The organism is Nostoc sp. UIC 10607, assembly GCF_047228265.1.
Lineage (GTDB): Bacteria > Cyanobacteriota > Cyanobacteriia > Cyanobacteriales > Nostocaceae > Nostoc > Nostoc foliaceum_A.
On sequence record NZ_JBIQNW010000005.1, the window covers coordinates 173,014 to 281,890 of the forward strand.

101 protein-coding genes, 2 tRNA genes, 6 pseudogenes and 1 riboswitch (1 of these 110 cut by a window edge) are annotated in these 108,877 nt (G+C 41.6%); of the genes and pseudogenes, 51 read left to right on the top strand and 58 right to left on the bottom strand.

The window, feature by feature from the left end; translation table 11 throughout:
• On the bottom strand, nucleotides 1–250 hold the 5' portion of the coding sequence (locus ACEYW6_RS06930) for a hypothetical protein (RefSeq protein ID WP_334850835.1). Its footprint begins 32 nt before the window's first position; only the first 250 of its 282 coding nucleotides appear in the window; it begins with the start codon at nucleotides 248–250; its stop codon lies beyond the left edge, outside the window.
• Nucleotides 251–634: 384 nt separating this feature from the next.
• Between ACEYW6_RS06930 and ACEYW6_RS06935 the strand changes: the two genes are divergently transcribed.
• Nucleotides 635–814 carry a hypothetical protein gene (locus ACEYW6_RS06935; protein ID WP_412979138.1) on the top strand — a complete coding sequence of 60 codons (180 nt, stop codon included), beginning with the start codon at nucleotides 635–637 and terminating at the stop codon, nucleotides 812–814.
• On the opposite strand, the gene ACEYW6_RS06940 is transcribed toward ACEYW6_RS06935, so the two are convergent.
• The 3 genes from ACEYW6_RS06940 to ACEYW6_RS06950 all read right to left on the bottom strand — a co-directional run bounded on the left by ACEYW6_RS06940 (nucleotide 807) and on the right by ACEYW6_RS06950 (nucleotide 4,949).
• Nucleotides 807–3,254, bottom strand: a complete 2,448-nt coding sequence (locus ACEYW6_RS06940; protein ID WP_412979139.1) for a filamentous hemagglutinin N-terminal domain-containing protein — start codon at nucleotides 3,252–3,254, stop codon at nucleotides 807–809. The genes ACEYW6_RS06935 and ACEYW6_RS06940 overlap by 8 nt on opposite strands.
• Before the next feature lie 304 nt (nucleotides 3,255–3,558).
• On the bottom strand, nucleotides 3,559–3,825 hold the full coding sequence (locus ACEYW6_RS06945) for a hypothetical protein (RefSeq protein WP_196512182.1): 267 nt from the start codon (nucleotides 3,823–3,825) through the stop codon (nucleotides 3,559–3,561).
• Between the two features lie 296 nt (nucleotides 3,826–4,121).
• Nucleotides 4,122–4,949 (bottom strand): carbohydrate ABC transporter permease, encoded by an 828-nt coding sequence (locus ACEYW6_RS06950; protein WP_412979140.1) that lies wholly within the window; start codon nucleotides 4,947–4,949, stop codon nucleotides 4,122–4,124.
• Nucleotides 4,950–5,129: 180 nt separating this feature from the next.
• Between ACEYW6_RS06950 and ACEYW6_RS06955 the strand changes: the two genes are divergently transcribed.
• From ACEYW6_RS06955 to folE, 5 genes are all read left to right on the top strand, one after another.
• Nucleotides 5,130–5,828 carry an aldehyde oxygenase (deformylating) gene (locus ACEYW6_RS06955; protein ID WP_190895594.1) on the top strand — a complete coding sequence of 233 codons (699 nt, stop codon included), beginning with the start codon at nucleotides 5,130–5,132 and terminating at the stop codon, nucleotides 5,826–5,828.
• Nucleotides 5,829–5,978: 150 nt separating this feature from the next.
• Nucleotides 5,979–6,998 carry a long-chain acyl-[acyl-carrier-protein] reductase gene (locus ACEYW6_RS06960; protein WP_190895595.1) on the top strand — a complete coding sequence of 340 codons (1,020 nt, stop codon included), beginning with the start codon at nucleotides 5,979–5,981 and terminating at the stop codon, nucleotides 6,996–6,998.
• 164 nt (nucleotides 6,999–7,162) lie between these two features.
• Nucleotides 7,163–8,143 carry an acetyl-CoA carboxylase carboxyltransferase subunit alpha gene (locus ACEYW6_RS06965; protein WP_190895596.1) on the top strand — a complete coding sequence of 327 codons (981 nt, stop codon included), beginning with the start codon at nucleotides 7,163–7,165 and terminating at the stop codon, nucleotides 8,141–8,143.
• A 354-nt stretch (nucleotides 8,144–8,497) separates the two neighbouring features.
• Nucleotides 8,498–9,223, top strand: a complete 726-nt coding sequence (locus ACEYW6_RS06970) for an SDR family oxidoreductase (protein WP_412979141.1) — start codon at nucleotides 8,498–8,500, stop codon at nucleotides 9,221–9,223.
• A gap of 100 nt (nucleotides 9,224–9,323) precedes the next feature.
• Nucleotides 9,324–10,031 carry a GTP cyclohydrolase I FolE gene (folE, locus tag ACEYW6_RS06975; protein ID WP_190895597.1) on the top strand — a complete coding sequence of 236 codons (708 nt, stop codon included), beginning with the start codon at nucleotides 9,324–9,326 and terminating at the stop codon, nucleotides 10,029–10,031.
• Between the two features lie 74 nt (nucleotides 10,032–10,105).
• Here the strand turns inward: folE and ACEYW6_RS06980 are convergent, their stop codons facing one another.
• Complete coding sequence (locus tag ACEYW6_RS06980; RefSeq protein WP_412979142.1) at nucleotides 10,106–10,750, bottom strand: phosphoribosylanthranilate isomerase; 645 nt, start codon at nucleotides 10,748–10,750, stop codon at nucleotides 10,106–10,108.
• 111 nt (nucleotides 10,751–10,861) lie between these two features.
• Between ACEYW6_RS06980 and psaK (ACEYW6_RS06985) the strand changes: the two genes are divergently transcribed.
• The 11 genes from psaK (ACEYW6_RS06985) to ACEYW6_RS07035 all read left to right on the top strand — a co-directional run bounded on the left by psaK (ACEYW6_RS06985) (nucleotide 10,862) and on the right by ACEYW6_RS07035 (nucleotide 23,826).
• A complete protein-coding gene (gene psaK, locus ACEYW6_RS06985; protein WP_190895599.1) occupies nucleotides 10,862–11,116 on the top strand; it encodes a photosystem I reaction center subunit PsaK in 255 nt (84 codons plus the stop codon).
• A 267-nt stretch (nucleotides 11,117–11,383) separates the two neighbouring features.
• Complete coding sequence (gene psaK / locus ACEYW6_RS06990; RefSeq protein ID WP_190895600.1) at nucleotides 11,384–11,662, top strand: photosystem I reaction center subunit PsaK; 279 nt, start codon at nucleotides 11,384–11,386, stop codon at nucleotides 11,660–11,662.
• A 289-nt stretch (nucleotides 11,663–11,951) separates the two neighbouring features.
• Nucleotides 11,952–13,196 (top strand): site-2 protease family protein, encoded by a 1,245-nt coding sequence (locus ACEYW6_RS06995; RefSeq protein WP_412979143.1) that lies wholly within the window; start codon nucleotides 11,952–11,954, stop codon nucleotides 13,194–13,196.
• Nucleotides 13,197–13,537: 341 nt separating this feature from the next.
• Nucleotides 13,538–14,908, top strand: coding sequence for a ribosome biogenesis GTPase Der (gene der, locus ACEYW6_RS07000; protein WP_196512186.1), 1,371 nt, complete (start codon nucleotides 13,538–13,540; stop codon nucleotides 14,906–14,908).
• 179 nt (nucleotides 14,909–15,087) lie between these two features.
• Nucleotides 15,088–16,005 carry an energy-coupling factor transporter transmembrane component T family protein gene (locus ACEYW6_RS07005; protein ID WP_412979144.1) on the top strand — a complete coding sequence of 306 codons (918 nt, stop codon included), beginning with the start codon at nucleotides 15,088–15,090 and terminating at the stop codon, nucleotides 16,003–16,005.
• A gap of 124 nt (nucleotides 16,006–16,129) precedes the next feature.
• Entirely contained in the window at nucleotides 16,130–17,602 is a 1,473-nt protein-coding gene (locus ACEYW6_RS07010) for an anthranilate synthase component I (RefSeq protein ID WP_412979145.1), read from the top strand.
• Between the two features lie 481 nt (nucleotides 17,603–18,083).
• The gene (gene pipX, locus ACEYW6_RS07015; protein WP_109010971.1) at nucleotides 18,084–18,362 is read left to right on the top strand and encodes a transcriptional coactivator PipX; all 279 of its coding nucleotides are present in this window, start codon (nucleotides 18,084–18,086) and stop codon (nucleotides 18,360–18,362) included.
• Nucleotides 18,359–19,027, top strand: coding sequence for a YggS family pyridoxal phosphate-dependent enzyme (locus ACEYW6_RS07020; protein WP_412979146.1), 669 nt, complete (start codon nucleotides 18,359–18,361; stop codon nucleotides 19,025–19,027). The genes pipX and ACEYW6_RS07020 overlap by 4 nt, the downstream gene beginning before the upstream one ends.
• Nucleotides 19,028–19,488: 461 nt before the next feature.
• Nucleotides 19,489–20,091, top strand: coding sequence for a cell division protein SepF (locus ACEYW6_RS07025; RefSeq protein WP_412979147.1), 603 nt, complete (start codon nucleotides 19,489–19,491; stop codon nucleotides 20,089–20,091).
• 106 nt (nucleotides 20,092–20,197) lie between these two features.
• A complete protein-coding gene (gene proC, locus ACEYW6_RS07030) occupies nucleotides 20,198–21,016 on the top strand; it encodes a pyrroline-5-carboxylate reductase (RefSeq protein ID WP_412979148.1) in 819 nt (272 codons plus the stop codon).
• 134 nt (nucleotides 21,017–21,150) lie between these two features.
• Nucleotides 21,151–23,826: a DEAD/DEAH box helicase gene (locus ACEYW6_RS07035; RefSeq protein ID WP_412979149.1), complete on the top strand. Its 2,676-nt coding sequence runs from the start codon at nucleotides 21,151–21,153 to the stop codon at nucleotides 23,824–23,826.
• 221 nt (nucleotides 23,827–24,047) lie between these two features.
• Here the strand turns inward: ACEYW6_RS07035 and ACEYW6_RS07040 are convergent, their stop codons facing one another.
• Nucleotides 24,048–24,422: a hypothetical protein gene (locus ACEYW6_RS07040; RefSeq protein ID WP_190895609.1), complete on the bottom strand. Its 375-nt coding sequence runs from the start codon at nucleotides 24,420–24,422 to the stop codon at nucleotides 24,048–24,050.
• A gap of 693 nt (nucleotides 24,423–25,115) precedes the next feature.
• Between ACEYW6_RS07040 and ACEYW6_RS07045 the strand changes: the two genes are divergently transcribed.
• From ACEYW6_RS07045 to ACEYW6_RS07080, 8 genes are all read left to right on the top strand, one after another.
• Nucleotides 25,116–27,110 carry a heavy metal translocating P-type ATPase gene (locus tag ACEYW6_RS07045; RefSeq protein WP_412979150.1) on the top strand — a complete coding sequence of 665 codons (1,995 nt, stop codon included), beginning with the start codon at nucleotides 25,116–25,118 and terminating at the stop codon, nucleotides 27,108–27,110.
• 112 nt (nucleotides 27,111–27,222) lie between these two features.
• Complete coding sequence (locus tag ACEYW6_RS07050; protein WP_412979151.1) at nucleotides 27,223–27,900, top strand: hypothetical protein; 678 nt, start codon at nucleotides 27,223–27,225, stop codon at nucleotides 27,898–27,900.
• A 230-nt stretch (nucleotides 27,901–28,130) separates the two neighbouring features.
• A complete protein-coding gene (locus tag ACEYW6_RS07055; RefSeq protein ID WP_412979152.1) occupies nucleotides 28,131–29,117 on the top strand; it encodes a hypothetical protein in 987 nt (328 codons plus the stop codon).
• Complete coding sequence (locus ACEYW6_RS07060) at nucleotides 29,102–30,037, top strand: AAA family ATPase (RefSeq protein ID WP_412979153.1); 936 nt, start codon at nucleotides 29,102–29,104, stop codon at nucleotides 30,035–30,037. Before ACEYW6_RS07055 ends, ACEYW6_RS07060 begins: the two co-directional genes overlap by 16 nt.
• Nucleotides 30,024–31,451: a VWA domain-containing protein gene (locus ACEYW6_RS07065; RefSeq protein ID WP_412979154.1), complete on the top strand. Its 1,428-nt coding sequence runs from the start codon at nucleotides 30,024–30,026 to the stop codon at nucleotides 31,449–31,451. Before ACEYW6_RS07060 ends, ACEYW6_RS07065 begins: the two co-directional genes overlap by 14 nt.
• On the top strand, nucleotides 31,448–33,541 hold the full coding sequence (locus ACEYW6_RS07070; protein ID WP_412979155.1) for a CHASE2 domain-containing protein: 2,094 nt from the start codon (nucleotides 31,448–31,450) through the stop codon (nucleotides 33,539–33,541). The genes ACEYW6_RS07065 and ACEYW6_RS07070 overlap by 4 nt, the downstream gene beginning before the upstream one ends.
• A gap of 124 nt (nucleotides 33,542–33,665) precedes the next feature.
• Nucleotides 33,666–33,803 carry a hypothetical protein gene (locus tag ACEYW6_RS07075; RefSeq protein WP_412979156.1) on the top strand — a complete coding sequence of 46 codons (138 nt, stop codon included), beginning with the start codon at nucleotides 33,666–33,668 and terminating at the stop codon, nucleotides 33,801–33,803.
• 47 nt (nucleotides 33,804–33,850) lie between these two features.
• Nucleotides 33,851–33,985, top strand: coding sequence for a hypothetical protein (locus tag ACEYW6_RS07080; protein WP_412979157.1), 135 nt, complete (start codon nucleotides 33,851–33,853; stop codon nucleotides 33,983–33,985).
• A gap of 401 nt (nucleotides 33,986–34,386) precedes the next feature.
• Here ACEYW6_RS07080 and ACEYW6_RS07085 read toward each other — a convergent pair whose 3' ends face one another.
• Complete coding sequence (locus tag ACEYW6_RS07085; RefSeq protein WP_412979158.1) at nucleotides 34,387–35,475, bottom strand: Rieske 2Fe-2S domain-containing protein; 1,089 nt, start codon at nucleotides 35,473–35,475, stop codon at nucleotides 34,387–34,389.
• 338 nt (nucleotides 35,476–35,813) lie between these two features.
• Here ACEYW6_RS07085 and ACEYW6_RS07090 point away from each other — a divergent pair, with 338 nt between their 5' ends.
• Nucleotides 35,814–36,239: a heavy metal-responsive transcriptional regulator gene (locus tag ACEYW6_RS07090; protein WP_190895617.1), complete on the top strand. Its 426-nt coding sequence runs from the start codon at nucleotides 35,814–35,816 to the stop codon at nucleotides 36,237–36,239.
• Nucleotides 36,240–36,479: 240 nt separating this feature from the next.
• Here ACEYW6_RS07090 and ACEYW6_RS07095 read toward each other — a convergent pair whose 3' ends face one another.
• The 3 genes from ACEYW6_RS07095 to ACEYW6_RS07105 all read right to left on the bottom strand — a co-directional run bounded on the left by ACEYW6_RS07095 (nucleotide 36,480) and on the right by ACEYW6_RS07105 (nucleotide 39,361).
• The gene (locus ACEYW6_RS07095; RefSeq protein ID WP_412979159.1) at nucleotides 36,480–36,707 is read right to left on the bottom strand and encodes a hypothetical protein; all 228 of its coding nucleotides are present in this window, start codon (nucleotides 36,705–36,707) and stop codon (nucleotides 36,480–36,482) included.
• Nucleotides 36,708–36,726: 19 nt separating this feature from the next.
• Nucleotides 36,727–39,003: a heavy metal translocating P-type ATPase gene (locus ACEYW6_RS07100; protein WP_412979160.1), complete on the bottom strand. Its 2,277-nt coding sequence runs from the start codon at nucleotides 39,001–39,003 to the stop codon at nucleotides 36,727–36,729.
• Nucleotides 39,004–39,163: 160 nt separating this feature from the next.
• A complete protein-coding gene (locus ACEYW6_RS07105; RefSeq protein WP_196512202.1) occupies nucleotides 39,164–39,361 on the bottom strand; it encodes a heavy-metal-associated domain-containing protein in 198 nt (65 codons plus the stop codon).
• A gap of 388 nt (nucleotides 39,362–39,749) precedes the next feature.
• Here ACEYW6_RS07105 and ACEYW6_RS07110 point away from each other — a divergent pair, with 388 nt between their 5' ends.
• Together ACEYW6_RS07110 and ACEYW6_RS07115 are read left to right on the top strand one after the other, a co-directional pair.
• Entirely contained in the window at nucleotides 39,750–41,189 is a 1,440-nt protein-coding gene (locus ACEYW6_RS07110) for an RtcB family protein (RefSeq protein WP_412979161.1), read from the top strand.
• A 3,669-nt stretch (nucleotides 41,190–44,858) separates the two neighbouring features.
• On the top strand, nucleotides 44,859–45,314 hold the full coding sequence (locus tag ACEYW6_RS07115) for a response regulator (RefSeq protein ID WP_412979162.1): 456 nt from the start codon (nucleotides 44,859–44,861) through the stop codon (nucleotides 45,312–45,314).
• A 33-nt stretch (nucleotides 45,315–45,347) separates the two neighbouring features.
• On the opposite strand, the gene ACEYW6_RS07120 is transcribed toward ACEYW6_RS07115, so the two are convergent.
• From ACEYW6_RS07120 to ACEYW6_RS07135, 4 genes and pseudogenes are all read right to left on the bottom strand, one after another.
• The gene (locus ACEYW6_RS07120; protein WP_412979163.1) at nucleotides 45,348–46,472 is read right to left on the bottom strand and encodes a response regulator; all 1,125 of its coding nucleotides are present in this window, start codon (nucleotides 46,470–46,472) and stop codon (nucleotides 45,348–45,350) included.
• 35 nt (nucleotides 46,473–46,507) lie between these two features.
• Complete coding sequence (locus ACEYW6_RS07125; RefSeq protein ID WP_412979164.1) at nucleotides 46,508–47,842, bottom strand: hybrid sensor histidine kinase/response regulator; 1,335 nt, start codon at nucleotides 47,840–47,842, stop codon at nucleotides 46,508–46,510.
• 116 nt (nucleotides 47,843–47,958) lie between these two features.
• Nucleotides 47,959–48,360 (bottom strand): annotated as a pseudogene (locus ACEYW6_RS07130) (response regulator).
• 325 nt (nucleotides 48,361–48,685) lie between these two features.
• Nucleotides 48,686–49,351: a hypothetical protein gene (locus ACEYW6_RS07135; protein ID WP_412979165.1), complete on the bottom strand. Its 666-nt coding sequence runs from the start codon at nucleotides 49,349–49,351 to the stop codon at nucleotides 48,686–48,688.
• 321 nt (nucleotides 49,352–49,672) lie between these two features.
• Between ACEYW6_RS07135 and ACEYW6_RS07140 the strand changes: the two genes are divergently transcribed.
• A complete protein-coding gene (locus ACEYW6_RS07140; protein WP_196512209.1) occupies nucleotides 49,673–50,395 on the top strand; it encodes a response regulator transcription factor in 723 nt (240 codons plus the stop codon).
• A gap of 67 nt (nucleotides 50,396–50,462) precedes the next feature.
• Here ACEYW6_RS07140 and ACEYW6_RS07145 read toward each other — a convergent pair whose 3' ends face one another.
• Nucleotides 50,463–51,827 (bottom strand): lipid-A-disaccharide synthase-related protein, encoded by a 1,365-nt coding sequence (locus ACEYW6_RS07145; protein WP_412979166.1) that lies wholly within the window; start codon nucleotides 51,825–51,827, stop codon nucleotides 50,463–50,465.
• Nucleotides 51,828–51,966: 139 nt separating this feature from the next.
• On the opposite strand from ACEYW6_RS07145, the gene ACEYW6_RS07150 reads away from it, so the two are divergent.
• A complete protein-coding gene (locus ACEYW6_RS07150; RefSeq protein WP_412979167.1) occupies nucleotides 51,967–54,036 on the top strand; it encodes a BamA/TamA family outer membrane protein in 2,070 nt (689 codons plus the stop codon).
• A gap of 23 nt (nucleotides 54,037–54,059) precedes the next feature.
• On the opposite strand, the gene ACEYW6_RS07155 is transcribed toward ACEYW6_RS07150, so the two are convergent.
• Nucleotides 54,060–54,797, bottom strand: a complete 738-nt coding sequence (locus ACEYW6_RS07155) for a DUF3598 family protein (RefSeq protein WP_412979168.1) — start codon at nucleotides 54,795–54,797, stop codon at nucleotides 54,060–54,062.
• 409 nt (nucleotides 54,798–55,206) lie between these two features.
• On the opposite strand from ACEYW6_RS07155, the gene ACEYW6_RS07160 reads away from it, so the two are divergent.
• Complete coding sequence (locus tag ACEYW6_RS07160) at nucleotides 55,207–56,811, top strand: serine/threonine protein kinase (RefSeq protein WP_412979169.1); 1,605 nt, start codon at nucleotides 55,207–55,209, stop codon at nucleotides 56,809–56,811.
• Nucleotides 56,812–56,926: 115 nt separating this feature from the next.
• On the opposite strand, the gene ACEYW6_RS07165 is transcribed toward ACEYW6_RS07160, so the two are convergent.
• Both ACEYW6_RS07165 and ACEYW6_RS07170 read right to left on the bottom strand, forming a co-directional pair.
• Nucleotides 56,927–58,099 (bottom strand): CapA family protein, encoded by a 1,173-nt coding sequence (locus ACEYW6_RS07165; RefSeq protein ID WP_412979170.1) that lies wholly within the window; start codon nucleotides 58,097–58,099, stop codon nucleotides 56,927–56,929.
• Between the two features lie 192 nt (nucleotides 58,100–58,291).
• Nucleotides 58,292–58,376 (bottom strand) — tRNA-Ser (locus tag ACEYW6_RS07170).
• 239 nt (nucleotides 58,377–58,615) lie between these two features.
• Nucleotides 58,616–58,759: riboswitch (cobalamin riboswitch) on the top strand.
• A gap of 402 nt (nucleotides 58,760–59,161) precedes the next feature.
• Between ACEYW6_RS07170 and ACEYW6_RS07175 the strand changes: the two are divergent.
• From ACEYW6_RS07175 to ACEYW6_RS07190, 4 genes and pseudogenes are all read left to right on the top strand, one after another.
• A pseudogene (locus ACEYW6_RS07175) lies at nucleotides 59,162–59,418 on the top strand (DUF1636 domain-containing protein); the annotation flags it as partial.
• Between the two features lie 10 nt (nucleotides 59,419–59,428).
• Complete coding sequence (locus ACEYW6_RS07180; protein ID WP_412979171.1) at nucleotides 59,429–59,893, top strand: hypothetical protein; 465 nt, start codon at nucleotides 59,429–59,431, stop codon at nucleotides 59,891–59,893.
• 12 nt (nucleotides 59,894–59,905) lie between these two features.
• Nucleotides 59,906–60,772: a methyltransferase domain-containing protein gene (locus ACEYW6_RS07185; RefSeq protein ID WP_412979172.1), complete on the top strand. Its 867-nt coding sequence runs from the start codon at nucleotides 59,906–59,908 to the stop codon at nucleotides 60,770–60,772.
• A gap of 215 nt (nucleotides 60,773–60,987) precedes the next feature.
• Complete coding sequence (locus tag ACEYW6_RS07190) at nucleotides 60,988–61,992, top strand: 2-hydroxyacid dehydrogenase (RefSeq protein ID WP_190895634.1); 1,005 nt, start codon at nucleotides 60,988–60,990, stop codon at nucleotides 61,990–61,992.
• A gap of 39 nt (nucleotides 61,993–62,031) precedes the next feature.
• Here ACEYW6_RS07190 and ACEYW6_RS07195 read toward each other — a convergent pair whose 3' ends face one another.
• From ACEYW6_RS07195 to ACEYW6_RS07230, 8 genes are all read right to left on the bottom strand, one after another.
• Nucleotides 62,032–62,286, bottom strand: coding sequence for a hypothetical protein (locus ACEYW6_RS07195; protein ID WP_412979173.1), 255 nt, complete (start codon nucleotides 62,284–62,286; stop codon nucleotides 62,032–62,034).
• A 2-nt stretch (nucleotides 62,287–62,288) separates the two neighbouring features.
• A complete protein-coding gene (locus ACEYW6_RS07200; protein ID WP_412979174.1) occupies nucleotides 62,289–62,474 on the bottom strand; it encodes a hypothetical protein in 186 nt (61 codons plus the stop codon).
• Nucleotides 62,474–63,217: a M50 family metallopeptidase gene (locus ACEYW6_RS07205; protein WP_412979175.1), complete on the bottom strand. Its 744-nt coding sequence runs from the start codon at nucleotides 63,215–63,217 to the stop codon at nucleotides 62,474–62,476. Before ACEYW6_RS07205 ends, ACEYW6_RS07200 begins: the two co-directional genes overlap by 1 nt.
• 164 nt (nucleotides 63,218–63,381) lie before the next feature.
• Nucleotides 63,382–63,507 (bottom strand): hypothetical protein, encoded by a 126-nt coding sequence (locus tag ACEYW6_RS07210; protein ID WP_412979176.1) that lies wholly within the window; start codon nucleotides 63,505–63,507, stop codon nucleotides 63,382–63,384.
• A 79-nt stretch (nucleotides 63,508–63,586) separates the two neighbouring features.
• Nucleotides 63,587–64,465, bottom strand: coding sequence for an FHA domain-containing protein (locus ACEYW6_RS07215; RefSeq protein WP_196511264.1), 879 nt, complete (start codon nucleotides 64,463–64,465; stop codon nucleotides 63,587–63,589).
• 270 nt (nucleotides 64,466–64,735) lie between these two features.
• Entirely contained in the window at nucleotides 64,736–65,458 is a 723-nt protein-coding gene (gene pgl / locus ACEYW6_RS07220; protein WP_412979177.1) for a 6-phosphogluconolactonase, read from the bottom strand.
• 273 nt (nucleotides 65,459–65,731) lie between these two features.
• On the bottom strand, nucleotides 65,732–66,475 hold the full coding sequence (gene rph / locus ACEYW6_RS07225) for a ribonuclease PH (RefSeq protein WP_412979178.1): 744 nt from the start codon (nucleotides 66,473–66,475) through the stop codon (nucleotides 65,732–65,734).
• A gap of 139 nt (nucleotides 66,476–66,614) precedes the next feature.
• Nucleotides 66,615–67,238 carry an adenylate kinase family protein gene (locus ACEYW6_RS07230; protein ID WP_190895641.1) on the bottom strand — a complete coding sequence of 208 codons (624 nt, stop codon included), beginning with the start codon at nucleotides 67,236–67,238 and terminating at the stop codon, nucleotides 66,615–66,617.
• 332 nt (nucleotides 67,239–67,570) lie between these two features.
• Between ACEYW6_RS07230 and ACEYW6_RS07235 the strand changes: the two genes are divergently transcribed.
• The 3 genes and pseudogenes from ACEYW6_RS07235 to ACEYW6_RS07245 all read left to right on the top strand — a co-directional run.
• Nucleotides 67,571–68,107 (top strand): P-loop NTPase family protein, encoded by a 537-nt coding sequence (locus ACEYW6_RS07235; RefSeq protein WP_190895642.1) that lies wholly within the window; start codon nucleotides 67,571–67,573, stop codon nucleotides 68,105–68,107.
• A gap of 92 nt (nucleotides 68,108–68,199) precedes the next feature.
• Nucleotides 68,200–68,769: a dCTP deaminase gene (dcd, locus tag ACEYW6_RS07240; protein ID WP_412979215.1), complete on the top strand. Its 570-nt coding sequence runs from the start codon at nucleotides 68,200–68,202 to the stop codon at nucleotides 68,767–68,769.
• Nucleotides 68,770–68,886: 117 nt separating this feature from the next.
• Nucleotides 68,887–69,036, top strand: a pseudogene (locus ACEYW6_RS07245) (dUTP diphosphatase); the annotation flags it as partial.
• Nucleotides 69,037–69,124: 88 nt separating this feature from the next.
• On the opposite strand, the gene ACEYW6_RS07250 reads toward ACEYW6_RS07245, so the two are convergent.
• The 3 genes and pseudogenes from ACEYW6_RS07250 to thyX all read right to left on the bottom strand — a co-directional run bounded on the left by ACEYW6_RS07250 (nucleotide 69,125) and on the right by thyX (nucleotide 70,589).
• A complete protein-coding gene (locus ACEYW6_RS07250) occupies nucleotides 69,125–69,376 on the bottom strand; it encodes a DUF433 domain-containing protein (protein ID WP_412979179.1) in 252 nt (83 codons plus the stop codon).
• A 36-nt stretch (nucleotides 69,377–69,412) separates the two neighbouring features.
• Nucleotides 69,413–69,718, bottom strand: a pseudogene (locus ACEYW6_RS07255) (DUF4351 domain-containing protein); the annotation flags it as partial.
• A gap of 148 nt (nucleotides 69,719–69,866) precedes the next feature.
• On the bottom strand, nucleotides 69,867–70,589 hold the full coding sequence (gene thyX, locus ACEYW6_RS07260; protein WP_412979180.1) for an FAD-dependent thymidylate synthase: 723 nt from the start codon (nucleotides 70,587–70,589) through the stop codon (nucleotides 69,867–69,869).
• A 202-nt stretch (nucleotides 70,590–70,791) separates the two neighbouring features.
• Here thyX and ACEYW6_RS07265 point away from each other — a divergent pair, with 202 nt between their 5' ends.
• The gene (locus ACEYW6_RS07265) at nucleotides 70,792–71,007 is read left to right on the top strand and encodes a high light inducible protein (RefSeq protein ID WP_412979181.1); all 216 of its coding nucleotides are present in this window, start codon (nucleotides 70,792–70,794) and stop codon (nucleotides 71,005–71,007) included.
• Between the two features lie 141 nt (nucleotides 71,008–71,148).
• Nucleotides 71,149–71,730, top strand: a complete 582-nt coding sequence (locus ACEYW6_RS07270) for a thioredoxin family protein (protein ID WP_412979182.1) — start codon at nucleotides 71,149–71,151, stop codon at nucleotides 71,728–71,730.
• Nucleotides 71,731–71,802: 72 nt separating this feature from the next.
• Here ACEYW6_RS07270 and ACEYW6_RS07275 read toward each other — a convergent pair whose 3' ends face one another.
• The 5 genes from ACEYW6_RS07275 to ACEYW6_RS07295 form a co-directional block, all read right to left on the bottom strand.
• Nucleotides 71,803–72,315: a hypothetical protein gene (locus ACEYW6_RS07275; protein WP_412979183.1), complete on the bottom strand. Its 513-nt coding sequence runs from the start codon at nucleotides 72,313–72,315 to the stop codon at nucleotides 71,803–71,805.
• 1,183 nt (nucleotides 72,316–73,498) lie between these two features.
• Nucleotides 73,499–73,819 (bottom strand): YdhR family protein, encoded by a 321-nt coding sequence (locus tag ACEYW6_RS07280; RefSeq protein ID WP_412979184.1) that lies wholly within the window; start codon nucleotides 73,817–73,819, stop codon nucleotides 73,499–73,501.
• Nucleotides 73,820–73,883: 64 nt separating this feature from the next.
• Complete coding sequence (gene gatC, locus ACEYW6_RS07285; RefSeq protein ID WP_190895651.1) at nucleotides 73,884–74,177, bottom strand: Asp-tRNA(Asn)/Glu-tRNA(Gln) amidotransferase subunit GatC; 294 nt, start codon at nucleotides 74,175–74,177, stop codon at nucleotides 73,884–73,886.
• Nucleotides 74,178–74,274: 97 nt separating this feature from the next.
• On the bottom strand, nucleotides 74,275–74,796 hold the full coding sequence (locus tag ACEYW6_RS07290; RefSeq protein ID WP_100902961.1) for a photosystem I assembly protein Ycf3: 522 nt from the start codon (nucleotides 74,794–74,796) through the stop codon (nucleotides 74,275–74,277).
• A gap of 119 nt (nucleotides 74,797–74,915) precedes the next feature.
• A complete protein-coding gene (locus ACEYW6_RS07295) occupies nucleotides 74,916–75,641 on the bottom strand; it encodes an SOS response-associated peptidase (RefSeq protein ID WP_412979185.1) in 726 nt (241 codons plus the stop codon).
• A 196-nt stretch (nucleotides 75,642–75,837) separates the two neighbouring features.
• Between ACEYW6_RS07295 and ACEYW6_RS07300 the strand changes: the two genes are divergently transcribed.
• Nucleotides 75,838–76,449, top strand: coding sequence for a glutathione S-transferase family protein (locus tag ACEYW6_RS07300; RefSeq protein WP_412979186.1), 612 nt, complete (start codon nucleotides 75,838–75,840; stop codon nucleotides 76,447–76,449).
• A gap of 123 nt (nucleotides 76,450–76,572) precedes the next feature.
• Here the strand turns inward: ACEYW6_RS07300 and ACEYW6_RS07305 are convergent, their stop codons facing one another.
• From ACEYW6_RS07305 to ACEYW6_RS07325, 5 genes are all read right to left on the bottom strand, one after another.
• Complete coding sequence (locus tag ACEYW6_RS07305; RefSeq protein ID WP_412979187.1) at nucleotides 76,573–76,800, bottom strand: DUF167 domain-containing protein; 228 nt, start codon at nucleotides 76,798–76,800, stop codon at nucleotides 76,573–76,575.
• Entirely contained in the window at nucleotides 76,778–77,194 is a 417-nt protein-coding gene (locus ACEYW6_RS07310) for a DUF2809 domain-containing protein (RefSeq protein WP_412979188.1), read from the bottom strand. Before ACEYW6_RS07310 ends, ACEYW6_RS07305 begins: the two co-directional genes overlap by 23 nt.
• A 114-nt stretch (nucleotides 77,195–77,308) precedes the next feature.
• Entirely contained in the window at nucleotides 77,309–77,860 is a 552-nt protein-coding gene (locus ACEYW6_RS07315; protein ID WP_190895655.1) for a DUF2231 domain-containing protein, read from the bottom strand.
• A 35-nt stretch (nucleotides 77,861–77,895) separates the two neighbouring features.
• Nucleotides 77,896–78,636: a DUF2993 domain-containing protein gene (locus ACEYW6_RS07320; RefSeq protein WP_412979189.1), complete on the bottom strand. Its 741-nt coding sequence runs from the start codon at nucleotides 78,634–78,636 to the stop codon at nucleotides 77,896–77,898.
• Between the two features lie 359 nt (nucleotides 78,637–78,995).
• Nucleotides 78,996–79,571, bottom strand: coding sequence for a Uma2 family endonuclease (locus tag ACEYW6_RS07325; protein WP_412979190.1), 576 nt, complete (start codon nucleotides 79,569–79,571; stop codon nucleotides 78,996–78,998).
• 485 nt (nucleotides 79,572–80,056) lie between these two features.
• Here ACEYW6_RS07325 and ACEYW6_RS07330 point away from each other — a divergent pair, with 485 nt between their 5' ends.
• The 3 genes from ACEYW6_RS07330 (at nucleotide 80,057) to ACEYW6_RS07340 (ending at nucleotide 82,773) form a co-directional block, all read left to right on the top strand.
• Nucleotides 80,057–80,593, top strand: a complete 537-nt coding sequence (locus ACEYW6_RS07330) for a hypothetical protein (RefSeq protein ID WP_412979191.1) — start codon at nucleotides 80,057–80,059, stop codon at nucleotides 80,591–80,593.
• A gap of 219 nt (nucleotides 80,594–80,812) precedes the next feature.
• Nucleotides 80,813–81,649 (top strand): CheR family methyltransferase, encoded by an 837-nt coding sequence (locus tag ACEYW6_RS07335; protein WP_412979216.1) that lies wholly within the window; start codon nucleotides 80,813–80,815, stop codon nucleotides 81,647–81,649.
• A 344-nt stretch (nucleotides 81,650–81,993) separates the two neighbouring features.
• Nucleotides 81,994–82,773, top strand: coding sequence for a hypothetical protein (locus ACEYW6_RS07340; RefSeq protein ID WP_412979192.1), 780 nt, complete (start codon nucleotides 81,994–81,996; stop codon nucleotides 82,771–82,773).
• 146 nt (nucleotides 82,774–82,919) lie between these two features.
• On the opposite strand, the gene ACEYW6_RS07345 is transcribed toward ACEYW6_RS07340, so the two are convergent.
• From ACEYW6_RS07345 to ACEYW6_RS07390, 10 genes are all read right to left on the bottom strand, one after another.
• A complete protein-coding gene (locus ACEYW6_RS07345) occupies nucleotides 82,920–83,522 on the bottom strand; it encodes a heme-copper oxidase subunit III (protein ID WP_118168107.1) in 603 nt (200 codons plus the stop codon).
• A gap of 97 nt (nucleotides 83,523–83,619) precedes the next feature.
• Nucleotides 83,620–85,281, bottom strand: coding sequence for a cytochrome c oxidase subunit I (gene ctaD / locus ACEYW6_RS07350; RefSeq protein WP_412979193.1), 1,662 nt, complete (start codon nucleotides 85,279–85,281; stop codon nucleotides 83,620–83,622).
• Between the two features lie 13 nt (nucleotides 85,282–85,294).
• Nucleotides 85,295–86,221: a cytochrome c oxidase subunit II gene (locus ACEYW6_RS07355; protein ID WP_412979217.1), complete on the bottom strand. Its 927-nt coding sequence runs from the start codon at nucleotides 86,219–86,221 to the stop codon at nucleotides 85,295–85,297.
• A 59-nt stretch (nucleotides 86,222–86,280) separates the two neighbouring features.
• Nucleotides 86,281–86,898: a DUF2231 domain-containing protein gene (locus ACEYW6_RS07360; RefSeq protein WP_163931738.1), complete on the bottom strand. Its 618-nt coding sequence runs from the start codon at nucleotides 86,896–86,898 to the stop codon at nucleotides 86,281–86,283.
• The gene (locus tag ACEYW6_RS07365) at nucleotides 86,895–87,395 is read right to left on the bottom strand and encodes a DUF2231 domain-containing protein (RefSeq protein ID WP_190895663.1); all 501 of its coding nucleotides are present in this window, start codon (nucleotides 87,393–87,395) and stop codon (nucleotides 86,895–86,897) included. The genes ACEYW6_RS07360 and ACEYW6_RS07365 overlap by 4 nt, the downstream gene beginning before the upstream one ends.
• 437 nt (nucleotides 87,396–87,832) lie before the next feature.
• Nucleotides 87,833–88,354, bottom strand: coding sequence for a hypothetical protein (locus ACEYW6_RS07370; RefSeq protein ID WP_412979194.1), 522 nt, complete (start codon nucleotides 88,352–88,354; stop codon nucleotides 87,833–87,835).
• On the bottom strand, nucleotides 88,305–88,565 hold the full coding sequence (locus ACEYW6_RS07375) for an Eco57I restriction-modification methylase domain-containing protein (RefSeq protein ID WP_412979195.1): 261 nt from the start codon (nucleotides 88,563–88,565) through the stop codon (nucleotides 88,305–88,307). Before ACEYW6_RS07375 ends, ACEYW6_RS07370 begins: the two co-directional genes overlap by 50 nt.
• Before the next feature lie 654 nt (nucleotides 88,566–89,219).
• Nucleotides 89,220–89,292 (bottom strand) — tRNA-Ala (locus ACEYW6_RS07380).
• A 65-nt stretch (nucleotides 89,293–89,357) separates the two neighbouring features.
• Nucleotides 89,358–90,086: an HAD family hydrolase gene (locus ACEYW6_RS07385; protein ID WP_412979196.1), complete on the bottom strand. Its 729-nt coding sequence runs from the start codon at nucleotides 90,084–90,086 to the stop codon at nucleotides 89,358–89,360.
• Nucleotides 90,083–91,012, bottom strand: a complete 930-nt coding sequence (locus tag ACEYW6_RS07390) for a class I SAM-dependent methyltransferase (protein ID WP_412979197.1) — start codon at nucleotides 91,010–91,012, stop codon at nucleotides 90,083–90,085. The genes ACEYW6_RS07385 and ACEYW6_RS07390 overlap by 4 nt, the downstream gene beginning before the upstream one ends.
• 318 nt (nucleotides 91,013–91,330) lie before the next feature.
• Between ACEYW6_RS07390 and ACEYW6_RS07395 the strand changes: the two genes are divergently transcribed.
• The 3 genes from ACEYW6_RS07395 to ACEYW6_RS07405 all read left to right on the top strand — a co-directional run bounded on the left by ACEYW6_RS07395 (nucleotide 91,331) and on the right by ACEYW6_RS07405 (nucleotide 94,551).
• Nucleotides 91,331–92,512: an RtcB family protein gene (locus tag ACEYW6_RS07395; protein ID WP_412979198.1), complete on the top strand. Its 1,182-nt coding sequence runs from the start codon at nucleotides 91,331–91,333 to the stop codon at nucleotides 92,510–92,512.
• Between the two features lie 221 nt (nucleotides 92,513–92,733).
• Entirely contained in the window at nucleotides 92,734–93,633 is a 900-nt protein-coding gene (locus tag ACEYW6_RS07400; protein ID WP_412979199.1) for a helix-turn-helix transcriptional regulator, read from the top strand.
• A 105-nt stretch (nucleotides 93,634–93,738) separates the two neighbouring features.
• Nucleotides 93,739–94,551 (top strand): class I SAM-dependent methyltransferase, encoded by an 813-nt coding sequence (locus ACEYW6_RS07405; protein ID WP_412979200.1) that lies wholly within the window; start codon nucleotides 93,739–93,741, stop codon nucleotides 94,549–94,551.
• A gap of 8 nt (nucleotides 94,552–94,559) precedes the next feature.
• Here the strand turns inward: ACEYW6_RS07405 and ACEYW6_RS07410 are convergent, their stop codons facing one another.
• A complete protein-coding gene (locus tag ACEYW6_RS07410) occupies nucleotides 94,560–95,474 on the bottom strand; it encodes an Rpn family recombination-promoting nuclease/putative transposase (protein WP_412979201.1) in 915 nt (304 codons plus the stop codon).
• 162 nt (nucleotides 95,475–95,636) lie between these two features.
• Nucleotides 95,637–96,938: a dihydrolipoamide acetyltransferase family protein gene (locus ACEYW6_RS07415; RefSeq protein WP_412979202.1), complete on the bottom strand. Its 1,302-nt coding sequence runs from the start codon at nucleotides 96,936–96,938 to the stop codon at nucleotides 95,637–95,639.
• Between the two features lie 426 nt (nucleotides 96,939–97,364).
• Here ACEYW6_RS07415 and ACEYW6_RS07420 point away from each other — a divergent pair, with 426 nt between their 5' ends.
• Entirely contained in the window at nucleotides 97,365–97,841 is a 477-nt protein-coding gene (locus ACEYW6_RS07420) for a hypothetical protein (protein ID WP_412979203.1), read from the top strand.
• Nucleotides 97,842–97,904: 63 nt separating this feature from the next.
• On the opposite strand, the gene ACEYW6_RS07425 is transcribed toward ACEYW6_RS07420, so the two are convergent.
• Both ACEYW6_RS07425 and ACEYW6_RS07430 read right to left on the bottom strand, forming a co-directional pair.
• Complete coding sequence (locus ACEYW6_RS07425) at nucleotides 97,905–98,354, bottom strand: YlqD family protein (protein WP_069072569.1); 450 nt, start codon at nucleotides 98,352–98,354, stop codon at nucleotides 97,905–97,907.
• A gap of 42 nt (nucleotides 98,355–98,396) precedes the next feature.
• Nucleotides 98,397–100,373: an AMP-dependent synthetase/ligase gene (locus tag ACEYW6_RS07430; protein ID WP_412979204.1), complete on the bottom strand. Its 1,977-nt coding sequence runs from the start codon at nucleotides 100,371–100,373 to the stop codon at nucleotides 98,397–98,399.
• Between the two features lie 279 nt (nucleotides 100,374–100,652).
• Between ACEYW6_RS07430 and ACEYW6_RS07435 the strand changes: the two genes are divergently transcribed.
• Nucleotides 100,653–100,898, top strand: coding sequence for a hypothetical protein (locus ACEYW6_RS07435; RefSeq protein ID WP_412979205.1), 246 nt, complete (start codon nucleotides 100,653–100,655; stop codon nucleotides 100,896–100,898).
• Nucleotides 100,899–101,115: 217 nt separating this feature from the next.
• Here the strand turns inward: ACEYW6_RS07435 and ACEYW6_RS07440 are convergent.
• From ACEYW6_RS07440 to ACEYW6_RS07460, 5 genes and pseudogenes are all read right to left on the bottom strand, one after another.
• A pseudogene (locus ACEYW6_RS07440) lies at nucleotides 101,116–101,307 on the bottom strand (IS5/IS1182 family transposase); the annotation flags it as partial.
• A 528-nt stretch (nucleotides 101,308–101,835) separates the two neighbouring features.
• Nucleotides 101,836–102,408, bottom strand: a complete 573-nt coding sequence (locus tag ACEYW6_RS07445; RefSeq protein ID WP_412979206.1) for a Uma2 family endonuclease — start codon at nucleotides 102,406–102,408, stop codon at nucleotides 101,836–101,838.
• Nucleotides 102,409–102,509: 101 nt separating this feature from the next.
• Complete coding sequence (recQ, locus tag ACEYW6_RS07450; RefSeq protein WP_412979207.1) at nucleotides 102,510–104,669, bottom strand: DNA helicase RecQ; 2,160 nt, start codon at nucleotides 104,667–104,669, stop codon at nucleotides 102,510–102,512.
• Between the two features lie 164 nt (nucleotides 104,670–104,833).
• Entirely contained in the window at nucleotides 104,834–106,396 is a 1,563-nt protein-coding gene (locus ACEYW6_RS07455) for an AAA-like domain-containing protein (RefSeq protein WP_412979208.1), read from the bottom strand.
• A gap of 98 nt (nucleotides 106,397–106,494) precedes the next feature.
• On the bottom strand, nucleotides 106,495–107,895 hold the full coding sequence (locus tag ACEYW6_RS07460) for an AAA-like domain-containing protein (protein WP_412979209.1): 1,401 nt from the start codon (nucleotides 107,893–107,895) through the stop codon (nucleotides 106,495–106,497).
• 170 nt (nucleotides 107,896–108,065) lie between these two features.
• Here ACEYW6_RS07460 and ACEYW6_RS07465 point away from each other — a divergent pair.
• Nucleotides 108,066–108,218, top strand: a pseudogene (locus ACEYW6_RS07465) (DUF4114 domain-containing protein); the annotation flags it as partial.
• Nucleotides 108,219–108,623: 405 nt separating this feature from the next.
• Nucleotides 108,624–108,877 (top strand): helix-turn-helix domain-containing protein (locus ACEYW6_RS07470; protein ID WP_412979210.1); only part of this gene is annotated, 254 nt, incomplete at its 3' end.

The following is a 108,877-nucleotide window of genomic DNA, read 5'->3' on the forward strand; positions in this document are numbered from 1 at the left end:
AATTAAAGGGTATAAGAATAGGTCTATCTGAAAATGGGAGAAAGGAATTTGTATCTCTCGATTCATTCTGAGCTAGGTGAATACTGCACTGAATTTTTAAGAGTTTTTCGCCTGACATACTGTACTTTTCTAGTATTTGATTTAAATTAGACTTATTTAGTATCTCAGACATTTCCTGCTTAATTTCATCTTCTAATTGCTTTAATGTTTCGGCATCTATGAGTGTTGGTTGTACTGTTTTAGAATCCATAAATTTTGCTCTCCTTGCAGACTGGTAAATGTGTGAACTTATCTTGTGATGTACTAAATTAACGTGACTTCGATTAGTACAATTTGGCAACTAAGGAATCAAGGATACAGAGTCTAGAGCAACAGAAATAGCATTAGGTTTCTAAAGCTCTTGCGAACTCCCATAATTATGACTTCAGCTTGGCTAGTAATAATTACGCATTGTGTAACAAAACTTCATATATTTCTGCCGGATTTCCTTAAAGCATTCATGAATATGGCTACTTTCCGTTAATTATTCAAGTGGATTGAGTAATTGATACCTCCTCAACTCTCATACTCTGCTTACGGTTTGGATAAGCCCATAGGCTTTATTACAAAAGGCGATCCGCTTGTATGAAGATTATTGCAAAGGAGCGATGTCTACGACGGGCTACGCCAACGCACCACACCTGAGTTTAGTATTAGGAGCGATCGCTTGTGTGAAGGTCATTGCGAACCAGCGATCGCACCAAACCTGAGTTTAGTAGAAAGAGCGATCGCATGTATGAAGGTTATTCTGAATAAGCGATCGCACTTTAATTAGCAGCGCAAGATGTAGCGACGAGTGAGGAGTTATGGGGCGAGGCAGTGGGAACTTGATCAACCAGAACCACATTCCCATTAGCATCTATAATCCATCCTTGGGCTTCCACAATTTGAGTAGGTTCATTGACATAATTCACCTTCTGTGGTTTATCTTCTGTGTTTCTCTGCTTGTGAACAACCACTCTGTTCTGGATACCCTCAGCACGATTCTGACTCTCTGGAGAGAGTGTGATCCAATCTGCTAGCACTGCATCAGCTATCAATGGCTCTGTCGGATCAGGTGCTAGTCCTCCACGCCCAGTTGCAATAAATGAACTTCTGGCTATTTTTACACCAGAATTACAACCAGCAGCAATTTGCTGGGAAGCATCAACCAAATTTACGGGTAGTTCCACTAATCCTTTACTGGGGTCAGCATCTGGTGAGTTGATTTGTACCGTGCCATTTAATGAAGGGTTTTGTTGAGAAAATGCCGTGATGTCACTTGTTCGCAGGTTAGTCGGGTTTATTTCTTTTGGGTCAAGTTTCCCTACGTCTGCACGAGTGCGGGGCACAAATCCAAAAATGTTCTTACTAGTGATTGTGATTTTACCACCAGAGTCAGAGAAGGCATTGGCAGTGATATCGTTATTTCCGAAGGGGGCAGCGACTAGGAAGCCATTAGGTGCATTGATGATAATATTACCGCCATCTCCACCAAGCCTTGCTGTACCTGCATTAGTGGTTATTTGACTTTCGCGGCGCATCAATAATAAGTTCTGCACCTGTAACCTAATATCCCCGCCTCGACCTGACTCACTATTAGATGTGAGTTTTCCTTTATTGTCCAGAAGTATGGAGCGAGCGATTATATTTAAATCGCCTGCTTTCCCTAAGTTATTTGGATCTCCGATATAGATTACATTTTTTCGAGCTTGGCTGCTCACACTTATTGCAGCCTCATCCTTGATAATCAATTGCCCTGTAGTTAGAGTCAAGTTTCCGCCATCTCCAGGCCCTTCAGTTCCAGAAAACAAGCCACTGAGCCTAGAACCATTTGGTGAGGTTCCAATTAGTTCTACCGACTCAGTAGCGTTCACCGTCAAGTTTCCTGCTTTTCCTGTATTTGTTGGTGTAAGTTGATTAAGAATATACCTATATGTGCCCTCAGAACTTGTTGATATTCTTGCCCCTCCTAGGATACGCAACTTTCCAGTATTAATTGTGATGCTACCAGCGTTTTTATCGCCATAAGTTGCACTAAATAATCCACTGGATATTAAATCACTACCATCTCGGAAGAGAGGAATTAAGGTTCCACTGATTAGTTCCACGGAATCTGAGGCGTTTATGGTCAATTGGCCATAGAATTGTGCTCCACCTCTGACCACCAACTTCTTAGTAGTGACATTGATATTTCCAAAGTTTCCGGTGGAGAAACTCTGAGCTAACAGTTGTGCATCTTGTTCAACTACTAAAGACTCAGAGGCGTTCACTGTCAAATTCCCTCCTGATTGCCCTCCAAAGGGATCAACTACGGTTAGCAAACCGCCACCTACCCGCACAAGCCTGCCTTGCACGTGGATATTACCGCCAGCCTCTCCATGAGTATCTACAGTAGATCGAATTCTATTTAACTTGATTAGTTCGACATTCTGGAAATTTTGAACACCTTCATATCCCAACGCCCAACCTTGATTCGTTGGGCTTAAACTGACCAAACTATTACCAGCGACGCTTCCTAACTCAACTCTTCCTTCCTTTGCAGTTATATTTCCCCCCTCTAGCGTTATATCGCCGCCTATAAGTGCCAAGGTTTTGCCTTGCTGCACCTGTAGACCAACGCCTTGCCTAAAGATATTAACTGCGCCATCTGGTTTGGCTTGGGATTGATTTCGGATGGGAGCCGCAGTTGCTCCAAATTGTAAGCCAATGGGAACGCTTAGTGTCAGTAGAGGTGTAGTTTGAGGAGATGTAGCACTAAACTTTGTACCATCAGCAAAGTTTAAACTATCGGCCGTACTAGCTACAAATGAACCGCCGATATTTAAAGAAGCATTGGACCCAAAAACAATGCCGTTAGGATTAATTAGAAACAGGTTGGCTGTGCCGTTAGCTTTCAGAATGCCATCTATATTAGAAATCGAATTGCCACTCACCCGACTGATGATGTTTTGAATATCTATTGCATTATTAAAATGCGCTGTTCTTCCCGCAGAGACAGAAAACTGTTCAAAGCTGTGGAACAAGTTTGTACCACGAACAGCCCCACCATCAATCTGGTCTATAGGCTGACCATCGATTAGCTTTGGTGTAATGATTGAACTTTCAGATCCAAGTGTGTCATCTTTTTGTATTTGGGCTAAGGCAACACTTTCAAAGAAAGTGAGCACTCCAGCAATTGCTAAAGTACTCACTATCCCTAACTCCCAGCACCAACTGCTTCGGTATCGAGACATCACAAACTTGCACCCAAAAAATAATAGTATATTAAAATACTGCTCCTTGCTAATTAGGTAAGTAAGTGGGTCGGAATAATTAAAGGCTTGTAGTAATGGCTTCAGCCCTATTTTTTAAATGCTGGAGCCGTTTAATACGAACCAATTTAATTAATTTTACATTGGGTAACATAGTTTGATTTATTCTTGCCCACTTACTTGTAGTGATACTTAAAATTATCTCTGTAGCCTAACTAGTAAATGCAAAGTTCAGCATTTTTATACTCACTAGAATAAACTCTTTGCAGTACGAAAACTAATTTATTTAGCAGTTACAGCCAAAAGGGTCGCCAGTCGAGGGGCAAGGGATACACCATGAGTTTTGCATTACCTCAATTCGTTGCTGTTCATCAACTGCATCACCAGATTTGATTTTATTTGGGTCAAGATTGAACTGCCACTGAACTGTCAAAGCTCTAGCATCTGGTACCCCATACTTTTCAAGCACGCTGTATAAGCCAGCATTATTAACGCTTTCAAGCAGTTTTTGTTGAATTTCGTCTTTTAACTGCTGTAGTGTTTCAGGATTCATAACTGTTTTCGTTTCTTACAGGATGTGTCTAATTCCAGCTTTACTAGTAATAATTACGTATAGTGTTACAAAAGTTCATGTTTTATTGCCGGATGTACTTTAAGTATTGATGAACCATAAGAGCGTACAATCTTGGCTACGTTTCTATTTAGGTACTGAGGATGACAGAAAAGCGATCCCTTGATTGCAGAACGCTATAAGCAGCTTACTGAAGAGAATAAGTATGGTAAGTTACGCCAAGGCACCAACAGCTTAAACAATAAGATGGGCTTTCACTCGCCGTCAGCCTCTCTCGCTCAATTCTTAATTCCCGTCGCAGCAATACCTTGAATAAACTGACGTTGACCGATAAGAAATAATACCATTACTGGAACTGTCGCTATTGTTACTGCTGCCATCATCAAGGGCCAATTATTCGTAAATTGTTCCTGAAACTCAGCCAATGCCAGTTGTACTGTCCTTAATTCGGGACGGGTTGTAAATACCAGAGGCTTAAACAAATCATTCCATTCGCCGATGAAGGTAAACAAAAACAGCGTCACCAAGGCGGGACGGGCTAAAGGTAACATCACTCGCCACAAGATTTGTAGTCGGTTCGCCCCATCTATGGCTGCGGCTTCCTCTAACTCCACGGGAATTGTCTGGAAATACTGACGTAGCAAGAAAATGCCAAATCCGTTGACAGCAGTGGGTAAAATGAGCGCCCCATAGGTATTTATCAAGTGTCCCCACTTCAAAACCAAAAAGATGGGAATCACTAATAACTGAAAAGGAATCACCAAAGTTGCTAAAACGACCAATAGCAGTGCTTGGCGTCCCCGAAACTTCAGCCGTGCTAGGGCGTAACCAGCCAAAGCAGAAGTGACAATCTGAAACGCCGTCACAGCGATCGCTACCAAGGTAGAATTAGCAAACGCCAGCAAAAATTTTCCCTGTTGCCATGCAACGCGGTAATTAGCTAAAGACCAGTTATTTTTGGACAAATTTTCTGGGCTGGCGGCCGTAGGTGCAAAGGAGGTGAGAAAGACCACAAACAGCGGTAGTAGAACGATAAATGCCCCTAGCAGTAACACTACTAGGCTCAAAAAATCGCCAGATTTCAGATTCGGGTTTGGTTTAAACATAACTTGAACTGCAAAGCATTTGTTTCGCTAGGACTAGAGCATCTTCCCCAGCAACAGTTAATCTATAAACATAGTTACTTGTTAAGTTAAATTAAACCACAGTGATTGTTACCCTCAGTTCATAGGGTAAATTGAATCCTGGTGTCAAATAATTCAGGTTTACAGGAGTAAACATAAACCATGCAGCAGCTTGCAGACCAATTTAAAGAATTAGATTTCAAGAGCGAAACATACAAAGATGCTTATAGCCGGATTAATGCGATCGTGATTGAAGGGGAACAAGAAGCCCATGAAAATTACATCACACTCGCCCAACTGCTGCCAGAATCTCATGATGAATTGATTCGTCTATCTAAGATGGAAAGTCGCCATAAGAAAGGATTTGAAGCTTGTGGACGCAATTTGCAAGTAACCCCAGATTTGCAATTTGCTAAGGAGTTTTTCTCTGGGCTACACCAAAATTTCCAGACAGCGGCCGCAGATGGAAAGGTGGTTACTTGCTTATTAATTCAGTCTTTAATTATTGAATGTTTTGCGATCGCAGCATATAACATTTACATCCCTGTTGCCGATGACTTTGCCCGCAAAATCACTGAGGGAGTAGTAAAAGAAGAATACAGCCATCTAAACTTTGGAGAAGTTTGGTTGAAAGAACACTTTACAGAATCCAAAGCTGAATTAGAGCAAGCAAATCGCCAAAACCTACCTATCGTGTGGAGAATGCTGAACCAAGTAGAGGGTGATGCCCACACAATGGCCATGGAAAAAGATGCTTTAGTAGAAGACTTTATGATTCAGTACGGTGAAGCATTAAGTAATATTGGTTTCACGACTCGCGATATTATGCGCTTGTCGGCCTACGGACTCATCGCCGCTTAAAAAAAGTTAGGAGCAAAGCCGGAGACGCTTCGCCTCCGGTGAGGAATTATGAGTCGTACTCCCAAATCCTAACTCCCAACTCCCAACTCTCAACTCCTAAAGCTATTAAATTCCACGCTCTCAAGACAGCATAAGCCTAATAATCACTACATGTTTGGTCTAATTGGACATCTGACTAGTTTAGAACACGCTCAAGCGGTAGCTCAAGAATTGGGATACCCAGAATATGCCGATCAAGGGCTAGACTTTTGGTGCAGCGCCCCGCCGCAAATTGTTGATAGCATTATTGTCACCAGTGTAACTGGGCAACAAATTGAAGGACGGTATGTAGAATCTTGCTTTTTGCCAGAAATGCTAGCTAGTCGCCGCATCAAAGCCGCAACGCGCAAAATCCTTAACGCCATGGCCCATGCACAGAAGCATGGCATTAACATCACAGCTTTAGGCGGATTTTCCTCAATTATTTTTGAAAACTTTAAGTTAGAGCAGTTTAGCCAAGTCCGCAACATTAAACTAGAGTTTGAACGCTTCACCACAGGAAACACACATACTGCCTACATTATTTGTAAGCAGGTGGAAGAAGCGTCAAAACAACTGGGAATTGATCTGTCAAAAGCGACTGTTGCTATATGTGGAGCAACTGGGGATATTGGTAGTGCAGTTACACGTTGGCTAGATGCGAAAACAGATGTCCAAGAACTTTTGTTGATCGCCCGCGATCAAGAACGTCTCAAAGAGTTGCAAGGCGAACTGGGACGAGGAAAAATCATGGGTTTGACAGAAGCACTGCCCCTAGCTGATGTTGTAGTTTGGGTTGCTAGTATGCCCAGAGGCGTGGAAATTGACCCCACCACATTGAAACAACCCTGTTTGTTGATTGATGGTGGTTATCCTAAAAACTTAGCGACAAAAATTCAGTACCCTGGTGTACACGTCTTAAATGGTGGAATTGTAGAGCATTCCCTGGATATTGACTGGAAAATTATGAAAATAGTCAATATGGACGTGCCAGCCCGCCAATTGTTTGCTTGTTTTGCCGAATCAATGCTGCTGGAATTTGAGAAGTTATACACGAACTTTTCGTGGGGACGGAATCAGATTACCGTAGACAAAATGGAGCAGATTGGTCGGGTATCAGTAAAACATGGATTTAGACCACTGCTGGTTTAACTGTAAGGGTTAGGAGTTAAAAGTTAGGAGTTAAAAGTTATAACAGTTAAAAGCTAAGAACTTTCATCAGTACACTCCTTCTAATATCTAACTCATCACTCCTAACTCCTAACTCCTCACCCCTCACTCTGAAAAACCTATAACTCGTACCTATAACCCCTACGATGGCAACTACCGAGCGTAAACCGCTATTGTTAGATTTTGAAAAACCCCTAGCAGAACTCGCAACCCGAATTGATCAAATTCGGCAACTTGCAGAAGAGAATGGCGTCGATGTTTCTGGTCAAATTCGTCAACTAGAAGCACGCGCTATGCAACTGCGTGAGGAAATTTTCAGTAGCCTATCCCCGTCTCAGCGACTGCAAGTCGCTCGTCATCCGCGTCGCCCCAGTACTCTCGATTACATTCAGGCTATTAGTGATGAATGGATGGAATTGCATGGCGATCGCTGTGGTGGTGACGATCCGGCTTTAGTTGGTGGTGTCGGTCGTCTGAGTGGGCAACCCGTGGTGATGTTGGGTCATCAAAAAGGCCGTGATACCAAAGACAATATTGCCCGTAACTTTGGAATGCCCTACCCTGGCGGTTACCGCAAAGCGATGCGGTTGATGGAACACGCCAACAAATTTAGTATGCCGATACTAACTTTTATCGATACGCCAGGAGCTTGGTCTGGCGTAGAAGCAGAACATCAAGGTCAAGGAGAAGCGATCGCCTACAACTTGCGCGAAATGTTCTGCTTAGATGTGCCAATTATTTGCACAGTCATTGGTGAAGGTGGTTCCGGTGGCGCACTTGGTATTGGCGTAGGCGATCGCCTACTCATGTTTGAACACTCAGTTTATACAGTCGCTACCCCCGAAGCCTGCGCCGCCATTTTGTGGAAAGATGCTGGCAAAGCTCCCCAAGCCGCTGTTGCTCTGAAAATTATTTCCCACGATTTGAAAAAGTTGGGAATTATCGACCAAATACTACCTGAACCCACTGGTGGTGCTCATTCCGATCCTTTAAAAGCTGCTACCACTCTCAAGCAAGTCCTGCTAGAAAATTTGGACGAACTCAATCGTTTAACAGCTCCAGAACGCCGCCAACTGCGCTATGAAAAATTCCGCAAAATTGGTGTTTTTACAGAAGTTGCCCACTAACAGCACTACATAATGATTGATTAGCCGAGCAGCAATGCTATAATTGCCTATGTGCTTAAAGATTTTTAACAATCTAGCCATAGGCATTTGCATGTTTGAGAAATCTACTCAATTTGATTGAGTGGGTTTTGTGTTATTAGGTAATCTAATTTGAGTGTACGGCGTGGTTTTCCAGGCGATGATTTGTTGTCTTCACTGGTAAAACTTACAATATGCCAACTATTGCACTGCATCATAGCAGTTGCTTAATGGAAATCATCAGATTTTTAGATTCCTTTAATATATCCAAACCGAGAAATGTAAATAATTGGGTGGTAATAGGCTTTGGGAACTGCCAAAAAATTGGGAGACACCATGAGTGTTGAGCAAAAACGACGCGCCCTGATTACTGGGGCAAGTAGTGGAATTGGGAAAGCAACGGCTTTAGCCTTTGCGAAAGCGGGAATAGATGTCGCCTTAGTCAGCCGTTCTTTGGATAAGTTGGAGGCGGTAAGAGAAGCAGTCGAGCATACTGGGGTGGAAGCGAAAGCTTACGCTGTAGATTTAGCGCGGATATCCGAAGTAAAAGAAAAGATCCAAGCGATCGCTCTTGACTTTGGTGATATAGACATTCTGGTAAACAATGCGGGCCTTGCCTATACAGCTACTTTGAGTGAAACTCCTCTAGAGGACTGGCAGCAGGTAATTGACTTAAATCTCACCAGCGTGTTTCAGTGCATTGTGGGGATTTTACCCTCAATGCGCAATCAGGGTACAGGCACAATTATCAACGTCGCCTCAATTGCCGCCAAGCAGCCCTTTCCCGGTTGGGGAGCATACAGCGTTAGCAAAGCTGGTTTGATTGCCCTCTCTCAAACCCTGGCACAAGAAGAACGCACCCACGGCATTCGTGTCACAGCTATTTGTCCTGGCGCAGTCAATACTGAACTTTGGGACACAGAAACAGTCCATGCCGACTTAGACCGTTCCAAAATGTTAACGCCAGAAATTGTGGCTCAGTCAATTCTCCACACAGTTCTGTTACCACAACAGGCAGTTATTGATGAATTGACCCTGATGCCCAGTGCTGGTGCACTCTAATTGCGAAGTTGGAAGTTAGGAGTTAGGAGTTAGAATTTTTAACTCATAACTCATAACTCATAACTCATAACTAAATTAAAACCATAACCAAGACTGAATCATGACTATCGCTAGTTCCAACGGTTCCAATTTCTCTCAATCACCTCTGATTCCTGATTTGGCAGAAGCCATAACTCCTAGACCCGATCGCAATACTCATAACGGGCGACAAGCGGATGTGTTCCCGCCAAAAGAGGAACAGCTGGAGGACATGAAGGATGCCGTGCGGACACTAATATTGGGCGTTGGCGAAGACCCCGAACGCGAAGGACTCCTCAAAACACCCAAGCGAGTGGCCGAGGCAATGCGGTTTCTTACCAGTGGTTACAACCAATCCCTTGAAGAACTTGTTAACGATGCCATCTTTGATGAAGGGCATAGCGAGATGGTACTAGTTAGAGATATTAATTTCTTTAGCCTGTGCGAACACCATATGCTGCCATTTATGGGTAGAGCACACGTTGCTTATATCCCCAACCAAAAAGTTGTGGGACTGAGTAAACTCGCCCGCATTGTTGAGATGTATTCCCGTCGCTTGCAAGTGCAGGAGAGGTTAACCCGCCAAATTGCCGAAGCAATCCAGACCATTCTAGAACCTCAAGGTGTCGCCGTTGTCATGGAAGCTAGCCATATGTGTATGGTGATGCGGGGGGTTCAAAAACCAGGCTCTTGGACTGTCACTAGCGCAATGGTTGGTGCGTTCCAAGAGGAGCACAAAACCCGCGAAGAATTTTTTAACTTGATTCGCCACCAACCAGCGTTCTTTTAAGTGCTGAGTTAGGAGACGCGATTAATCGCGTCTGTACAGTTAGGAGTTAGGAGTTAATTCACAACTTATCACTCCTAACTTCTAGATAACTCAATGTTTTTTAGGCTCTGAAATAGAAGTGCTACTTTATCTAAATCCTTATCTCCAGGTGCGCGTTCCACACCACTAGATAAATCAACACCGCTGGGATTAACCTGACTCAGGGCTTCAACAATATTATCTGCTGTTAGTCCCCCAGCTAGAAACCAAGGGCAATTGGGGCTAAATTGCTCTAGCATTGTCCAATCTAAGGTTTTGCCTGTACCACCAAGTTGTTCGGGATGGTAGGCATCAAGTAGTAAAGTATCTACGTACTTTGTGTAATTAGCTACTGTGTCAAGATTATCAAGACTCCGAATTCTCAGTGCTCTAATAATTTCGACATTGGGTAAAGCTTGACGTAACTGGTAGCAAAAATCTGGTAATTCATCTCCGTGTAACTGGACACCAGTCAACCCAGAATCAACAACTATCTTACTGATTTCAGGGACACTAGCATTGGCAAAAACACCAATTGTGTCAATATTAGCCGGAAGTTCTGCCACTGCTGCCCGAATTTGGGATGTAGTCACATAGCGAGGTGAGGTTGGTACACAAATAAATCCTAGTGCCGTTGCGCCTAGAGAGGCGATCGCTATAGACTGCTGTGGTTGGGTAATGCCGCAAATTTTAACGCGCATGAAAATTTAACAAATTTAAAATAATCATCAAAAAAGTCTCAACTATCCGAAAAACTTTTGTGCCTTGGTAATTTTATAATTTTGTAGGTCTACATTTTAGGAGACAAAAGCTTGATTTCATCTATTTTACTAGCAGCAGCTGCAACTGTTCCCGCAACACCTGCGTGGAATCCTACAGTAGGCATCATCATCAGCATCAGCAGCTTAGTAATGGTTTTACTAAGTACTAGGATCGAAAAACCCCTAGTTGGTCCCAAGTTCCCCATCCTGCCGATTAGTATTCCAACATTCGTTGCAGCGATGGCTTTTGGTCATATTGTTGGCGTTGGCATCGTTTTAGGATTGACTAACATCGGTCGTCTGTAGTTTTGCAATGATCGCGGCGTTCCAAGCAACGCCGCGATCAATACAAAACTCCTAAAAACGATTTTGGTTCTTTCTCCAGCAAGACAACTCATAAGCATTAGCCATTCAGCCTCTGTGTAGTCACTCTAACTGAGGAGGGAGGTATTAACCTTCCCGTTGAGAGACGATCCAACTACTTCATCAGCGGAGGATTTATATGGCTTTAGAAACGGGATTAATCCCTTCTGTAAGGCTTATGTAAGTTAGTTCATGCAAGAGAAAGAACCAATGATGTCATCAATATTATTAGCAGCCCAAGCCACTGTACCCAACAGTGGAACCACATGGAACTTAACTGAAGCGGCTATTATTACTGGCGCTTGTATATTATGTCTTTTGATTATTCCTCGCACAATTCGCTATCCTCACGTTGGGCCTAAGATGCCTTTGCCTTTTCCGTCGCTGTTCAATAATCCCAGTGCCGCTACATTCCTTGCTGCAATGAGCGCCGGTCACCTGATTGGCACTGGTACCGTCTTAGGATTAACTAATCTCGGCATTATCTAAATTTTATTTTTTCCATCTGACACACTCAAGAGGCGGGGTAGGGGAGTAAGAAAGAAGCAAAGAGCAAAGGAGAATTTTCCCCTCAGCAAGAGCAGCACCCCGCCCCTTTGCCTCTTTGTCAATGACCCACTCCAGAGTTTTGCTTACAGGCATTAATTGTCTATTCTAGAAATAAGAGCATTTCGTAACTCGACACTACCGAATTGATGCTCAGAAATATATGTATAAGTATATACGCAAATATTGCGGTGTAGGAACTACTGGCAATATCTAGTTTTAGGATAATGTAATGCAAACAAATTGGAAAATTGGGTCTTTATTTGGAATTCCCCTGTTTTTAGACCCGTTATGGTTTGTGATTTTAGGGTTGGCAACTCTCAACTTTGGGGTAGCTTATCAGGAATGGGGGCCTGTTATAGCTTGGAGTGCTGGAATAGTTATGGCACTGTTGCTGTTTGGTTCGGTGTTGCTACATGAGTTGGGTCATAGCTTGGTAGCCCGATCGCAAGGCATTAAAGTTAATTCGATTACCCTATTTCTGTTTGGCGGGATTGCTGCTATTGAAGAAGAGTCTAAAACTCCTTTCAAAGCCTTTCAAGTAGCGATCGCTGGGCCTTTGGTGAGTATCGGACTCTTTTTCCTGCTTCGGTTGGGAGCTACCGTGATACCTGATACCAGTCCTCTCGGTGTTATGGTTGGAGATTTGGCAAGAATTAACTTGGTGGTAGCTCTATTTAACATGATTCCCGGCTTACCTCTAGATGGAGGGCAAGTGTTAAAATCAGCACTATGGCAAATAACAGGTAATCGTTTTCAAGCCGTACACTGGGCTGCAAAAGCTGGGCAAATATTGGGTTACAGTGCGATCGCCTTAGGATTTGTTGTAGATTTTGTGACAAAGGAATTAGTACTTGGTTTGTGGATTGCCCTGTTAGGTTGGTTTGCTGTCCGCAACGCCAACAGCTACGACAACGTAACAACATTGCAAGAAAGCTTGCTCAAGGTGGCGGCGGCCGATGCGATGACCCGTGATTTTCGAGTCATTGATGCTGACCAAACATTGCGATCCTTTGCCGATTTATACCTCTTAGAAAACTCTCCCTCACAAGTTTATTTTGCTGCTTCTGATGGACGTTACCGGGGTCTAGTTTCCATTGACGATTTTCGTTTAACCCAAAGGAGTGAATGGGAAACCCAAACCTTACACAGCATTGTGCATCCGCTGACAGAAATACCCACTGTTACGGAAGCAACATCGATAGCTGAGGTAATTAACAAACTGGAAAATGAGCAGTTACCTCGAATTACCGTGCTTTCTCCGGCTGGTGCTGTAGCTGGTGTAATTGATCGGGGAGATATTGTACGGGCATTGGCACAAAAGTTAAATTTGCGGATCACAGATGCTGAAATTAAACGGATCAAAGAAGAAGCTAGCTATCCGCCTGGGTTGCAACTGGGAGTAATAGCGAAGTCAATTACAGAAATCAAGGCAGAAAGCCCATCGGCTTTTAGCCTTGGGAGCGTCAAAAACTAAACGTCATACCCTCGTCATAGTTTGGCAATAGATTCGTCAAAAGCTTGTGTGATATTGAATTTGGTATTTGGTTACAAAATGCTTTTTTTGGGTAAAAGGTAGGATTTCCTACCTTTTTTATTTTTCAAAGTAAGGTGAGATCGATAAACCTCTTCCTCCCTTAAACTCAACTTCAAGTCTTTCCCTCTCCGAGTCGGAGAGGGATAGTTTTACGTGGTAAAACCAGGGAGAGGTTTCTTTAACATCGCCTCATGATGATTGGGAAATTATTAAAACTTCAAGTTTAAAGCGAGTAAAATGTAAGTACGTGATATACTACGTCTCTCACTTACCCTGGTTTTATGGCACTGCCAATTGTTGCAATTATCGGACGCCCAAATGTGGGCAAATCCACCCTGGTTAATCGACTCGCCGGGGAACAAACGGCGATTGTCCATGATGAACCGGGAGTGACACGCGATCGCACTTACATGCCAGCTTTCTGGAATGGGCGCGAATTTTTAGTGGTAGACACTGGTGGTTTAGTTTTTAATGATGATACTGAATTTTTACCACTGATTCGCCAACAGGCAATGACAGCCCTTGCAGAAGCATGTGCCGCTATTTTTGTTGTAGATGGTCAAACAGGCCCCACATCGGCAGATTTAGAAATCGCCGAATGGATGCGTCAACAACGCGTACCTGTGCTACTAACTGTAAATAAATGTGAATCCCCAGAACAAGGCTTAATGCAAGCTGCCGAATTTTGGGAATTAGGATTGGGCGAACCCTACCCCATCTCCGCAATTCATGGAAGTGGTACAGGAGAATTACTCGACGAGTTAGTTAATCACATACCTGCTATTGAAGACATCCCAGAAACTAATGAAATCAAAGTAGCAATTGTGGGACGTCCAAATGTAGGCAAATCGAGCTTACTCAATGCTTTTGTTGGGGAAGAAAGGGCAATTGTCAGCCCAATTTCTGGCACAACCCGCGATGCTATTGATACCGTCATCGAACGAGACGGACAAACCTACCGCTTGATTGACACCGCCGGTATTCGCAAAAAGAAACACATAGAATACGGCACAGAATTCTTTAGTATTAACCGTGCTTTCAAAGCGATTCGCCGCGCTGACGTGGTTTTATTAGTAATAGATGCCGTAGATGGAGTCACTGAGCAAGACCAAAAATTAGCTGGGCGGATTATCGAAGAAGGTCGAGCTTGCATCATCGTCGTGAATAAGTGGGATGCTGTCGAAAAAGACTCTTACACAATCTACGACTACGAAAAAACTCTGCAATCACGATTACATTTTACCGAATGGGCAGAAACAATTTTTGTCAGTGCCTTGTCAGGACAACGGGTAGAAAAAATTCTCGAATTGGTGAAAACTGCGGCTGAATCTCACAAACGCCGTGTCAGTACATCAGTTATTAACGAAGTTTTAACAGATGCCGTCAGTTGGCATTCACCGCCAGCATCCCGTGGTGGACGTCAAGGCAAAATTTATTATGGTACACAAGTAAGTAGCCAACCACCAACGATCGCACTATTTGTCAATGACTCCAAACGCTTCAACGACAACTACCGCCGCTACATTGAACGCCAATTCCGGCAACAACTAGGATTTAAAGGTACGCCAATTATCTTACTGTGGCGGAGCAAAAAAGTCCGTGATGCTGAAAGTGGTAATGTTAATAGAGCAACTCGCGTCAAATTAAGTTAGGAGACGCGATGAATCGCGTCTGTACAAGAGAGATGTGATGAATAGCGTCTGTACAGGAGTTATGAGTTAAAGCCAAAATTGTTAACTACAGAACCCTATCGACTTGAATTTGATAGCGGCACAACGTAAAAGTTATAAGTTAAAGTCAAAACTCCTAACTCCTCACTCTTAACTTTCAAATGGATTTACTGCGATCGCTACCACTTGGACTTTATTTAGAACAACCCCAAACTTGGCTGCATAAAATCGATCCGCGAGTCAAGTTTGCTTGGTTGATGAGCTTTTTAACAAGCTATGTTTTGGCTAACAGCTTTTGGCGAGTGCTGCTGGTGGTAGTATTGATTCTTGCTACCTTGATTGCTAGAATTCCCCGACGAGTATGGCAGCAGCAAATGGGTTGGCTATTAATGTTATCGTTTTTTGTCTTAGCGATCGCAGCCGTAAGCCCTGATGGAATGGGTGTAAATTATCAGCCACGCCTGCCAACTAACGAACAAATATTAACCCAGCCATCAAACTCCAATAATATTGTTCAAGAGCAAGCAAGTAATAACAAATACAGCTATGTGTTATTTCATAAAGGCCCAGTCAAAGTAACTCGCCGCTCCTTGGATTTGGCAATACGCCTGAGTACAATTATATTTACCGTAATTTACAGCACCAACCTGTATCTGCTGACAACCGCACCAGAAGAAATCACATCTGGCATAGAAAGCCTAATGCAACCCCTGCGACGTTTCAAGTTACCTGTCACAGAAATTGCTTTAACTTTAACCTTGTCTTTGCGCTTTATTCCCCTGGTTTTAGAAGAAGTGCAAAACTTATTTCGCTCCGTGATGACAAGGGCAATCAATTGGAAAAAGTTGGGATTGAAAGGAGCATTCAAAGTTTGGATGACAGTCGCAGAGAGACTGTTAGAAAACCTGCTCTTACGAGCCGATCAAATGGCGAATGCAATGATGGTGCGGGGTTTTACCAGTCCCAACGAGCATCGAGTGCAGTGGCACGACTTACGATTAAAAGGGCGTGACTGGCTTGCTATTGCAACTTTAATTTTATTCTGGGGAATACGGCTAGCTATAGGAACTCAGGTCTAATTTTGCACCGAGAAAATGGTAAGAGGTAATAGATAATTGCATTTTGTCAGTGGTCAGTAGTCGTAGTTATTTGTACTCACTGCTGAAAAATGTTAACTAATTATTGACAACGCTTTTAAAAAGTATGACCAAGGCTTGGTATTGGCGATCGCTACCCTTAGAAAAGCGCACAGGTTCAGAAGTTTTTGCTGCTCTTTTTCGCCCTACCGCCGCACCGGGAATTGCTACCCTACTAGAAAGTCCCTACCCAACGCCAATCGATCATCCTCAACTCAGCCGATATTCTATCTGTGCAGGTGCTCCTCGTATAGTCGATGGCATCCCCCAGATTTGGACACCAGAAGTAGGAGAAGTTTTTCCCTTTCTAGAAAAGTTATTACAGCAAGGGGTAGGGCAAGATGAGAGGGATGAAGTAGTATTTTCTTACCCCGCTCCCCCTGCTCCCAATCTCCCTTTCACCGGTGGTTGGTTAGGTTGGCTAGGCTACGATGTGGCATGGGAAATTGAACAGTTACCCCGTCATAAAATTGATCCCCTGCCATTTCCCATAGCTTTTTGGTACGAACCAGATTGTTTTGCTGTTTTGGATCATGTGCAACAAATTCTTTGGCTAGCGGCCAGTGATGCAAGTGGACTTGATGAGTTACAGGAGAAATTAGCAAAGAAAGAATTATCTGTGTCTCCTTGTCCCCGCGTCCCCGTGTCTTCTTCGCTCCCTCTGTTTTTGACATCGCAATCAGATTATGAAACAGCTGTAAACCAGGCGAAAAAATATATTCAAGCTGGAGACATCTTTCAGGCAAATCTTTCGTTGCGATTTCAAGCGTCTACATCGGCTTCTGGTTGGGAAATTTACCAAGCCTTACAAAAAATCAATCCTTCTCCTTTTGCTAGCTATTGGCAAACGCCTTGGGGAGAAGTGATCAGTTGTTCGCCGGAACGGTTAGTAATGTCGCAAAATCGGCAAGCCGAAACCAGACCGATCGCCGGGACGCGATCGCGCGGTGCTACACCAGAACAAGATATGCAACTGGCACAAGATTTACTCAGCAACACCAAAGAACGTGCAGAACACATCATGCTAGTGGATTTGGAACGCAATGATTTAGGGCGAGTTTGTGAATGGGGAACGGTTACTGTTGACGAATTGCTGACAATTGAGCGATATAGCCATGTAATGCATCTTGTCAGCAACATCAAAGGTACTTTAAAAGCTGAACGCACCAGCATTGATTTGATTCGTGCCACGTTTCCAGGTGGCACAATCACAGGTTGTCCCAAAGTCCGTTGCATGGAAATTATTGAAGAACTAGAACCCGTGCGGCGCAGTTTGTTCTACGGTTCCTGTGGCTATTTAGATTGGCGTGGTCATTTAGATTTAAATATTTTAATCCGCACCCTGCTACTAGCTCCCGTGTCTCAAGAAGGTGGGGGAGCAGGGGAAGAACAGCTTACTGAGAACTCAGGATTCAACACTGTCTGGGGACAAGTTGGCGCGGGAATTGTTGCAGACAGCGATCCTGAAAAAGAATGGTATGAATCTCTGCACAAAGCTCAGGCACAACTTGCAGCACTGAAAATACTAAATAATCAATAAGGCTAAAGGTTACAGGTAATAGGGAATAGTCTTCTTTCTAATCCCTTGTTCCCTATTCTGTTAGCTATTTTGTGCCATTCAGCGACAGTTGTGGCAGTATGGAAAGAAGTTGAAAAGTTCGCTGTCGCCGTTGGGAACTTCAAAGGGTGTTTTCCCTTGCCACGTCAAACTTTCAACAAGAGGATCAGGACTGCTTTGTGCCTTGTGCCGCTAGGTTGGTGTATTTGAGTTACCAAGGCACATGGCGATATCTATCAACAAAGCTCTACTCTTCGAGTCTACGCTTCGCGGGTCACATTGTAAAATTTCGCCTCACTACCACAGCTTCATCTGCCCATTAGAAACTAGATCAAGGTCTTCGTAACCGCAGTTTTGCATTTTAAGAAAATATTCTGACGAATGTTGGTATTATCGTCTGAATGTTTGGAATTCACTGCGAAAAGATATATAACTCCCACCTTGACTACACCTTGACTCTTAAATGAATCCAGAAAACGCAGAAACTTACATAAACCATCCAACTTGGGGTTTACTCTACAAAATCTGTATGGTTGATGAGAACCAGGATCTGTTCACCACACTTTATGCCCAGCGCTTATTTTTTTTGGTCGCAAATGACGTTAAAGGTGTTAAATTCCAGTCTCTAGGACGTACTGAGGCTAGAATGATGTTGGAAAATCGCTTACGTACCCTGCGGCGCAGTGGACAATCTCAGGAGTACGATCAGCTTCAGAGTGTTTTCCAACGCACCTTCCAATGAATAGTTCGATTTCCGAACGTATTGTTACCATTCGCTCCTCACTGCCAACTTCAGTCAAATTGATTGCTGTTAGCAAACAAGCTTCTGCCCAGGCCATTCGGTCTGCCTATGCCGCAGGAATTCGTGATTTTGGGGAGAGCCGTATCCAAGAAGCCGCCAGCAAACAAGCCGAGTTGCAAGACTTACCGGATATTACCTGGCACTTTATTGGACATTTGCAAAGTAATAAAGCCAAAAAAGCCATCGAGCAATTCCATTGGATTCACTCCGTCGATAACTTGAAGCTGGCACAGCGCTTAGATCAATTGGCGCAACAGCTAGGAGTGAGTCCCCAGGTTTGCCTGCAAGTGAAAATCCTCCCCGATCCCAACAAGTCTGGTTGGAGTGTGCCAGAACTTTTGGCTGATTTACCCACACTCAATCAATACAAAAGTTTACAAATTCAAGGTTTGATGACAATTCCGCCTTCAGGATTAAATGATTCCGAAATTCTTAATGTGTTTAATCTCAATCGTGAACTAGCAAAGAAAATCCAGGAGCAAAACTGGTCACACATTAAAATGCAGCACTTGTCTATGGGTATGTCAGGCGACTACGAACTGGCAGTGCAAGCAGGCGCAACGATGGTACGATTAGGAACCATATTGTTTGGCGATCGCTCTTAAGCATATTACACATCCCTCTTTCGGTTGAGTATCAAGTGCAAGCAGGCGTAATGAGGGTGCGATTAATAACCATATTGTTGGGCGATCGCTCTTAGCCGATTAATCATCAGCCTTCGAGGTAGGTATTAATAGAGATCAGGATTTGATGACAACAATTTTGTAACAGACTGGTGCAATTGGAAACAAAGGATATAGTATTGACAAGAGCAATCGCCAAGGAAAAATGGGGTATAAAGAGCTTTCCTTCGGACAAACCTTAGGATATAATCTTGACTCATTATTGTGTTTAGGCGATGCACAGACCTTTCCAAAAAGTGTCAGTTCATCGCCAAAACAAGTAGTATGGGTTACAAATAGCAAGAGACTTGCTGAAGTATCCACCGATGTAGCGCTCGCTCCTATCTCAATCAATCCTAAGCCAAGTCAATATAGGCTATTCGCACCAGGAGAGTACACACACTATGAACAATATATTTTCCAAACTCAGAGACTTTGTGGGTCTAAATGAGCAAGTGGAATACGAGTATTACGAAGAAGAACCAGAAACAGATAATAATTACCAAAACCTGTATCAGCAAGAAAATCCCCAACCACCTGCACCACAGGAGAGCGCAGCCGCTCAAAATCGACGCTGGCGGGAACCAGTGCCTACAATGGGAGATGATATAGCAGCAGGTTCAAAGCCAATGGGGAATGTGATTGGTATGCCAGGAGCAATTAACGGAATTTCGGAAGTTTTAGTCCTCGAACCACGCACTTTTGAAGAAATGCCCCAGGCAATTCAAGCGCTGCGAGAACGCAAGTCAGTAGTATTAAATCTGACAATCATGGACCCAGATCAAGCTCAACGAGCAGTAGATTTTGTAGCAGGTGGTACTTACGCACTAGATGGACATCAAGAGCGCATCGGTGAAAGCATCTTTTTGTTTACGCCAAGCTGTGTCCAAGTTAGCACCCAAGGTGGCGTTCTTCATGAAGTACCACAACCGCCAGCACGCCCTTCTCGTCCTACAGGTTCTTCAAATCAAAGCTGGGGTAACGAAACTAACCGGATGGCACAATAAAGTTAAATTAGTTGTTAGTCCTTTGTCCTTTGTCATTTGTCCTGGGTTTTAATAATAGTGACAAATGACAAATGACAAACGACTAATGACAAATGACTAACGATCAATGACTAGAAAATTTGGCTTAATTGGTGGTGGGGTAATGGGAGAAGCGCTCTTATCCCGCCTTATCGCGCGTGGAATTTATCAATCATCAGAAGTCATAGTTAGCGAACCGCTATCTTCACGCTTAGATTTTTTAAAACAGCAATACGATGTTGCTGTGACGACAGATAATAGCGAGGTTTTCACCGAAGCAAAAGAAGTTGTATTTTTGGCAGTTAAACCGCAAGTGTTTAGCGCGATCGCTCAAGAATTAGCAGATATTGATATTTTTAATAAAGAACACTCACCCCTAATCATCTCCATATTAGCGGGTGTACCTTTAAGCCAGCTAGAAGCTGCATTTGTGCAATTGCCAGTTATTAGAGCAATGCCCAACACCCCAGCAACAGTGGGAGCGGGAATTACCGCAATTTGTTCAGGTGCATACACTAATGCCAAGCACCACCAACTAGCACAGCGAGTTTTTTCTGCTGTAGGGGAAGTCGTGGAAGTCTCAGAAGGGCTGATGGATGCAGTCACAGGGCTATCTGGTAGCGGACCGGCTTACGTGGCACTCTTGGTAGAAGCACTTGCTGATGGCGGAGTATCCGCAGGTTTACCTAGAGCAATTGCCAATCAACTAGCCTTGCAAACCGTACTGGGAACAGCGAAACTGTTGCAAGAAACCAAAATGCACCCAGCAGAACTCAAAGATCGCGTTACCAGTCCCGGTGGTACAACCATTGCGGGAATTGCCAAGCTAGAAAAGGCAGGATTTCGTTCAGCTTTGATTGAAGCAGTAAAAGCTGCCACAGAGCGATCGCAAGAGCTGGGAAAATAATTAAAAGTCTTTTGTCATTCATCCTTTGTCCTTTGTGAAAAACTAATGACTAATGACCAATGACAAATGACCAATAACGAAGTTGACAAAAGACTCGTTAGTATAGTAAACAATCTGGTTGCAAATGTGATTGAGTGAATTATTCTGCGCCGTCTCCAGAACTTGACCTAGGGTCTATATTTCCCTTTGATCTGGATCAGTTTCAAAAAGAAGCGATCGCGTCCCTGAACGCTGGACGCTCCGTTGTCGTATGTGCCCCCACAGGTTCGGGCAAAACATTGGTCGGAGAATACGCCATTTATCGCGCCCTGGCGCGAGGAAAACGTGTATTTTACACTACTCCCCTGAAGGCGCTGTCAAATCAAAAATTACGTGACTTTCGAGAAAAATTCGGGTTTGATCAAGTCGGACTGTTAACTGGAGATGCTTCCATTAACAGAGATGCACCGATTTTGGTAATGACCACAGAAATTTTCCGAAATATGCTCTATGGCACACCCATTGGGCAAATAGGCATCTCATTAGTAGACGTTGAAGCGGTGATCCTTGATGAGTGCCACTACATGAACGATCGCCAGCGCGGTACAGTTTGGGAAGAATCAATCATCTATTGTCCCCGTGAAGTACAACTGGCAGCCCTTTCAGCAACCGTTGCTAACAGCGATCAACTCACCGACTGGCTAAATCGTGTTCACGGCCCAACTGACCTGATTTACTCCGATTTTCGCCCAGTTCCCTTGGAATTTCACTTTTGCAATCCCAAAGGGTTATTTCCCCTGCTAAATGATAGCAAAACCAAAATTAACCCCCGCCTTCAGAAAAAGAAGGGGAGAGGGGGAGAAAGGGAGAGGGGGAAAAGTGGCAGACCAGAAGCTCCTGGCATAATTTATACCTTGAGCCAGTTAGAGCAACGGGATATGCTCCCAGCGATTTACTTCATCTTCAGCCGCCGGGGATGTGATAAAGCAGTGGCGGAAGTGGGTGATTTATGGCTGGTAAATAGTGAAGAGTCCCAAATTTTACGCGAACAGATTGATGACTTTTTAGCCCGCAATCCCGAAGCCGGGCGTTCTGGACAAATTGCACCCCTGTACCGGGGAATTGCTGCCCACCACGCCGGAATTTTGCCTGCTTGGAAAGCCCTGGTAGAAGAACTGTTTCAGCAGGGGCTGATTAAAGTAGTATTCGCCACCGAGACGCTAGCAGCGGGAATTAATATGCCCGCCCGAACAACCGTAATTTCTACCCTTTCCAAGCGGACTGACACTGGACACCGCCTATTGAATGCTTCCGAATTCTTGCAAATGGCGGGACGAGCAGGCCGCCGAGGGATGGATAAACAAGGTCATGTGGTGACAGTCCAAACACCCTTTGAAGGAGCTAAAGAAGCGGCGTATTTGGGAACATCTAAGCCTGATCCCCTAGTTAGCCAGTTTACGCCCAGTTATGGCATGGTACTCAACTTGCTGCAAACACACACCCTAGAGCAAACCAGGGAACTGATAGAACGCAGCTTTGGGCAGTACATGGCCACCTTGCATTTAAGACCAGAATACGATGAGATTGCCGAACTGCAAACGCAATTAGCTCAACTTCATGAGCAAATCGCCGCAGTTGATGAAAATGAACTGGCTGTTTATGAGAAATTGCGGCAACGCCTGAAAGTAGAACGCCAGATATTGAAAACCTTGCAAGAGCAAGCACAGGAAGATAGACAAGAAGAATTGGGGATGATGTTGGGCTTTGCAGTGTCAGGAACTCTGTTGAGTCTCAAAGGCAAAAACATCACAGTGTCTTCACCCGTAACCGCAGTTTTAGTGGGAAAATCGCCGGGTTCTGGTCAAGCTCCTTACCTGGTATGCTTAGGGCATGATAACCGCTGGTATGTGGCAACGACAGGGGATGTAGTCGATTTATATGCCGAACTGCCGCGAATTGAGGTGCCACCTGATTTACTACCACCGCCAGAGATGCCTCTGAAGCCAGGACAGTCGCGCCGTGGTAACGCAGAAACATTTGCGATCGCTGCGCGTATTCCCGATCCCTTAGAATCTTTGCATCTGGCACCAGAAGTAGCAGAACAACTCAGTCGCACTGCTGCCGTCCAAGAGCAATTAGAAGCTCATCCTCTACATCAATCAGGCAATGCCGCCACGCTTTTCAAGCGCCGGGCCCGCTATGTCGAATTAGAAGCCGAACTCGAACAGTTGCAAGGGCAAGTAGAGCAACAGTCACAACGTCATTGGGAAGAATTTATCAATTTAATCTCAATTCTGCAACACTTTGGCGCTTTAGATAACTTAGTACCCACACAATTAGGGCGAATCGCTGCTGCTATTAGGGGCGAGAATGAGTTGTGGCTAGGTTTAGTATTCGCTAGTGGCGAATTGGACAACTTAGATCCGCACCATTTAGCCGCCGCCGCCGCCGCTTTGGTGATGGAAACACCTCGTCCAGATAGCAAAGTTAACTACGAGCTTAGTAATGAAGTCGCAGAAGCCTTGGCAAAATTGCGGGGAATTCGTCGCCAAATGTTCCAACTACAACGACGGTATAATGTAGCGCTGCCTATATGGTTGGAGTTTGAGTTAATTGCCATAGTGGAACAATGGGCGCTGGGAATGGAATGGACAGAACTCTGCGAAAACACCACCTTGGATGAAGGCGATGTGGTAAGAATTTTACGGCGGACGTTGGATTTATTATCGCAAATACCCCACGTTCCCCATTTACCAGACTCTTTCCAGCGTAATGCCTATCGGGCGATGCAGTTGATTGATAGATTCCCTGTGAATGAAGTAGTTGAATAAAAAGGATGCAGGGACGCACAGAGAGTATTTGATAATTTCTTTGTGTAAGTTTGAGGGGTTTACAGTAGTACTGTAAACCCCTCAATAATGAATTTAGATTTGACCCAATAATAGTAGTGGTACGTAGTTAAAAATGCTTTTTTGGTTTCGTATATCTTCATATACGTCATTAATCAAATGTATCTAACAGAAGTTATAGTCGCTACCAGCGCTACTCAATCTTAGTACACCAAGTTTCCAGTACCGCGCAACTGCCGCAAAGAATTTACACAGTATGGACAGTCACAACCAAATGTCTTAATTGCAGCATCACTTTCCTCCTCAGTAAAGTTCAACATAGCAATATTATCATCTGATACTGATGTGACAATGGTTGAGGAACGTGTAGAGTCATACGGTTGCTTTCTCTCTGAATCTCGAATGCACACAAAATCTGTTCCACCATGTGGGTTAGTGATACAGGTACGACCGTCTTGTGTGTGCAGTAATCGCTGAGTAATACTAGCATGAGCAGGATTAAGTACCGCCAGCGTAGACATCAGCGACACAAAGATTGAGGAACTGGAAAGCAAATTCAGGATGATTTTTTTGTTCATAGATTTCCTTGAGAAAATTGTCTACTAGCTTAGGGTATTCGATTCACTTTCAAACTTCAAGTAAATTTTCCCTAAAATATAGCTAGCTTGACACTTGTTACCCAAGAAAGTTCCATATCTACCCGGTTTGATCACAAATTAATTGCTACAGCAGACTTCAAAGTTAAAACAGGCTTTATGTCTGGATTGGAAATCTCAGTTGTATAGTTCAGCAAATTAAAATCCGCTGTAAGTTAGTGAACGTGAATGATTGAATGTTTGTAGTAAGTGGCTCTAGCTGCTTACTATGAGCAAATTGAATTAATTTTATATTGCAGAACATAGTTTAATTTATTCTTACCGAATTACTTATATTCTTAAAATAGTGATTTTTGCTTGATGTAAGTATAAAAGCTTAATTAAATTAAAGCTTCTAGTCAGCGGCTCTAGCCCTTTTAAATATTATGCAGAGTGAGAAATCGCTTACTACGAACAAAAGTTATATCTTACATTATTTTATATCATTAAGAACCAATCTAGCTATCTTTACAAGATTATAAAACTTAATTTTAACCAAAAGATAGTTTAAATATATAGCAATAAATTTGATATAGATTCTCGTTCTTAAATTATCAACTTGTAAAAACTCTTTTTTTTCATTACATTTGTAAAAAGACTCATATATTAAGTAATTTACCAGCCTCAACAGAAAATATGAAGCGAAAACTACATTCAGAATCTTCAGGTTGTTGCAATGGTGAACATCATCATCATGAGAATCATAACCATGATCATAATCATAGTCATGATGAGAATCATAACCATGACCATAATCACGAACACGGTAGTGAATTCAATCTGAAAAATGAAGTATTGCCTTTGGTGGTAATTTTAAGTTTGTATGCGCCTGGTGTAATTTTTGAAGACCAATTACACAATACATTCTACTCTATAGGTGAATATCTGCTTTTCATACCTGCTTATTTATTAAGTGGATGGAGTGTTTTAAAAACTGCTGGGCGCAATATACTTAAAGGCAGAGTATTTGATGAAACCTTTTTGATGACAGTAGCGACACTCGGAGCGATCGCAATTCATAAGTTACCCGAAGCTGTCGGAGTCATGTTATTTTATAAAATTGGGGAATTATTCCAAGATATTGCTGTTAGTCGTTCCCGTAATTCCATCAAAGCTTTATTAGAAGTACGTCCAGACTATGCCAATCTTAAAACAGATAAAGGACTCAATAAAGTATCGCCAGAAACAGTAAATATTGGCGAAATTATTGTTGTCAAACCCGGAGAAAAAATCCCCTTAGATGGTGAAATTATAGATGGAAATTCGCAAGTTGATACGTCTGCATTAACTGGAGAGTCTGTACCGCGAACGGTGAGAATCGGAGAGATAGTTTTGGCTGGAATGATCAATAAAATGGGTGTTCTCAGCATTAGAGTAACAAAACTATTTGATGACTCTTCCATTGCTAAGATTTTAGACTTGGTACAAAATGCCAAAAGTAAAAAAGCAGAAACAGAAAAGTTTATTACTAAATTTGCTCGATATTATACGCCAATAGTAGTTTTTATATCTCTAGCAGTTGCATTATTACCTCCTTTATTCATTTCGGGCGCAACTTCATCGCAATGGGTTTACCGTGCCCTAATTCTACTAGTGATCTCCTGTCCATGTGGACTCGTTATCAGTATTCCATTAGGTTACTTTGGAGGTGTGGGAGGTGCTGCTAGACGTGGTATTTTGGTTAAAGGTTCTACTTTTTTAGATGCGTTAAACGCAGTCAATACAGTTGTTTTTGATAAAACTGGAACGCTAACTCACGGGGTATTTAAAGTAGCAAAAATAGTACCATCAAATGGCTACGATGAACAAGAATTATTACAATTAGCTGCCAAAGTAGAATCGCACTCAAATCATCCCATTGCTCAATCTATCCGTAAGGCTTGTGGTGGAAAAATCGATGAATTTGAGGTAAGAGATTATGAAGAGATAGCAGGCTATGGAATTAGAGCCAAAGTTGAAAATAAGGTAGTGATAGCGGGAAGCGATCGCTTATTACACAGAGAGAATATTGCTCATGATAATTGCCAGTTAGAGGGAACAGTTATTCATTTAGCAGTAGATAATATTTACGCTGGGTATATTGTCATTGCTGATGAACTAAAAGAAGATGCCAAACACGCTATTCAAGCACTTAAGCGAATGGGTGTAGAAAGAACAGTAATGTTGACAGGAGATAATCAAGCGATCGCATCCCGCATTGCTCAACAGCTTGGCATAGATAGCTATGAAGCAGAGTTATTACCCGAAGAAAAAGTTAATGCCATTGAGAAGTTACTCAGCACCGCCGGCAAGCATGGTAAAGTTGCCTTTGTTGGGGATGGCATCAATGATGCGCCAGTGATTGCTAGAGCAGATGTTGGTATGGCGATGGGTGGCTTAGGCTCAGATGCAGCGATAGAAACTGCCGATATTGTCATCATGACAGATGCACCCTCAAAAGTGGCAGAAGCAATACAAATCGCTAGAAAAACCCGCAAAATTGTTTGGCAAAATATTGGGTTTGCATTAGCAATTAAAGGTATATTCATTGGATTGGGTATTTTAGGCGTAGCGACAATGTGGGAAGCTGTGTTTGCTGATGTGGGAGTGGCGTTACTAGCAATTTTCAACGCAACTAGAGTAATGAAATAAAATTTTTGGAAAATCGGGAATCCGTAATTGGGAATTTGTAGTAGTTAAAACTGAAAAGCAATAATTGAATATATTAAACACTCCCAAATCGGAATTCCCCTAGAGGTAGACTGTGAACCCATCTATTAAAGGTATCGCTACGGCTGCGTTAGCTTTACTATTAACCAACTCAGCAACCTTAGTAGTTGCATTACCCCAGAAAATTAATCAACCGCCAACCGATGCGCGTTCCCAACCGTTAAAAGACGCCTTGATTATTCCTGGGGAAAGAGTTGGGCCGATAACACGCACAACCACCAGACAAGATTTAGTGAAGTTGTTTGGTGCATCCCATCTCGTTGACAAAACCATTTCTGGCCCTGAAGGAATCGGTAGTTTTGCAGCTACTCAGGTAAATCTAAATCAGGGACGCACTCTGCTAGTAGTTTGGAGTAATAATACTCGTACTAAACCATTAGATGTGCGTAACCTTGGTTCAGCTTGGAAAACCCGCGAAGGTATCGGTGTTGGAACGCCTTTAAGCGAGTTACGTAAGAAACTAGGTGATTTTAAACTCTATGGATTGGCGTGGGACTACGGCGGTACTATTTTGTTAGATAGTAGCCGATTATCTCGCTATCAGGGCAAATTTATCCTGCGAGTGGATACTGCTGCTAATGCTTACGAAAAGTTTCCCAATGACTACCAAGCGGTGTCTGGAGATACTACTTTTTCCTCTAGTAATCCCCACTGGAAACCTCTGGGAATCAGGCTAGCAGAAATTATCGTTGTACTGAATCCAAGTGAGTAGTGGTATGCTAAACATCTAGTTTGCTTGCTAGGACGTAGAGAGATTATGGAGACGACGTTCTTATACTAAGTCTGGAATTGGCAAATTACTGACAGAAGAAATTACATAAGTGACATCTCATGTCGTAATGATGTTTCAGCTATTGAAACCAAACACAGTAAACCAGATTGGTAGATCGATAATCTGGCTAGTCGTATTGAGTAAAGATTATTGACTCAAAAAGTACCTAGATGTCCTCCGAGCAGCATCTACAGCACAAACGCCATGCACTACAGGAACATTATGACCTGTTAGCCGAGAAGTTAAAAAGGTTGCGTCGTGATTATGCGATCGCAGCAGATACTCTCATTCGCTTCCAATTAGAAAAGCAAATTGAACAAACTGAAGCTGAACTAAACGAATTGGCTCAACAGCTTGGTGATTTAGAACTAGCTCTATCTAGTGGAAAAGTGTATCGTGCTTTGTTGAAATTGGGTTATCGAGAGCAGACGCGATCATTTCGGAGATTCATTGAGACTCATTCAGTAGGAGCCTTTCTAATCCACGGTTCACTATATTATGGTCAACGCTGGTTATTGAATCGGTTAGTAGTACAAAATGTCCCTAATATCATGACGGGAAAGATTGTGCGAATTGAACTCAGTCGTATTGCTCGGAAAAGTGATAGTGCTGCATTGTGGCGTGAACTTAGCGGTAGAGTTGGTCTGGGTAGGCAAAGCTCAATTCCTGAAATTGCCGAACGAGTTTATCAATGGTGGCGAACTCAGAATGTCCTGTTAATTTTGTACGATGTGGATTGTCTTTCAGAAACTTTTTTGCACGAGTTGATCCAAGATTTCTGGTTACTGTTAGCAACTAAAGTTAAGGCGGCTAACCCGCAAGCAAGTCAATTCAAATTATTAATGTTCCTGATAGATTATGATGGCTGCGTAGGTAGTTGGAATATTCCTTTCGTAGAACGGCTCGACCCTACCTGGAAACCAGATAACCTTGTGAAACTGCCCGAAATTAACCAATTTTCTGACGATGAACTGACTAACTGGCTAGAGTATGCAGAGGACGAATTGCCAATTAAACTGATAGATCAGCTAGATGAAACAGTACAAACAATACTGAAAAATAGTGATAATGGCATTCCAGAACCCGCATTGGGCGAAATTTGCCACCTGTCTGGCTGTAATTGGTATGACGAAGAGGAAAAATGGCTAAGGCTGTAGGTGGAAAACTTTTGGAATATACAGGTAAAGTGCAGCCCCAGCTAGGAGAAAGGGGAACGAACGGACAGCTGTTATATCCCTATTTGCCTAATCCTGAACTGGTAGAAGCAGTCAACTTAGCTATTTACTTGGAACGTCCCTTACTGTTGAAGGGAGAACCAGGATGCGGCAAGACTTTACTGGCAAGTGCAGTTGCCTACGAGCTAGGTTTAAAATTGGAAGCTTGGTATGTAAAATCCACTAGTCGCGCCAGGGATGGCTTGTATAACTACGATGCCGTTGGACGGTTGCGAGATGCCCAGCTAGCTGCCTCCGGTCGCCTGACAGAAGAACAAATCCAGCGAATTGATAACCCAATTACATATATACGCTGGGGGCCTCTGGGACGGGCATTTCAGCAAGAAAATCGCACCATCGTACTGATTGATGAAATTGATAAAGCTGATATTGACTTTCCCAACGACCTGCTGCTGGAATTAGATGAGCGGCGATTTATTGTCGAGGAAACGGGTCAGGAAATTGAAGCAAAGGCAGCACCGATTGTTTTAATCACTAGCAATGATGAGAAAGATTTGCCGGATGCCTTCTTGCGTCGATGCTTGTTTCACTATGTTGAATTTCCTAGCCGTGAGCGGTTAATACAGATTGTTAACGCTCTGTTTCCTGCTTCACCCCAAGCTTTAGTGGACAAAGCCATAGTTCGCTTCCTACTGCTGCGAGAGGAAATGCGAAAAGATAAAGGTGAGGCTGGCAAGAAAGTCAGCACCAGTGAATTAATTGACTGGTTTCGCCTCCTGCGGCGTTATCCTCAAGATGAGGCTCTGGCAAAACTGGATGGCAAAATACCTTATGCTGGCGTGTTGCTGAAAAGCTGGGATGACCATGTACGCTATTTGAGACAGAGCCGTGGACGTGAATGATTTGCCTTTACTGGAACTGTTCACTAAGCTGCGCGAAGCTGGCTTACCACTAGGCATTGATGAGTATCAGTTAGTTTTGCAAGCCATGCAAGCTGGCTTTGGAATTAATGATCAAGCTGCCTTAAAACGCTTGTGTCAGACTTTGTGGATTAAATCTGCTGAGGAAATGGAGTTATTTGAGTATCATTTTGAGCAAGTGATGAGCAGTAAGACTGTTTTAGCAACATCGGCTATGACAACTCGGCAGCGTCAGCTTTCTCAAATAACTCGCTATTTAGCTGTAGCAGGAGCTTGCATTATAGGAGCCGGGATTGTTTGGGGGATAACAAGCAGAAATCAAAATCAGACTACCAAAGATTTAGCCATTCCATCTCAGACGCCCGGATTAATTAATACAACTCCAACTCTAGGAAATAACCCTAATGCGACTCTAGCACCGCAGATCAATCAAACCCAGAACGAGAGTAATTGGAAAGCGATCGCCGCATTTATAACTCTTGGTTTTCAAGTAGCTGGAGTAGGGTTAGCTTCTGGAACTGTCTTAACTACTATATATACAATTATTAGATGGCTGACTCAGCGACTATCTAAACAAACAGCCAATGATGATAGCTCCCTTCTCCAAGCAACTACAGACTCAGATATCTCTTCAAGTTTGACTCAAGTCATTGAAGATGAAGTGCAAGTCGCTCAAGCAGTTTTGCAAGCAACCAGCAGGAATGACCAAACTTCTTACAATCAGTTTATTCTTTCTTTCGACTACCTGCCTATAACTCAACGGCAGATGAAGCAGATGTGGCGGCACTTGCGCCGGATGATCCGGGAGGGAGTGCCAACTGAGTTGGATGTGGAAGCAACAATCAAACAAATTGGACATCAAGGCACTTTTTTAAAACCTGTAATCGTACCGCGTCGGGTTAACCGAACTCAATTACTATTACTTATTGACCAAGATGGGTCAATGATACCGTTTCATTCGCTATCACAACGCTTGGTAGAAACTGCTCTTCGGGGAGGACGCTTAGGAAGATCCAATATATATTACTTTCATAACTGTCCAGTAGAATATCTTTACCAAGACCCTAATCATCAGCAAGCTGAACTGATTGAAAATGTTTTAGTCCAATTGCGTCAAGAACGAACTGTTGTACTCATCTTTAGTGATGCAGGTGCGGCTCGTGGTGGTTTTAATCCAGAACGTATTGATTTAACTGGAGCATTTGTGAAACAACTCAAGCAATATGTTCGCTATATCGCATGGCTGAATCCAATGCCGCGATCGCGTTGGCTTGGCACTACAGCTGGAGAAATTGCCCATCTAATCCCGATGTATGAAGTTAACCGCCGAGGTATGCAGAACGCAATTGATGTCTTGCGCGGACGCTCTCCGAACTTTCAGGAGCGGATAAAATGAGTAAAATCAAAACTGAAGTGGCTAACCGACGCATTGAGTCTTTTAAAAAACGTTTCGGAAAAGCGCATCTATATTTGGCTTATCATGCGGCTTTTCCCTTAGCACTCACACCCGATTTGTTATATCGTTTATGGGCGAACTTCCAGCGGGATATTCACGGTCAAGTGCTAAGTATCCCTTGGATAAGTGTAGCGGATATCCTACTTTCTAGCTTATGTGATGAAGTTGGGTATGAACTCTACGAGATGGATTTAGCAATACGAAAGGAACTGCTTAAATCCTTGAAGGAAGACCCAGATTTTGGTAAACAGCGACTTGATGAACTTGCTAACTTTCTACTCGATTACATTCGCCAACAACTTGGTAATGATGATCCTGATATTCAAGACCTTGCCCAAGCTCAACGATGGACTGCATTAGCTTATGTACTTCCTAGTGAAGCTGCTCGCGAACTAGCCTTGACTTTATCAAAATTGGATCAAACACACGATAAAAGGGAAATAATAAGATTAGCTTCATTAGTAGAAACAGTTGCCGAACCACTAGCAGAGTTTGAACCATTATTAATATACACCCGTGGAATAGCAAGCTTTATCTGTGGTGATTTAGAAAGCGCAATATCTCAGTTTACTAAAGTTACTATTTATAAAAATCAAATCAAAGTTTCTGGAATAAATCTGTTTGTTCCTGACAAAATCATCAAAACTAAGGGGAGAATATCAAAACATTATTTAAACAACGTTAGTAGGTTGAAAAGCCCAAAACTACCAAATTCAATTTTTAAAATATTTAATAGGCTGTTCACAAGTAAAAATTTAAATTATAGACAAAAAATAATTAACAATAGCTTAACTTCATCTAGTCGTCTTAATTTTAGTAGGCTAGTTTTTATAAGTTTGGTTATAACGGGTTTTGTTGCAGGAATTAGATGCTTGGGAATACTGGAAATTACAGAAATTTCAGCCTTTGACCAGATGATGAAAACGCGTCCTAGAGAGGGAATTGATCCTCGCTTACTAGTAGTGACAATTGATGATACTGACATAGCAAACCAACGTCAAAATGGCGAGGTTTTAAAAGGAACTTCCATCTCTGACAAATCTCTCAACAAATTACTAGCAAAACTGGAGCAGTACCAACCCCGCGCGATCGGCTTAGATATCTACCGTGATTTTCCTGCCGCACAGCAAGAGTTAATTACTCGTCTTCAGCAGACTGATAAATTAATTGGGGTATGTCAGGGGAGTGATAAAACAACAAACACTAAAGGTAATGAACCACCACCAGAAATCTCAAGAGAAAATTTAGGATTCAGCGACTTCATTTACGATTATGATGGGGCTGTGCGTCGGCAACTCCTGTTCATGAACCAGGAAGCTACATCATTATGTCCTGCCTCCTATGCGCTCAGTCTACAGCTTGCCTCACTCTATTTACAACCTTTAGGAATTGAACCAAAATTCAACCCAAAAGGAAATTTGCAGCTTGGCGATACTGTTTTCCCAAATCTCAATTCTCGTGCTAGTGGCTATCAAGGTATTGATGCTAATGGGGGTCAAATATTACTTAACTACCGTTCCTCAAAGCAGGTAGCTGAACAGATAACGCTAACGCAGTTTCTATCGAATTCGGTCAACCCTAACAGTATCAAAGACCGGATTGTTTTGATTGGTGTGGTGGCAAAAGAAGATTCTTCCAGCCAGTTGGGTGAGTCTTACGGAACTCAGTTAAACAAAGAAATATCAGGAGTGTTGCTACAAGCTCAAATGGTCAGCCAAATTCTCAGTGCAGTCCAAGATGGGCGGCCCTTATTGCGGGCTTGGTCACTGTGGGTTGAGGTAGTCTGGATTTGGGGCTGGTCATTATTGGGTGGGTTGCTGGCGTGGCGCTTTCAGCATCTACTCTACCTTGGAATGGCAGGTGGAATAGCGATCGCAATTCTATATGTCTCTTGCTATGGTCTTTTGATATCGGGTGTTTGGGCACCGTTTGTTCCACCAGTAATAGCCCTAGTAGTTGCTGGCGGAAGCATAATGTTCATAAGGCTTCAATCTCTATCGGCTAATCAGATAATTATCTCACGAAAATAACCTACCCAATAATCTATTTAAATTAAGTACACAAGCAAGGTATAGCGCCTCAGCTTCCTAAAAGCCTAGTATAAAAGGCGATGTCTAACGACAAGCTAGCAGCTACGCATTTATCACCCATCGCATGACAAACCAAACTTTTACTAACGGTTATGCATTACTCATTGGCGTAGGTGCAGATTTACCAGTCACAGTCAAAGATGCAACGGCTATACAAGATATACTGATTGATAGCGATCACGCCGATCGCAACAAAAACTAGACGCACTTCAGGCAGAATTTGACATCCGCAGCGAGAAGTTTAAGCAGGTGAAGAAAGCTGTAGCAATTGAGGCAGGTACGGCAGTTAAGTTTCAATTAGAACAGCAGCTTCTTGATGAAGAGGCAAAACTGGCACATCTTAGCGTTGAACTGGATAAAATTGAGTCTGCATTGCAATCATGAGACTATGTAAATATACAGTTATTTGGCTGATGAAAATTGGGATTTCCCAACCCAGAAAACAAGGAAAATAGAGATATTAAGTTAATCGGTGTTTATTTATACTATTTCTGTTTTTTGTTGTGGTTATACTGATGACTTAGGTTCTACCTGGGAATTAGGAAGTGGCTTTGCCACTTCTTTTTATTAATCTAGTAGCCCAGTAAAAAATAAATTAAAAGTTAAAAGTAATTTCATTGAACGAACTTTTAACCTTTGTGCATGATGCTGGGGTTGACATCAAAGTGTCATGACCAATTGCATGTAGCCAGTTAAGATTTAGACTGCACGCTCCGGCTTGTTCACAAAATTCTAGATATATCTAGCTTTAAGTAGGTTTTTCGGAGCGGCATATAGACATGATATTAGTCATTACTCATTGTATCTTGCCATCTCTCACGCTTGGGCTTGCTCTCCACATCGCGCGATCGCGCTTCTTGCCAAGTCCCCCACATTAAAGCTTGTTGTCTTTCAACATGGTTAATAAACTGCATGATTGACTGATCTGCTTTGATGGGAGTTTTCAAATCAAACTGAATTGTTTGGAGAATCTTAATGTCACCCATGAGAAAGTACTTAGCTGCAATCTTAGTCAGCCATAGTACCACTCGATTGCATAACAAACCTAAAATTCCTTTACGTTTTTTAGTCATCAACAGAATTTTACCTTCAGTTTTTCCCCCTTCGTGAAGGCGAACTGCAACCATCATGTGCACATGGAAAAAATCGGGGCCAAGCGTCACAATGCCAATGCTACCGTACCAATAGCAAATACTGTAAGTTATGGCATTTTTGTAGAAAAGACGGATGAGCTTAATCAAAAAGGAATTGTCTTTGATGGGTGTAGTGTTACTGAAGACAATCGCATTCTCGTTCAGTTCCTGTCTTTCAAAGATAATTTCTATTGGCAGCTTGTGAACTGTATTGAGGTGTTGAGCATCAATCGCATTAATCATCACCACATTGGGGTGACAGTTCATCACAAAGTGAGAATGGATGGCAACATCATACTCTTTTTGTTCCAACTCTGGAATAAAAGGTAGGGGTTGTTGTGGTATTTCTCCAGTCCAAACCCAAATCATCCCATACTTTTCAGCAGTCGGCCAAGTTTGTAACTTTAGAGAAGGCGGCGTATCTAAACATGGGATATCAATACACATCCCTTCAGCATCAAACTTCCAGTGGTGAAAGAAACAACGTAGTGCATTACCCTCAACTTTGCCTTCAGCAAGGTGAGCGCCCATATGCGGACAATAGGCATCAAAAGTAGTTACTCTTCTGTCTTTACCACGGTAGATTACTAGTTCTCTGCCCAAAATGGTGACAGGTTTTACTTCACCCACCCGCAGATTTCGAGAGGGTATTACCCAATACCAGCCCTCAATAAAACGCTCTGGATTATTGAAAGTTTTAGGTTTACGGGTTGAGCTAGAAGCCTGCGAGTTGAGATTCATTTTTATGGTTTCACTTGAGGTGAAGCAGTTGATCTAGAAGTAACATGAGAACTATAAAAAAACAGTTACTTTCAGTACCATGACAAACAGTTACCTAATGAATAGCTCAAATTAAATAAGCAAAATATTGGCTGAAAATTATTAAAAATGTTAAAATTATGCTAGTCAAATATCAGCTTGTGTAACCTAATATCTATTGTGAATGCATATTTTAAAAATAAAAACTTAGTAATATTTTTAATTAAAAAATTAAACTACTGAATTTGGCTCAACTCTCTAATGATTTAATAAATTAGGAAAATATGTAATAATAAATACAATATTTGGGAAAATCTGCCGTGTTAACTCAGGAGACAAAACTGCTTTTAATTGGTCAGGTAACAGATATGAGCGGAATCCCCATCAGGACAATTCGCTATTACGAGAGTTTAGGCTTAATCAAATCATCAAGACGAACAGAGGGAGGCTTCCGCCAGTTTTCATGGGATGTGCTAACTCGTCTAGGGTTCATTAAAAGGGCACAAAATCTTGGTCTTAGCTTAGAGGAGATTGGAAATATTCTTCAGGTCTATGACCAAGGACAGGCTCCTTGTGGTGAAATAAAAGAAAAGCTCGAAGACAAGCTTTTGCAAATTGATCACCAAATTAATCAGTTGTTAACTTTACGGTCTGAAATAAAGGGATTACTTTCAGGCTGGAAGAATATCGGTGACCACCATGAAGATACAATTTGTCCCATTATTCAAAATACCAGTCAGTACTGATACCAATTATTTATGAAACTGCACAAACTCAAGCTTGGTGAAGCAAGGGGATTGAGCAACTGTTTCTTGAGCAACCTCATAGGTAATCGGTATGAGTGCTGATAAATAGAAATGAAGAAAAAAGATAAAGCAATTTCTTCATTATTTATTCCGAATATTTAACTCCTAACCTCCTTAAAAAAAGGTCTAAAAGCATCTAAAAGTCTTTGATACATCACTAACGACTTTTAAAACTTTCTTTTAGGATTCAGGACTTTTATAGAGGAGAAACCACCACAACTCTATTCCAATCAATGCTAAACCACTGATCGCAACACCAACTTTCAAGCCCAAAGGTTGCTCAATATGGTGAAATTGGCTGGTTTGTTCTGGCGAGTGGGTCGGCATTTCTGCTAATGCTACACCTGATATTCCAGTGAGCAGCACTAAAGCTGTAAGACTTCCCCAAAGCGTTTTTTTACTGAACATTTCCTTAATTACCCTGAAATTATGAGATAGCTTTTGGTTGAAAGTTACGCAATCTGAGGGCGTTGCTAACAACAGAGAGTGAAGAAAGAGCCATCGCAGCGCCGGCGATAATTGGATTGAGTAACCAACCAAAGATGGGGAACAGAATTCCAGCCGCAATCGGAATGCCAATGACGTTGTAAATAAAGGCAAAGAAGAGATTTTGCTTGATATTGTTGATGGTGGCGCGGCTAAGTTGGATAGCTGTCACAATTCCTTGCAAATCTCCAGAAATCAAGGTGATATCGCTAGCTGCGATCGCAACATCTGTTCCCGTTCCAATAGCAATTCCCACATCAGCTTGTGCTAGGGCTGGCGCATCATTTATGCCATCACCTACCATTGCTACAATTTTGGATTTAGGAAATTTCTCTATCTTCCCTTGTAAAGATTGGATAATCGCCGCTTTCTGATCTGGACGCACTTCGGCAAAGATTCGCTGGATGCCAACTTGCCCCGCGATCGCATCAGCAGTTTTACGATTATCTCCGGTAAGCATTACTACCTCTAAACCTAACTTCTGTAAAGCTTTCACTACTGCCGTTGATGAAGGTTTGAGGGCATCAGCAATACCCATTACTCCTTGTAGTTCGCCATCTACAGCAATCAAAATGACTGTTTTACCAGCGGCTTCCCATGCATCTTTATACTGCTGGAGAGTTATGGTGTTAATTCCAAGTTCTGTTAACCAGCGTTGTGTACCAATTTGTACAAGCTGATTTGACACAACTGCTTGGACACCACTACCTGCGATCGCTACGAAGTTCTTTACTTCTATTAAACTCACCTCTTGAGACTGGGCGTATTTCACAACCGCTGCCGCCAAGGGATGTTCAGAATTGTGTTCCACCGTTGCTGCTAACTGTAAAAGCTTGATTTCATTACCATTAGCTGTACCGTTAACAGTCACAAAGTCTGTAACCGTGGGTTTCCCCTGAGTCAAAGTGCCAGTTTTATCTAGAACGATGGTTTGAATTTTGTGTGCTAGTTCTAAGCTGTCCGCACCCTTAATCAATATGCCATTTTCTGCACCTTTGCCCGTCCCCACCATTACAGAAGTGGGGGTAGCTAAACCCAAAGCACAAGGACAAGCGATAATTAGTACGCCTACCGTTGTCATTGTTGCTAGGGTGAGGTTGCCAGTGAAATTAAACCAAATGACGAAAGTGGCGATCGCAACGGCAATCACAGCTGGTACAAACCATCCTGTAACTTGATCTGCCAAGCGCTGAATTGGTGCTTTAGAACCTTGGGCCTGTTGCACTAGTTTGACGATTTGAGCCAAAAACGTATCATTTCCGACTCGTGTCACCCGAAACTGAAATGCACCCGCACCGTTAATCGTCGCCCCAATCACTTCATCTCCTGGCTGCTTTTTGACTGGCAAACTTTCACCCGTCACCATCGCTTCATCTACCGTCGAAATACCTGCAATCACTTCGCCATCTACCGGAATCTTCTCACCAGGACGCACTAAAATCACATCGTTGATTCTGACTTCGGCGATGGGAACATCAATTTCTCTACCATCACGGATAACTCTGGCATCTCTGGCTTGCAATCCGATAAGTTTGCGGATAGCTTCAGAAGTTTGTCCCCTAGCGCGATTTTCTAACAACCGCCCCAACAAAATTAAGGTAATGACAATGGCGGCAACTTCATAATAAATATGAGGTATCAAGCCCTGAGCAATAAAAAATTTCGGGAAAACAGTCACAAACAAAGAATATAGATACGCTGCACTTGTACCCAAAGCAATCAGCGTGTCCATCGTTGCCGTATGGCGCTTGAGGCTTTTCCAGCCATTACGGTAAAAAGATCCACCACACCAAAAGACGACGGGTGTTGTCAGCACTAACTGTACCCAAGAATTTTGCAGGAAACTTGGAATCAAGGGTAAGTTCAGCCCAGTCATCATGGGCAATGACCCCAAAAGTAGGAAAATGCTGATTACACCTCCCACCATTACCTTGAGGGAGAGTTGGCGTTGTAATGCTTGCCTAGTAGCTTTTTCAACATCATCTTCTTCAGAGAGCAATTCTTCCTGGAGTGAGTAGGAAGAGTATCCCGCAGCAGCGATCGCAGCTTGGATTTTCTCTAAATTTGCTAGAGAGCGATCGTACCTGATGGCGGCTTGTTCTGCTCCAAAGTTAACGTTGCAATCCCTTACCCCTGGTACAGAGCGAATTGCCTTTTCGATGTTGTTAGCGCAAGCGGCGCAACTCATCCCTCGAAGTTTGAGTGTGAGAGTATCCATAACTAGATGAACCACTGTGATTGATGTGGGAGGATCTTAAAGTAATTCGTAATTAAATTATTTGGGGATTTAGATCCCAACTAATTCAAGATCGCCAAGAAAGACAATTACACGCGAGTGCTTCGCCAATAATTACGAATTACGAATTACGAATTACGAATTAGTTAGCAACTGGATAGCCAGCAGCAGCCAACGCTTCTTTAATTGCTGTTTCTGATGCTTGAGTTTCTACACTGACAAGCTTGGTTGTTGGATCAGCCTGAACGCTAGCATTGGCATCGACTGCCTGAAGTGCTTTGGTGATGGTGCTTGCACAAACAGAACAAGCCATGTTGGGAACTGTGAGTTGGAGAGTCATAGATTTACGGGATAGAGTGGAAAAGCTAGCCAAACCAAAGTGGATGGCTAGGGCACATCCGTCAACAGTCAGAAATTTCTGGTTGAGAGTCGCCTTAAATTCATCCTAGACTCTCCAGTCGGCTGGAGAGTCTAGAGATTTTTAAAAGTTTTTAGCTCAACTTCAAATTTCTTTACATACGTATTACAAAAATTGCTAAAAATACAACATGCGACAAAAGACTTGTTTTCCGATGCAAGTGTGTGTTATCAAGGCTAGATAACCTGTTGTTTTCCCCACAATTCTGGGAAAATAACCCTCCGCACCACTTGAGACGCGGCTGCTGAACCCAAGTCTCCTACTCTCTTCACAACAAAGAGTCTTTTTTAAGGCTCTATTTGGAGTTTTCATGCAGCCAAAAAATTTAAAACGTCTCCTGCGTGCTTTAGAGCGGCAGGGTTTGGATGTAAGTTACAGCAATCGTACTTATTCAGTTCGTTTACTTAATTATCCTGATGCCCCTGTAGCAGAAGTGCTACTGCCAGAAGCCTTCCCGGTAGAAGCTAAGGCGTTGAAGCAGTTAGCGAATTTAGCAAGCGTCCGCCACCCATCTGGTGGATGCGTGTGTCGTGCCTGTGCTACCCCTGACTTTCACCCAGGTGATGCGGGTGTTGCCATTGGTTCAATTGTGGAAACTGTGGGTCAGGTTATCCCTGGCGCTGTCGGTTCTGACATCAATTGTGGAATGCGTCTGCACGTTGCTGATTTGACAATCGACGAATTCATGGCAAAGCGCGACCAATTCGTAGAAAAGATGAAGGGGGATTACTTCTTTGGTACGCGTGATGTGACAATGACTGCTGACGCAATGCGATCGCTATTTCAGTACGGAGTTCCCGGTTGGCTGGATGCCATGCTAGTTAAGCCTACGGGGAGTGTAGTTAAATCTGATTTACAACAACTTGCCCAAGAAAGCGAACGCATCTTCTTCGGTGGTTCAATGGATGGTGACTGGAAACTTGCACCTGAAGAATTGGTTCCCGATGCTGGACTGGTACGCGATGGCGGACTGGCAACCATTGGCGGCGGCAATCATTTTGTAGAAGTGCAGCGAGTTGATAAAGTCGAAAATCGCACCCTTGCCCACGCCTGGGGAGTGCGCGAGGGACAACTGGCTTTTATGATTCACTCTGGTTCCCGAAATGTGGGTAAGTATATTGGGGGAATGTGGCGAGATAAAGCTAAAGCGACTTGGCAAAAAGGTCTGAAGTACCCTGATTCTCAGATTTTTCCTCTCTCTACTTATTCTCACCCCGAACTTGTCGCCAGTTACCTACAAGCTGAAGCCACTGCTGCTAACTATGCCTTTGTCAATCGCCTGCTGTTAGCTGAACTGCTACGTCTGCGTTTACGAGAAGTATACAAAGATGTAGAAGCACCTCTAGTTTATGACTTGCCGCATAACATCACCTTGCCAGAAGGTCAGGGATGGGTAACACGCAAGGGCGCTTGTCCCGCTCATGTAGGGCAACCAGTGATTATTCCTGGTTCAATGGGTGCTGATTCTTATCTAATGGTGGGTAAAGGCAATCCAGCATTTTGTAATTCTGCCTCACATGGGGCGGGAAGAATTTATTCTCGTTTCGACCTCAACCGCAGGGGTGCATCTCAAAGTGAGGCGGAGCTGGGATTAACCGGGGTAGACTGCATTACCCTGCGTCAAGAACGCCGAATTGAAGAAGCACCCGCCGCCTACAAACCGATTCAGTCTGTGATTGATGTGCAGGTTGAGGCAGAAATGGTCAATATTGTAGCGCGGTTGAGTCCGGTGTTGACGTTTAAGGCGTAGCTGCTAGATAAAAAGCCCCTGGTATTAGCCAGGGGTATCCATCTTTATTCCCTGATATTAGAATCGCATCTGTGAAGCTATGGTAAATCCGTATTAATGCAATTACTGCATAATTTGGATGATAATTTTGCAATCAGCTAGTTAGATAGGAATTTACTTAGCATCATCAATGAGAGCGATGTCTACGACAGGCTATAACGCTCGCAGACTCGCTAACGCCCTTGGCGTCTCCCCTTCTCTACGAGACGCTGCACGAAGGGAGAAGACTCGTTATCGGTGTCGCTTCTTTCTCTTCACTTGCTGACAAAAAAGGTTTAGCACTCAGCTAAACCTCATATTTAGTGCTTGAGCAGACATCCCAAATTAATTTAGACTGACTTTTCTAGCAGTTCATCTTCCTATAGACTGTATCCAAATATCTTGAAAACTGATACACAATTACCTGATCAGTCATAATAAAAGGCTTGGTTAAACCAAGCCTCTATATATACCAAGCATTTACTACACCAAGATTAATTTAGACTGACTCATACTTTAGTTCATCTCTCTATAGACTGTATCCAAATATTTTGAAATCTGATATAACATTTCCTGGTTGTTTATTAAAAAAAGGTTTGGCTATGAACCAAACCTCAATAATTGCTGTGCTTAACAACGTACTAAATTAATTTAGTTCTACTCTATATTACAGATCATCATCCTAGAGGATGTGTATAAATATTTGGAAATCTGGTATTGCTTTACTTGGTAAAAACATTCACTTTTTGATTTAAAAATTGATTAAAAAATATACAAAACATCTACCTAAAGTATGAAAAAGACTTGGTTTCAAGCCAAGCCTCCATATATACCAAGTCTTTACCACATCTAGTTAATTTAGAATTAGGTTGACTTCAGTTTTCCTAGAAGATGTATACAAACATTCTAAAAGCTGAAGCTCTCCTTATCCCAAAGCTACGATGTACACACAAGTAGACCCAGAGCCACTTTCCAGGCTAAAAAGGTGGATTTCTCTCGTTCCCATGCTCTGCATGGGAATGGATTATTAGGGGCTGTCGCCTCCAGTCAGACATTAGAGTCAAAGACTCAATGAATGCATTCCCAGTCTCCGACTGGGAACGAGTCAAGCCTTATCAACCTGGGTTTTTAGGACTTGTGTGTACACCGTAGTTATCCCAAAGGGAGAGGCTAGCGCCTGCTGTAGGATGCCCGTTCCCCTAAAGGGAAGCAGCGTCTCTTTTAGGATAAGGGCTGTAGGGAAATGACTCGAAGAGGCTGGGCTATTTGCCCTTGGTCTCAGCCCTTCTCTATGAGGCGCTACTTTGCATTGAGTAATGGCTCTTTATCGCCAGATTTGAATCCCCAAGGTGGATTCTGACAATTGATACCTTTATTGTTTCTCATAAATCCAGTAGATAACAATCTCGACAAACAATTTACTTCTACTCGGATAAAAGTCTATTTTCCACTTATCTAAATTTTTAGAAAAAAACCCTGGGTATTATTCCAGGGCACATACACGTTTTTCAGGCATTAACAGGCTGAATAATAACTTTGTAAAATAGTTATTTCTACTATCCATAGAATGATACGGATATCGATCCATATATGGTAATGGTGTTTTTTTGTTGCTTGGTCTATTTATAGATGGTATTTTATAACACTAACCCAGTAGATTTTGATGATATTTACTATTCCTTTAGTACCAGGTCAAACATTCTGTAATCTGATATTAATCTCTTAGTGATATAAGGTTAGATTCAAAAATTGTAGAGTAAGTATTTTACTAACTATTTATACATTTTACTTCCTGAGTGCTACTCACGAAAAAGGCATGGCTAAAAGCCACGCCTTATATATACCAAGTGTTTACCATACCTTGCTAATTTAGAATTACTTTGATTTCAGTTCATCTGTCTATAGTGTGTTTACAAAAAATCTACAACCTGTTGGCAAGTTAATAATATATTTATTGCTATAAAAAAGATTTCTATAAACTTGGATATGAATCTGGCACCAGTGCTTTATATAATTTCTAATAAAATATACTTCATGACAACTTACTTAAATAAAAACATAGAGTGATAAGTATAATTTGTAAATTCGGTTAAGCTAGTTATATAAATAAAGGCTTGGTATTCAACGAAGCCTTAAAGGTTGCTTTAAAAGTGGTCAGATATGATTTTAGGTATCTTATTGATCCTCCCAAGCACCACTTAAAAATAGGGGGTTTTGGAGGATATAAAAACATTTAATACATCAATATAAACTTTAAAAGTATTCTCTTAGATAATGGTAAAAGTCTATCAGCAGAATTTAGATATTTTAGTTTATCAAGACATCTACCGTTAGGTACTATACAAATAGTATAGAAGCTGTTAATACACGATGATAGTAGCCATGAAAAAGGTTTAGCACTCAGCTAAACCTCCATAGAAAGCAGTTATTCGACACACCAAAATTAATTTAGAGCTACTCTAACTTCTGGTCATCTTCCTCTAGGGTGTGTACAAGAATTATAAAATCTGATATCTAGCAACATCAATAATATAGGAATTAATTTAACCCCCCTTGGATAGAGAAAAATTTAAATATATGGGATTCAAAATAAAATATATCACATATCAAATCAACATGCAGTAATGCTCTAATTTAATAAAAAATTAGTCAAATTTTTATGCAAAACTTTGATTGCATAAAACTTCAAATAATGCTGTAATTAATTCATGTTATTTCAGCTAATTAAAATCTCTTTTAAAGCATAAAAAAATAACTAAAATTAAATGTAATTTATGGAAGAATCTTCTAAAGATAATCTTGCGATCGCTAGCAAGTAGATAAACCTAAATAAACAATACTTGGTAGTAAGTAATAAAAATTTTTACCTTTGGTTCTCTAATATTCACTATGAACCAGAGTTCGTATTGATCTACTTACCAATTTTATGTAAGGTTGTGCTTTATTCAATGCCCGGCTATTGCCGTCACTCTTACCTGTAAGGTTAAGGTTTAATGATCCTGTTTGTTGATATTTTGTAGCATACAATACTAAATAAAATATCAATAATCTAGAAACAAATTTCTGCATCAGCGTAGCCTGTCGTAGACATCGCACTATGCTAAAGTAGGAAGCATCCTTTGATAAACAATCATTGTCAACAAGGAAACAATATATAATGAGCATCTGCTTCCTTTCTAGAAACTATCAAAATCAATCTCTTAGTTTGCTTACTAGTAAAAACTTATTCAATCGCCTCTGTACAAGCAATTGAGATGGTGTTGGAATTTTATTCAGTACGCCAAAACCAGTACTGAATTTAACAGTTAATAACTTTGATTACTTCCTTTATTCAGTATCTTTAAAACCTAAAACCGTACATAGGTCAAGTGATACTGTTATAAATAATCATATGATATTTCTATATAAAGTTATTATGAACATACTGAGAAATTATTCTGTAATTTTGCGTATAATCAAAAAGTATCTGCTAAACCCATCAGCTTGAGGTTTTCTTATCTCAGCTATTTTTGCATGGGTTAGAGTTATCAACTAGGCAAAAGTAAAACACAAACCAATCTTAACTAAGCACTATTTTATTGTTCGCAGGAAGCCTCGTCTGTATCTCCCAAGTAAAGACGATGACTCCTAATAAAATCTTCTGGAGAAGAGATGTATTTGGCACATTCATTCATGAGTGATGAAAAGAAGCAAAACTCTCACCAGCCTTTGATTTTGGCAGTTGAAGACCATGATGATAGTCTTTTGCTGATTAGTTATGCTCTTGAGTCAATGGGTTGTAGATTTATTTGTCAAACAGATTCTTCTGCAACGGTTCTGGTGGCTAAAGAATATCAACCAGACTTAATCTTGTTGGATATTTTGTTACCAGGTCTTAGCGGTATCGATGTTGTGCGTCATCTGAAGCAAGAACCCTTAACTTGTACAATTCCAGTAGTGGCAGTCACAGCTTTAGCTACCACGGACGATCGTGAGCGTATTTTCAAGGCTGGATTTAATGATTACATCAGCAAACCCTATATGCTTGAGGAATTAGAGGCTATAATTCGCCGTGAACTGGGAAGAAAATTCGCCCCTTACTCAGCTTTTGAGCTTTGTCAGGATTAGCAGTTAATCAGAACAATATGAAGGTGGAAGAAGTTAAATGTTTTTAGGTAGTTGGAGAGTGAACAGACTACCTTTACCTAGTTCAGAGGTAACCTGGATAGTTCCTGCGTGCGCTTCTACAATCCGGTGAGATAAATGTAGCCCTAAGCCACTACCTGAGCGTTTATTTTTGCCTTGGCGAAATCGCTCGAAAATTGTTGCCTGATCTTCAGGTGCAATCCCATATCCTGTATCTTCTATCTCAATTATTACTGAATCTTGATTTGCTTGATTAGGTGATCCTTCAAAAATACGAATTGTTATGCCTCCGGTATCTGTAAATTTGATGGCATTTGCAATCAAGTTGTTTAGCACCCGCCGTAATTCCAAGCGATCGCCCATAATAATACCAGCATTTTTACGCTGTGAATCTAAATCACTGGTATCTATTTTCAGAATCAATCCTTTTTCACTAGTTAGAGGACTGAGTTCGCTCACTACTTCTTGAGATATCTCACGTAAATCGCATACTTCCCAATTCAACGTTTTTTTACCTGCCTCGAAGCGATACACTTCTAGGAGGGTATTAACCATTTCCATCAAATTTTGGTTACTGCGAATCATAACTGCGATCGCCTGTTTCATTTCCGGCGAAATTTTGCAGAATGTTTCCATCTCAAACAAACTCAACATGCGATCGGCCGCGACTAAGGGAGTTCGCAAATCATGAGTCAGACGAGAAACAAAGTCTTCTCGTTGGCGGGCCATTTTTTGTTGTTCATCCAGACTGTGCTTGAGACGCAACAGCGATCGCACCCTTGCCAATAGTTCATCAGTATCAAATGGTTTGCGAATAAAATCGTCAGCACCAGCATCCAAACCTTCGACAACGCTGGATTCATGAAAGGCTGTAATCAACAGAATTGGAATATAACTAATTGTTGGGTTTTTCCGAATCCGACGCGTGACTTCATAACCATCTATCCCTGGCATCATCACATCTAACAAAATCAGATCGGGCGGAGATTGTTCGACTTGACGCAAAGCCTTTATGCCATCTGAAGCCAAATCAATTTCATACCCCTCACTTTCTAAAATTGTTTGAACCAAAATTAGGTTATCTCGAGTATCGTCAACTGCGAGAATCCGATAAATTCTATTATTTTCAACTACAGACATAATTTATAAATTTTTATCGTTTTTTTGGAAGTAATTTATAGTTTAAATTTAGGATATCCTATTGGTGCTTGTCTAGCTTGGGAAGATAAATGATGTGGATTTTTCGCAGAGCAAAAAATCCTGTCACCATCTAACTGCAAAGCTGGAGCATCATCTGTTATATTCGGTAATGTTATTTGACGGGGCAATTCAATTTTAAACATAGAACCGATGCCCAATTTGCTCTCAAGAAAAATTTTGCCGCCCATCATTCGCACTAGCGAATCTATAATTGCCAAACCCAAACCTGTACCTGGATATTTGCGAGTAATAGTTTGATCGACTTGTCGAAATGCTTCAAAAATACGTTTAAAATCTCTGGGTGCTATGCCAATACCTGTATCCCGAACAATAATTGCCACTCGATTTGCAGGTAGTTCCTTAACCTCAACCCAAATCTCGCCAAACTCTGTGAACTTAATGGCATTGGAGAGCAGGTTAATTAAAATTTGTTTGACACGAACAGGATCATTAAATACCAAACTATTTTGCAAATCGGTTTCCACTAACAATGAGAGATTTTTGGCATCAGCTAGGGAACGCATTTCACTTACAGCGAGATTGATTACCTTTGATACATCAAATATTTCCGCCTTTAAGTCTAATCGTCCCGCCTCCAGTTTGGAAAAGTCAAGCACTTCATTCAGCAGCATCAGCAAATGCTTTCCATTATTCAAGATGCGCTCAATCATATCTGCTTGCTGGTGAGTTAATTGACCGAACTTAGGACGCAGCAGTATCTGCGAAAAACCAATAATCGCGTTCATCGGCGTTCTGAGTTCGTGAGACATAGTTGCCAAAAAATGTGATTTTAGTAGTGATGCCTCCGATAGCTTGAAGTTTTGCATTTGAATCTGTTGCTGTTGTCTCTCCAATTCTTGGTTCTTACGAATGAGTTGTTCATGACTTTCTCGGAGCTGCTCTTTTACTAAAGCCGCCTGTGTTTCAGCCCGATAAATCCGAATTGCACTCCGCAATACCTGTGCCAACGTCTCTGGAGATATCCTAGACTTAGATAGATAGTCTGTAGCACCAGCTTTCAATAATTGCAAAGCAATTTGTTCATCTCCTTGACCAGTTAGGGCTACTAAAGGTACTTTAATTTCCGAAGAACGTAACTGTTGAATCAAGGTTAGCCCGTCTTGGTCTGGTAAGCGATAGTCGAGGAAAACACAATCATAGGCAGTAGTGGATAAGGCAGAAAACGCATCATGGCCATCGCCTACTTCAGACAGTTCCATCTGAACACCTGCTTTAGTCAGGGCAGCACGGACTGCCATCCGGTCTACTTCCTCATCGTCTACAACCAAAATTTTCAGCGTCTCTTCCATCGGTTTTTATTTTTGCCGCCAAACATAGGTTGATGTATATCATTTCTCTTTTGAGATTATCCAACTAAATAAAGAATATAAGATTTTCGGACATCTAAAATCTGTAACTTGATTGACTAAGACATTTCGCACAATATCCAATACTTGTTGAGCGTTGCCCTAATCTCTACAAACTTAGGAAAGGTTAAAGGCTTTAGAATATATTTAGCTAAATTTCAGTTTTCAGCTTTCACTCGCTGTTGATCTTGATTTGAGACCGTCATTACAACTCCAGAAGTTACTCTCTATTGCGGGTCAGAACGTAGTTCTTGCAGGAATATGATGCCACCCATCTTTGGCATAGTCAAATTTAGTAAAACCGGGTGTTGCTTAGTGGTAACTTCGGGATGCTGTCCGTGATTGCTGTGCAACGTTATTAGTGCCTCTAGCCCATTTCTTGCAAGGTGAACCAGATTCATAGTATTAACTTTATTGAATGCCTGCTTGACATTCATCACATCAACTTCGTTGTCCTCCATTACTAGTATGTTAATAACTCTTTTAGGCCTTTTATTGGATTAAATTCAGTCTGTTGTATCCTAAATCTGGTAAATTAACCAGAGTATTGCAATTTAACTTCTAGCAATTGACCAATGATTCTAAAACAATTAGCAATTAACAAACCGAAAACTATTGCTCTGAAGACAGCAAACATAGCTGATATAAAGTAAAATAAAATACTTTACTAAGCTTAAAACAATTGTAAATGAGTGAGCTAGCGACCGTCGTCAGCCATTGGTGAGAGTTGCATACCATTATCGTGTACCATAAGCTTGAGTGGTTTTACTCATCAGATTGCTTAGATCAGGTAAACAAGAAAGTACTACCTATACCGATTTGTGAATTTGAAGTAATCCTACCTCCTGAAATTTTGACAATTTTCGTAACGATCGCCAGACTTGTGTTAAGATTTTCCGGGCGATCGCAGTCTCGCACTGTTTGGAAAATTACCAAAACCTTCTCGTAAATTTTAGGAAGAATACCAATTTCTTCCAATCCTTTTGGTGTTAATAAGATTAGTTGTCCACTTTGATTGCTGAAGGGTTGAACTTGTAAGCCGTAAGTTGCCCACCATCTGGACATACGAGTGATTACACTTCTTAGTTGTGCTTGAATTCCTTTTGAAATTGTCCACCATCGAGCCTGACTTTTCACGTTATCTGGAAAAACCAACGCCAGACCTAAAACCCTTAACCCTACAAGGATTAAGGGAAAATTCCCAGCTTTTCTCCTTGAAGGGGAGAAATTTGCCAAATCCCGTGAAAAGTCAGACCAGCAAGCTTCCCACAAAGAACGACGAATTACCTCGTTACTGGCGATTCCACCAAATTTTAAGGCTATCCGATTTTCTTCCATGAGTATGTCTATTGGCTCCATCAATTCGATGAATCCAAAGGTTTGGTTAAAAATCGCTCGAAACCATCGTTTACTTTTTCGTAAGGCAACTTTGACTTTTTGTAATTTGTCCATTTTTGTAAGCTTTTTTGAAAGCTTTATACAAGAAAATAGTAATTAACTAATGGAACATGGCAACTGAAAGCTGAATTTTGAGCAAGGGAGGAGTAATTTGGCATTCGTCTCAATATTTCATACTTTTTATGCAAGTATCCATATATCTCCAGCTAGATATGTCCTCTATCTAAATATAAAAAAGTAGGATATTTATTATTTCTATCGGTGGATGCAGAGAGGTTGAAATATCATCTATCTTTGGTTTGGGAAAATATAGAGATAGTGCTTACAAAAGGTAATACTTTGAAAGATGCAAACAGCATAAGAGCGAGTGTAGCGATGAATGAAATTAGCATTATTTTAATTGAAGATCATGACTTAACGCGAATGGGGCTACGAGCGGCATTACAATCCCACAGCGCCTTGAAAGTAATTGGCGAAGCGGCAAATGCTACCCAAGGACTAAAACTATTGGAAACGGCAAAACCAGATGTAGCTGTTGTAGACATCGGTTTGCCTGATATGGATGGCATTGAACTCACCCGTAAATTCAAACGCCACCAAGCTGAAACTGGGCAGACCGGAACCAAGATTCTCATCTTGACAATGGATCACACAGAGGATGCTGTACTTGCAGCTTTCGCGGCGGGTGCTGATTCTTATTACATGAAAGAAACAAGTATCAGTAAATTAACTGAGGCAATTCAAGCAACTCACGGCGGTAATTCTTGGATTGATCCGGCAATTGCCAACGTGGTATTGCGGAAAATGCGGCAAGGTATACCTGGAGAAAGCCAAAGTTCTGACAAACCGAAGACTGTAAAAATCGAGGCACTAGCGTCAGAATACGAGCAAGTTTTGGAAACATACCCCCTAACTCAACGGGAATTGGAAATCTTAGAATTGATTGTAGCTGGGTGTAGCAATGGGCAAATTGCCGAGAAACTCTACATTACAGTTGGTACTGTAAAGACCCATGTTCGTAATATTCTAAATAAATTATGTGCCGATGACCGTACCCAAGCTGCTGTAAGAGCTTTACGTTCTGGGTTGGTGGCTTAAGGAACTGGGGATGAGGGAGCAAGGGGAGCAGGGGGAGAATAACTAATGCCCAATGCCCAATACCCCTTCAACCCAACCGTTCCTGCAAGCAATCAGCAATCCGTCGTGCTGCTCCCGATTTTCCCATGCGTCGCACACCATTTTCGGCGATAATTTGCAAAATATCAGGATCTTTGAATAGGGACTGTACAACCTTCGCAACTTCTGCTGGCTGCTCGACTAAAATCAAAGATGAGCCTAAAAGACGACTTTGAGCTTCTGCAAAGGCAGAATTATATTGGGGCCCATTACCGGAAATTGCGATCGCAGGTTTCCCCAAACCGATAAACTGTTCTGTGGCTGTACCTGCCATTGCGATCGCTATATCTCCCAAATGCAAGCAATCATTATAGGCTTTTTGTGTCAACAGTAAATAAGCATTCCTTTGTTTAAATGTCAAGATATTTGGGTCAGCAATTTGGATAGGACATGCTGATTCAGTGCGCCAGCCTTGGGATTGCACACTTTGGGATAAAATATTAGAGTCTAAACCCGGAGCGATCGCACCTAAAAACACCACTGTGCCAGAAGTGTAAAATACCGAATCTCGCTCTTGGAAACTTGCCATCAACGCAGATACGGCAATCATAATTGTTTCCCAGTTGCTGTATGCCTCCGGTGGACGGGAACCAGGAAGAAGAGTCACCATGAAAGGCCGAACTATCTCTTGCTGTTCACTATCCTGACTATAAAATTGTTGGCGTGAAAAGGTCGGTTCTAGACCATCCATCATGGGATTACCCAAATTAAAAGCTGGAATTGGCCATTGTTTTAATGTTTCCGTCGTCAGCGCATCTCTAGGAAACACCGCCTTACAACGGCGACGACTCATTAACCAACGTTCCCAAGGATGGTAAACTGAACCGGAAAAGTTTTCCCAACGCGCATTTTTAGATTTCCGTGGTAATAATCCAGCTTCATCCCGCACATAATATTCAGATTTCGCCGTACCAACAAAAGCATAATTAGCGCCACTGAAAGTTGCAAACAACAGCGGGACAATATCTCCCACAGCTAAAATCGCTCTTTTATTACCTAATTTTTTTTGAGAACTCACCCAACGGCGGACAGCTTTAATCTGGCTGAGGGTAAGTTGCAATAAACCACCGCGGACATCGCGCACTAATTGGCGGTTATCCATATAAATAAAGCCGCCAGAAGGCATAGTGCGGACTGAACCAATGAGGGGGATATCCAACTCTTGGTAAGCACGTCCTTCACCCACCAGAGGTAAAGCAAATATCTCTGGTGGGTTTGATTGTCGTTGGAGTTCTTGCAAAATCCGAACTGCAATCATATCTTCCCCATGACCATTACTTAATACAAGTAACCGCAAAGGAGAAGTTGCAGCTTGGGAGTTAGAACCTAGAGATGATCGAGATACATTACTCATAAGAAACAAAATATCAAAATTAACTGTCTGTTGGGGTAAGAGGTATAAATAGGGAAATCGGCGAAGAAGCTGGAAGTTAGTATTATCCCTATTCGCCAGCCTCACTACAACTAACTCCCAGTTAATTAGGTTAAATATTATGCGAGTTTCTGCTACTGCTATTTTTACTTTAGCTACTTTAGCTGCTGCCAATATTACTCAGCAAGCAACTGCTGCACCGACTAAAACCGTTACTCCAACTGCAAAAGCTGGTAACTTGGTAGTGCCGATTATTGAAGACACTCCCGCACGGGTAGAGACAATTGCTTCTCCAGAAACTATAGTTGCACAACAATTTTCCCAAAATCCCGTCGCCGTGCAAACAGGTGCAAACAAAAATTCCACAGTAGTCTTAAAGTCAGCAAAAGAGTTAATTTCCCAAGTCACCCCCCCGATTTCCCCTGCTCCCTCATCTCTCAAAACCCCTAATACTGAAAGCAATTTAGTAGTCACAGCTACAGATGTACAGGTAGTGGGAGCCAATCAAGAATTGCAGGATATCATTCGCAAAGTCATTAAAACTCAGGCGGGTGGAGAAACCAGTCAAAGCCAGCTACAAAAAGATGTAACTGCAATTTTGGATACAGGTTTATTTAGCAATGTCAGTGTAAATAGCTTTAGCACACAGGCTGGATTGAATGTAGTTTATCAAGTGCAACCGGTGATTGTGCGATCGCTGCAATTATCTGGCGCTAAAGTACTTACTTACCAAATAGCCCAACAACGTTTGCAATCTCAAATTGGAACCACCATCAGTCCTGCTGGACTTCAGCAAGCAGTAGCACAAATTAATAAGTGGTACGCCGATAATGGTTATAACTTAGCACGGGTGTTATCAATTAAACCCAATTCTCAAGGTATTCTCACTGTGAATGTCGCTGAAGGCTTGGTGAGTGATATCAAGTTTCGCTTTGTCAACGACGAGGGCAAAACTTTTGATAGCAAGGGTAATCCTGTGGGAGGACGCACCAAACCAGATTTCCTGCAACAGCAACTCAAGCTAAAACCTGGACAAATATTCCAAGAAAATGTAGTTAAACAAGACATACAACAGCTATATCGGACTGGTTTATTTGAGACTGTGAATGTTGCCTTAGAAGGAGATGCGACCAAACTAGATTTAGTTTACCAACTCAAAGAAACTGGGGCGCGTGGTGTTAACTTGGGTGGTAGTTACAATGCTGATCAGGGATTAACAGGCACAATTAGCTATCAAGATCAGAATGTCGGCGGTATTAATGATACTTTAGGTGTGAATCTTGCTGTAAGTAGCCGAGACTTGCAGTTTAATAGCAAATTTATCAGTCCCTATCGGACAACTAACCCCGATCGCTTGGGGTACACTGTGAATGGTTTTCGTAATCGGGAACTTTCGGAAACTTTTGATGACAAGATTACGCTAGCTAACGGCGACAAAGTGCGGGAAGGTCAAATTGGCGGAAGTTTCAGCTTACAGCGACCAATTGACGACTGGAACACCTCTTTAGGATTAAACTATACCCAAACTAGTATTCGCGATCGCCAAGGTAATATTACTCCAACCGATGCTCAAGGCAATCCCCTATCTGCGAGTGGAACTGGCGTTGATGACTTAACTACCGTATCCTTCACCGCCACCAAAGACCAACGAGATAACGCCACCAATCCAACTCAAGGTTCCGTTTTGAGTTTGAGTACAGAACAATCTGTGCCCATCGGTCAAGGTAATATTTCCCTAAATCGCCTCAAAGCCAATTACAGCCAATATTTGCCAGTGCAGTTATTTAACACCAAACAGCCACAAGTATTTGCGGTGAATCTGCAAGCTGGTACTGTTATTGGTAATTTACCACCCTACGAAAGCTTTAACTTGGGTGGTACCAACTCAGTACGCGGTTACGATTCTGGAGATGTAGGGAGTGGTCGCAGTTATGTGTTAGCTTCCGCAGAATATCGTTTTCCCGTCTTACCAATAGTAGGGGGTGTATTATTTGCCGACTTTGCCTCAGACTTAGGTTCTGGTGATACTGTATTGGGAGATCCAGCAGGTGTGCGAGACAAACCAGGTTATGGTTTTGGTTATGGGGCTGGAGTGCGATTAAATTCACCACTAGGCTTAATCCGGGCTGACTATGGCATTAATGACCAGGGAGAAAGCAAGGTGCATCTAGGCATCGGGCAGCGATTTTAAGAGAATTGTTTCTATGTTTGCCATCAGCGATTGAATACTTCTAAGGTAAAGCTTGTAAACCCAGATATATCGAAATGGCGAATACCTCGCAGCAATAAAGTAGAATTTACCAGCCATTCTGTCACCAGAAAAAATTCTGTTTCACTCTCTATATATTTTGGGATACTGATTGATACGCCATCTTTCAAGCACAAGGTGAGATAATTCTTATTTAAATCTTCTAGTTGTATCCATGAAGTTGAAACTGCGGGTGACACTATACACTCAGGTGACATTTTGGTAATTATTCCTTGCCAACCACTTAATTCATTTGCAGGAGGTAGAGCAGGTTCTTCGACTTGACTTCCCAAGTGTTCAGAAATTATCAGAATATCTAAAGTACCATTTTCGTTGTATCTGGCAACTGCACTCCTACGCCTATCTTGATGCTTAAAACCAGTCTCAAAAAAGAACACTGAGCCAGATTTTACTTCTTGAGAACCCCATGAAAAACTATCGCTCAAATGAAGCGATCTTATGTGAGGTTTTTTATGTGGGCCATAGGTTTCTAATTTGTTTGTTCCATCAGCATAAGTAGAATAATTCTGATGATTCATTTCACTTCCATCACTGCTTAAATGGAAACTTCTGACACATTGATGAGAGCGAATTAATTCGCCCTCCAAATTGTAAACGTTCCAAGTTCCATGCCAGTCTCCAATATGACTGCAAAAATTTTCCCAGTTTTGCAGTTGGGCGTTTGTTATGGTGTCTGAATTCATTGCTAGCTGTTGTCTAGATTGTTATTTGCTATCAACAGTAATAATCATATAGGAAGCCTAAATAATATGTTAAAAATTTTAGGTAATATTAGGTTAGGTAGCTCTTTGGGATTGTAGCAACTAGCATGTAAAGTCGTACTTTCTCACTGATATCACGGACGTGGGACACAGCTTGAGCCTGTTTGCTCCTTTAGGATTTCTTGTCTCTCGCGTTATCCTATGAAAAAGATAAAACTATTGCGATCAGGGGAAGGTTTTCCCGCTTAGGGAATTCCAACAACTAAATCATCCCGTAAGATAGACAAGCGAAAACCCTGCCCAAAAATATGGGAAGATTTTTTGGAAATTCCCCAAGATTCAAAACTCGTTATTTATCTGCTCACTCAGGACTCAGAAATCAGGACTCTTTATGTTAGCAGGCACAATTTTGCAGGATGGAAAATATACCCTAATTCAAGAAATAGGGCGGGGTGGCTTTGGCATTACGTTTAAAGCTACGCATCACTACTTAGGTCAGGAGGTAGTGATGAAAACCATCAATGAACGGCTGCGACAACATCCTGATTTTGCGAAATTCGAGCGCCAATTCCAAGATGAAGCCAGACGATTAGCTACGTGTATCCACCCAAATATAGTTCGAGTCAGTGACTTTTTTGTGGAAGCTGGACTGCCTTACATGGTGATGGAATACATTCCTGGCGAAACCTTGGGAGACGCATTTGTATTACCAGGGATACCTTTACCTGAAGCCACAGCAATTCATTACATCCGGCAAATTGGGGCAGCCTTGCAGGTAGTACATAACAATGGTTTGTTACATCGAGATATCAAGCCAGATAATATTATCCTTCGTAAAGGAACCCAGGAAGTAGTACTGATTGATTTTGGCATTGCTAGGGAATTTAATGGCGGCGTGAGGCAGACTCACACGGGCCTGGTTTCTGAGGGCTATTCTCCAATTGAGCAGTACTTGACGCAAGCGCCGCGCACACCCGCCACGGATGTTTATGGTTTAGCCGCAACCTTGTATGCACTGTTAACAGCCCAAGTTCCTATGCCAGCATTATTGCGAGATCGCGAGCAAATGCCTTCCCCCCGCGAACTACAACCACACTTGAGTGCTTCTGTCAATCAGGCCGTAATGCGCGGTATGGCGGTAGAGTCTCGTTTTCGGCCAGCGACAGTTGCTGAATGGTTACAACTGCTACCTGGAAATGGGGCGAATATGACACCGCAAGCCTTACCCACTTATGCAGTGCCAACTGTCAATTTATCTGCCCAACAGGCAGCAACTTTAATTGGGAAAACTGCCCAAAATCGCATTCATAAACCATCTGCGTTGGCACAGCCCAACCCAGACATCACCAAGGAAAATGTACTAACAAAAAAACTGGGGTCATCTAAAATATTTATAAGTTTAGGTGTAGCCCTGGTTGCTGCTACAGCAGGTTTTGGCATCACTAGCATCTTACCTAAATCTCAGCCGCAGCCAACCGCAAAGCCGCTTTTTGAACAGCCAACTCAAGAACCAGCCGCGAAAGTACCTAGCCTAGAGAATGGTGAAGAGACTAACACCACCTCAAGAACCGAACCAGCATCTGTTTCTAATTCCAAGCAGCGTCGGCGTAATCGTCGTTCTTCCCCACAAGAAACTCCCAGCAGCCCTACACAAGAATCACAACCCGGCGATTTGGAGCAATCCACACCTTCACCTAGCGTTTCCCCCACACCCTCGCTAGTCGAAAAACTACGGGCTATCCGTTCATCTCGTAACGCTTCCCCCACACCATTGCCACCAAAGAACTTACCCACTTCTAATCAGAATTCTGCTTCCCCTCAACCGGTGATTCCGTCAAATTCTGTGGTTATACCAGCAGTACCACCGACAGAATCTAAACAGTCAGATCCTTCTGCTGTAGTAGTACCAACACTGGAAAAGCAAAATTCTCCGACTGATAGTCAACCCCTGAATGAGCAGAAATTTCAGGAAAAGCTAGAAGATGATAATAATTAGTCAATTAGTCAATTTTAGATTTTTTCTTCAATATAAAATCCAAAATTTAGAATCTACAATTGAACGCCTCTTGCCAATATAAGAGCATCTTTTTCTAGTTTCACCTTTGGCTAAATTATTTAAGCTTCTGTACAATAACTTCCCCTTTCTTATTAATCTTCAACGGATTTTTGGGAAAAGCTTGATTATTCAAATAACGCATAAGTTTCACAGTCTGAAAACGCTGATCAATTTGAGGGATTCCCTGCCGATCCATCCGCACAGGCATAATTTTACTTGATACCAAATCTCCCGCAGAGTTAAGTTTGACTTCTAGAATCATAGAGTCACCCGTCTGGGCATTTGTAGATAAAGTTCGATATCCCAAAAAGTTTCCTAAAGAATAGGCGATGATTTTTCCTTTGTAGATTTCCATCGCTCTCGGAACATGAGGCCCATGTCCTAGTACTAAATCTGCTCCCGCATCAATCATGTTTCGAGCAAACTTGATCGAATTACCTCGGTTTTCTCCATAAAAAAACTCTGTCTGATTCTTAACATGTAGTGCCCCCGTTCCTTCGGCTCCAGCGTGCATCGATACTACTACAATGTTGGCCTTATTTTTAGCTTCTGTTATGAGTGCTTGGGCTGCTCCTAAATTATGAATGGAATTATACATTTCATAAGGAGAAAACCCGACCATGGCCACGGGGATATTGTTAGCTTCTAAATAGAGAATTTGATTTTTATGACCTAATGTTGAAATGCCTACAGCCTCAAGATTTTTCTTTGTATCTTTGAACCCTACCGGGCCGAAGTCCATTGCATGGTTATTCGCCATATTAAACACATTAAAACCAGCTTCAGCAAATAGCTGGGCATATGCAGGTGGGGAACGAAAGGCAAAGACTTGTCCTCGACTAATATCTTTGGCAGTGTAGGGATAATTAGTTAAGCTACTTTCAAAGTTACCAAACAGGATATCAGATCCTTGCAAGTGAGTTCTCACTGCCTTTGGTAATAATTGATCTCGAAACCGAGGTAATCTATGGTTAGGGAAATTAGTGCCGGGAATAATATCTCCAACGGCTTTGATAGTAATAGTGTCTGGAAAGGTTTGTTCTTCTGTTGTTGATGGCGTAAGTTCAGGGATAGCTAATGGAAATTGCACAGGCTCAGTGGGTGTAGTCGCAGCGTTTAATCGCTGTGATTGCCCAAGCCGGATAACGACTCCTATACTAATGCCCAGATATAAACAGATGCTGATAAAACTAAATGAGAGCACTCTCGCCATGCTGCGATTTGCCATCGTTCACTCCTCACACAATGGCATTAGTTTATCCCAAAAATCTATACTAACGGTGTATATTTTAGTGTAGTTTGGGTAACATTTGGCTAAGTAAATACTGAAGTATAATCTCGTATACTTGCAAATAATCATACCTGCCAGCTATGAAGCCAAACATTATCGCTTTGTCCAATTCTTTAGAAATCTTTTAAACGGAGAGGGGGGGATTCGAACCCCCGTTGGGTTTCCCCAAAACGCATTTCGAGTGCGTCACCATGAACCGCTCGGACACCTCTCCAGTTATATTATTCACACATTTGAGTATTCAAATGGTATGAAGTAAGGTAAATTTTACCATATTTCCTATACTACTATAACATTATCGCTTTATCTGCGTAACGGAATGCTTCGGGAACGCCCAAGCCAAAGACATTTACCATCATCGTGGTTACTGCAATTACCTAGTGAGTCAATGACACCCACAGATGTATTTATATAGAGCCATGAAAAAACTGTCTGAACTATTGAACGGTGATATACTTAAAAAATTCACTCGGTTCTAGTAGAGGTCAGCCACTAGAGGAAACGGGGAAAGTCCGGTGTAAGTCCGGCGCTGTCCCGCAGCTGTGATGAGACTTATGTCTCAGAGTCAGAATGCCCGCCGAAGTTGACTTATAAGTTCTACACGTCTGCGAGGTACAGATGAACAAAAGTATAAATATTTCTACTATTAGTCAGTCTCACTTCTTTAAAGAGCCAGAGATTCGCTACAGATTATGGCTTGCTACGAGACGATAGACAGTTAATTTATGGTATAAATTGCACCTCTAAGTGTAGCTATCAATTGTGCTAGTTTTTCTAGGCATAAGTATTGGTACTACTAAGCTGTTACGCATTTAATTTGTACATTTACCTGATGACTGATGACTGATGACTGTTAACCGTCAACAATCAACAGTTAACGACCATCAAGAGTGTTTATATACTTTAGACGCGCATCAGCTTAGTTGATTGTTGCTAATACAACTATTTTCATGTAAATAGCTCACGCTGTAAGGGGATGGTCAACTTAGAGCCAGAGCAAAATGCATGAGTGCTTGTAACCATTCTTGTGTTATTGCGTTTACAGCAGAAGGGAAATCAACCTATCTGTTTGGCGATTTACCCGTTGATGGCTGTGCATCTGCTGTACTGGAATGTGCAAGTCAATATTACACAAGTCTAATGGTTTACTGTCTTGCTCAGAACAACCTGAACCTTTGAAAACGGGTATTTTGGCAAAGATTCCACCACTAAATAAGTGGGCAAAATTAAACATAAGTTGTTGTAAAGTTCTATAGGAGGAAGCAAATGCGACCGGAAAAGAGTATCTGGCAAGGAAATTTTGGCTACTGGCAAAACAGCTTTATTCACACTAATCTGCTGGTAATAGGTTACACAGCATGGAAAGGATTTCAGTCATTTGGGCGGGGGGTTGTAATTTGTGATGTTGATACTCAAGTTACTCATCCTTCAATTACAAGTCTCGATACGGTTCCCTTCACCCTCCAATTTCTTCCTTGTGATCTGATTGGGTTTTATTTGCGATCGCGTCAGAGTTGTGGGACAATCTCGCAATCAATTAGCTCATCAATGATTTCATCCATCCTCTCAGCAGTTGCAACATACAATCCCCATCAAGATATTCTTCTGGTGCTAAAGGCTGATCCTCAAATTGAGGTCAATTTCTTACACCAGCTAAAAATTACTCCACCCGATTGCTACGAACAAGTTTGCAAACGTTGGGAAGAATTTCAACCAAGCTTAATGCCTTAAAACTTAGCCTCAATGCAAAAACCAAAATCAATCAACATTTCCAAACCAACTCGCTACCAAAATGCGGCGATAGATTATTACATGGGACTCACAGATTCCTCTTATCTGCATTACGGGTATTGGGAACCACTACCTACTGAGGGTGAGGAATTGACCCTAACTCGCCTGCGTGTGGCTCAAGAAGCCTATGCAGCCAAGCTTTTGAGTTTTATTCCAGAGGGAACCAAAACTGTGATTGATGTAGGTTGCGGTATTGGTGGTAACGCAGCATATTTGTGCGATCGCGGCTTTATTGTTGAGGGATTAGCACCCGATGCACTCCAACAAGAGAAGTTTATCAAGAATACGAACGGGCAAGTGCCTTTTTACTTAACCAGATTTGAAGATTTTCACACCTCACACTCCTATGACCTAGTTCTGTTCAGTGAAAGTAGCCAATATATTGCTGTTGGCGATTTGGCTCAAGGTGCAGCTCGTTTATTAAATAGTGGAGGCTATTTATTGCTTGCGGATATGATGCGCTCTGATGCTGGATATAGAGAGGGCATTTTTTCTAATTGTCATGTCGCTAGTGAGCTTCAGGCGGCCTTGCAACAGGCTGGATTCAAGTTAATTAAGACTGAGGACATTTCCACCCAAGTTGCACCAACGATTGACTTGTGTGTTGATAACTTTCGAACTTTTGGGCTAACTACCGTTAAATATATTGCAGATTTGGTAGCGATCGCAGTCCCACCATTACATGCGATCGGTCGTTTAGCATTCAAACGCTGGCTGGAAAAGCCCATTGTCGAAGGGTTAGCAGCACGCACTATTTTTGATAGCCATCTCTGTTATAAAATCGAACTCTGGCAGTTATCAATTCATCAGGGGAATTGAGTGTTTGAGCTTAAATTAACACCACTCTCTACTCCCCATTCAATTTGAATTCTAAATTTTTGCTTTAGTTATGAAATCGCTTGCACAAGAAGCAATCCTAAACACTGACAATGTTCAAAAGTGCGATGCCAAATAGACCGTCGTAGACATTGCTTCTTTAACTGTCAAGGTATCATGTAGTCGAACATTATGGAGCATACAGCTTGAGGTTTTGCATGAAAGTAGCAGTCTTCAGTACAAAAGTCTATGATCGGCAGTTTTTATCAGCTGCAAATTCTCCCACCCAACACGAATTAGTATTTTTTGAACCCCGTTTAAATCGGGATACAGCTATCCTCGCCGCCGGATTTCCGGCGGTTTGCGTATTTGTGCATGACCAGGTTGACGCGCAAACTTTAGAGCTTATAGCCTCACGGGGAACTAGGCTGGTTGTCCTTCGCTGTGCAGGGTTTAACAATGTAGACTTACAAGCCGCAGCGGACTTAGGAATTACCGTTGTCCGTGTTCCCGCCTATTCACCATATGGGGTAGCAGAACATGCTGTAGGATTAATTTTAAGCCTGAATCGCAAAATTCATCGTGCCTATAACCGTGTCCGAGAAGGCAATTTTTCTCTAGATGGACTATTAGGATTTAACTTGTATGAGCGCACAGTCGGGATTGTCGGTACCGGCAAAATCGGTCTGATTTTAGGACAGATTATGAAGGGGTTTGGCTGTGAACTACTTGCCTATGACGTTTATCGCAATCCAGAATTGGAGGCGCTAGGTGGAAAATATGTAGAACTACCTGAGCTATTTGCCAACTCGGATATTATCTCCCTGCATTGCCCCCTGACTCCCGAAACGCATCACTTGATTAACGCTGAGGCTATAGAACAGATTAAGTCAGGCGTGATGCTAATTAACACTAGTCGAGGAGCGCTAATTGATACCCTAGCAGTGATTGAGGGATTGAAGTCTGGCAAGATTGGCTATCTTGGTGTAGATGTCTACGAACAAGAATCGGAATTGTTCTTTGAGGATTTGTCTGGCGAAATTATTCAAGATGATATTTTCCAACGTCTGACGACGTTCCCCAATGTACTCATTACCGGACATCAAGCCTTTTTTACATCAGAAGCTCTCCGCAATATTGCAGAAACAACTTTTGCTAATATTGCTGATGTTGAACAGGGTCGTTCCTGTCCAAATGAAATTCGCGCTCAAGCGTCAGCTTAGGTAATGCTTGGCGATCGCAATTTTAACTAAAATCACCAGTCAATCCTCATCATCGGGTAGATTCTCCATTTCCTCAATAATTAGCGTCTGAAAATCTTTGTCACAATGATTATGCAGATGAACCGCAGCAGCTAAAAGTTCTGCGAGAATTTCAGCTTGTTGGTTAACAGTTAAACTAGGTAACTGTAACTGGTTAACTAAGGCTTGTACTTTTAGGCACTCTATACCTAATTCAGCAATCAAAATACTGAGGGTTGAATTGGTGACTGCAAGAGGGCGATCGCTAATCTGCATTTTTATTGTCCTAATCTTTTACGCGCTTGTTGGATTGCCTTGTCAAAAGCACGAATCTCTTTTTCCCAATGCTTAATCAAACCTTCGTCAGGAAAACTCTTCTCTGATTCCAGTCTAATCTTTTCTTGATGTTCAGTAATTCTTTGAGCTAAAGATTCAATCACCTTTTGATGGTGCTTCTTACTCATTACTCCGAACGATAGGCAACACGGAGACTTTGGACTAAAATCACCAGAGATGCGATCGCCATCAACCCGCCCCAAAACCAGTAAGGTAATAGCAAATACTTTTGCATTTGCGCTGTATCAGAGAGTCCAAGGGAACCAGCAGAACTACTAAATAGATAATCAAGTTGATGGAACGTACTTACACAAGCTTGTACACCCAGAAATTGAATGGCAAACCCTTGTGCCCAACGAGGCGCTTTCAGAGCAATACCCAAGATTATGAAACCCAGCAAGGGAATTGCTACCAATCCAAACGGGGAACGTACCCAAATTAATGTGGAAAATAGCAAAAAACTGCCTAATATTTTCAAGCTCAGGGTAGCTATTTTAAAACTGCGAGAAGCCAGAATCAAAGCTGCACCGGCAAGAGGCGGCCCCATTGGGCCTGCTGCTGCAACCATTGCCGGGCCAATTGGCCCCAATGACGACCGGATGCCATAAGTTGCGACACCGGAACCATTGCTAAAAATCTGTAATTTCTGAAACTGTCCCCCTAATAGGAGTGCCATTAAGCCGTGACCCATTTCATGAAACCAAGTTGCCAGGATCGTAAATGGATATAAGATATAATCACCTCCTGGTACTTGCCACAGTAAAGCAGTTGCGATCGCTGCTGCAATTAGCCACGTTAGCCCCATGCGTTCAACAACTGGCGGGGCTTCTTTGGTAAGCAAGGGTTCAAAATTTTTGCTTGGTTCCCTCATAGGTCGCTCTATTTTAGATTTTAGATTTTAGATTTTTTGGAAAATTCAAAGTTTAAAATTGACATGTATTTTATCTATCCTAATGTACTTAAACTTATAAGCATTTAAATTACATATAGTCAATAGCTAAAATACTTGCTGCGCTTGGATTTATTTTTTAATCTTTAATTTCTGATTGAGGTAATGCAATTGCTGAACAATGCAACAATTTGCACCTCGAAGCGACGGCTGTAAACTATGGCGCTATCAAGAACAACATAGTTATCCGTCGCTTGTTTGATGCAGTTCACTTGTTTCTCCTCCAAAAGGGATGCCGGAGGATGGGCAAAAAATGCTTAGGCTGATGTCACACAATTGATAGAGAATCAGTTAAGCAAGTTGAAAAAGGAATGTCATTAAGTCTCCTTTACCCAAGCTGATGCGATCGCCTGGTCGCAAACGATGACGATTCCCTGGTAAAAGCGGTGAATTATTAATGTAGGTACCATTAGAACTTCCCACATCCTCTACATAATGAGCATCTCCCTCGACGCGAATATCTGCATGAATCCGCGAGACAATTTCTGAATTAGGAAATCCTGAAACATCTATATCTGGGGGAATCCGGTCATTGGGCTTGCCGATATGAATCACAGAGAGATTTTGCGGCAATTCAATTAACCGATCAGTTTGAACGTGGATTAACCGCGCTGTGACCTGCTGCAATTGCGTTCTGGCAACTGTTGCAGTTGGTGCTGGTGCGGCTGGTGGAGGTACTTCGGCTTCAGAGGCTGGCGCTGGTTCCAACGGTGGTGGAGTAGGAATACTTTGTCCAGAGACTACGGGTTGAGTTGCGACTATTGTCGGTGGCTCTGGGGGGTTGCTTTCTGTAGTAGATACCTGTGGCGGAGCTACTGGGGGAGCTGCCACCTCTGTTGCTGGTAAAGATGAGATGGGGGGATGGGAGTTAGTAGAACCGCTCATTCCCAAAGCATCTGGTTGTAAAAGTTCTAACAGGGGATCGGGTGGAACTAACGGCGGTACTTCCACAGGATTATCGGGAGTAACTGTAACAGCTGCCGCAGTATGAACGTGTGGAACTCCTGCGGAGTGAAGGTTATAGCCACACTGACCGCAGAATGCAGCATCTGCCTGCACAGTTGCTCCACAACTGGGACAATTAGTAGTCGCGGGTAACGGTGTATAGCAAGCTTCACACTGGACAGCGCCGTCAGGGTTGGGATGATTGCAATTAGGGCAGACGATCATCGATATTTAGCCTTTGTTCAAGATCATCATAAATATAGGTAGGACTGGCAAGCAGAAGGCGGCCCTAGCTTTAGATTCTAGCAATTACTGCTGATGGAACGGTTAGAATGATTCGTAATTGAGAATTCGTAATTCGTAATTGCTTTACACATAAATGCCCTGGTTTAGAGCCACAAATGTGTTTTTTTATGTTCCATAACCAAGGTTAGTTGCTTTAAAACCTTGATGAGTTAATTACGAATTACGAACTACGAATTACTAATTACCTAGTCAATGTTGGAGTTCCAAACCTGCTGCTGCATCTAACAGCCACCAAAGTTCTCCTTGGGGCTGAATTAAGCGGGATGGATAAGTGAAGTCATCGGCTACAGGTGCAAAGACTTGCGCCAAAGCTGGTCGTTTATTAGCACCAGCAACCAGAAAAATCACGCTGCTCGCGGCGTTGATGAAGGGGTATGTGAAACTTATCCGGGGATTTCCGTCTTTGTTACCCACGGTAACTAGGCGATCGCGTACTTTGAGAGCCTCTGTGTGGGGAAACAAAGATGCGGTATGTGCATCATCACCCATTCCTAGTAATACTACATCCAACGCGGGAAACTCGACCCCAGAAGAATTGAAAAATTCTTTGAGATGTTGTTCATACTTAGCAGCAGCCAGTTCTGGACTGGCTTCCAAGGTTGGTACGGGGTGAATGTTAGCTGCTGGGATGTCAACATGATCTAGCCACGCACGACGCGTCATCAGTTCATTGCTATCGGGGTGATCTGGTGCTACGTAACGCTCATCCCCCCAGAATATATGAATTTTATCCCAAGGCAGTTTTTGATTTGCAATCGCTTCGTATAACGGTTTAGGTGTACTGCCACCAGATAAGGCGATGGTAAACCGCCCCCGCTGTTCAATGGCAGTTTCTAATTTGGACAGAATTAATTCTAGCGCTCGTGCAACCAGCGCTGTCTGATCCGGTAGAACTTCAACGGTTTTGTTCATGGCTTCATCATTATATTGCTGGCTTCCAGCAATACAATACCGAACTTATTACAATCCTCCTTTTTAACTTTTGAAACATTTAACATCGTGGATTAGGTAGGCTATAAAAACGTAGACGCTCCTTATCACCTTCAACGGTAAATTGTCAGTAGTCAGTCGTACTAACTACTAACTGCTCTCATGATTATTTTTATTTACACCCAGTTACTTGATACTTTGTTGATTAACGCCACAGAGGATACATTTATTAATTCTTATTAAAAATTAATAAAACTAATTAATCACAAAGAGTGCTTCCCAGTCAGCGATCGCTTCGCGTTGGGAAATTAACAATTCCTGAATTCCTTTTTGGGCGACATCTAGCAGCTGATCCAACTGAGTGCGGCTAAAGCTGCCTTCTTCGCCTGTTCCCTGGACTTCAATGATTCCCAAATGTTGATTCATCACCACATTAAAATCTACGGTTGCAGCCACATCTTCGATATAATTCATATCCAAAAATGGCTCTCCCTCCAGTAATCCTACGGAAACTGCTGCTACCTGTCCACACAGAGGCGATCGCTCTAACACACCCTCCTGCAACAATTTAGAAATCGCATGAGCCAACGCCACAAACGAGCCTGTAATAGCTGTTGTCCGAGTTCCAGCGTCTGCTTGCAACACATCAGCATCCACAGTTAGCGTGCGTTCTCCCAGTGCCTCAAAATCCACTGCTGCGCGTAAGCTACGTCCAATTAAACGTTGAATTTCTTGCGTCCGTCCAGATAATTTCAATAATTCCCTTTCTTGCCGTTTTTGGGTGGCAGATGGTAGCATTCGGTACTCAGCAGTTAACCAGCCTTTACCAGTTCCTTCGAGAAACTTCGGAACCCCCTTATTAACGCTAACAGTACAAAGTACCTGAGTATCACCGCATCTTGCAAGAACAGAACCGGGGGCAAAGCGGGTGAAACTGGGGTAAAAGCTGATCGGACGTAGTTCGTAAGGATGACGACCGTCAGGACGCTGCCAAGCCATTGGAGTTGCCTCAAGTTTTACAATACTGCCTTAAGATTACCTTAGTGTTGCAAATCATCTGATTGAGGGACATTGGGCATTGGGAAAGAGGAGGCAGAAGTTCTTGAATTTTGAATTGATTTGTCTCCCCTGCTTCTTTCTAAGGAACTGAAAGCAGAGTCAAAATATTTTGCAGCACCATCTCTGGTGACTGGTCGCCGTTGATGGTCAACAAGCAGCGACGACGGTCGTAATATTCTAGGATGGGAATGGTGCGATCGTAGAATAATTCTACACGGCGCTGTACGATTTCTGGTTGGTCATCTGGTAGCGATCGCCCCAAGGAGCGGCTAACCATGACTGCTTCCGGGACTTGGAGATAAATTGCCCAATCTAGCTTTTGCCCTAAATCATCCAATAAAAAATCTAATTCTTCAGCTTGGAAGGCAGTACGGGGATAGCCCTCTAAGACCCAATCGCAGTTAATATCTGGTTGTCTGAGGCGTATTCGGATCAATTCAATGATCATTTCATCTGGAACTAACTCCCCTTTTTGCATATAGGGCCGTGCGTGGTAACCTAGTTCACTCAGGCTAGCGTAAACCGAAAGAGAAGTCCGGGGATCGGCTTCTAACCATCGAAATTCCCGCAGGGGCTGATTGCCTGATATTGCTTCCCGTAAAATCTCACCTGTAGAAATCAGAGGAATATCAAAGTATCTGCAAAGCCTTTGTGCTTGAGTGCTTTTCCCCGATCCTGAACCTCCCAGAATCACCAATCTCACAACAATTAACTCCTCATCCTGTCAAATTCACTACTTACTAAGTCTGTTTTGCCCAAACAACCGGAAAATCTAACATTTAGCAATTTTCAGCCGTTATGCCCAGCTTTTTTAAATAATTGGAACTCTAACTCATGTGTTTTCATTTTTACAACTCATTTCAGAGGAAAAACAAAAATAACCCTTGACTTCAGCGCAAACGTAGTGTTTGACTAAGAATGCAATTTGCCAAATCCACCACACCTGTGAAAAACAGATAGATTATACAGGCAGATTTTTAATTATTACCGCCAGCACAAACCCTTAAGTTATTGTAAATTTTTGAACTTAACCCTATGGTTGCCCAGCTAGAAACTCCAAGTATAAATTCAACCCTAACCTTACCATATCCAGTTGAAGGACTAGTGCAAGTTTTCACTAGCTCCCACCGCAACTTTTTTACAACTGTTATGGCTCAAGCACTGAGAATAGCTGGACAAGGAACGCCAGTATTAATAGTGCAGTTTCTCAAAGGAGGTATTCGTCAAGGACAGGATCGACCTATACAATTAGGACAAAATTTAGATTGGATTCGCTGTGATTTGCCTCGTTGTATCGATACACCACATTTAGATGATACGGAAAATCAAGCCTTACAAAAGCTGTGGCAGTATACACAGCAAGTAGTATGTGAGAGTAAGTATTCTCTCGTTGTCTTAGATGAGTTAAGTTTAGCGATTAACTTTGGTCTAATTCCTGAAACGGAAGTTTTAGCGTTTCTGGCAAAACGCCCTCCCCACGTCGATATCATTCTTACAGGGCCAGAGATGCCAAAATCTCTCTTGGATGTAGCAGATCAAATTACAGAAATCCGCCGGAGTTATCGGCCTTAAACAAAGTACTCAGTTCGTGCTAATATATCGAGTCTGTTTGAATTAACGTTAGCAACGAACTTGTGATTAAGAACGATATCTGGATTACTGAAATGGCTCAACAGGGTTTGATTTCACCCTTTGAGCCAAGCCTAATCCGAAAAGTGCAAAAAGATGAGTCTGTAGCGGTTCAACCTGTAATTAGCTATGGTTTGTCCTCTTATGGCTACGATATACGCCTTTCCCCGGCTGAGTTCCGTATCTTTCGCCACATTCCCGGAACTGTAATTGATCCCAAAAACTTTAATCCCCAGAATCTGGAGCCAACAGCACTGCACACAGATGCCAATGGCAGTTACTTTATTTTACCTGCTCATTCCTATGGACTTGGGGTTGCTCTAGAAAAGCTGAAGGTTCCTGAGAATATTACTGTAATTTGTATTGGAAAATCTACTTATGCTAGGTGTGGAATAATAGCAAATCTAACGCCTGCTGAGGCTGCATGGCGGGGTCATCTTACCTTAGAGTTTTCTAATTCTTCTAGTGCTGACTGTCGCATTTACGCTAATGAAGGCGTGGTACAATTGCTCTTTTTAGAAGGTGAACCTTGCGCTATCAGTTATGAAGCCCGTCAAGGTAAATATCAGGATCAGTTAGAGATTGTAACTCTAGCTAAAGTCTAAGTAATTAAAAATAAAGAAAAAGTTATTTATGACTATTTTAAGTAACGTAGATATAGAAAAAGAAATTGGATTGAATATAGCCATTTACCCCTTCTATAAACAAAATTTAATAATCATAGCAAAACGTCTTTTCAGGGCTTAAAAGGAATGAAAATAGCTCAGATGGTTATTACTCCAATTATTCATGTTGATGTTCAAGAAGTAGAAGAACTAAGTGAAACTACGAGAGGGGATCGTGGATTTGGTTCAACAGGAATGAATGTATAAAAAACAAAATAATCAGTAATAGATTATTTCAATATCAGTCATAAAGTGTATGAACGGCTTTTTGAACTTCTTACTCAGGAGATTTTCATCAAGCAGAATGAGCATAAGTAATTTGCTCCTGATTCAGCATTGCTTTTGCAATCACCTCCAAAACTTGCAACATCTGAGTTTGCAAATGTGGAAAATCTTCTAAAAATTCGGTTAAACCTGCTTCGCCTTCTAGATAGTCAAAAAAAGTCTGCAATGGAACTCGTGTTCCAACAAACACATGAGTAACACTCATAATATCTGGATTAGAGGAAATAATTCGGCGATCGCATAGAACTTTTTGAATATCCATCGTCCTGAAAAATTCTATATGAGATAGTCTAAACCTTCATCGCGCTTCTAGCCAAACCTGTAAATCGGTCAAACTAGTAAAATCTAACAGTGCTTCACTCAAATCTTCCAAAACAGGCAAAGGTAAATCAGAAATTGAGAAGCGTATTTCCTCAGAAAGTTCCCCAAATCGCTTAGTCAATTGCCGGAGAATAAGATTAGCTGTTGCTTCCTCACGTCCTTCCTCGCGTCCTTCTTCCTTAATTTCTCGGTAAACTCGCGTTTCCTTAAGTGTGATTCCTAACATAGACTCTACCTCCGCTTGAGTTAATTTTTCAAATCTGTACACCATGATCGTCGTTATGCTGAAACAGTTTGTAAAATATTGAGTCTCGACGCATGAAAGCATTTTACAAATTTTTTATAAGAAGAATTCAGAACTCAGGAGCAGAGCCGGAGACGCTCCGCCTCCGGTCATAATTCAGTATGAATTAATTGGCCCCAAGATATGATTATGGTGCTAATCTTGCCTTCCCTAGACGCTGCTTTTCATACCATTGTGCGATCGCAGGTGCCCAATCTTCAAAATGGGGCCACATCATTTCACACAACTTTTGAATTTCGAGTTGAGCATCTTTTTTATTTCTCAGGTCACAAAAATGTAAGAAAGACCTTAAATTGAAGCTAACTACAAAATGCTGGCGATAATCAAAAGGTACTTTACCTCTTGCATGTTCTTCAGACATTCCACCCTCAAAATCAGCTTTGTATCGTTTAGCTGCTTCTAGACACCACTGCAAATCTGCTGCTCGTTGCTCTGGTGAATAATAGTACTTTTTGCCTTGTCTATCAGTGTAATAACCAACGGGACGTAAGTAAAAAACATCTTCTATGTCTTTTTTACCTTCTAATACATCAATAAATTGGTTGCCTGTGTACCTAAAAGACTGAACATCAAATGATACGCCTACACGATGAGTACGAGCCTGCTGCATGACACTGTGTGGAAAGTAGCCACAGTTGAAAACAATCTGGGGATGCTCTAGAGGCCCATAGTGTCCCCTCTCACCCGCTAAAAGTCGCTTAACAATAACTTCGCCGCTTTGTGACTCTGAGGGCCAGGAGTCGCGCTCATCAAACACGAACCCATCGGTATAGTCTTGGTGCATCGCGGCATAAATTACCTGCTGCGGGTTTGGTGTTTTGGCAATAACCTCTACTCGAAATCGATGCATTAGCTGTTAGGGAATGGATTGGTGACTAAGATTGCTTACGCAGAAGGAGCGGAGCCTATTTGTTAGACATGGCTTTAAACTCGATTCATCATCATATCTCTTCTCTGGCTTGGACTTCATAACTTGATCAGATTAAAATACTTTACAAATATTAATAACTTTGTTACAGTTGTTTACATAAAGAGAAGACGGGGAAAAATCCATGCGTACAAACACTGCTATAATTGACGACCAAGGCAAACTGAACAACTTTGCGATCGAGCCAAAGGTTTATATAGATGAGCAAGGCGATCGCACTGGTTTCAGTCCCTATGCAGAAATGCTCAACGGTCGTTTAGCAATGATTGGTTTTGTCTCTCTGATAGCATTAGAAGTATTCACAGGACACGGTATCGTTGGTGTTTTGGCAAGTCTGTAAAAACTAATTTCTATAATTTAATTCTCAAAAAATATAAGAGACGGTAAATTTACCGTCTCTTAATTTATGGAAAACTTAGTGCTAGAGTAAAAATATACTGATAGCAAAAGCCTTTATCAGCGTAAAAATATTGGGTGAACTATGGCTTTAACTGCTTCAACTATGTTGCCACTTGGCACAAAAGCACCAGATTTTAATCTACCGGAAGTAGTATCTGGAAAGGCAACTTCACTTTCCACCTTTGCAGATAAAAAAGCTTTGTTGGTAATGTTTATTTGTCGGCATTGCCCATTTGTAAAGCACATTCAACAAGAATTAGTGCAGTTAGGAAAAGATTATTTTACAAGTGATTTAGCGATCGTTGCCATCAGTGCTAACGATGCAAAAAATTACCCAGATGATGCGCCAGAGTCGTTACAAGCATTTGCAACAGAACAAGGGTTTAATTTTACCTTATGCTACGACGAGAGCCAAGAAACGGCGAAGGCTTACACAGCAGCTTGCACACCAGACTTTTTTGTATTTGATGACCAACGGCAACTTGTTTATCGAGGACAATTAGATGATAGCCGCCCCAGTAATGGTAAACCTGTGACTGGCGCAGATTTACGCGCAGCCATTGAAGCAGTACTGGCGAGTAAACCTGTTACGAGTGAGCAAAAGCCGAGTGTTGGTTGCAATATTAAATGGAAACCTGGAAACCAACCTAGTTATTTTGGTTAAAAGGGATTGAGCATTGGGGATTAGGCATTAGTTATTGATATTGGAAAAACTTTTCCCCACTCCCCGTGCCTATCAATGTTTAATTTCCAAATTCAGTATGTAACATCCTAATTGCACTTTTTCTGCCCACAATTCATATTCCAGACGCAAATGTTCTGGCAAGGGATGTCCGTTGAGAGTTAGGCTAGTAGTAAAATTTCGTAAACGAATAGGATCGTTAGGTTGCAACGACTCAGTTGGCAACCAATAGCGACTAATGCCATAAACGCCCTGTTCCCAAAAGTGACGGTAACTCACTTGAGCGTTACCTTGCATAGTCATGATGACCCGGTAAGGGGAAATCTCCAGCCACAAAATTCTGGGACTGTTGGGGGCATAAGCTTTGCTCTTACTTTGAGGAAGTGTTTCCTCTGGACTTACCACACTCTCTACTTCGCAACTAATTAGGGGCGGTGCGGTCAATAGTAAATGAAACCTATTAGTATCTTTTTGATACAATGTCGCGGCAGTTTCGACAACAGACCAGATTGGTAGGTCAGTGGAAATAAGTGATAAGCACACGGGCTTGCGGTGATGGGTCAGCATGGGAGCGATAAGGGCTAAAAGCTATTGAACAAAGTGAAATGAACACTCTAGCTGTCTAATAGGTCAGAGTAAGAAACTAAATAGTAAAACAGGCTTAATATTAATGAATCCGCTGATTTGTTAAGCTACACAGATACCAACCAATAGAAACAGGTAGAATATCAGCTTAGACAGCAAAAACGGTACTTTCTCTAGAGAGAGCTAATTCGTAAGTAAAGCTTGTAAATATTCTAAGGCTATAGCCTCAAAACAGTGGGAGTCTTTTTAGATGTTAAGAAACCTTCTTGAGGGAGACTTGCCGTAGATTTGAGTAAGTTTCATACAGCAAAAAGCGATAGGATACTAGGCCAGAAGTCATTAGCAGCGACTTTGTTTGTTGCTGCCGAACTTCAGGTGTATTCAAAAGCCAGTGTATCCTAATGTCACCTTCTGTTATAACCGTAAAAACTCACGAAGACCTTTCTGACAAGTTAATTATTTAACGATCCCCTTTTAGCTGTCTTTATGGGGTCATATCTAGGTGGTTGGGGATCTTCGCCATCGTCTAATGTTCAGCGCTCTAGCCGAAGGTGAAACCGAAATTTCGTAACTTCTCTTAAAAGAAGAACTCCACAGCATTGGTAGTTGTTTTCAAGCTATGGATGCCCAAATTTCGGAACTTTGGGACTGAATCGAGCATCGACCCAAAAACCAATAGTATTAGGGTTACTGAACTGGCTCAACTGTATGGGCAAATAAACTAATTAAATTCTACTGGTATATAGTGGCTTTGAATATTTATACTTTATTAAGGTTGTTTTAGCAAAATCAACGTTTTTAAATTTTTGCCGACAGCCAAAAAAGAATTAACTTATACTCATTTTCCCATTCATGTTTCTGTATGTGTAACTTATGTTTGTAATCAAATTTATCTGGATTTTTATCAAAACAAAATTTAGTTGGGTATTTTGAATGAAAAAAAGGATAGCGCAACGCCTTGTAAAGAGTATCTGAATAAAGGGCGTTTTTGCACTCCCATCAAATCATAGGATTTGATGGTCAAATTTCGTAGTGGCGGGTCTGAATCCCCTACCGATAGCCTAGAGCCAAGGAGTCTATGAACATCAAAATTGCTGATTTCTGGATTCTGAATTATTCTTCAACACCACCAAATAGAGGCATGATGAATTCAGGCAATGGAGAATTATTGAGAATCTGCCGCATAGAAAGGAGAACTCATGCCTATACTGGCTTCTTTAGTTGCATGACCATCGAAAAGCTTAACAGTAAGATTTCCATTTACCTGTTTTGTAAATGGAATCAATAAGCCATCAATATAATTTTGTGCATTCTCTACAGAATCAAATTCATAAAAACCACCAATAGTATTAGTGTTTACACCATTTAACCAAGTTTTAGACCTCAATCCTGGAAATTTTTTCATTTCTACATTGATTGGAACCCAGTCAATCTGACTGAAAGGAATAGATACTTGATACTCGGCATATACGAATACTTTACTCATGGGGATTTTCGACCTAATCTTGAATTTTGTTGCAATGATTTTCTCGGCTCTTCAGTCTTGTTATTTATTCATTGCTGTTGAGGATTTTTGGAACTTTGAAAAATTCGCCTTCCTGTTCAGGTGCACTGTTGAGGATGCTTTCCCGGTCAGGATAAGGTTGCAATTCATCCTCTCGTGTGATGTTGCTGACATCAATCGCTCGTGTTGTTGGAGGCACATTACTAACATCAAGCTCATCCAACTGTTGAATATAATCCAGAATACTTCCTAACTGGGTAGTGAATTGTTCCTCTTCTTCTGGAGTCAACTCTAAACGAGCAAGATTAGCTACTTTATGAACTTGTTCTTGGTCAATCATATTTTTTAGTTAGGATTTAGGAGAGACGCGATTAATCGCGTCTGTACAGCAGTGAGGAGTTAGGAGTGAATGATTCATAGTTCCTAACTCATCATTTTTAGAAGAATACGTCAATTTGCGATCGCCCGGTGGTTTTCAACCAGTTTTGGGCTTCGATGTAATTATTGGGAGCCATGCGAATAGCTCGAATCCAATAGTCTGCTGCTTGGTCAAAGAGTGCTTCGCCAGCCTCGTTATCTCCAGCTTCTTTCTCCTTTTCGCCTTGGTAGTGATAAATCACAGCGATGTTGTTCAAGGCTTGGGGCATACGTGGGTTTAACTCAACTGCCTGGTGATACAGTTCTAAAGCTTTGTTGTGGTCGCCATTGCTGGCATAGATTAGCCCCATATTGTAGAGAATATAGCCGCGATCGTTGGTATCTTCTTCTAGTGTTAGAGCTTCTTCATAATATTCCAATGCTTCAGCATATTCCCCTTCTGCTTGGGCTGACATGCCATCTCGATAATAAACAAACGCTTCTTTAGCTTTTTTGTTGGTTGGCAGGATCTTCAGGATAATATCCGCCATCACTGTAAAGGATTTGTCAACAAAATTATCGTTCTTTTGTGTTCTTGGCATAGTTGTGTCTGGGGATTGGGGAACTTGAGGCCCCTCTGGGAATAAGGGGCAATGAGGACTGGGTACTAGGTATTGGAAAAACTCTTCCCTCATCATCTAATCCCCAGTCCACTCAATAGCTAATTTAACTGATTTGTGGGGGCATTCTTCTCACTGAGTGGGATGATGCACTCTGGACTATTATGCCGAGAGTTGTTTACCAAGGTGCTAACTGGATACGCAGTCATTGCTGGCGCTGGATAGGGACGCAATAGCTGCTGTAGGGTTTGGGGCGTTTGCACTTGGGAATCTAGCCATAAATCGTAATCTTGTGGCTCTAGAATCACTGGCATCCGTTCGTGGATAGGTTGGAGTAATTCGTTAGCTGCCGTTGTCAAAATTGTACAAGAGATTATTTCTTCGTTAGCAGGCGTTCCCGCTTCGGGTTGCCGTGGGCATCGCCATTTCTCCCACAAACCTGCAAAGCCGAAGGGTTGCCCATCTTGAAGGCGAAAATAAAATGGCTGCTTTTTGCCTTGTTGCCGTTGCCACTCATAAAAGCCATCAGCTATCACTAAACAGCGTCGATGCTTAAAAGCCGAACGAAAAGCGGGTTTTTCGGCAACAGTTTCTGCCCTAGCGTTAATCAGCTTTGCCCCCATTCCTGCATCTTTCGCCCATGACGGAATTAATCCCCAATGCAACTGCTTAAATTCACGCTTTTCGCTTTCAGGATTTTGCAATACTGTTGCCACCATTTGCGTAGGTGCGATGTTATATCCGGCTGCTAAATCCACAACTGGCTCGACATGGAAAACTTGAGCTAAAGCTTCTGCTGACTGGTTTAGAGTAAATCTTCCACACATACTTTTAGTCTCAACCACTGACAAAACTAAACATCTCAATCTAGAAAGCAATAATATTTTTTATTTTTTCAGATAATTTTCTATAGTACTCAGAAGCTCAATATTCAAAAAAATTATCCGGTTTTAGGAAAATCTTTTGGTAAGATATTGTATTTTGAACCTCTACTGTTCAACATATTCATAACTGCATTTTAGCATGGAACTACTGCGTTTGTACGATTTTTTACCTTCTGGTAATGGTTATAAGATACGTCTTTTATTGACACAACTAGGTATGCCTTTTGAGAGGGTAGAGCTTAACATTTTGAAAGGCGAGACTCGCACACCAGAATTTTTAAGTAAGAATCCCAACGGAAAGATACCTACTCTGGAAATCGAGCCAGGGAAATACTTGGCAGAATCAAATGCCATATTGGTATATCTGAGTGAAGGTACAGAATTTTTACCCTATGACCGCTTTTTACGAGCGCAAGTACTGCAATGGTTATGTTTTGAACAGTATAGCCACGAACCTTTTATTGCTAAATCCAGATTTTGGATTTCTATTTTAGGTAAAACTGAAGAATATAGTGAAGCTATAAAGCAAAAACGTGAGCCAGCTTATGCAGCACTTAACCTGATGGAAAAACACTTAACTTCTCACACTTTTTTTGTAGGAGAGCGTTACACAATTGCTGATATCGCCTTGTTCGCTTACACTCATGTAGCGCACGAAGGTGGGTTCGATTTAACACAATTTCCTGCTATCCAAGCTTGGATAGAAAGAGTCAAAGCTCAACCAAGCTATATCAGTATTACACAAGCGTAAAAAGTCGATTTTGCGAGTTTGTGTCTCTCATTTCTTGGCTCTGGTAGAGGATGTATTGGGTGGGACATCCCCTCACACTCAGGAGGAGGCAGAGTCTTCCCAGAAGATATTATTAAGCAGCAACTAGATATCTGTATCAATTTCTATTAGCTTTTGCCGAGAGGACAAACCTGACTTAATTCTGATATCAGATTTAGCTACATCAAATTTCTTTGCTAGAAGTTTAATTAATTCTTCATTAGCCTTACCATCTACTGGGGGCGATTTTAAATATACAGTCAAAGTGCCATCAGGTTGTTCTTCAATTTTTTGCTGTTTTGAATTAGGTTTAACCTTGACTTTTTTTTGCATAACCTATTTTATGTAATTGTCGCAGCCACAACCAACCTAAAACACAACCCAATGCATAATGAGGAAAATCCCACCAAACAAAGGTAGTACCAAGTAACAATTTACCTATCAAGGTGGTGCGAATCTCCTCTAATAGTGGCGAATGCCAAAGTTGCAAGAATTCTAGTATACAAGTGATAATAAAAACCAATATAGGAATTTGGATGATCGCCGCCCGACTTCTGAAAAACCAAAATCCAAACAAACACCAAAATATTTCGTAAAGTATATCTCCTCCGTAGTCATTAAACCACTGATGGGCAGGCCCAGTGTAATACTTAAAGAAAAGGCCCATCGGTACAACGATGAGCACAGAAAGAATAATAAATATTGTTTGATTACGGTTTCGGCGCATTTTATCAGGCTTAAAGACTAAGCAAAATTTTAGCCTCTGCATAGTCGTTTCTAAATAATTCGTAATATTGAATGTTAATTACGAATTACGAATTACGAATTACGAATTATTTAGTTATGGATATCTTCTGCTACCTGCGCCCACTACACCGATTTTGTGGCGATAGGAGAGTTCGGCACCGAACCAGCCGGAAATGCTGGTTAGTGTACCAACAACCAGCGAGATTAACAGTCCCCAAGGTACTATTCGGGATTCAGCGTCGCCCCAACGCAGGAGAAAGTTGACGAGTGATAAAACCAGGATAGAAACGTTAAGTATCAAATGCGCCCAACCGGCAGTGCGCTTGCGAACTCGTTCAATTTTCAAAAAGTCGCTCAGACCGATCGCAGCAGCGAGTAAGCCTCCAGCTAATCCGAGTCCGATTAACCATAGCGAAGCCCTAGCCCAAAAGAAATCACGAGTTAACCAGTAGCCGATATCACTTCCCAAGGCTGCGGCTAAGAAGGCGATGGGAAAGATTACGCTCAAGGGGTGTAGGGGATGTCCTGCGATCGCAACTGTACTAGGTACGCCCGTATCCCGATACTCACTGTCGTTACTTTCAATAACTGGTGGAATATTTGGGAAAGGTGTTGAACTTGTTTGCGTTGTGTCTGTAGTTTCCATTATTAGTATCCTGAATTTATTAGTGTCCTATATTCTTAAGCTGAAGGAATTTTTTCAACATAAGCTTCAGCTTGTAGGGTTAGTTTGCCTACTTCTACTTTTAGTTGGTTAACTTGCAGACTCATTCCTTCTAAATCAAAGTTACTCAAATTCAAAATTTCGCTAGTTTGATCTATCAAAGCTTTTGTCAACTCTGGCGACATTTCCTCACTTTCGCCATACTCGACATTTTCCAGAGTAACAGTTTTCCCATTGCCGCTGATCCTGGGTACTGCGGCAAAAGCAACTTGCTGATTTTCACCTGTTTCTAATAATTTTATGCTGGCATTTAATGCCACTTTCCCATCACCAGGTAGTCGAAAATCTACATGTTGAGGTTCAATAGTCCTCAGTTCACCGTTAACGTGGATTTTTTGACTTTGCAGTTGCGATCGCACATATTCAGAGTTGAAGGCGCGATTGATATCACCTTCAGTTAATACAACCCGCGCATTAGCTTCAGTAGGTTTAGTGAGTTCAATTTTGCCAAAAGCCACATTCAAAGGATTAATGGCAACACTAGTCATTTGCATTTCCAGCTCCTCCATGCGGAGGTCTTTCTGCATCACCAAACCTTCGCCTTCAATTGTGACTGCATCTACCTGCCCTTGAACAAGTTTAAGCGGGTCTGTTTTGATGTCTACATCTAAATTTTCTACTTCATCTAATTGGCTAGATAATCCTATTTCTGCCGCTTTATTCAGGGCTTGCTCTCCTAAACCAGGATTGTCTGGCATTATTATATTAACTCCTACTTTTAATAGAATATCCTTGAGCTAATTTAATAAATTAGCGTCAGCTTTTTATCTATCTAGCGATGGAATATGGGCTTAAATATTGTCTATCCAAAAGTATAATTATATTATTGATAATGAATAGAAAGTTTTGCTTTTCTATCCAGAGTTTTTAAGCCGTAGATGCACAGAAGTTTTTAGTCAGATTTCACTCAAAAGAAGAGTTAAATATAAAAAAATTACCAGTTATATTATTTTTTATAGATTTCCGCTTAAATCTATTTAATAAAAAATTTCGCAACCTACTTTAGAATCGAATTTTGGATAAAGTGCTTAGGTGTAGCCAGCCGGAGGTAGCGCTTTTACAATAATTTTTTCAAAGGCAATATAAACCCAGGCACAACATCTTGACCGCTTAATATTGCCGTAGCTAGATATTGAGTAATTGAACCATCTCGTCGATAAACTAGAGCTTGCTGATTTTTACTATCAATTAACCATCCTAACTGAACACCATTGCTAATATATTCTTCCATTTTGGCTTTGAGTTTTGTCAAGCTGTCATTTTTAGAACGAATTTCAATTATAAAATCTGGTGCTAAGTTAATAAATTTGTCCTCTTGTTGATCCCAACCTTCTGGTAAGCGTCCTTTAGCCACAAAAGCAGCATCAGGTGATCGCACTGCCGTATTTGCTAATTTAAAACCAGTACTCGGCCCAAAAACTTCACCAAGCTCCTGACTTTCTACCCAATTGAACAGATAGGCTCCTGCTTTTATTTCTCGATTACCAGAAATTCCACCAGTTGGAGGCATAGTTTCTAAAGTTCCATTAGCATTACGTTCAAACCGCAGTTCTGGATTTTGCGAACTCATCAGCATTAATTCTTCATCAGTGACAGTATACAAAGACTGCACCGTTATTTTTTCGCTGGTCATGATAATGCCATAGCAAGCTTGATAGATATTTCAATTTTAGCTCTGTACTCCTTTGATCCTTGGCGACCTCTGCGTCTGGAGTAGTTTTTTATAAAATTGGCACAAACGCTTTATTTGGTGGAGTTCTCCTAACCGGAAACGGAGCGTCTCTGGCTTTGCTCCTGAATTTTCAGGGGGAAAAGGAGTAACTCTTTGGTATTATCGGACGCTTGTAGATGCCGTCCCGCAGACTAGAAGCACTGTAATCATTGAGGAATTGAACGGATCGTTGCACAAATTGAGGTATTAGTATCTCAATAAAAAATTTTATTTACCCATAAGTAGATAAAAGTTTCATAAGAACTAGACAAATAGCTTTTTTACAGACACGATATAATCATGTGTCTCACGAACAAATTTTGGCTTTTAGATTATTTCTCTAGATAAAAAATCTTTCTCTCGGTAGATAGGTGTACTTATATTATTATGGCTGCTATGTTACCAATATGACGATAGTAAGACAAAACGCCTTAAATACAACCGTAAGTCCTTCAGTAAATTCTCCAGAAACCTTGGCAGAAAAGGTTATTGAAGCAGAGCGTATGCACGATGTTCTGCTTTTACTGCAAAACTTGATTAACAGTGAAGAAGCCACTGTGAAGCTAATTCTGGATTGTCTCTATGATGTTGGCTCAGTCAATCTGATCAACCAAAAGCTTCGCCTGAAACCCGTCAACAGGGGGATGAAATTAATTGCCCGAATGTCCAAACCAGTTTTTAGAACTTTGGCTTTAAATTGGTTTAAAAAAAACTGTCCTCAACTCATTACTAATTGGCTACATTTGCAGGTAACTTTTGGAAGTATCCAAAATATACCCCAAGAAGTACCTATTGAAGTTGCAGAACTTCAACCATACTCCATACCACAGAGAGAAAATCTGAGCCAAGAGGTTAAAAATCTGCGCTATCAGGTAAGATTGCTAGCTGGGATTTCAATCATAGCGATCGCTGTTTTAGGAGTAACAGCCGCTAGGTTAAACTGAAACCCATAAGTAGCACCATTATTCAATCTAATAGATCCAGTAGGCTCATTTCGGCGTAAGATGCATTTGGGTTCTAAAAACCCTGACAGCCTAAAGTGGGAATAATTTTTTCCATCAGGTATTTTGGGAAATATTTGTTTGGCTAACTCCAAGCAGTTTAACTCGTTGTATTGCCAGCATATTTAAATAACTGGCTCAACATATATGCTAATTCGTACTATGACTTTGCCCAAGCCTACCTTGGAGGATATAGAAATACATCTGCTGTTAGAAGGTGTATATCAATACTATGGTTATGACTTTCGCAATTATGCTCTTTCCTCACTCAAGCGCCGCATTCAGAGCTTCATGCAATTAGAAGGGTTCGCAAATGTTTCTGCATTACAAGAACAGTTACTCCACAACCGTGCTTATTTGGAAAGATTTTTACTTGCTCTGACGGTAAACGTAACATCAATGTTTCGTGATCCCAGCTTTTATAACACCTTCAGAAATCAAGTTATCCCCTTCTTGCAAACTTATCCATTTATTCGCATCTGGCACGCTGGATGCTCTACCGGTGAAGAAGTTTACTCAATGGCGATTATTCTGCAAGAAGAAGGACTTTACCACCGTTGCCGCATATATGCCACTGATACTAATGAGAAAGTATTACAAAGTGCCAAAAGTGGTATTTTTTCCCTGAAAATGATGCAAGAATATACTCATCTTTACCTGAAAGCAGGCGGTAAGAAGTCATTTTCAGAATATTATACAGCAGCTTATGACAATGCAATTTTTCGAGCATCTCTAAGAGAAAATGTTGTTTTCGCCCAGCATAATTTAGCAACTGATAGCTCTTTTAATGAGTTTAATGTCATCCTTTGTCGTAATGTCCTGATATATTTCAATCAGGTACTTCAAAAGCGGGTACACGAACTGTTTTATAATAGTCTGTGCACCTTTGGCATCTTGGGATTAGGAAAACAAGAATCCAGCCGGTTTACCCCTTATGAACAGCACTATGAAGAGATAGTCAAAGGTGAAAAACTATATAAGAAAATAGCTGGTGCTTAAAATCCGGGTCTTTTGAACCACTAGATGAATCTGATTTAGGTGGATTTAACCGGAAATATAGAGAGAATCTAACTAAAAGTATATTCAAATTAGCACTAAGTATTTTTCAGCAAAAATATTATGAATAAAGTTGCGTAGGCGCAGCCCGTCCGTCGTAGACATTGCTGTCAAAAGACAGTCTGTCAAACATTTTTAATTGTGTTCAGAAGATAGATACAGCGTAGACGCATTAGCGAAGCGGTAGCGACGTTCGCGTAGCGTCTCGCAGAGAAGGAGCGTCAGCGGCTTGTCGCTAGACATCACTTAAGGTAAATTATACATTAAAGCCTTAAAGGAGATTGTCGATGCAGCTTCTCGAATGTCCTCCTGTTGCAGTCATTGCTGGAGAAAATGCGATTCACGTTTCTCAACTACCTTCTACATGGCAAGAGATTGCTAGAGGAACCACGAGTGTCGGACTTTCTCATCCCCAAAGCTATGTTGAGATGGCACAGTTGTTCTTGTATAAATTAGAGCATGGTGATGTTGACTTGTTTAGCGATCGCCCCCAACTAGCTCACTTGATACCCTCATTTTCTCAGCTATTTGGGCAACTAGCATGGGAAACCCTAGAGTTTTTTGGGCAAGACTTTCTCAAACACAGCTATCCAAACTTTGCAGAAATTCTCCGTGATGTGGAGTCAAAGGGGACAGAGTATGCTGATGAAGTAAAAGTCGCTCGCATTGGCATAGATTTATTCAACGAGTTTGGTTATGAACTACCTGCCAGCTTCTATCATGTGCATCTAGCACCAATTTACCGCGATCATGTTTTTGAAGAACGCGCCTTAAGATTTGATCAGCGCGATATCGAACACAAACGGGCTTGGGATGCCATACTCCATGCAGGTAAAGTGTTTGCGATTCAGATGAAGGTGCAAAGTATTGCCTCTAAATACGGTTTTACTTATCAACACGGCTGCGGTTGTAACTCTCACCTATCTTCTATTGATGTATCTAGTGGCGCGTTTGAATATGAATTGAGTCCCGAAAAGCGCCAGCGATGGATTCGCAGTTTTATTTGGACTGCTTGGTATGAGTATGCTTTCTTTGCGATCGTGCCAAATACGAGTTATTTAGTATAATACCAATTTGAAAAAAGAATGCGACAAGACCATTTGTAGAGACGCGATTCATCGCGTCTTTACTTTACCCAAGGATGTGTTGCAATCATTAATTGAATTAGTCTAAAGAGAAATAAGTAGAGGGAGTAATTACTCCCTCTACTTATTTACTGCCAAACGTAGATGAGGATAAACAAAATAATCCAGATAACATCGACGAAGTGCCAGAACAACGAAGTCGCGTTCACGCCGAAGTGACCTGTGTCGTAGTTGCCAGGGATGAAAGAACGTACCAAAATTATTGACTGCAACAGAATACCGGTGAAAACGTGCAAACCGTGGAAACCTGTTAGCAGGTAAAATGTCCCGCCAAATACTCCTGTCGTGAAGCCAAAATCGAGGCCGTTCCATTCAATCGCTTGCCCAACCAAAAAGTAAGTACCCATCGCCATTGTTGTCAAGAGAAACAGGCGAAATTTTACTAAGTCATGGCGTTGCAGGGCACGTTCTGCTAAGTAAATTACAAAGCTACTAGCGACAAGAATTATCGTGTTGATTGTCGGTTCTTTTACTTCTAGTCCAGAAACACCAGCTGGTAGCCAGTTAGGAGTTGTTGTTTTGTAGATGGCATATCCGGCGAAAAAACTTAAGAAAATGACGCTTTCAGATAGGAGGAAGACAATGAAGCCAAACATCTTGTTGCCTTCTTCGTCGTGGGTATGTTCTGCGGCTGTGTGGTGCAATTCGTGGGAATCGATATAACTGTCCATTTTGCTTTTAGTTTGAGGGGAAATTTGAAACGCAGAGGAACGCGGAGGGAAGCGCAGAGGGGCGCGGAGGGTTTTTGCGTCTTCCCGATGATTGGCGTTATTCTGGGAGGTTGGATGTTAAGGGTTCTGATTTGCCGTAGCCGTAGGGTTCGGAGATGATGATGGGAGTTTCTTCAAAGTTTTCTACTGGAGGGGGTGAAGAAACTAACCACTCTAGTCCAATTGCCCGCCAAGGGTTAGCAGGTGCTTTCTCGCCTTGCATCCAAGAAATTACCATGTTGAATATAAAGGGCAAGGTGGACATTCCTAAGAGAAATCCGCCCAGGCTAGCGATGATATTCCAGAATTGATACTCTGGGGCGTAGGAAGCAACTCGGCGTAACATTCCTTGCAATCCTAATGGGTGCATGGGCAAAAAGTTGAGGTTGGTGCCAATGAAGGCTAACCAGAAGTGAATTTTACCCCAGCTTTCGGAGTACATCCGCCCGGTCATTTTGGGGAACCAGTGATAGATGGCAGCATATAAGCCCATCGTCACGGTGCCGTAGAGGACGTAGTGGAAGTGTCCCACTACAAAGTAGGTATTGTTAACGTGGACATCAACGGGCACGGAAGAAAGCATGATGCCTGTGATTCCTGCGAAGACAAACATGACTAATCCGCCCAAGGCAAACAGCATGGGGGTATTTAGTCGCAGTTTACCGCCCCAAATAGTTGCTACCCAAGCAAATACTTTAATTCCTGTGGGGACAGATACAAACATCGTCGTCAACATGAAAATCAACCGCATCCAGCCTGGTGTACCACTGACGTACATGTGGTGTACCCAAACGATACCGCTGACTACGGCAATCAACATTGATGAAACGGCAACTACTTTGTAACCAAATAGAGGTTTACGTGAATAAACTGGGAAGATTTCCGAGAAGATGCCGAAGATGGGCAAAATAATCACGTAAACAGCGGGGTGGGAGTAGAACCAGAAGTAATGCTGGAACATAACTGGATTTCCACCCCTAGCAGGGTCGAAAAAGGCGGTGCCAGCAGTGAGGTCAAGTAGCAGCATCACTGCACCAGCTGTTAATGCAGGTAGTCCAAATAGTTGGATGATTTGGGCACTAAATACTGCCCAGACAAACAAGGGCATTTTGAAGAAGCCCATTCCTGGGGCCCGCATTTTCACGATTGTGGTGACAAAGTTCACTGCGCCCATAATTGAGGATACGCCGGATATTGCCACCGCTAAGAGCCAGAGAACTTGACCATTAATCAAGTTACCTGTGGGATTCTGGAGACTGACTGGCGGGTAAGACCACCAACCGGCTTGGGCTGGGCCACCAGGGACAAAGAAGCTACCCATCATGATAATTCCGACTACTGGCACCATCCAAAAGGCGACGGCGTTGAGGCGGGGAAATGCCATATCTCGCGCCCCAATCATCAGTGGCACTAGATAGTTAGCAAAACCAACCAGTGAGGGAAATGTCCACAAAAACAGCATCACAGTGCCGTGCATGGTGAACATACCGTTGTAGATGGTGCGATCTACTAAATCTGATTCGGGTGTCATCAGTTCTCCCCGCATCACCATTGCAAAGATACCGCCGACGAGAAAGAAGAAGAAGGAGGTAACGAGATACTGGATACCAATTACCTTGTGGTCGGTACTAAAGCTGAAGTATTCTTTCCAATTACTAGGAGATTCGTGGTTATGCTTCTCATCAGGGAGAAGGATACCTTCAATAGGAACATTAGTCATGGTTACTTTCCTTTCAACCAGGTGAATTGACTAGAGGAGGTGCAGCAGGTGGAACTGTAACCCAACCAGTTTGGACTGATTGATTGGATGTTTGGGCATACTCAGAAGCTGCCTGATTATTTGCTAGGGATGGCTTTTGGGTTGCAGCTTGTGCCAGCCATTGCTGATAATCTTCAGGAGATTCGACAACCACATTCGCCTGCATCGTCGCAAAGTATGTACCGCTATATTGGGAATCGGTCAATCGGTACTTACCGGTGCGGATGGGAGTAAATTCAAAGTCGATCGCATGGTTGGGAATAATATCCTGCTTGAGGCGAAATGCAGGTATATAGAAGCCGTGGAGAACGTCTTGTGATTTCAGCGCTAAACGTATCCGGCGATCGCTAGGTAAATGCAATTCGGTACTGGTAATATCTCTTTCGGGATAGTGAAAAACCCACGCCCACTGTTTAGCTAGTACGTCGATTTTTTCTACAGGTTCCGCTAAAGCGTTAGTTGGTGCATCTTTTGTTTCTGCATAAGCCGATTCCATTCCCAACGGATTATGCAGGTGAACTATTTCCGATGGGCCTTGAATCCCCATTTGTTCGTAAACTTGGTAGCTGTAGCCCGCAATCCACAAGACTAACAGAATTGGGATTGCTGTCCAGACAACTTCTAGGGTGATATTACCTTCAATTGGGGGGCCGTCAGTGAAGTCATCTTTGACTGCCCGATGGAAGATCACAGAATACATCAGAGTACTTGTTACTCCCAAGAAGATGAAGGCACCAAGGGTTACTAAGAAGCTAATCAAATCATCAATTAGTAGGGATTCGGCTGCTGCTTGGGGAGGAAGCCAGGAGTAAGCCTGCTTCCCGATCCAGAGACTGGTAATAGTCACTGCGATCGCGCCTGTAAGCAGCGTCAAAATATTTAAAATCTTCTGGATTTTCATGGTCATTAGTCATTAGTCATTAGTCATTGGTCATTGGTCATTAGTCAAATGACTAATACTTACTTGAGTGTTGTATTGAGGTCTTGGTGCGATCGCAGCAAATTATCTGCTGTATTGTGTACGCCAAACTCGGCAGCCATTTGCGCCCCTAGTGTCCCGTGGACGTACAGAATGAACATGATTGCTATGCCTGCCAACAGATAGATCCATTGCACTTCTCTATCTGTCTGTTTATATTCTTGTTTGGCCCAAATGAAGCGCTGCCATCCTCTCCAGATGGTCAAGACAACAATCAGCGCTAATAAGAACACACCACCCACACCATGCCAAAGCATAGTTTCCATTGCCTGCAATCCCCAGGCACTTTTCATATCAGCTGGTGGTGTTGCCAACAGCATTTCGTAAAAGCCTGCTGCCACTGTGAAAAATGTGATGATGCTGGCAGCTAGCATGTTGTACCAGCCAACATCAAATAAGTTCTGACGTTCCACAGTAATTGCTAAAAATTTGAAGACCCATTTTTCAAAGGGGAACAGAACACCGACAATATCAAAGGTCATTCCAATGATGAACAAACCTATTGTCAGATGGACTAAGTTGGGATGAATGGGAATTGTGTAAGGTAATCCGTTTGCGCCTAAAGAGCCGCTTAATTGATCAATTAATTCTGAGTTCATCGCAACAGACCATCCTTTACTGCTTCCACAACTGGCACTGTATGCAATCCATACACCCAAACAAGTTCATCTCCGAGATATACCTGCAAGCCAACTATCAGGGTCAAAATTAACCCGGCTCCCAAATAATAAATTGATATTTTTTGCGGGTTGCGGGCACGAATTACATAGCGCCAAGCTGTAATTGCCGTGATGATTCCCGAAAGCGACCAGCCAATCAGCGTATGTAAATTCAGCACTGATTTAGCGAGGCTGTAAGGCTGTGCTAAACCTGCTTCAAACTGACCAAAAATGATCGCGACGAAGATGGCGATCGTCGCAACTAACATATTCCACCAACTCACTTCAAAAAGACTGGTTTTACCAGTAAAATAGCCAACGACATCGCAGAAAAAGGAAAACAATACCATCGCAATTACGAAGTGGACAACGATGGGATGAATCGTATCTGGATAGGGTAAATTGTGGTCGTTCAAAGATGTCAAATACTCAAGCATTGTTTCTCCTGGACATATCTACCGCACTTTGGTCAAACTTCAATAATCGATGGATACTCGCTAACATCACCACAAGTATCTATCCATAATTGACTAGAATCTGTTCAATATCTGCGCGGTGTAATACGCTTAATCATGTCTTAGCTTTTGGTAGACAAATCTAGTCAACTTGCCTACAGGAAATAATTTTGGTTGCGATTAATTTCCTCATGCCAATAGTCTGCAACAGCAATTTTTGATGTAGCTAAACCAAATCGCTGTCGTTTGTTGATTTGCTTAACCTATCTTTTAGCTTAAGTAAATTTTTATGAATTGTCAAAACAATAATAATTAAAATTTTAAAAGTTACTTATTTAGCAGTAAATTATTCTCGTAATGTAGCAATTCTGGCATTAATTAAAATATTAAAAAGCCTAAATTAAATATTTTTTTGTAACCTATTTCACAATCCTAAAATATTTATTTGTAATACAAGTGACATTGCAGGTGTTTTTCACCATTAAGTTAACGTCGGCGTGAATGCTGTCTTTTGCTGAGTCGTTTTTGGCATCGCCCCAAATACCAGTTTTGATATCGAGTTTAAATCCTCGTTCCTCACTTTTTTTCTTGTTTAGTCCGCGATTAATATGCCAGATGTCTGCCGTAGCGCCATAGGTTAAACGTAATAATTCTGTGCCATCGGCAGTCTGTACCGTTGCTGATTGGCGTTTTTGCTGGTCGTAACGGAAATAGGTGGTGATGTTGTAACCGTATTTAAAGCGTTCTTCTTCGTCGCAGGTAATGCGTTTTCGTCTCCAGGCGATCGCAGTTTCCATTGATAATAAGCGTGTAAGTAAAGCCTTATTATTGTTACTATCGGCAAGTTTTGCCCCGCAGTTCTCACAGGTATCGCGGTGACTGGTTGCCCCTTCATGAAAATCTGCCCGACTCGCGGATAAACTTACTCTGCGCCTCAGCATTATGTTTCGCTTCTTCAAACGCTTGTGCTAACTCAGGATTTTTCTTAGGTAATTCCTTAATCAACTTCTCCCTTGCTGTATTATTTATAGCGTTAGCAATTTCCGCATTTTGAGAAGCAAAAAATTCTTTCTCTTGTAGCTTAATTCGTTCCCAAGGTGGATTTCCTAATACACAATCAAACCCATCTTTTTTCAATACTTCAGGAAACATGTTTTGGCAAAATAGCAGTAGAGTATCAAAAACAATTAGAAGTTAACAGTCTCATAGTTGCAGACTGCGCTTTATATACAGAATCAAATCTGAAATTGATGTCAGATTTACGCTGGTTAAGTCGAGTGCCATTAAGTATTAAATCATGGGTTGAAAAAATTGGATTACATTTTCTCAGTTGCTCACCATCGCAGTTTCCACAGTCCTGCCGTTAGGTGGTGGGTTGAAAATTCTTATGATTGAAGACACCATTTTAGCGATATAATTTTATACTAGGGTAGTTTGAAAATAGCGCTGCGATCGCACGTAAAACGCAGCTATATAGTAGTGGAGCCTCTGCTTGGGTGAAAACAGCAAAACAAGAGGTAGTATATTTTTGTAATTTGACTGCAAATAAAGGGCTTTTAAGCTACTCTTGTAATTCAATAGCCTTGAGCCGGCTGTCATAAATTAAATTAGAAAACATAATATTAGCCGAGTTTTACAGGCTGATTTTGGACAATAATTCTTTAAAACTGGTTTCAACTCTAGACAATAATTCTTTAAAATTGATTTAATTGCTGAAAGTCCCGAAAATACGTAATTTATGCCCCTGAACTTGGAAAAACTGGACATTAATTCTTTAAAACTGACAATAATTATTTAATGTACAAATGGAGAATAACGGATTCGAACCGATGACCTCTGCGGTGCGATCGCAGCACTCTACCAACTGAGCTAATTCCCCTTAATCGGTGTTAAGTCAAGAGTACTATTACTCATTAACTCAAAACATTATCACCATAGATTATTCTAACATTCTGTTACCGATGGTTGAGGCTGTTTTTGGGAATAAACTTTTTGCACCCGTTCGAGTTCCAAATCACTGAGATAATCAACAGTCCAGTTACAGCAGCGCTGGAGCATATGGAATGGGTAAGTATTGGCTACACCAACAACTTGCATTTGCGATCGCTTCGCTGCTTCGATACCTGCTGGAGTATCTTCAATTGCCAGACACTCGTGTGATTGAAGATTCAATTCTGGATATTCTTTATTTAGGCGTTTCACTGCCAGTAGATAACCATCGGGTTCTGGTTTACTGGTGGTAATGTCATCACCCGCGACGATAATTTTAAAATGTTCAGCCAGTTTAGATCGATGGAGTACCAATTCTATTTCTTGGCGAATAGCGCCACTGACTAAACCTAGTTTCAGATTACGCGATCGCACCTGATATATTAAGTCTTCTACACCTGGATATAAAGGCAGTTTCTCGATTTTCTCTAGTTCCACCACATAGGCTTGGGCTTTGCGGTATAGCAACTGAGTTAAATAGCTTTCGTTAGCGACTCTACCACGATTAGCGAGTAGTTGCTGAAAACAAGCGCGATCGCTGCGTCCTAGAGAAGCTTGACGCTCATTTACGCGTTGGGGTTGGAGATTTTCTTGAATGAGAATCTCATCTATCAGTTGCAGGTGGATTGGCTCATCGTTAATGATGACACCATTAAAATCAAAGAGAACTGCCTTTAAACTCATGCCATTATGCCAAATGCTGGAGATCCAAGTCCCTCCAAATCATTATTATCTATTGATGTGGCAGTATATTGACGGATATTTTCAGTTGCGCTCGGTTTAACGCCGCTAGTTAACTGATGTATCCACCATACATCCTGCGTAGGCGTAGCCCGTCGTAGACATCGCACAGCTTCAAATCCGGCTGCACCCATATTCGCGTCCACGCTACCAGCAGCATACTCACGAATATATGGCTCCTCAAAAACATCATTAAGCCATTCTAACTGACGCAGAGTCTTCTGATTCCCATCTAGAATTAATACTTGCCCTCCAGTTACCAGTAACCGGAAGCTTTCCCGCAAAATTGCTAAGGACACCGCATCTGGTGTTTCGTGGAATAACAAAGAAGCTGTTACTAGGTCAAATGTTGCCTCACTCAAACCAGTTTTTTCAGCATTTCCATGTCGCCAGACTATATCGAAACCAGCATTTCTAGCTTTATCTTCTGCCCTTACAAGCATATAGGGTGATAAATCCAAACCAATAACTTCCGCTTGGGGGAAAGCTTGCTTTAACATTAAGGTAGTGGAACCTGTACCACAGCCTAAGTCAAGTATGCGTCGTGGTTTTACCTTAACGGCATCAATTAAAGTCTGACGGATAATAGTTTCATTCGGCGGCAGAACATATTGGGTAATCGGATCGTAACTAACTGCTGCACCGTAATTGAGATATCCGCCTGTAATACCGTGAAAGTTTTGACTGCTGTAGTACGGGGGAATTATCACATCATCTCGTCGATAGCGATGTCTACGACGGGCTACGCCTACGCACTCTTTCTCCCAGTCAATACTATCAGCGTAACGCTGTAATCCATCTTCATCAATCAAAAGACGCACTACAGGGGATAAAAAACGTTCCCAGATTGTATCTTGACGCACTGCCATATTGTGTCAGAACTCTAAGGGGCTATTTAAGCAGGGTAATTTTCTTTACAAATTTTAATACATTTGGAAAATATCTGCTTTCCCTCTGGAGTGAGAGGTTGACGTTTGTAGTTTATTTAGTTACATTTGTAGTATAAAGACATTACTCCTAAAAGTAGTTCTTCAGCTTCACGAAAATTGAGGGAGCCAAATGAAAGACAATACAACATTTAAATTGCTACAACTAACTAGGTAATGGGTTATAAAGCAGAGCGATAATTATCAGTGCCCTATGCTCAATCCAAAAACTAAAATTTAAAATCTAAAATAGAAGAGATTATGCCCTACGAAAAATTAGAAATTACCACACAAGCACCCGTCTTATCTTGGGCAAATCACTCTTTAGGTCCAGAAGAAACTAAGATGGCAAAGAATGTGGCATCATTACCATTTGTGTTTAAACACGTGGCATTAATGCCAGATGTTCACTTAGGAAAAGGTGCCTTAGTGGGTTCTGTAATTGCAACCAAAGAGGCAATTATACCATCTGCTGTCGGTGTGGATATTGGTTGTGGTATGAGCGCTATCAAAACAGCATTTACCGCCGAACAACTGGAAGGTAAACTGAAGAAAATCCGCCTGGATATTGAAGCTGCAATTCCTACTGGATTCAACGAGAACAAAGACGTTGAAAAATCTGTTATCAACTGGCAACACTGGGATGATTTTAAAGACTTGCATCGCGGCGTGCAAGACCTACAAAGTAAAGCAATGAAACAGATGGGTTCTCTCGGTGGAGGAAATCACTTTATTGAAGTGTGTCTTGATACAGAGAATCAAGTTTGGCTGATGCTGCATTCTGGTTCACGTAACATCGGCAATAAACTGGCCCAGTGTCATATTCACACGGCCAGGGAATTAGCAAAAATGGCAGGTAATAAATTGCCTGACCCTGATTTAGCTCACTTTGTCGCTGGTACACCAGAATTCCAAGCATACTGGCACGATTTGCAATGGTCACAAGACTATGCGCGTGTCAACCGCGATGTGATGATGGCGCGTTTTAAGCACATAGTTGAGAAGCATTTAGCAGGTGGGAAGGCAACTAAACCTTTATTGCAGGTTAATTGTCATCACAACTATGCCGAAAAAGAAGTGCATTTTGATGAGGATGTATACGTTACTCGTAAAGGTGCAGTCCGCGCCCAAACTGAAGATTATGGGATTATTCCTGGTTCGATGGGGGCAAAATCTTTCATCGTTAAGGGTAAAGGTAATGCCCATAGTTTCTGTTCTTGTTCTCACGGTGCAGGGCGTTTGATGTCTAGAAATAAGGCAAAAAATGTCTATACACTTGATGATTTAATTGAGCAAACAAATGGCGTAGAATGCCGCAAAGATGAGGGTGTATTAGATGAAATTCCTGGTGCTTATAAGCCAATAGAACAAGTGATGCAAAATCAAGCAGATTTGGTTGAAGTTGTGGCAACACTCAAGCAAGTTCTTTGTGTGAAAGGATAAATTAGGTAGGGTGGGCAATGCTCACCTTTTTTATTTTTTTAAACGCAGAGGGACGCTGAGGTAAGCGCAGAGGTATGCTGAGGAAGAAATGATTGTTTTAAGTAAATTGACTGAACTAATAGAGCCATCAGACAACGCTAGCGAAAATAAATTAATGATCTAATTTTGTCACGCATTAGCTTACGATCTTTTTTGTAGTAGCTCATAAGTTAGTAGGCAACATGAAATCTGAACAAATCTCAGCCATTGAGGTGGCAAGCGGAAATCTTGTACCGATGAGCTGCAAACCTCCTATTTTATCCAGCACTAATCACTGGAACGGGATTGTGCTTGAACAGCATCATTTACCCGCATTTGAATGTCCAGAGCTTTGCTTACAGCAGCACAGCATTAATATTTGGCTTGCTAATTCATGCCAAGTAGACTGGCGACTAGCAGGTGGAAGGTTACACAGTACGCAGATTAGGAGAGGTTTGGTTAACGTCACTCCAAAGGGGATTCCGACTCAAGCGCGTTGGAATCAGGAAATCAAATTTCTCCTAGTCTCTTTTGATTCCAGTTTATTTAAGAAAGTAGCAGATGATGTGATCATTGGGAGCGATCGCAATATTGAAATTATCCCACAGCGCGGAGTCTGCGATCGCCAAATTCTTCATCTGGGAATGGCACTCAAAACAGAGCTTCAAGCCGGATGTCCATCTGGTAAATTATATGGTGAATCAGTTGCTATTGCTCTAGCAGCCCATCTCCTCAAAACTTATTCTGGAAAACGGCAACTAAATTCAGAGTTTGAGGTTAATCTTTCTGAGTATCAATTACGGCAGATAATTGATTATATTTATGACAACTTAGCACTAGAATTAACACTGACAGAACTGGCTAGCCTAGTGAATATGAGTTCCTATTCATTCTGCCATTGGTTTAAACGTTTAATGGGTATTTCTCCACATCAATACGTGATTAAATGCCGGATTGAACGAGCTAAATTTTTACTTAGTTATAGTCAGTTCCCTATTATTGAAATTGCACTTCAAGTTGGCTGTTCTAGCCAAAGCAACTTTACTACTATTTTTCGCAATTATGTAGGAATTACACCCAAAGCATATAGAGAAATGATATAAATTTTGTGAGTTTGCAAGATTTTAACATTTTTAAAGCAAGTTTTCAGAAGACAGAAGTTCCACTCACAATTTATTCTTATAATTGACCAGTCAAACAAAAATATTATGGGAAATAGCCAATACGAACAAGAGTATAAGAAAAAAGTAATTGATTTCTTCGATAGCAGAACTAGCTACGATAACAATTATACAATTGAGCGCGCTCTCCCTCTCCTAGATTTGGTTCAGCTTCAAAAGGGGCAAAAAGTATTGGATATGGCAACAGGCACAGGTATCATTGCCATTGCTGTTGCACAAATTGTCGGCTCTGAGGGAAAAGTCACTGGAGTAGATTTTTCTTCAGGGATGCTAACTCAAGCACAACAGAAAATTGAAGAATTAGGCTTGCAAAATATCGAACTTATTGAAGCCGATGCTGAGTATATTGATTTCAATGATGAGAGTTTCGATGTAATTCTTTGCTCTACAGCAATAGTGTATTTTAAAGATATTCCTGCTGCTCTACGTAAATGGTATCGTTTTCTCAAACCAGGGGGTATTCTCGGTTTTTCTTGTTGCTCAGAGAAATCTTGTGGAGCGCCACTTATAATCGAAATCTGTGAGAAACATGGCATTTCGCTGACAAGTATAAATGAGCCAACAGGCTCTCCCGAAAAATGCCATCATCTGCTCACAGAAGCTGGTTTTAAAAATATTGAAGTGAAGACTCAACAACTAGGTTTCTATCGCAATCTAGAGCAAGCTAAAGAATGGAATGGAGAGTGGTTTCATCCTAGAGAAAACCCCTTGTTACAGGTTTCATCAGAGCAAATGGCACAATTAAAAGCAGAATATAGTCAAAAAACTGAAGCAGAAGCAACTGAACAAGGAGCTTGGTACGAAAATTTGACTTTTTTTGTAACTGGTAGAAAGGTTTAAAGCAAACTTTAACTTTCTATTATATTAAGCCAATTCATCAAATCAGCCTCACTGGCAAAATCTAGTAATACTTCACCCAAGTTTTCTAACTGAGCCAAGGACAACTCTTGCAACCGAGATTGTAACTGAGAATTAATTGAACCAAGCCGACGAGTTAATAGACGCATCACTAGCCTCAGTTCTGATTGCCTTCCTTGTTCAATACCTTGTTCAATACCTTGTTCAATGCCTTGTTCAATGCCTTGTTCAATGCCTTGTTCAATGCCTCGTTGTCTCCCTTCTTGCAGTCCTTCTTCAAGAATTTCTTGATAAATGGCAGATTCTCTCATATCTTCTTTCCTCAAAAACTGACGAATTAGTTCTGGCTCGAATACCAACCCTGCTAGAAGTTGGGTACATACCGAGATACTCTGCTTGGTGGCTTCTTCTTCAATCATACTCACCTGAACTGCTACCTGTTGAAGCAGATTTTCAGGAGAATCTGTTCGTGCCAAAGTTGCCAGAGGTAATAAACCAGGAGATAACAGTAATGGTTCTGGATCTTGTTCCCAAATTCGGATGATGCGGTAACGGTGGGTAGTATTGCGGGCAGTAAATTGATCTACAAAGACAGATTCTGAAGTTGTCGGTTTAAGAAAAATCACTATCTGCTCGATATCGCAATTGTATTGTCGATATAGTCGCACCCAGTAGTCCAACATCCTCAGTGGCAAAGGTGGAGTCGATGCTGGTAAGGTTTGAAACTCTAAATGCAGTATTTGATTGGCAGTTTGCAAAAAGGTTACTGAGTCGGCACGGATTGGTTCTTGATTTAATTCTGTTTTGAGAATTTGAATATCCGTTGCCTCAGATGCAAGTAAGTAACGGATAAAATCTTCTGGATACTGCTCAACCAGATATTTTAAGGTGTTGTCGTATGTCACTTTGATATCAGTTTGGACAAAAACTCATGTAGATATCTGATATCGCTACATAGTTTGTCCATCAAAAATTTAAGTTTAAGTATTATTTATTGTTAGCGCTACTTTACGACAAACTACTGCTCGCTCATAGCGCTAACATTTAAATTTGGTGTCTTTTCAAAATTACATTGTCAAAGATTGAGGATTTGTCTCAATCAATTTTGCTAAATCTTGCAAGAACGCCGCAGCATGGGCACCGTAAATAATGCGATGGTCAGAAGTAATATTGACTTGCATTTGTTGCCGCACACCAAATAAACCGTCGGGTGTTGCTACCACTTGCGGACGGGATGCCCCGATCGCTAAAATTGAACCTTGTCCAGGTGGCAAAATCGCATCAAATTTATCTACGCCAAACATCCCCAAGTTAGACAGGGTAAAAGTACCACTGTTGTATTCTTGGGGCTGTAGTTGTTTTGCCCTGGCACGTTCTACCAAAGACTTCCAAGTCCGCGATAGAGAATAAATATCTACTGCGTCTGCATTTTGCAGTACAGGTGTAATCAATCCGCCATCATCCATCGCTACCGCTACAGAAATGTTGATATCAGAATGATAAACAATACCCTGGTCTGAGTAGCTGGCATTTAAAAGTGGGTGTTTTTGTAAAGTCACCGCTACAGCTTTCGCCAGTAGCGCTGTCATTGTCACGCCTTTGGATTTAATTTGTTTATAAAGTTTGTCTAACCCATCAGTGGTAATTGTATAACCGACACGGAAGACGGGCACGGATATGGTGGCTACCATGTTCCGCACTACAGCATTTTGGAAGGTAGTTAGAGGCACAATTTGACCGGGAACAGCCGCCACCACTGGTGCAGGTGCTGGTGTCCGAGGTGCTGGGGGTACAACTGGGGCGCTGGTTGGTACAGGTGCTGGTGGAGCAACTGGGGAAGTAGCGGGTTGTTTGCCCTTATAGGACAATGCTTCTACATCTTCGGCAACAATGCGACCGTGGGGGCCGCTGCCTTGGAGTGTAGTTAAATCAACTTTGAGTTCTTTGGCTAACTTACGGGCACGGGGTGAAGCTACAAGCCTTCCTTCTTTGTGGTTAGACCCGTTTTGAGACGCTAAGGCAGGAGTTGCCGCTGAGGCTGTGGCAGGGATTGGTTCTGGGGATGAGGTAGCACTAGCAGCCACGCCGCCGGAATTGGCAAGAGATTTGGCCTGTTCAATTTCAGCTTCCGTTTCGGCTATGAAGGCGATCGCAGATCCTACCGGGGCAGTTTCACCAGCTTCAACTATGATATGGGCAAGAAATCCCTCATAAAAGGTTTCTACATCCATATCTGCCTTATCTGACTCTACAACCACCACTGTTTCGCCTTTTTCCACTTTGTCCCCTGGCGATTTCACCCAGGAGACGATTTTGCCTTCGGTCATTGTAGAACTCAGAGCCGGCATAAATACTTCGTGAATGCTCATAGGGTGGTTTGGGAATCAATGGTTTATGGACTTTAACAGCTTTTATCAGATCGAATTGTATCTTGGCGGGAGAGTTTTGGACTGGAGATTTTATATTTTAGGTTGAGTATTGGGGACTGGGCATGGGGCATTAGCTTTTGATTAATGACTAATGACCAATCGATTGACTCTAGGAACCTAAATATGAATTGGAGGTCTATAATACAGAGCTATCCTCAATGGTTAGCCAATATCGCCATCTCGTTTTAGTCGTTGACTTGCAAAAACCACCACGAGTTTCTCACAGATTAAATGGGATTGCTATTCATATACCTCATAACCACTGCTTAAGATACAGGAGCTTCTCAGAGGTAGAGGATATGGGATGCAGTTCAATCTAGAATTCAAAATTGGTAATAAACCTATTTGAAATTCCTGTTTACTTTTATGTCGGCAAAGCTAAAATTCTTTTTGATTGTGATACTCGGTATCTTTGCCACTGCTGGCGCTGGAGTATATATTACCCAGCGCCAGACATCCGCACCGATTTTTGAGACTAGTAACGGACAAACCCAGCAGGTGGGAGCAATAGATCAGTCTCAAGAAGTTGTGGCATACTCAGAGCGTTTCGATTATAAAACTATACCTCTAGAAAAGATAAACTCATCTCTCCAAGGCAGTGATCCTGCTACCCTCGCCCTGAATGCTTTTGACGGCATAGCATCGATGGGAGGAACGCGAAAGGTAGAGGTAGCTTATCCGCAACGGAATCAAGCCTTTGTGACGATTACGCAAACCAAACGGGGCGATGATTCAGTTGGTATTAAATATCGAGTTGAGATGACAACCTTTGGGCGATCGCTTTTTACTAGCTCACCTCCAGTGTGGCAAATTGTTTGGGCTGGAGTGAGCAGTCAGGAGTGAGGAGTTAAGAGTGAGGAGTTAGGAATTTAAACTCATAACTCATAACTCATAACTCATAACTTTTTAAATGTCGCCGCGAATTTCTTCTACAACACCATCGCGCAGAACGATTTCGACCTGCATTTTGCTAATCAGGTTATCACCCGTCTCTACTCGGAAAAAGCCTTCCATTTGGAATTGGTTGACTTCCTGATCTTGCTGAAGAAATTGCACTTGCTGGAGGTTTTGCAGCAATTGATTTTTCTGCTCTAAAAATTCACTTTTCTTTTGATTGACTTGGAGTTGGATATTGTCAATTTGTTGGAGGGTCTGGGGGCCAGGTGGTTGCAGACTCTGCTTTTGAATTGCAGCGATCGCTCTTTGTCCTTCAACGTCTAGCTGTTGCAGTTGCTGGTCAAGTTGATTGATCTGCGTTTGCAACTGCTGTTGTACTTCCTCTTTCCAGAGGGGAGTCACAATGACTTTGACGTTAACAACACGTTTCAGGAGCAAGTTAGATTTGGAGACATCCATAAATATTTCACGTTCACTCTTAGTAGTTGGGAGGTGGAATCATCAGGCAAACATGCCGTCAATAATATCGCGATAGCGTTCGGTGACGACGTGTCGTCGAACTTTCAGTGTTTGTGTCATCAAGCCATTTTCGATGGAAAACGGTTCCAGAATGAGCTTGAACGTCCCGATGCGGTCATCCGGTCGATAGCCTGGACGATTTTGCACTTCCCGATTCAATTCTTGGCGAAATAAATCCTGGATCATTCTACTCTCCCAGTCAATTTTTTGACTAGGTGAAGAAGTCACCTGATCATTGGGCGTATCCAGTATCAAATTCTGACTTGCTGCCCATTTTTCTAAAGCTTCGACATTGGGGACAATTAAAGCTCCCAAGCTGCGCTGATCTTGGCCGACAAGCATGATTTGATCGATGTATGGCGATCGCAAACACGCATCTTCGATCGGCTGCGGCTCGATGTTTTCGCCGTTAGTCAATACAATCGTATCCTTTGCTCTGCCAGTTAGCACCAAGTCGTCTTGTGGTGTCAGCCAACCCAAATCGCCGCTATCAAACCAACCTTCAGCGTCAATTGCTTTCGCTGTCGCTTGCGGATTTTGGTAATAGCCTTGCATAATTTGCGGCCCCCTCAACAATACCAAGCCTCGCTTTTCTACTGGTAGGGGCGCTTTTGTCTCAGGATCGACGATTTTAGCTTCTGTAGCCGGAAGTGGTTGTCCTGATGCACCAATCAAATTTCGCCAAGGACGACGTACATGGGTAACAGGAGAAGTTTCTGTCAAGCCATAGCCTTGCAAAATCTGCACACCAATAATTTCAAAGAAGTTATCTATGTGTCTGGGAAGCGCACCGCCGCCGCTAATCATCTGCTTGACTTGTCCTCCTGTAGCTTCTCGCACTTTGGCATAAACCAGTCGTTCTCCCAAGGCATGGAGGGGTAATAAAGCAGCTGCTTGTATCTTAGCTGCGAATCGTTCGATGGCTGAAGCATGAAGATTATTTAAACTCAATCCTTGAGCAACTCGCCGGGCTTTGATATATTTTTCGCTAATACCCATTAAAAAGTTAATTAGGCGTTGCTTTTTGGCTGGTTGCTCACGGAACTGCTTTTGCACTCCTTCATAAATCGATTCCCACAGGCGGGGTACACCCACCATGTAGTTGGGTTTAAATTGTCTCAAATCTGCTTTCACAGAGCGCAAGTTGGTATAAACTTGCGTGCAACCTTGAGATAGTAAGTAATATTCAACAGTCCGCTCATAACTGTGCCATGAAGGCAGGATACTGAGAACAATGTCGCCCGCATTTGGTTGCAATACTGTGCCAAAGGTTGTCACTTGGTGCATTAAATTGCTATAAGACAGCATCACACCCTTGGGTTTACCTGTGGTGCCAGAGGTGTAAATTAAGGTTGCCAGAGCGTCACGATTTTGCTTGACTGGCACAAAATTATGATTTTTCCCAATTTCGAGCAACTGGGCAAAATTCAGCACCTTTAGGGTTTCGTCTGTCGGTGGTGCTTCATCTGAAAGTAAGATTACCGCCTGAATTGGTAAATCTTGAAGGCGGTCTTGCAGTTTTTTAAGTGTCTTTAAATCCTCAACTACTATTGCCGTACTGCCACTATTAGCAATGATAAACAGCAGTTCTTCTTTTTCCGCTTGGGAGCTACGCACCGCATCAACCCCTCCAGCAGTCATTATGCCTTGATCGGCAATAAACCAGCGAGGACTGTTGTCAGAAATTAAAGAAATGCGATCGCCTACTTTTATTCCCAAAGCCTGTAACCCAGAAGCAAATAGTTGCATTTGCTCTGCCAACTGGGTATAAGTAATCGCTACTTCTGGTTTAGCGTGAGGGTTGCGGAGGGCAACAATATTACCAAATTTTTGAGCTGCCAAAGGCCAAATTTCTGGCAGCGATTCCACATTTGTGTAATCTACCAACCGCTTTAGGGCTTGGCGTTCTCGCTCACTAATGTTAGATAAAAAAGAAGACGCGGTTTGGGTTGTTGACATAACACCTTACCTAAATATCGTAAACTGATCGTTTTCCAGCTTATTTTGTTATTACGCTACAATATCAATCCTTATTATCCACATACCCCTCTGTGTATGATAATTCCAGGAATTTTACGTTTATATTTACAAAAATTTATGTTAAAGTTAATTTACATAGACTGCAAGCAATAGATTGACTGAACATCAATGCTATACATACATTATGCTTGTAAATAAAAACAGCGATGTCTACGACGGGCTACGCCTACGCCTACGTTTCACAGGGGATGATTACCTATGAATTTGATAGACACTATACTACTAACGCTGCTCAATATTGCTGCTTGCATGGCGTTACCTAAGCTTTTAGCTATCCTTCTGGCTGATAGAACCAAAGTTACTGAAACGTTGGCAAATAGTTCTAAATTACAAACAGCCAAAATTGAACTTACCAGTTTTCCTTATTGTACAGCTTACCCAGTAACAGGTAGCCAATTTTGTAAATTCAGTCCTGATTTCTGTGTTAAGTGTTCTCCGAATTGATGGACTATTACTATTTGCCAGTAAAAATTCCTTAGTGCTTCCGACAGCCAGCTATTAAATAAACATCTCCGAAAACTCCCAAAGTACCTCTGTAACTAGCTTATAGGGTGCGCTTGCCAGTTTGGCAATCCGGCTAGTTTATACGATCAAATAGGGCTTTTAGATGCTTGTTGTTGGTAATCAGACAAAAACGTAGTTATGTGTGTTTATTTTCACATCATGCGATGGCGTATATCTCTGCTGGTAATACAAGTGCCCCAATTCGCAATCTTACTACTTTGCAAACTGTCAAAATTACTTGTTCATACTTTTTAGGATTTAACCGAAATCTTTCTTGAACAACTCGAAATATTTTTACCGAACGAATTCGATGTTCAACAAATACTCGTTTGGATAAAAACTCCTTGTTTTCTTTTTTTCTGGTCGATTGTTAACTGTTCTAGCACTAAATTACAAAAATTCTTCTCTATAAGAGAGTATTTAAAAATTAGTAGTTACCATAAGAAAATATATTTGTTTAGCTTATATTCACTACAAGAAATCTAAAATTATTTTTGTACGAAATTGTACTGGTTTTGCTTCAAACTAAAAATATAGTCAACACCAATTTTAAAACGGAGAAGATTAATACATGAGTTTGATAGATGGTATATTTCTAACGCTGTTAAATACTGTTGCCTGCCTAGCACTGCCTAAGCTGCTATTTGTAATTCTGTCTGCCAAAAGCCAAAAAGCTGCACCTTCACAATCTGCTCTTAGATCACAAGATTCCAACTCTGAAATCCCAAGTTTTTCTTAATGATAAGCTGATTATCTGTAGATATCGCCTTGATGAGGAGAAAATTTAGTGATTGGTGCAAGGCGATGTCTCACGATAAGTTATGTATATCTTGTTTTGGGAAAAGAGTGAGTGTACATATCTACCAAAAATAAATATTTATACAGGAAAAAACTGGTCTAAAGTACAGCTAAAACCAGGCAATAGCGGAGAAATTAGATTATCACTACTAAATAAGGTTGCTACCAAGTTAAGTTGACTTTGTTCGCGCCGATAGACCTCTAGTTTACGCGATCGCCAATCAGCAATCCAGTATTCTTTTACTCCTCTGGAAGAATAAAGTTTAAGTTTAGCTTCCTTATCTCGTCTTAGGTCTTCCTTACCAGCAGACAAAACTTCGACTACTAAATCTGGTGCGCCAGTTAAATGTCCCGCTTCATCCAATGTTAGCGCCAAGGTTTCTTTAGTAACCCAAACTACATCAGGAATCACATTATCTGATTCTGAAAACAAAACGCCAGGGTTGATTACAGCTTCTCCTAAACCACTAAACTCCGACCAAACATCAAGTTGTCGGAAAATTCTGCCACAAGTTTGCTGATGTTTAAAGTGAGGTGCCCTAGTCACAAATAATTCTCCATCAACTATCTCATAGCGTGTCCCTTCATTTTCTGCTAACAGTTCCACATCGTGAATTGTCCAGCGTACTCCTGTATTAAGCATCTGACTCATTGGCTAACTCCTAATTCCTTTAATCTTGCTTTTGTATTTTAATAAAATAGAATTTATGAATCAGACTAATTGATTCTGAATTCTGTATTCTTCTTCAATCATCACTTACGATTTTCGCGCCGCCACTTACTCCGTACTAGGCGAATTTCATCAAAAGTGTAACTTTCACCTAGTTGTTCTTTGATGGGAGTGAGGGAAATGTCACCGAGTACTTCTAAAACTTGCCAAATTTTTTGTTGATGTTCTAAAGGTACTAATTGATTTAAATCAACTGGCTGATTTTTCTCAATTAGTTTTTCTAAATGATTGCTAACTGTTGCCGGACTAAGGTTGCGCTTTTGGGCAATTTGAGCAATATTTAAACCTTGTTGATGTAATTGTAATGTTTGTAATTCGGTGTAAGAAGAAGATGAGTTGGCAGAAGATACGGAAGTAACAGATTTATTTTGCAAACCTTTTTCTTGGCGATAGGCGCGAATTTCTGTAATAAACTTTTCGCCATACTGAGCGAGTTTGTGACTACCTACACCAGAAAGTTTGGCAAATTCAGTTAAGTTTTGGGGTTGCACCTGTACCATCAATTTTAAAGTGGAATCGTGGAAAATGACGTAAGGTGGTACAGATTGCTCGTCAGCTAATTGTTTACGTAGCGATCGCAACTTCTGTAATAATATTTCTGCTTCTTCTGCTTTTTCACTCCCCTGTTCCCAGGTAATCTTTTGGACTGTGGTTATAGCTAACGAAACTGTACGTTGTTTTCGCATTACTTGCCAACTTAAGGCATTTAGTTTTAAAACTGAGTAACCATCGCTAGTTTGTTCTATTAACCCTTGATGTAGTAGCGATCGCCCCAACATTCGCCATTCATCTAAAGTTCTATCTTTACCAATACCGTAGGTAGAAAGTTTATCGTGTTCGTATTGGAGAATTTTGTCTTTTTTTGCCCCCCGCAACACATCAATTATGTGTAGCATCCCAAATCTTTCTTTGCAACGGGCCACGCAAGATAAAAACTTCATGGCTTCAATTGTCCAATCTTGCATGGGTTTGGGATGACGACAATTGTCACAGTTACCGCAATTCCCAGGAAACCTTTCTCCAAAATAACCCAGTTGAATCGTTCGCCGACAATCGGTGCCTTCAGCGTAATCGATCATCTGCCGTAATTGTTGCTTGGCAATCAACTGTTCTTGAGGATCAGTTTTTTGATCGATGCTCCATTCAATTGTTTTAACATCACCAAAACTGAAAAATATTGTACACCGAGATGGTTCTCCGTCTCTACCTGCTCTACCCGATTCTTGATAATAACTTTCTATATTTCTGGGCAGATCAAAATGAACTACCAACCGCACATCGGGTTTATTAATTCCCATCCCAAAGGCGATTGTTGCCACCATAACCCGGACATCATCTCGAATAAATCGCGTTTGATTACTACTACGTTCCTCATCAGTTAATCCGGCGTGATAAGGCAGAACAACAACTTTATCATTTTGTAGTTTAAAAGTGAGTTCATCAACTTTTTTACGAGTTAAGCAATAAATAATTGTCGAACCTTCACTTTCTCGAATTAGTTCTAACAATTCAGCGTAAGCATATTTAGTTTTAGGACGAACTTCGTAATAAAGATTTTGACGGTTAAAACTGGCAAGATGGATGCTAGGTTGCTTCAGCCCTAGTTGTTGAATGATATCACTACGGACGCGATCGGTTGCTGTGGCGGTGAGGGCGACGGTAGGAACATCAGGATAGCGTTTCCGCAGAGATTTCAACTGGCGATATTCTGGACGAAAGTCGTGTCCCCATTCAGAAACGCAGTGCGCTTCATCAATAGCGAAGCTAGAAATACCGATTTTTTCTTTAACTAAATCGAGAAATGGTAGAAACCTTTCACTCAAGAGGCGTTCAGGGGCGACGTATAGTAATTTTACTTTACCGCTAAGGATGGCTTCTTCCCGCGATCGCACCTTGTAAGCATTCAAACTACTATTGAGAAATGTCGCGTTAATATTATTATTTCGCAGTGCTTCTACTTGGTCTTGCATCAAAGCAATTAACGGCGACACTACCACTGTTAGTCCATTTTTTAACAACGCTGGTAGCTGAAAACATAGAGATTTCCCTCCACCAGTCGGCATCACAACCATTAAATCTCGATTTTGCAGCGCATCTTCGATAATTTGCCGTTGTCCGGGGCGGAATTGGTCGTAACCGAAGTGATATTTTAGCGCTTGTTCGAGATGAGGATACTGAAGCATAGCGATCGCTTTTTCGGAGGCGTTCTGCGTGGGTAGTTATGAAGATATCAGGATTTTAACTCACATCTTTGGCAGCTTTGGGAAGACTTGCCTTTCTCTACTATGCTTTTTAGTAGCAAGCAGACTTTTAATCTAAAACCAAAATCTAAAATCTAAAATTCGCCTCAGCATCTACCTAACCGAGAATTTGCTGTTATTACTTTGCCTTGATGCCCTATCTGATTACATTTTAACTGTGATTCTAAAGCATCAATCTTTCGTAAAAGCGACACTCCCCACACTATAGAAATCACCAACTTGATTGTCATACCCACGAGCAAAAGTGTCACGATTGTGGCAGCTTTCTTTTGTTGAGCCAGCCTTTTTTGTTGTTCTGCAAGGCGTGCTTCAACTTCTTTGGCACGTTCAGCCTCTAATGCTTGCTGCATTTCTCGCCGATCTAATTCTTCACTAGCAGCTAAAAATCGATAATCTGAATTGGTCAAGCTTTTGCCATTTGCCCAAGTTTGAGCATCAATCAAGGCTTGTCCGCGCAATAGGCGAGATTCATCCTTTTCCTTTGAGGCTATCCATGCATTGAAGGTTTCGTAGTAGGGGCGCAAGTAAGCTAATTTTTTTGCAACCCATTCTAAATTGAAAACTTCTTGATAAATTCGGTTTTTGATTTGGAGAAAACCTTGCTTTTTGATTACCAAACCAGACAGCAACAGTTCTACCTGTTCTCGACTATCGTCGGCTGGTACTTCCACTCCTTGGAGAATTTGCTGATAAATTCCTAGCAATCTGGCGGCAGATTGTTCGTTTCCAAGGATGCGATCGCGAATTGTCCGCAAATGCTCTGGTTCATCTTGTGACTCCCATTTTTCGATTATGTGCGATCGCACTACATTTTCTATCCAAAATTCTTCTGCGCCAGGGGGAATTTTTAGCATTCTACCCACATCATCTTGAGATAAACTAACAAGTAGCCGACATAGCTTTTGAGTCAGAAATGGTTGCCCTTCTGTCCAAGACAATACTTCTTTCAAAAGTTTCTGGGGATTATTGCCTTTAATATCCAGTCCCAAAGATAGCGGTTGAGCTTCTTCAAATGTAAAACCATTTACTTGTATGGTTTTACCAAGATTAAAAGGGGTGGTATGATTCCGATATAAAATCAAATCTGAAGGTGTTGCAACCCCGAAAATTGCAAATGTAATCCGATTATACTCTGGATCAATTGCTCGTTGGTTATAACAGAAGCGAATCAAGTTGAAAAAGTCATCAACAGAGAAATCGAGGCTGAGAATACTATCAATTTCATCAATAAAAATAAATAATCTTTCGTTAGGAAATTTAACTAACAGAATTTCCGAAATAAATCGACTGAGTTTCTGAACTAAAGAAATATCATTTTGTTCTTGCCACCAGGTTTTTAAATTGACTTTTCCTAACAGTTTAAAACTTAACCATAAGTCGCCTACAACTCCTTTATACCACTGCTCTGGAGTTATATTTTCACAACCAATATTAGTCATATCAACGGTTGCACATCTAAAGCCCTCTCGTTGGAAGCGATGCTTTGTTTTTACCATAAGTGAGGATTTGCCCATTTGCCTACTGCTCAGGATGTAGCAAAATTCACCCTGCTTCAAGGCTTCATAAAGTTCCACATCCGCTCTGCGCTCAACATAGCTAGGAGCATCACTCGTGAGCGTACCTCCAACTTGGTATCGATAATTATTCATTTGATTGAAAATTTTAAATTAGTCCTCGTTTTTAATAAATAAATTTGGATCGGGACAATTGATAAAATTCAGATGAAGAACGAGAGCAAGTATTTTGATTATTTATCTTTCAACAGTTTACCAGAACCATTAGTAGTATTTTGCTTTCCAAGCTGTTGGCTAAAATAAAGACGATATAACTCACACATTGTGTGAGCTTGATTGCCATTTAATTGAACCAAACCCATGCTTTCTAACTTGTAAGCAGCGATCGCATCTAACTCCACTTGTTCATCTGTTAAAATTACCTTTTGCATCGCGGACATTAATTCTGGTTCTTTTTGGAGCAAGCTCAACAGTTCTCGTAAATGCTGACTGTAAATACCCACTGGTGTAGATGCTGTTTCTAGTAACACCTCTAATGTCATTTCTTCCTGATATAGATGATAAAGTGCAAGACTCACCAAATAGGGATGTCCTCCTACCATTGCTTGTAGGGGTACAAGGCGTTTTGCCCCTTCGGAGTCTGCTGCCCAATGCAGCCTGTAAGATAATGCTAAATTCTGTACCTGATTAAGAGTAAACGGTGGCAGCGTAATTGTTATCCCTACATTGAAAGGTGATTGGTTTAGCTTGAGTGGAATATAAATTTCTGTAGTATGAACTACTACCATCCGCAGTTTTTGCCAGATTTGATCCTGCTTTGCTTGTTCATGCCAAAATCGCAGCATTGGCAAAAAGTCTTGGGCAATATTGGGATGTTCAAAAACTCGATGGACTTCATTTAAAGCCAAAACTAAAGGACTATGATCAATGTATTGCAGCACATACGCTTCAAAGTAAATTTTGCAGCTTACCTTACTGCCCATTTCCGTATCCCAAAAATCATCGAGACAAGGAAGGAGATTTAATTGCCTGCTGACATTGATACAAAACCAACGTAAAAATTTATCAAGAGAAGCAAAAACATCTTGGTCAGCTTCTTGAAAATCCAAATAGACAATTTGATAACCTTGCTCTCTAGCATAAGCAATCATCCGGTTGAGCAGTGAACTTTTTCCTGTCTTTCTAGGTGCTTTGATCCGGATTAAGCAACCAGGGTGTAAAATCTCGTTACAAACAAGTTCTTCCAGAGGAGGGCGATTGATGTAAAGAGGAGAACCCAGTGGTACAGGGCCGCTAGGAAATTCAATCTTGCTTGCTGAAAACAAGTCTGAAGAAACCATTTCTAAGCTAGATTCTTCACCCAACTTTTGATGGCTGTGATTTTCCTGATCGCTCATCTTGTCTTGCAGGTATTTATTCAAGGCTAAATGCAGATTTTTTTTTGTTATTTTTTTTCCAAGTGCAACGGAGAGGTCTTGCCACAACTCAGAGCCAACTTCCTTGATGTAATTGTTGCGATAGCCTGATACCTCTGCCATTTCATCGTAAGTTTTGCCCAACCACGATTGAGAGAGCACAAACCACTGAATGGAAGCAAGAGGCTTATCTTGCAGAATTCTTTCTACTGCTTGCAAAATATCTTCCACGGATATTAAAAGTTAAACAGTTACTAGATGTATTTATCTACTTTGGTATAGTAATAATATACAACTGAATAAATATTTAAAAAAAGAAAATTAAATACCTACGGATACACTTTTTGACATCCAATTAATCTTTGAACAAAAAAAATTGTTAGTGTGGCGCAGTTTACTTTTCCTTCTTGGGTGCTAATACTGTCAAAGCAAATCAGGTTCGCCTGTTAGGCAATAACGCTTTTGGCTTTGAGGATTTAGCAAATGGCGGTGATAAAGATTACAACGATTTGATTGAGCGAGTTAATTTGAGTATCGCCTAGTCTGAAGTTCCCACGGATAGATTTAGTAATAGAGCCTGTAAACTTTACTGAGCATTTTAGAAAGTCAAAGCCATAAGAATCTATTCTCAATCTGGGAATAATAGCTTTGTAGATTACCGCTATTTCAAAAAAATTAACCCTCAGCTTACCACTGGGGGCTTTTTTTGTTTGGCAAAATGGCATATCTCTAAATTAGACGGTTGCTATGGTATTTGAGTAGGATACATTCCATGCGAAAAAGTACTGACTTGCATTACCCTTGGCTAACTACCAAGGGTTTTTATTGGAACTTCTACTGTGATATTGCACCATTCTTAATAACCGTAATGTTGGCAGCTTGGTATGAGTAAGTAGCTAGACATGAAAAATTATAAGATAAGAGTAGAAGAGAACAGATGATTGAAAATGCCAGCAGCACTACGAATAAAACTGACTAGAGAAGAAGACAAAACGTTGCAGGAATTAAGCCTTGCAGAGAATGTACCTCGAAGAGTCAAAATTAGAGTGATCGCATTACGACTCAATGCCGATGGTTTAACAGTTCCAATGATTTCTGGTCACTTACATATTCATGAGCATACAGTTCGAGCCACATTACGTAGATGGGAAAACCAGGGATTAGGTGGATTGTGGGAAGCACCTGGACGTGGAGGAAAACG

Excerpts from the sequence above, each read along its gene's own strand:
- ACEYW6_RS06940 (WP_412979139.1), bottom strand. The coding sequence starts at position 3,254 with ATGTCTCGATACCGAAGCAGTTGGTGCTGGGAGTTAGGGATAGTGAGT.
- ACEYW6_RS06945 (WP_196512182.1), bottom strand. The coding sequence starts at position 3,825 with ATGAATCCTGAAACACTACAGCAGTTAAAAGACGAAATTCAACAAAAA.
- ACEYW6_RS06950 (WP_412979140.1), bottom strand. The coding sequence starts at position 4,949 with ATGTTTAAACCAAACCCGAATCTGAAATCTGGCGATTTTTTGAGCCTA.
- ACEYW6_RS06955 (WP_190895594.1), top strand. The coding sequence starts at position 5,130 with ATGCAGCAGCTTGCAGACCAATTTAAAGAATTAGATTTCAAGAGCGAA.
- ACEYW6_RS06960 (WP_190895595.1), top strand. The coding sequence starts at position 5,979 with ATGTTTGGTCTAATTGGACATCTGACTAGTTTAGAACACGCTCAAGCG.
- ACEYW6_RS06965 (WP_190895596.1), top strand. The coding sequence starts at position 7,163 with ATGGCAACTACCGAGCGTAAACCGCTATTGTTAGATTTTGAAAAACCC.
- ACEYW6_RS06970 (WP_412979141.1), top strand. The coding sequence starts at position 8,498 with ATGAGTGTTGAGCAAAAACGACGCGCCCTGATTACTGGGGCAAGTAGT.
- folE (WP_190895597.1), top strand. The coding sequence starts at position 9,324 with ATGACTATCGCTAGTTCCAACGGTTCCAATTTCTCTCAATCACCTCTG.
- ACEYW6_RS06980 (WP_412979142.1), bottom strand. The coding sequence starts at position 10,750 with ATGCGCGTTAAAATTTGCGGCATTACCCAACCACAGCAGTCTATAGCG.
- psaK (WP_190895600.1), top strand. The coding sequence starts at position 11,384 with ATGATGTCATCAATATTATTAGCAGCCCAAGCCACTGTACCCAACAGT.
- ACEYW6_RS06995 (WP_412979143.1), top strand. The coding sequence starts at position 11,952 with ATGCAAACAAATTGGAAAATTGGGTCTTTATTTGGAATTCCCCTGTTT.
- der (WP_196512186.1), top strand. The coding sequence starts at position 13,538 with ATGGCACTGCCAATTGTTGCAATTATCGGACGCCCAAATGTGGGCAAA.
- ACEYW6_RS07005 (WP_412979144.1), top strand. The coding sequence starts at position 15,088 with ATGGATTTACTGCGATCGCTACCACTTGGACTTTATTTAGAACAACCC.
- ACEYW6_RS07010 (WP_412979145.1), top strand. The coding sequence starts at position 16,130 with ATGACCAAGGCTTGGTATTGGCGATCGCTACCCTTAGAAAAGCGCACA.
- pipX (WP_109010971.1), top strand. The coding sequence starts at position 18,084 with ATGAATCCAGAAAACGCAGAAACTTACATAAACCATCCAACTTGGGGT.
- ACEYW6_RS07020 (WP_412979146.1), top strand. The coding sequence starts at position 18,359 with ATGAATAGTTCGATTTCCGAACGTATTGTTACCATTCGCTCCTCACTG.
- ACEYW6_RS07025 (WP_412979147.1), top strand. The coding sequence starts at position 19,489 with ATGAACAATATATTTTCCAAACTCAGAGACTTTGTGGGTCTAAATGAG.
- proC (WP_412979148.1), top strand. The coding sequence starts at position 20,198 with ATGACTAGAAAATTTGGCTTAATTGGTGGTGGGGTAATGGGAGAAGCG.
- ACEYW6_RS07040 (WP_190895609.1), bottom strand. The coding sequence starts at position 24,422 with ATGAACAAAAAAATCATCCTGAATTTGCTTTCCAGTTCCTCAATCTTT.
- ACEYW6_RS07045 (WP_412979150.1), top strand. The coding sequence starts at position 25,116 with ATGAAGCGAAAACTACATTCAGAATCTTCAGGTTGTTGCAATGGTGAA.
- ACEYW6_RS07055 (WP_412979152.1), top strand. The coding sequence starts at position 28,131 with ATGTCCTCCGAGCAGCATCTACAGCACAAACGCCATGCACTACAGGAA.
- ACEYW6_RS07060 (WP_412979153.1), top strand. The coding sequence starts at position 29,102 with ATGGCTAAGGCTGTAGGTGGAAAACTTTTGGAATATACAGGTAAAGTG.
- ACEYW6_RS07070 (WP_412979155.1), top strand. The coding sequence starts at position 31,448 with ATGAGTAAAATCAAAACTGAAGTGGCTAACCGACGCATTGAGTCTTTT.
- ACEYW6_RS07075 (WP_412979156.1), top strand. The coding sequence starts at position 33,666 with ATGACAAACCAAACTTTTACTAACGGTTATGCATTACTCATTGGCGTA.
- ACEYW6_RS07085 (WP_412979158.1), bottom strand. The coding sequence starts at position 35,475 with ATGAATCTCAACTCGCAGGCTTCTAGCTCAACCCGTAAACCTAAAACT.
- ACEYW6_RS07095 (WP_412979159.1), bottom strand. The coding sequence starts at position 36,707 with ATGTTCAGTAAAAAAACGCTTTGGGGAAGTCTTACAGCTTTAGTGCTG.
- ACEYW6_RS07100 (WP_412979160.1), bottom strand. The coding sequence starts at position 39,003 with ATGGATACTCTCACACTCAAACTTCGAGGGATGAGTTGCGCCGCTTGC.
- ACEYW6_RS07105 (WP_196512202.1), bottom strand. The coding sequence starts at position 39,361 with ATGACTCTCCAACTCACAGTTCCCAACATGGCTTGTTCTGTTTGTGCA.
- ACEYW6_RS07110 (WP_412979161.1), top strand. The coding sequence starts at position 39,750 with ATGCAGCCAAAAAATTTAAAACGTCTCCTGCGTGCTTTAGAGCGGCAG.
- ACEYW6_RS07115 (WP_412979162.1), top strand. The coding sequence starts at position 44,859 with ATGTATTTGGCACATTCATTCATGAGTGATGAAAAGAAGCAAAACTCT.
- ACEYW6_RS07120 (WP_412979163.1), bottom strand. The coding sequence starts at position 46,472 with ATGTCTGTAGTTGAAAATAATAGAATTTATCGGATTCTCGCAGTTGAC.
- ACEYW6_RS07125 (WP_412979164.1), bottom strand. The coding sequence starts at position 47,842 with ATGGAAGAGACGCTGAAAATTTTGGTTGTAGACGATGAGGAAGTAGAC.
- ACEYW6_RS07135 (WP_412979165.1), bottom strand. The coding sequence starts at position 49,351 with ATGGACAAATTACAAAAAGTCAAAGTTGCCTTACGAAAAAGTAAACGA.
- ACEYW6_RS07140 (WP_196512209.1), top strand. The coding sequence starts at position 49,673 with ATGAATGAAATTAGCATTATTTTAATTGAAGATCATGACTTAACGCGA.
- ACEYW6_RS07145 (WP_412979166.1), bottom strand. The coding sequence starts at position 51,827 with ATGAGTAATGTATCTCGATCATCTCTAGGTTCTAACTCCCAAGCTGCA.
- ACEYW6_RS07150 (WP_412979167.1), top strand. The coding sequence starts at position 51,967 with ATGCGAGTTTCTGCTACTGCTATTTTTACTTTAGCTACTTTAGCTGCT.
- ACEYW6_RS07155 (WP_412979168.1), bottom strand. The coding sequence starts at position 54,797 with ATGAATTCAGACACCATAACAAACGCCCAACTGCAAAACTGGGAAAAT.
- ACEYW6_RS07160 (WP_412979169.1), top strand. The coding sequence starts at position 55,207 with ATGTTAGCAGGCACAATTTTGCAGGATGGAAAATATACCCTAATTCAA.
- ACEYW6_RS07165 (WP_412979170.1), bottom strand. The coding sequence starts at position 58,099 with ATGGCAAATCGCAGCATGGCGAGAGTGCTCTCATTTAGTTTTATCAGC.
- ACEYW6_RS07180 (WP_412979171.1), top strand. The coding sequence starts at position 59,429 with ATGCGACCGGAAAAGAGTATCTGGCAAGGAAATTTTGGCTACTGGCAA.
- ACEYW6_RS07185 (WP_412979172.1), top strand. The coding sequence starts at position 59,906 with ATGCAAAAACCAAAATCAATCAACATTTCCAAACCAACTCGCTACCAA.
- ACEYW6_RS07190 (WP_190895634.1), top strand. The coding sequence starts at position 60,988 with ATGAAAGTAGCAGTCTTCAGTACAAAAGTCTATGATCGGCAGTTTTTA.
- ACEYW6_RS07195 (WP_412979173.1), bottom strand. The coding sequence starts at position 62,286 with ATGCAGATTAGCGATCGCCCTCTTGCAGTCACCAATTCAACCCTCAGT.
- ACEYW6_RS07200 (WP_412979174.1), bottom strand. The coding sequence starts at position 62,474 with ATGAGTAAGAAGCACCATCAAAAGGTGATTGAATCTTTAGCTCAAAGA.
- ACEYW6_RS07205 (WP_412979175.1), bottom strand. The coding sequence starts at position 63,217 with ATGAGGGAACCAAGCAAAAATTTTGAACCCTTGCTTACCAAAGAAGCC.
- ACEYW6_RS07215 (WP_196511264.1), bottom strand. The coding sequence starts at position 64,465 with ATGATCGTCTGCCCTAATTGCAATCATCCCAACCCTGACGGCGCTGTC.
- pgl (WP_412979177.1), bottom strand. The coding sequence starts at position 65,458 with ATGAACAAAACCGTTGAAGTTCTACCGGATCAGACAGCGCTGGTTGCA.
- rph (WP_412979178.1), bottom strand. The coding sequence starts at position 66,475 with ATGGCTTGGCAGCGTCCTGACGGTCGTCATCCTTACGAACTACGTCCG.
- ACEYW6_RS07235 (WP_190895642.1), top strand. The coding sequence starts at position 67,571 with ATGGTTGCCCAGCTAGAAACTCCAAGTATAAATTCAACCCTAACCTTA.
- dcd (WP_412979215.1), top strand. The coding sequence starts at position 68,200 with ATGGCTCAACAGGGTTTGATTTCACCCTTTGAGCCAAGCCTAATCCGA.
- ACEYW6_RS07250 (WP_412979179.1), bottom strand. The coding sequence starts at position 69,376 with ATGGATATTCAAAAAGTTCTATGCGATCGCCGAATTATTTCCTCTAAT.
- thyX (WP_412979180.1), bottom strand. The coding sequence starts at position 70,589 with ATGCATCGATTTCGAGTAGAGGTTATTGCCAAAACACCAAACCCGCAG.
- ACEYW6_RS07265 (WP_412979181.1), top strand. The coding sequence starts at position 70,792 with ATGCGTACAAACACTGCTATAATTGACGACCAAGGCAAACTGAACAAC.
- ACEYW6_RS07270 (WP_412979182.1), top strand. The coding sequence starts at position 71,149 with ATGGCTTTAACTGCTTCAACTATGTTGCCACTTGGCACAAAAGCACCA.
- ACEYW6_RS07275 (WP_412979183.1), bottom strand. The coding sequence starts at position 72,315 with ATGCTGACCCATCACCGCAAGCCCGTGTGCTTATCACTTATTTCCACT.
- ACEYW6_RS07280 (WP_412979184.1), bottom strand. The coding sequence starts at position 73,819 with ATGAGTAAAGTATTCGTATATGCCGAGTATCAAGTATCTATTCCTTTC.
- gatC (WP_190895651.1), bottom strand. The coding sequence starts at position 74,177 with ATGATTGACCAAGAACAAGTTCATAAAGTAGCTAATCTTGCTCGTTTA.
- ACEYW6_RS07290 (WP_100902961.1), bottom strand. The coding sequence starts at position 74,796 with ATGCCAAGAACACAAAAGAACGATAATTTTGTTGACAAATCCTTTACA.
- ACEYW6_RS07295 (WP_412979185.1), bottom strand. The coding sequence starts at position 75,641 with ATGTGTGGAAGATTTACTCTAAACCAGTCAGCAGAAGCTTTAGCTCAA.
- ACEYW6_RS07300 (WP_412979186.1), top strand. The coding sequence starts at position 75,838 with ATGGAACTACTGCGTTTGTACGATTTTTTACCTTCTGGTAATGGTTAT.
- ACEYW6_RS07305 (WP_412979187.1), bottom strand. The coding sequence starts at position 76,800 with ATGCAAAAAAAAGTCAAGGTTAAACCTAATTCAAAACAGCAAAAAATT.
- ACEYW6_RS07310 (WP_412979188.1), bottom strand. The coding sequence starts at position 77,194 with ATGCGCCGAAACCGTAATCAAACAATATTTATTATTCTTTCTGTGCTC.
- ACEYW6_RS07315 (WP_190895655.1), bottom strand. The coding sequence starts at position 77,860 with ATGGAAACTACAGACACAACGCAAACAAGTTCAACACCTTTCCCAAAT.
- ACEYW6_RS07320 (WP_412979189.1), bottom strand. The coding sequence starts at position 78,636 with ATGCCAGACAATCCTGGTTTAGGAGAGCAAGCCCTGAATAAAGCGGCA.
- ACEYW6_RS07325 (WP_412979190.1), bottom strand. The coding sequence starts at position 79,571 with ATGACCAGCGAAAAAATAACGGTGCAGTCTTTGTATACTGTCACTGAT.
- ACEYW6_RS07330 (WP_412979191.1), top strand. The coding sequence starts at position 80,057 with ATGACGATAGTAAGACAAAACGCCTTAAATACAACCGTAAGTCCTTCA.
- ACEYW6_RS07335 (WP_412979216.1), top strand. The coding sequence starts at position 80,813 with ATGACTTTGCCCAAGCCTACCTTGGAGGATATAGAAATACATCTGCTG.
- ACEYW6_RS07340 (WP_412979192.1), top strand. The coding sequence starts at position 81,994 with ATGCAGCTTCTCGAATGTCCTCCTGTTGCAGTCATTGCTGGAGAAAAT.
- ACEYW6_RS07345 (WP_118168107.1), bottom strand. The coding sequence starts at position 83,522 with ATGGACAGTTATATCGATTCCCACGAATTGCACCACACAGCCGCAGAA.
- ctaD (WP_412979193.1), bottom strand. The coding sequence starts at position 85,281 with ATGACTAATGTTCCTATTGAAGGTATCCTTCTCCCTGATGAGAAGCAT.
- ACEYW6_RS07355 (WP_412979217.1), bottom strand. The coding sequence starts at position 86,221 with ATGAAAATCCAGAAGATTTTAAATATTTTGACGCTGCTTACAGGCGCG.
- ACEYW6_RS07360 (WP_163931738.1), bottom strand. The coding sequence starts at position 86,898 with ATGAACTCAGAATTAATTGATCAATTAAGCGGCTCTTTAGGCGCAAAC.
- ACEYW6_RS07365 (WP_190895663.1), bottom strand. The coding sequence starts at position 87,395 with ATGCTTGAGTATTTGACATCTTTGAACGACCACAATTTACCCTATCCA.
- ACEYW6_RS07370 (WP_412979194.1), bottom strand. The coding sequence starts at position 88,354 with ATGCTGAGGCGCAGAGTAAGTTTATCCGCGAGTCGGGCAGATTTTCAT.
- ACEYW6_RS07375 (WP_412979195.1), bottom strand. The coding sequence starts at position 88,565 with ATGTTTCCTGAAGTATTGAAAAAAGATGGGTTTGATTGTGTATTAGGA.
- ACEYW6_RS07385 (WP_412979196.1), bottom strand. The coding sequence starts at position 90,086 with ATGAGTTTAAAGGCAGTTCTCTTTGATTTTAATGGTGTCATCATTAAC.
- ACEYW6_RS07390 (WP_412979197.1), bottom strand. The coding sequence starts at position 91,012 with ATGGCAGTGCGTCAAGATACAATCTGGGAACGTTTTTTATCCCCTGTA.
- ACEYW6_RS07395 (WP_412979198.1), top strand. The coding sequence starts at position 91,331 with ATGCCCTACGAAAAATTAGAAATTACCACACAAGCACCCGTCTTATCT.
- ACEYW6_RS07400 (WP_412979199.1), top strand. The coding sequence starts at position 92,734 with ATGAAATCTGAACAAATCTCAGCCATTGAGGTGGCAAGCGGAAATCTT.
- ACEYW6_RS07405 (WP_412979200.1), top strand. The coding sequence starts at position 93,739 with ATGGGAAATAGCCAATACGAACAAGAGTATAAGAAAAAAGTAATTGAT.
- ACEYW6_RS07415 (WP_412979202.1), bottom strand. The coding sequence starts at position 96,938 with ATGAGCATTCACGAAGTATTTATGCCGGCTCTGAGTTCTACAATGACC.
- ACEYW6_RS07420 (WP_412979203.1), top strand. The coding sequence starts at position 97,365 with ATGTCGGCAAAGCTAAAATTCTTTTTGATTGTGATACTCGGTATCTTT.
- ACEYW6_RS07425 (WP_069072569.1), bottom strand. The coding sequence starts at position 98,354 with ATGGATGTCTCCAAATCTAACTTGCTCCTGAAACGTGTTGTTAACGTC.
- ACEYW6_RS07430 (WP_412979204.1), bottom strand. The coding sequence starts at position 100,373 with ATGTCAACAACCCAAACCGCGTCTTCTTTTTTATCTAACATTAGTGAG.
- ACEYW6_RS07435 (WP_412979205.1), top strand. The coding sequence starts at position 100,653 with ATGAATTTGATAGACACTATACTACTAACGCTGCTCAATATTGCTGCT.
- ACEYW6_RS07445 (WP_412979206.1), bottom strand. The coding sequence starts at position 102,408 with ATGAGTCAGATGCTTAATACAGGAGTACGCTGGACAATTCACGATGTG.
- recQ (WP_412979207.1), bottom strand. The coding sequence starts at position 104,669 with ATGCTTCAGTATCCTCATCTCGAACAAGCGCTAAAATATCACTTCGGT.
- ACEYW6_RS07455 (WP_412979208.1), bottom strand. The coding sequence starts at position 106,396 with ATGAATAATTATCGATACCAAGTTGGAGGTACGCTCACGAGTGATGCT.